The organism is Lysinibacillus sp. HST-98 (genome assembly GCF_016757845.1).
GTDB lineage: Bacteria > Bacillota > Bacilli > Bacillales_A > Planococcaceae > Lysinibacillus > Lysinibacillus capsici.
In genome coordinates this window covers 1-115,343 of record NZ_JAENHX010000008.1, presented here as the reverse complement: position 1 = coordinate 115,343, position 115,343 = coordinate 1, and the positions used below count along the sequence as shown (strand labels likewise).

The window sequence follows — 115,343 nt, the reverse complement described above, 5'->3', positions numbered from 1 at the left end:
CGATAATATTGAACAAATTGTTGTAGATACAGTGTTAAATGCGGCACATATTGAAGGATATGCAATCGAGGATCGTGATATTGTGACAGTAACTGAATCTGTCGTGGCACGTGCACAAGGAAACTATGCTACGATTGATGATATTGCCATAGATGTAGCGGCTAAGTTTGGTGATGATACGGTAGGGGTTATTTTCCCCATCTTAAGTCGTAACCGCTTCGCCAATTGTTTAAGAGGCATCGCTAAAGGTGTAAAAAAGGTAGTATTAATGCTAAGCTACCCATCTGATGAAGTGGGTAATCACCTTGTAGATATTGATGAGCTCGATGTAAAAGGCATTAACCCATGGACGGATACACTCAATGAGGTTGAATTCCGCGAGCATTTTGGCTATAAAAAACACACATTTACTGGTGTAGATTATATTGAATACTATAAAGAGTTAATTGAAGCAGAAGGGGCTACGTGTGAGGTCATCTTCTCAAATAATCCAAAAACAATTTTAAATTACACAAAGAGTATCTTAACGTGTGATATTCATTCACGCTTCCGCACAAAACGTATTCTAACAGCGAACGGTGCTGAAAAGGTTTACAGCCTTGATAATATTTTAGCTGAATCAATTAATGGCTCTGGTTTCAATGCTGAGTATGGTCTACTTGGCTCGAACAAAGCAACAGAGGATAGTGTTAAATTATTCCCACATACTTGCCAACCAATTGTTGATGGAATCCAAGCAAAAATTAAAGAAGCTACAGGAAAAACAGTAGAAGTTATGATTTATGGTGACGGCGCATTCAAAGATCCTGTGGGTAAAATTTGGGAGCTTGCAGATCCTGTTGTATCCCCTGCATTTACCGCTGGATTACATGGAACACCGAACGAGGTTAAATTGAAATATTTAGCGGACAATGATTTTGCAGACCTTCGAGGTGAAGAACTAAAGGCTGCTATTTCTGAATACATTCAAAATAAAGATGAAGATTTAACAGGTCAAATGGCTGCACAAGGAACAACGCCTCGTCGATTAACAGACCTTATCGGTTCCTTATCTGACCTTACATCTGGTTCGGGTGACAAAGGAACACCAATGATTTACATTCAAGGCTACTTCGATAATTACACTAAATAAACAAACAAAAATGAACTCTCGTCCTCTTGAAGAGAGTTCATTTTTTTATGGCGAGGATAACAGGAATCGAACCCGTAGTCCCATTGGAAAGGGATATGCACTCCATGCACCTACCTCGTAATAGATGATTGTTGAATGCTTGCTATAGTATTACATTGTGCTCAGTCCCTTCTCTTCTTAATTGGTTAGGATTTTAATTTATTTGGAATAATTTCTTCTCGTAGCCAATGCTCACTTGTTTGAACATGTTGCGGTCTCACAAATTTCCCTAAATTATAGCGGAAATCTTCGTAATGGAATGGGCTAGTATTTCTAATGACATACCCCTCTTGTTCCCCTTCAAAGAATGATTTTCCAGTGAATGTACGTTTTATCTGTTCTTCGTCAAAAATTCCTCGGTATAAAACAGGCACTGTTTCTATACCTAACTCTGCTGCAAAGGCAACGGTTTCATCCCAGCTCAAACAAATATTTTCTTCATTCCAAATGCTAAACAAGTAGAAATAGCTTGTTAATCCTTGGTAATAAATAGAATGCTTGGCATAAACATTTTCACCACATAAGCGCCAGTCCTTTGGAATCCGATACGCAAAATTCGCGTGAAATGTTTTTACCCAATGTCTTGTAGGATGGTTGGCTGAATGAATACTTCTAGCATGCAGATAGTCTCTGTAAAGTGTTGTCCCTTCTCCATCTAACTTTTCAGTGACAACAACCTCTTTTCCAATAAAATGATTCACATTTCTAGCAACTTTATCATCATCGGTGTAGCCTCTGCTCCACGGTAAATGAAAACTTCTTGGGTATTTCATGAATTTCGTCATATTTTCACCTCCCTTTCCTAATGTCTATTTGGCAAATTGATCTGCCTCACGGAAAAAATAAAGCCTTGTTAATAAATCACCGTCTAATAAATGATAAATTTGGCTTCCCCCTCTATCTCCCCCATACTGGATTAACATATGATATTGCACTAAATGAACAACCTTTAATACAAGTTCCTTTTCAAAGCCCAACTCTAACAGAAAATGACAAACCAGTTGAGCAGATACATTTTCATGTCCAAAATAACCATAACGCTGTTGCAAAGGTTTATATTTTTTACAAAATGGTTTACCGACATCATGAAACAATGCAGCTATTTGTAGAGCTAGTTTATCGCTCTCTAAGTAGTACTCATTGATATACGCGTACACAAAATACGTATGCTGACATAGCAAAAATTGATGGAATGGATTTTCTTGATCGAATTGATAAATTTCTTTGAAAAGTGGGACTGCTTGAAGTGTTTGAAAAAGCTCTTCATAGGTGGGGTGGCCTTGTATGAGTGAAATAAACTGTTGTCGAGAAAGATCATAGGGACTTGATTCATGAATAATATGCAATTCATTAAACCCTTCTCCTAGTGTTGGGAATTCTAAATGCTTTCTCATTTTTTCCATCACGATTAATGGTACATGCCTTTTCCTTTGCTGGTTTCTGGCTACACAGATTGAATAAGGTGTATCAAAGTAATAACATACCTTTTGCACTGTACTTGGTATTTTACGAAGTGCAAACATCCTGCGCTCTCGTTCAATATTGGTAGCATCCACAATGACAGAAAACCCTTTTGTCACTAAATCATTAAGACGTTCATATAACGTACGAAAGACTATACGTGATTTTTGCTTCGTTGAATCTCCAAATAACTCCTGACGTATAGCGTCGCTTGATAGGACAATTGCATTTTCATTTTTAGCTAACTGTTTCACAAATGTACTTTTTCCACTACCCGGCAACCCCACTGTAAAGATTACCTTCATTCTTTTCACCTCCCTTCAAGTTTCTATATCGTATGGCATGCCACATTCTTTAGTGTCTCGATAGCATTTCATCCACTTATTTTTAATAACAATTTATGATAATCAGTCATAATATGAAGCAATATTACATATAAAAAAGACGGCTCCACCTTTTTGTAGAGCAGTCTCTGTATATCAATATCTTATTACCTTACACATTTATTGTATCATAAATTTACAATAATTTCTAGACTATACTTCTTTCCGAAGTAGATGTATGATAAATTTCCTGCTTCAATCCCCCCATAACACCTGCATTTGGATACTTTCACTATATTCAAATTGGTGGTTGGACAAACAGTTAAAAAAGCATCACAATTACCTTCTTCTCACCATCTATTGAGGTGAGGGTTACTGTCAAAGGAAGCAAATAACTATGGAGAGGAATGTGAGTAAACGTTGGAAAATCAAAAAGAATGGCTGGAAGAAAAGCATCACCTTGAGGATTCTTTAAACATTATTGTTCATAAAATAAAAGAGTTAGAGCATAAAGAAAAAGGATTTAAAGAAAATGCTGTTGCCTTAAAGAAATCCTTTTGGAACGATGTGAGAGTCAATCTAGATACCGCTGAGGATGTAGACGAAACCTTTTTTGCAATTAAGCAGCAGGCAGAGCTTTTATCTGACTCAGAGCTTGCACAGGAACGTGCAATTCGTAATGTAAAGTTATATGAACGTTTACAACAGTCACCCTATTTTGCTCGTATTGACTTTGTACAAGATGGTCAACAAGACCCTTTAAAAATTTATATCGGTGTAGCCACATTATTGGATAAACAGGATGAAAATATCGTCATTTTTGATTGGCGAGCGCCTATATCGAGTATGTATTATGATTACACACCTGGTGATGCATCCTACGAAACATTAGGTGAAGAAATTCATGGAGAAATGCTGTTAAAACGGCAATTTATCATTAAAAATGGTCAACTACAATCCATGTTTAATACAGGCCTTACAATTGGTGATGACCTATTGCTCGATATCCTTGCCCAAAATGCAAATGAGCATATTCGTAGTATTGTTGCGACAATCCAAGCAGAGCAAAATAAAATTATTCGCCATGTAAATTCACGCTATCTTATTGTTGAAGGTGTTGCAGGTAGTGGCAAAACAGCTGTAGCCTTACAGCGGGTAGCTTATCTTCTTTACCGTTATCGTGATGAAATGACAGCCGATCAAATATTGCTAATTACACCTAATCAACTTTTTAATCAATATGTTCATTCTGTCTTACCTGATTTAGGTGAAGATAATATGCAGCAGTTAACGTTTATAGAATATGCTGAAAAACGATTAGGTAAACAGTTTCAATTGGAATATCCTTATGAGCAACTTGAAGATCTGTTAACAGAAAAAGATGATGCTCAGTATCAAACAAAATTAAGCATCATTTCATTTAAAGCCAGCCTCACTTATAAACATTTGCTGGATCAGTATGTTCGTTATTTAGCTGATAAAGGCTTGTTATTTAAAAATATCGTTTTTCGCGGTGATCGTATTATTACTGCGCAGGAAATTTCCGAATACTTCTATTCTTTCCCTTCTACTATGTCGATACCAGATCGTCTACAATTAGTAAAAGAATGGTTATTGCAACGGCTAACGAAATTGGAAAAGGCTGAGCGTACAAAGGAGTGGGTAGAAGAAGCTACTGAGCTATTAGATAAAGAAGACTACTCCAAATCATATAGTGAACTTTTATATGAGGGGCGTTATACTGAAAACTCATTTGATGATTTTGATCAAGAACGCTATAAATTAGCGAGACAAATTGTCAAAAAACACTTTAAACCATTACGTAACTCCGTTCACCAGTTAAAGTTTGTCCATATGTTGGGTACATATCGACAGCTCTTTGATTTGAATAGTTCTATTAACAAGGTTTTACATCACCTTATGCCAGACAATTGGGAAGACATTTGTCTACAAACACTCCCTAATTTAGCAAAGCGTTTGATTGCCTATGAGGATGCCGCACCATTTTTATATTTACAGGACAAAATTGAAGGACAACAGACCAATAGGATGATCCGTCATGTATTAATTGATGAAGCACAGGATTATTCACCATTCCAACTTACTGTATTACAGCAGTTATTCCCAAAAGCACGTATGACCATTTTAGGTGATGGCCATCAAACGATTCATCCACATACCTTTAATAATCCTTCTCTACTCGACACTCAATTATATGGTGAGCAGGCAGAAAAAATGATATTAACCAAAAGCTATCGTTCGACAAAGCAAATCATACAACTCACTTCCAAAATTTTAAATGACGGTAGTGAAGTAGAAGCTTTTAATCGAACTGGCCCCGAACCATCGATTACTATTGTGCCAAATGAAGTGGAATTAATGGATCAAATTATTCAAAACATCAACCATTTATCTGTTGAATTCGAAACAATTGCTGTCATCTGTAAAACCGCAGCCGAGTGCTCTGCTGTATACAAGCAATTAAACAATCGAGTAGATATTCAATTGATCAATCATCATACAAAGCAGTTTAAAAAGGGTATTTTATTACTTCCAGCTTATATGGCGAAAGGCATCGAATTTGATGCGGTCATCATCTATAATGCCTCTGCCGCTAATTACACAAGAGAAAGTGAACGGTACTATTTCTATACGGCGTGTACGAGAGCTATGCATGAACTGCACATTTATTCCATTAATAAATTAACGCATTTCCTTCAATAATAGGTAACAGGAGAATCTGTAAATAACAGATTTTCCTGTTCGATTGCTGTTTTATATATAGAACGTATAGTCTTCTGGAATGACACGTTTTAAAAATTTCTTCGTTCGCTCCTCTTTTGGGCTGACGAAAATATCATGAGGGCTACCTTCCTCTACAACCACTCCTCCATCCATGAAAATTACGCGATTGGCAACATCTTTGGCAAAGCCCATTTCGTGTGTTACTACAAGCATTGTTGTACCCTCCGCTGCAATATTTTTCATGACCTGTAGAACCTCACCTACCAATTCAGGGTCAAGTGCGGACGTTGGTTCATCAAATAAAATAATATCAGGATTCAAAGCAACAGCTCGTGCAATACCAACACGTTGCTGTTGACCTCCTGACAACTGACTCGGATAGGCATCATATTTGTCTGATAAACCTACTTTATCAAGTGCCTTTTTACCAATTTCCACAGCCTGTGCTTTAGGAATTTTACGTCCAATGATTAACCCTTCCGTTACATTCTCTAATGCCGTTTTATTAGTGAATAGATTATAGTTTTGAAAGACAAATGCGACACGTTGGCGAATTGCATGCACGTCTTTTTTCTTTACATGTTGAAAATCAACCTGAATATCTCCAAATGTCGCACGGCCTTGATCAGCCTTCTCTAAAAAATTGATACAACGCAATAATGTTGTTTTTCCTGAACCACTGGGACCTAAAATAACAACAACGTCCCCTTTATCAATAGCTAAATCAACACCCTTTAAAATTTCATTGCCACCAAATGATTTATGAATATTTTTAATTTCTAACATGCTAATTCACCCCTTAGACATTTGCCATTTTGTATTTGCTTAAATATTTCTCATAGCGCTTAAACAGGTATTCAACCGTACTACATAAAATTAAGTACACAATAAAGATATCCAAATAGGCCTCTACATAATTGTAGCCAACGTTTGCCGCTACTTTTGCCTTCAGTGTAATTTCCGGAAGCGACATTGCGTAGCCTAGCGATGTAGCTTTAATGAGATTAACAGTAGCTGTGCAAATATTCGGCAATGCCACTACTAATGCCTGTGGAATGATGATTCGAGTATATGCTTGGAATGTTGACAAACCTACTGAGTGTGCAGCCTCTAGTTGCCCCTTTTCAATGGTACTTAACGCCGATCGAAAGACCTCAATTAAAATGGCTGTTGAACTGAATGCAAATACAATAAACGCATACCAAATTGGATTGATTTTATAAATATCATACGCAATATGATATTTTTCAAAAATAATTTTTAACATTAACGGTATACTGCTATAGATAATGAAAATTTGTATTATAATCGGCGTTCCTCGAACAAAAGAAACATAAATCTTCGCTAGGTGATGGATAACTGGAATTTTATTGATCCTAGTTAGTGCTAACAAAAACCCCAGTGGCAAAGCTATCACCAAAGCAACAACTGTCACTAGGAGCGCGATAGGAACACCAGACAAAGCTACGAAAAATGTTTCTAGTAAAAATTGATAATTCACCTTCACGCCTCCTTAAGTTGTTTCTAGGGTCTTCTTACCCTTACCAAATACCTTTTCTAATATAGTAAATATTTTTTCTATAATAATTGATAACACCCAATAAATAATAGCCAATGCAATATAAATTTCTAAGGCATGAGCATTGATGTTACTTGCTATAATTAGATTTGCCTTACCTACAATATCAATTAGACCAATAGTATAAGCGAGTGCACCCTCTTGTAATAAAGCAATCATACCATTTCCAAAGTTTGGTAAAGCAACAACCAGTGCCTGTGGAAAAATAATTCGACGATAGGCTTGGAATGGTGTTAGCCCTACACTAACGGCTGCTTCAAACTGCCCTTTTGGAATGGCTAAGTAGGCAGACCGTATCACCTCTGACATGATTGCCGCGAATTGTAAGGTGAACGTTACGACAACAAATATGGCCGTTTCAATTGAATGGAGATTAAGACCAACATTTTCTGCTAATGCTGGGACGCCATAATAAACAAGAAATAACAAAACAATGGAGGGTGTACAACGCATAATCGTTGTATACAGATTGGCGAATTTAGTTAGCCACTTGACTGAAGATAGCTTAGCTGCCGCCAGCAATAAGCCGAATAGGGTACCTAAGATAATGGAGGACCCTGCAACTAAGAACGTAATTTTTAAAAATGGCAATAACACTGGGATTGCGTTCCAAATGTAGGTTGCGTCAAAATATTTATCCATTTCCTCACCAACTTTTGTTTTTATGAATAAAGACTGCTGAGCATTACTGACTCAACAGCCTTACTATTCGTTCCGATTTAAACTAACGATTTACGTTTTCCAGTACTTCAAATAAATCACGGCCATAGAATTTTGTACTTAATTCATTTGTTTTCTTTTGTTCTTTAACCTGAGCTATTGCTTTATCATAAGCGTCAGCAAATTCCTGCTCTTTTTTATTGAACAGTGGCCATGTTTTTATAACAGCAAATTCGTTATAGACAACGTCATCTTTTAGGTTATAATATGGGCCATCTTCTGCAAGTACTTGTTGTTTAAATGGTCCTTCAATCATGACACCACCATCAACACGACCTTCATTTACCCACTGCACTACATCAACAGTAAATGCGTCACCAGCCTCAAGTTTTACTTTATTATCTGGATTTGCCGTATTATATTCATCGATAATTGTATATTGAGCATTATTTGCAGCAATAGGTGCTAAAGAATAGCCCTTTTTCGCAAAATCTGCTAATGTTTTCACGCCTTCATCTTCTTTACGCAAAACTAAACCTGCGCTACTTAAACCTAAGAATTCCTTCGGGAAAATAAATTTCTCTGTACGTTCCTGAGTAAAGAATGCGTTTTTAACCCCTACTTGATATTTCCCTTGCTCCACACCAATTAATAAATCATCACTTGTTGTACCTACATACTCAAATTGATAATCAGGTAACAATTCATCTACTAATTTCATTACTTCTACATCATAACCAGTTGGATTTCCATTATCGTCAATGTAACTAATAGGCTTTGACGCTTGATCGTAGGCTACTTTTACTGTACGTACCTTTTCGCCATCACCCGCATCTTTATCTGCAGACTCTCCTGAATTACAACCTGCTAATAATGCGATAGAAGCTAAACCAATTGCTGCAAATTGAAAAATCTTATTCTTCTTCATATGTCATTTCTCCTTATTTTTCATGTGATTTAATGATAGATTTTCACATATTTTCTGCTGTTCAATAGCGGCAGTCGCTAATTTAATAATCGTCATATCATCCATCGGTGGATTATGAAGCCCTGCACGAACATTGCGGTAATAACGTTGTAATGGATTGGATAGTTGCAAGCTTTTCGCCCCCACTACACGCATCGCTTTATCGACTATATCTATTGCCATGTTTGTTACTGTATGTTTAGCAATGGCCATTTCATTTGTTATTAGTCCACGTCTAGCAGGATCATCGTAAGCCTCAGCCACTCCGTATAAGACAAAACGTGCTTGATGGAGCTTTAATTCAATATCTCCTAAAAGCTGTTGTACGTTTGGCAACGTACTAATTGGCGCATTCAGGCTATTCGGTTGATGGTGATTAGCAAAATGAATAGCATAATCACGGGCTGCTTGTGCAATGCCTAAGTAAGTTGCTGGGATATGGAGTATCCAGCCATTTATTTTGCCACCACTCGGATGACTTGGTAACTCTACTAAATGCTCTGTTGCAACAAGCACATCCTTTAACACAAGGTCGTGGCTGCTTGTGCCTCGCATTGCAGACATCTCCCAATTCTCCTCAATGGATAGACCTGCTGCATCCTTATGAATGAGGAAGAAGCCAACTTGCTGCTTTTCTTCAATCCAAGCGGAGGTAAGGAAATAATCGAGCACCGGAGATGCAGTCGTAAAAATCTTGCGCCCATTTATTAGCCAGCCACCTTTAGTAGAAATGGCATTTGTCCCTGGCCGCCCTCCTCGCGTTGGGCTACCTGTTGCCGCCTCACTAACAGCTCTATTAATCATGGCCCCTCTTTTTATTTCTTCAGCAAAAGTTATTAATAGATCATCAGTCCATAGTTTAGTTTCATAAATTTCACCGACAACACCTAATGTCCACCCAAGGGAAAGAGAGGCATTTTCGTCATAGCTTGCTAGCGTCTCTTGTATGAGGACCATATCATAGACAGATAACCCTTCTCCGCCATATTGTTTCGGTAAAGTAAGTTGAGCATAGCCAATTTGTAAAAGTAATCGATGTGCTTCGAACGGAAAACGAGATTGCTCATCTACCTCAACAGCCTCTGCCTTGATTGGCTCAGCTAAAGCAGCTAGCTGATCTAGCCAATATCGTTGTCGCTCTGTTTTTACAAATAAATTCTTCAAATGAATCTCCTTCTTCCCAATATATATAAATCGTATAAATTTACTAAGGATTAATAGTCAAAAAAAATCTCTTGCTACATGAATGTAGTGAGATACTATTTGGTACTGAATTTTCTGATTCGTTGACACTTATAATACTTTTCGCATTAGAAAATGTCAATGGGTGAAATTCAAGTTTTTTTGTAAGTTTAATATGTATTACAAAGTTTCAATTTTTACCTTTGATTTATGCACCAAGCTTTTCTTACAACATATGCTAAGACTAATGAAAGAGGTGCATATATGACCAATAATTTAAATTCACCACTAAACGGTGGTATCATAACCCATTCGGCTCCACAAGTTATTCAAACTAAGTTTGGAGATATTAACGGGGATGGTTTTTTTGAAACCATTTTTTTAATGGGCACTAAACAGCCTGATAGTCCTTTATGGAGAAATCTAACACTGTCTATTTTTTATGGTCAAACACGACAAATGGAGCAAATTCCATTGAAACAGAATATGGGCTATAATCCGACTATTTTTTTGGGCGATTTTACTGGTAATCATATTGAGGATATTCTTGTTGTGTCTGATACAGGAGGTAGCGGTGGAATTGTTAATGGTGAGATTTTTTCCTCCATCAACAATCAAGTTCGTTCCATCTTTAATGCAGAGTCTTTTAATAATAAACTTAAATATAAGGTCAATTATGTAGATCATTATAAGGCTGTTGTTCAGAGTTTTAATCCTGCTATTAAATACACAATTGATTTACAGTATAAAGGAGCTGACTACTTAGCTGAAATTTATAATCCAGATGGCACCTTGAAGCAACCGATTGAAGGCTGGGTAGATCCTTTTGGAGGACTATATCCTGTTGATTACGACCGAGATGGAACGTATGAAATTTTAGGATATCAAGAAATTGCAGGTAGATATCATGCTGATGGATTAGGCTATGTAGAAAATATTTTAAAATGGAGTGGTCATGAATTTACAATAGATCGACAAACGGTTGGTATTTTTGGTGAGGATTTATCATAGACGACAAATCTAGCTATTAAATAAGCTAAAACAGGAATCTGCTCATTTTTACTTAACTCTAACAAAAAACAAGCAGATTCCGTTATTTACTTTTTCTTTTCAACCAAGGCAAAGTAATTATTTTCAGGGTCAGCAAAGTTAAAAACCCTACCCATTGGCATGATGACTAGATCTCCTACTTTAACGCCCTTTGCCTGAAAATCTTGGTACATCTCTTCAATTTTATCAGCGTAAAACATAATAGAAGGTGTTCCTAAATTTAGATCAGGTTGCATTTTAGCAATAATTTCTTTGTTGTGAAGCACAAAGGATGTTTGAGCTTCCTTAGTTGGTGCAATTTCAATCCAGCGCATGCCTGCCTCTTCCTGTTCAGAAATGACGACAAACCCCACTTTTTCTGTCCAAAACTTTACAATTGCATCTTGATCATTAACATATAACATTACTTGTCCAATTTGATGAATCATGACTTCATTCCCTCCTCTTTTGAGCATTAGTATACATCAAAAAGCGGCTTTATATAGCTTCTAACGCCATCAATTTAGGGAAATTTCGAACAATTGATAATGATATATATTACTAGGAAATAATTAATTCAAAGTACTTAACTTTTCTTTTATTTCTGATAGAATGAGTATTATTTACCTTTAAGGGAAAAGTATAGAATAAAACATTATGTGAGGATAATACAATTGAAACAACTAAGTTTAAGAAAAAAGCTTATTTTTTCGTTTTTAGCCATGCTTCTCATCCCAACACTATTGATTGGAATAGTATCTTACCAAAGTGCTGAACAACAAATTTCAGAGGAACAACGCGCAAGTGCGACTGAAAGTGTACGCATTCTAAATTCCAATATTACAAACATGATTGAACCCAAATTGAAAGATGTACAATATTTTTCACAAAAATTTAGGGAAACCTACTTTCAAGATGATAGCATTTTAGAACTCAAGTCATTATTAAGTGAGTATGTCAACATGCACCCTGAAGTAGATTTGATATATATTGGGACTGCTGAAGGCAAACTATTTGATCAGCCTGTTCAAGAGTATCCTGATGGCTTCGATCCTCGGACAAGACCTTGGTATAAGCAGGCTTTAGCTAATAATGGAAAGACCTCAATTACTGCACCATATGTTACACAATCTACAGGTGACATTGTCATTACAATTACTCAGGCATTACCAGATGGTTCTGGCGTATTAGGATTAGATCTAAATATTTCTACATTAAGTGACATTACGAATAATATACGTATTGGAGAAACGGGCTTCGCTTCTCTTTTAGATAACAATAAAATTTACATTGCTCAGCCAGATAAAGAAAGTGGTACAGAGGCAACGGAAAGCTACATGACAAAAATTTATGAGCAGGAAAGCGGTACTATCATTGAAAAAGACCGTCACTTACAATTTGTTACGAATGAGTTAACAGGTTGGAAGGTAATTGGCACAATGTTTACTGCGGAAGCTGCAAAAGCTGCGGCATCCACATTGAATATAAATTTAATTATCATTATTGTTTCCATTCTCGTTGGCGTTATTTTCATGCTCTTCATGATAAAGTCTATTGTTAACCCAATTAATCAATTGAAGCAAAGCGCATTAAAAATTAGTGACGGTAATTTAACGGAGTTTATTGAAATCCATTCTAAAGATGAAATTGGTCAGCTTGGCGAAGCCTTTATCTCTATGAAGGTAAGCTTAAAAAAATTAATTCGTAATGTTGATCAAAGCTCACAACATGTCCAAACAGCCGCTCAAAATTTATCTGCTAATGCGGAACAAAACATCGCTGCCTCAGAGCAAGTGGCTGATGCCATGCACCAAATGGCAAGTAATACAGAAAAACAAACAACAGGTATTGATCAGAATGCCATTTCAGTTGAAGAAATTGCTAAAGGCGTTGTTGAAGTGGCAGACAGTTCCATGCAGGTTTCTGACCTCTCTAGCCATGCTATCCAATTGGCAGAAGAAGGTGGACAATCTGTCAAACAAACTGTACATCAAATGAATTCTATCCATAATTCTGTAACACAATCAGATACAATGATTAAAGCACTCTATGATCGCACGAAAGAGATCGGCTCCATTTTAGAAATGATTAGTGCTATTTCAGATCAAACAAATTTACTAGCACTAAATGCTGCTATAGAAGCAGCTAGAGCAGGAGAACATGGCAAAGGCTTCGCAGTAGTGGCGGATGAAGTACGCAAATTAGCAGAGCAATCACATCAGTCAGCAGAGCAAATTTCTGCGCTCATTACTACTATTCAGCAGGATACGGCAAAATCTGTAGAGACAATGGTCAAAGCGTCGACAGATGTTCAAGAAGGCTTACAATTGACAGAAGAAACAAGTAGAAAATTCGAGAGCATTATTGAAAGTCTTCGGAACATCGCGCCGAAAATGGAGGATATTTCAGCATCTGCTCAAGAAATGTCTGCTGTTGTAGAAGAAGTGTCAGCGACCGCTATTGAACTTTCCGATCACGCAAAATTAAATGCTGCTGCTACGGAAGAAGTTGCCGCTTCCACGGAACAAACTTTATCTTCTATGCAAGATATGGCTTCGTCTGCCAAAACCCTACTTGATATGGCGGATGAATTGCAGGGTTATGTCAATCGTTTTAAATATTAATTATTTAACTGCTAGATCTGAGTTCAAGAAAGTATTGAACTCAGATTTTTTCTATTCCAAAAAGATAGGAAATTACAAAATAAGATATTTTTCTACAAATAATAGCGTTACATAACTTTATTTTCCAGATTTTTCAGAAAATTGTGTTGATTATTATTCATTTTCCTCTTAGAATCAGATTAAACATTTGAACGACTTAGGAGACTACTAGTGTAATAAAACCAATCACGTAGTTAATTGTATTACACTTCAATAATGTCGTTTAAGGAGGAATACTATATGAAACGAATTAGTTTAAGAAAGAAACTCATCTTTGCATTTTTAGTCATACTTCTCATTCCCGCACTTTTAATCGGGTATACCTCCTTTAAAAGTACCAAAAATCAAATACTAAAAGAGCAGCAAGCAAGCGCCAAGGAAAGTGTGCGTATGCTTAATAGTAATATTACCAATACAATTGCTCCTAGAGTTCATGATATCGAATATTTTGCCAAGAAAATAAATCAGTCTTATTTACAAGATGATAAAAAAACTGAATTAAAAGGTCTTTTTCAGGAATATGTAAATACACACCCTGAAGTGGAACTAGTATATATAGGGACTGCTGATGGGCGAATCATTGATGAACCTGTCCATGACTATGCAAGTGATTATGATCCTCGGAAACGTCCTTGGTATATAGAAGCCATTGATAATAAAGGACATGTATCCATCACTTCTCCATACATCTCAAAATCAACAAATAACATCGTTGTGACAGTTATGCAAGCTCTTCCTGATGATTCTGGCGTAATTGCCTTAGATTTAAATATCTCTCTTCTAAGTGCACTGACAGATCAAACACGTATTGGAGAAACGGGCTTTGCCTCTCTGCTAGATAATAATAAGTTATATATTGCTCAAAAGGATAAGGAAAGTGGCACAGAGGCAACAGAAGAATATGTTTCAAAAGTTTACGAAAAACCGGAAGGTATGATTACTGAAGGTGATCGTCATTTACGCTTTGAAACAAATGAAATCACAGGTTGGAAGATAATCGGTACAATGTTCATTGCAGAGGCTACTAACGCTGCTACCTCAACCTTTACTATTACATTACTCATTATTGGTATTTCTATTATTGTTGGTATTATCTTTATGCTCTCAATGATTAAATCTATTGTTAATCCGATTAAACAACTACAGCAAAGTGCTCTGAAAATTAGTGAAGGTGATTTGACAGAGTATATTGACATTCATACGAAAGATGAAATAGGACAGCTTGCTGAGGCATTTGTATCAATGAAAGTTAGCTTAAAAAGACTGATCCGCAATGTTGATCAAAGCTCTCAACACGTTCAAACCTCGGCACAAGGTCTTTCAGCAAATGCTGAGCAAAATATCGCCGCATCTGAGCAAGTGACAGTGGCTATGCAACAGGTAGCGATTAGTACGGAAAAGCAAACAACAGGAATCGATCAAAATGCTGTTTCTATTGAGGAGATTGCAAAGGGTGTTGTAGAGGTAGCAGATAGTGCCCTACAAGTGTCAGACCTATCCAGCCAGGCCATCCAATTAGCGGAAGAAGGTAGTCAATCTGTTGAGCACACTGTTAATCAAATGGTATCCATTCATGATTCTGTGGCTCAATCCGATACGATGATTAAATCCCTATTTGATCGTACAAAAGAAATTGGCTCCATTATAGAAATTATTAGCGCTATTTCAGACCAAACAAACCTTCTTGCTCTTAATGCCGCTATTGAAGCCGCACGAGCAGGTGAACACGGTAAAGGCTTTGCAGTTGTAGCAGATGAAGTACGTAAATTAGCGGAGCAATCTCATCAATCAGCAGAGCAAATTTCTACCCTGATTACAGGCATACAACAAGATACAGCTAAATCTGTACAAACGATGACGAAAGCTTCTGCAGACGTTCAAGAAGGTTTACAGCTATCCGAGGATACGAAAAAGAAATTTACAAGTATCGTTGGAAGTCTTCGAGAAATTGCTCCTAAAATGGAGGATATATCAGCTTCAGCACAAGAAATGTCTGCCGTTGTAGAAGAGGTATCCGCAACAGCTATTGAACTGTCAGATCATGCAAAACTAAACGCAGCTGCATCTGAAGAGGTTGCCGCTTCAACGGAACAAACATTATCTTCCATGCAGGAAATCGCCTCTTCTGCTAAAACATTGCTTGATATGGCTGATGAATTACAAGGCTATGTAGATCGTTTTAATTACTAAATAAGAAAGCACGATGATATTTGGTTTAGCCCTATCATCGTGCTTTTATCTTGTTATTTAATTATTCTTTTACCTCATGGCTAAATTGCCATTCAACGCCAAATTTGTCTGTAAGTGAGCCGTAACATTTGCTCCAAAATGTTTCTTGAAGCTCCATTCTCACGTTACCACCTTCTTTAAGCTTATCAAATGCTTGACGCATTTGCTCTTCATCATCGGAGACAACAGCTAATGTGACATTATTCCCTGTGGAAAATGGCATGCCTGGAAATGTATCTGAGAACATAATTCTGCTACCGAATACAATAAGTCGTGTATGCATGACAAGATCTTTTGCTTCTTCTGGTAATGGATAGTCTGGATTTTGTGGTGTCTCTCCAAACGTCATAATTTCAGCCTTGTCCGTATTAAAAACGTCTTCGTAAAACGCAACTGCCTCTCGACAATTTCCATTAAAATTCAAATAAACCTCTACTGCCATTTTCAACACTCCTTTGTCATTTATTGAAACAATTCTATTGTACATGGATTACAAAACTTAACACAAATTATAACTAGAATATTTCATCTTCAAAGTAAGTTTGCTCCTTTCTTTTTAAATTTTTTATTTATTTTCACAAAAGCTTTGACATTTACTCAAAAATCATGTAAATTACCAAATGGCGAACAATTTAAATTAAATCTTAAAAAATATTCGTATTTTAGGAGTGTATATAATGGATAACGTATTTGACTATGAGGATATTCAACTAATTCCCGCAAAATGTATTGTAGAAAGTCGTTCAGAATGTGATACTTCTGTTACTTTAGGTGGTCACACTTTTAAGCTTCCAGTAGTACCTGCAAATATGCAAACAATTATCGATGAAAATCTTGCTAAGAAACTTGCTGAAAACGGTTACTTTTACATCATGCACCGTTTCCAACCAGAAACTCGTCGAAACTTTATTCTAGAAATGCAAGGAAATGGCTTAATTGCTTCTATTAGCGTTGGTGTAAAAGAAGAGGAATATACATTTATCGAAGAATTAGCAGCTGCTAATTTGGTACCTGATTTTATTACAATTGATATTGCACATGGTCATTCAAATGCTGTTATTCGTATGATTCAGCATATTAAAAAGCATTTACCAAAAAGCTTTGTCATTGCAGGTAATGTAGGGACACCTGAAGCGGTGCGTGAGCTTGAAAATGCTGGTGCAGATGCAACAAAAGTTGGGATTGGACCAGGTAAAGTATGTATTACTAAAATCAAAACAGGTTTTGGTACTGGCGGCTGGCAACTAGCTGCACTACGTTGGTGTGCAAAGGCTGCTACAAAACCAATTATTGCTGATGGTGGCATTCGCACACATGGAGATATCGCTAAATCTGTACGTTTTGGTGCTTCAATGGTAATGATCGGTTCATTATTCGCTGGTCATGAAGAGTCACCTGGTGAAACAATTGAAATCGAAGGTAGAACAGTGAAGGAATACTTCGGTTCTGCTTCTGAATTCCAAAAAGGCGAACGTAAAAACGTCGAAGGTAAGAAAATGTACGTTGAACATAAAGGTAGCATCAAAGATACATTAATCGAGATGCAACAAGATTTACAGTCATCTATTTCATATGCTGGTGGCACAAAGCTAGAGGCTATTCGCAATGTTGATTATGTAATCGTGAAGAACTCTATTTTTAATGGAGACAAAGTGTACTAATTGATGTAAACCCGCTATATTAAGCTTCAACATCCCCCCAATTAAGAGCTGTTTTTCTCTTGGTTGGGGGGATTTTTTTGGGGACATATTTCACTTAAAATACGGTATTTATTTTCAGAATTTTCTATTTTATTAAAAAATTATATATTATAATAGAACTATATTGAAGGAATGAAGGAACGGGGGTTGTATCTTATGAAATCAGTACGTAATAAACTTGTTAGCCTTGCTATTATAGTTATTCTACTATCAACAGGACTAGTTGGAACAGTCAATTATATGGTGGTGAAAGGAGAACTCGATCAGGTAGGTCGAGATAGTCTTAAAAATGGCACACTTGGCATACTTGAACTAATTGCCCAGTTAGATACTCAAGTTCAAAATGGGAAATTAACGTTAGAAGAAGCTCAGGAAAGTGCTAGAACACAGATCGTTGGTAATAAAATTGAAGATAACAAAAGATCTATTGATAATCCGGTTAAATATGGAGATAATTTTTATTTCTACGCTTTCCAAGATAGTGGTATCGTTGAAACTCATCCATCTCTAGAAGGACAAAATATTTCAGATTTACAAACAGAGGATGGGCGCTATTTTGTACGAGAAATGATTGAAGCAGCAAATGCTGGAGGAGGATATGTACGTTATGATTGGGCCCTTCCCTCAAATCCTGATATCGTTGCACCTAAGATTACTTATGTAGAAAAGGACAAGCATTGGGGCTGGATTATAGCAGCTGGTACATACGAAATGGACTTTAATGCAGGTACGAATAATGTTTTATACTACACACTAGGCATGACCATCCTTGCAACGATTATTGGTGTATCACTCTTCTGGTTCTTCTCTGGACGAATGACAACCTATATACGAAAAATTATGGTCATTACATCTGATATTGCTAAAGGCAAGCTAACTGGTGATGACATACCTGTTACTACAGAAGATGAACTAGGTATACTAGCTAGTAACGTGAATAATATGAAACATAGCTTACACGAAATGGTCAACAATACAAAGGATAGTGCGTCCCAAATGCGCGTTTCTTCAGAAATGCTGAGTGCAATTACTGAGGAGACGACTGCTTCTGCTGATGAAATTCATCAAGCCATCAATGATATATCTAAGGGAGCTGTAGTACAAGCTGAGGAAGCAGAAATGGCCATTAGTAAAGTAGAAACACTATCCTCACTTATCTCAAATGCTACAGATAAATATAGTGAGATTACAGAAAATATGAATATCATTAATCAATCTCAAGAAAACGGTAGACAAAAAGTCGATGTATTACTTCAAAATTCAAGTGAGTTTACGCAAGTGATTGAGGAATTAAGAACAACTTTCTCAAGTTTGACGAGCCAAATGAAAGAAATTCATCAAGTCGTACAAACAATTACATCCATTTCTGAACAAACAAATCTATTAGCACTAAATGCAAGTATTGAAGCAGCCCGTGCAGGTGAACATGGCAAAGGATTTGCTGTCGTAGCTGAGGAAGTCCGTCATTTATCCGAGGATACGAATGAAGCCACTAATCGGGTTAGAAACCTATTACAGCGTATTGAGGTCGATACCGCTAATTCAGATTCAAAAATGATACACACGCTCCAACTGTCACAAAATCAGGCATTGTCGATTACGGAAGTAATGGGAGCCTTTACTTTCCTAACAGACTCCATTCATGACATTACAAAGCACCTTGTTTCTTTAGACAAAGGAATGAATGACATGGCAGAAAATCGAATAGTCGTGATGAACGCCATCAATGAAATAGCAAGTGTAGCTACACAATCTGCCGCAGCTACCGAACAAATTAACGCTTCTATTGACGAACAAAAGTCAGCAGTGACATCTATCATGCACTCCTCTATGGAGCTTCATACAGAGGCAGAGCGTATGTACGACTTGGTAGAACGCTTTACATGATAAATACTATAAAAAAGAATGCTACGCATATCCGTAGCATTCCTCTTTACATTATAGTTTGTTAATTACTGCGTGGATTGTTTCCTTAAGCTCTGCATCGTGATCAGCAAGATCTACAAGGTTTCCTAGACGTTCACGTAATACAGGACGCTCAATTACTAGCTTTTCATCAAGTACTTGTACCAGTAGCTCGATAATAAGTCGATCACGAACATTTAACGCTTCTTCTAAACGTTCTGGTGTAATTTTCGCATCAGTTTTTGCAGCTTTTGCCATTTTAAAAACCCCTTTTATATTTTATATTCATGCACATCTATTTTAGCATACCACTAAATTATTTTGAAAACTTTCTTTCGTAAAAATATACCAAATCTTTACAAAAAACAAAGAAAAGATTTACGACAAATTGTTATATTTATATCATAATACACTACTACTCAACCATATGATGATGTATTTACAAAACGCGATTGGAGGAATTGGATGAATCAAAAAAATACAACTTATTTACAGCTCATTAAAGCTGTGCCAAAATCTCTACAGCTATTTCTCAATGTTTGCCTTGTACTATTAGCACTGATTCTCTGTTTTTTGTTATTTAAGGAGCTAATTGAGTTTCTTAAAATATTACTATTTGCTAAAGAAGATGGCGATTATAAACTATTCCTTGCCAATATACTTATTTTCTTTTTATATTTCGAATTCATCACAATGATAATTAAATATTTTAAGGAGGATTACCATTTTCCACTTCGATATTTTATCTATATAGGTATCACAGCGATGATTCGATTAATTATTGTGGAGCATGATCATCCTCTAAATACGTTAATTTATTCATTAATTATCCTCATACTAATCATAAGCTACTTTATTATTAATATAACGCCACTTGAAAGGCCAACACGTTCTTCCATTCTCATCAAAAAAGATTAAAAACACGCCCATTCTAAAATGCCGATATACATGTGGGCTTTTCATACACATAGAAGAATTGCTGTAAAGCCTGTAAATACTGATTATCGCTAATCTGTATTCGACTAAGCATAAATAGCTCTTGGACCGTTACTACGCCCATTACTAGTGATGAAAGCTCAGCTACATCTATCGTTACTTCAACATCATAGCTATCACTTTCTATCATTTTAATTGTACCGTTAACAGCCTCAACTATAAGTTGCTGATTGTTTTTTGCCAGTAACGAATCCATAACATTCATTTTAAATGTCAAAGTAACACCGTTAAAATTGCGTGTTATTAGCTCATCAAAAAAGCCCTTCACATTAATTATACGGTACATTAGACCAACTCCTGACACGGAACTTGCGTGGTAGACACTTGGAATTAAATGATTTGTGCCATTTCTTACATCCTCTAAAAAGAAATGAACATTTTCTTCTTGTGTATTCCATTCGATTCGGTTTACTTGATCTGCTTGACTGTTTAAAAATGTACTAAGCTCTAGCAAAGCTTCCGGAGTTTCATAGATCCACTCTTTAATCACCAAATTATTTAGCATAAAATTACTCTCGCTTTGCTTATTAAAAGAAAAGGCAATATAGCCCTGTACTGTACCTTCCTGTTCCATTGCAATCACATAGTTATCTTGATTATTAAAAATAAAGGATAGTTCCGATTGTGTTTTAAGCAACATCCCATGTTTTTTTGCTACTACCCTGTTGTAGCAATCTACTAGCTGTTGTTGATCTTCAACTGTCAAATATTTAAGGTGCTTTTTAGTTGGTCCTTTAGGGAAGCTAGAGGGCTCTACCATGTATTGATAGATTTTCGATCCATAGCCAAAACCCATTTTCTTATAAAAATCCGGTCTAAATGGATACAAAGCCACGAAATGAATATTTTTTTCTAAAAAGATAGTAAAGAAATGTTGGATTAATTCTTTTGCAGCCTTTTCTTTTTTATGTAATAAATCAACTGCAACAAGTCCTACCCCACCAATTGGTAGCATTTTAGAGAACAGATTCATTTGAAAGTCATGTAGTCGCATACCACCAATGAGTTTGTCATTTTCCCAAAGACCATAATAATGAAGAGATTCATCATTGCTCTGATTTTGCATAAAATGCTTTTTCAGCTCTTCTTTTGTTGTATGTGTTCCATTCAATCTCCCTGGATACGCCCCTACAACGATATTCACAAAGGCTACAAAATCTTGCTCTTTTAATAATTTCTCTACAACCCTCATCATGTCCCCTCCATTTTTAAATTGTTGCATGTTGTTCACAAATTTTTCATATTAATTTTTATACCCCATAATAACATATATTACCACGAACAAATAATGAGTACCGAAAATAATTAAAGGAGGAAAATGTATGACTTTAATTGATTCATATATTCACGAAGTGATAAAAAGGCTACATAAAAATAAACGTGAGAAAATCAAGGTTGAACTAAAGGCTACTATTGAGGATATGCTGCCAGAGCAATATTCTGAATCCGAAGTGAAGGGAGTACTCAGGAAGCTTGGAAGCCCAGTAGAAGTTGCAGCAAGCTATCGGGATACTCCCCACTTTTTAATTGGTCCAGAGAATTTTGAACAATATACAAGAACCATCAAGCTAATTATTCCTTGGGCAATTCTTATTACGATCATTGTACAAATAATAGAGAAAATTGTTCTCTATTCTGGAGAAGAAGCACTTCTCGTAACCATTATTACAGCATTTGGAGGGATTATTGCTGCAATTATTGCTGTGTTATTTCACGTTTTGTTTTGGGTTACGGTTATTTTTATCATTAAGGACCGTTCTGGGGCTGAAAAGTTTTCGATCCCTTTTCTGAGAGATACCAAGCCATGGTCACCTGATGATTTAATACAAATTAAAAAGATTCCCAAAGATAAAATCATTCCTATAAGTGATACGATTTTTAGCCTTTTAGGAATACTTATTTTTTCATTTGTTTACTGGAATGCCTATCGTCTTTTAGGTATTTATACAACGAATGACAACGGCAGCTTGAAATTTGTTATGCCTATCTTTAATCAAAATATTTTACAAGCGTTTGTTCCCATGGTCTTACTATGTATTATCCTAAGTCTAACTTTAACCTTATTAAAATGGCGTGCAGGACAGTGGACAATGCCTATCGCCATAACGAATGCACTACTTCAAAGTGTAGGAACGATTGTGTTTATTTTAATAGCGGTACACCAAGATTTTATTCACAGCGCCTCTATCCCTTATATTGCAGCTATTACAGAAACAACCTCAGCTAAAGTTGCCTTCACTATTGATAAAATCCTACTTGTCAGTATGAGTATTGCTGTTTTAGCAAATGCATTTGATATCTACCAAGGATTTAAAAAAGCTAAAATATAACGCCCTTCTACTTCATATACCTAGTAAACCTTACATTAAAATCGCCAAAATACCTTTATTCTCTGATGTTTTGTATAATGATAAAGTTGAAAGTATTTTATATATGTGAAAATAATCTGCACAATTCAATCAGAGTAAGGGGAAAGTACTATGACCATTCTTCTAGTAGATGACAATCAAGTCAATTTATTTGTCATTGAGAAAATACTAAAAAATGCAGGTTATGATAACTGTGTTTCTCTTTCATCTGCTTATGAGCTATTTGATTATTTACAATTAGATGCACCCAATCCGACAGGAAATTCAGTAGATTTAATTTTGTTAGATATTATGATGCCGGAAGTAGATGGTATTGAGGCCTGCAAACGCATTAAGCAAAATGAGAGATTGAAAGATATTCAAATCATTTTTGTTACAGCACTCGAGGATAAAAACAAACTGGCAGAAGCCCTAGACATTGGTGGTGTAGATTATATTACTAAACCAATTAATAAAACAGAGCTGCTTGCCAGAATGCGTGTTGCCTTACGTTTAAAGGCAGAATTAGACTGGCACACACAGCATGAAAAGAAAATACAATATGAGCTAGATTTAGCAACCCATGTACAACGGAGTCTTCTTAGTCCACCGTTAAATGAGAAGGACATCCGTATTGAAGTTTCTTATTTACCATCCTCTAATTTGGCAGGAGATATGTATTATTGGTACAAAATAGACGATCATCGTTATGCCATAATATTATTGGATATGATGGGTCATGGTATATCTGCAGCGTTGGTTTGTATGTTCATCTCCTCTGTTCTAAGAGAAGCGGTTAAACAATTGGTGGAGCCTGAACTTGTCATCCAAGAACTGAATCGTTATATGACGCTATTGCAAGATGGGAAAGAGAATAATCTTTATTATTTTACAGCGATTTATTTAATCATTGATACAGAGCAAAAAACAGTCGAGTACATAAATGCTGGCCATCCTCCTGGATATGCACTAATCGATGAAAAAACATGTATTCCATTAGATCAGGGTAGCTGTGCAGTCGGTTTCTTCGATGAAATAAAAGTGAAAAAGCAATCTATTCAATATGAGCATGATATTCAAATCGTGTTATTTACAGACGGTGTATTAGAGGCAATGGGTCCCTGTGAATTAGAATCAGAAAAGCATTTGCAAACGCTAACATCCTCCAAATGGGATTATTCGCAATGCCTAATCGATAACCTTTTGCCTAAGGATAAACAAGAGAATCAGCCTGATGACATGTGTGTTTTAATGATTCAAGCTAGCTCTAATACTCTATAAAAAAAAAGAGGCTATCGGTTAAAGATAGCCTCTTACTCACTAAAACATTTTTTGATAAATTCTTTCGCTTCCAGAAATCTCCTTATACTTTGAAATAACCTCTTCAAATCGCAATGTTTCTTTATCCCCTAAGCATAAAAAACCTTTGTCACTTAGACTTTCATAAAATAATTGATGTACCTGGCTCTGCAGCTTAGGTGAAAAATAAATAAGCACATTTCTACACAGAACAACATGAAATTCATTAAATGAATGATCTGTTACTAAATTATGTTGAGCAAAAATAATATTTTTCAATAATGTTGGGTGAAAGTATGCATATTGATAATCTGTTTGATAGTATTCTGAAAAAGCATGAGCACCTCCAGCAAGCATATAGTTTTTTGTATATGCCTGCATTTTATGAATTGGAAAGGCTCCCTTCTTTGCTTTTTCTAATACTTGCTCATTCATATCTGTTGCATAAATGATAGATCTCTCTATTAGCCCCTCTTCCTGTAGCAAGATAGCCATAGAATATACTTCTTCACCTGTTGCACACCCTGCATGCCAAATACGGATTTCTGGATATTCTCGTAAAACAGGGATGACCGTTTCACGAAAGGCCTTAAAAAAGCTAGGGTTGCGGAACATCTCCGTTACATTTATGGAAAAATCATTTAATATCTGCTCTAAAAATTCTTTATCATGAATGACCTTTTCTTGTACACGTGAAATCGTTGGGATGTTATTTATCCCCATCCTATTGTAGATTCTGCGTGAAATGGATGAACGATTATATTGCCGAAAATCAAAACCCGATAAACGATAAATAGCCTCTAGTAACAAATCAATTTCTAAATTTGTATGCTTATTTAATTGTATATTTTGCTCCAAAGGCTGAAATTGTTCCATGTTTATTACTCCCCTTAGAAACTAACCATACTCTTAAAACTGATATTAATTGATCTAAATTTAATGGCTTACTAATATAATCAGATGCACCTGCCTGCAATGATTTATCACGGTCATTTTTCATCGCTTTAGCAGTCAATGCAATGATTGGCAAATCGATACGTTTCATTTGCTGACGAATAATAGTCATTGCTTCATAGCCATCCATATTAGGCATCATTATATCCATCAGAACAAGATCGATATCTGGATTAGCCTGCAAGACCTCTAAACATTCTAGCCCGTCTTTGGCAACTAGAATGTGCATGCCTCTTTTTTCTAATGCCGTTTTCAACGCATAAATATTACGGTTATCATCATCAACTATTAAAATATTTTTCCCTTGAAACACCTCAACCTCATGTTGAAGGGCTTCTTCCGTTGCTACTGGCTGCTCTTTGATTTGTTCCTCTTCCACCGTCGTCACAGCCACTTCGTTCATGGCAAGCTTTTGGCAATGCTCCTCTTCAATTCCATTTGGTAGACTCGGAATCGTTAACGTAAAGCTACTCCCTTGTCCTTCAGTACTTTGTAATGTAATCCAGCCACCAAGTAATTTGGCAAACTCCTTACAAATAGAAAGACCCAGACCCGTTCCACCATATTTTCGGACCGTAGCTCCATCTGCTTGCTGGAATGATTCAAAAATCAGCTGATGTTTGTCTTTTGGAATACCTATTCCTGTATCTGAAACAGTAATTTCTAACCAATCCTTGCTTATATCCTGCATATTGTTGGTTAGTTGTTGTGGTGTAAGCTGGTTAATGTCTAATGTGACAGATCCCTGCTCAGTAAATTTAAAGGCATTCGATAATAAATTCTTTAAGATTTGCTGGAATCGCTTTTCATCCGTATAGAATACATCCACTACATGATCAGCCTTAGATATATGGAATGCTAAGTTTTTCTTCATTGCAACTGGTGCAAAGGTGTGTTCTATTTGCACAGGTACTTCGCTCATATTCACCTCATTAAAAATAATATCAAGCTTCCCTGCCTCAACTTTAGATAAATCTAATATGTCATTGATTAGAGCAAGCAAGTCCTCTCCTGAAGAATGAATAACTTTAGCAAACTCTGCTTCCTCGTCTGTTAGGTTGTGTTGGCTATTTTCTGCTAGCATTTCCGATAATATTAATATGCTGTTTAAAGGTGTTCTTAATTCATGTGACATATTGGCTAAAAATTCGGATTTGTAATTAGAGTTAAGGATAAGCTGCTCTGCACTTTCTTCTAATTCCTTCTTCGCCTTCTCTAGCTCTCTTGATTTAGACTCTGCCTCTTTCGTGCGTTCTTCAAGCTGTTCATTAATCATTGTCAGCTCTTCTGTCTGCATTTGCAATTCCTCTGATTGTGTTTGAAGCTCCTCTGATTGGACCTGTAATTCCTCTGTCATTGCTCTAGATTCATTCAATAGACGTACAATTTCCATACGCCCTAAAACACTATTAACTGTTAGTCCAAAGGTTTCAGTAACCTGTCTCACTAATTCTTGCTGTAACTTACTGAATTTAGCCATTGTTGCTATTTCAACAACCGCTATAACTTCATTTTCAAAAATGACAGGAATCAATAAAATATTTTGTGGTCTAATTTCACCTAATCCAGTTTTGATTAAACGATAGTCTCTCGGAATATTATCATAGAATAGTACTCTCTTTTCTAATGCACATTGACCGATTAACCCTTGTCCTATTTTGAAACTCTCCATACCAACACAATCATCCATGTCAGCAAAAGCAGCCTTTTTCACAAACTGTACTTGGTTCTCTGTTACTTCCCGAACATAAAATGCTCCAAGAGATGCTTTGGTTTTCTGTGCTACTTCTGATAGGAAGGTCTCCGCTAATTTTGTAATTGCTGAAATACCTTGATAATTTGTCACGATTTCAGCTACATTGCTTTGTAGCCATTCTCTCTTTTCGACTGACTCTAAAAGTGTATTCGTTGCATTAGCAAGTTCATTCACTTCATCATTTGTATTCACATGGATTCTTCTTGTGAAATCACCTTTTGTAGCTGCTATTTCTTGAATGGTTTGTGTTACTTCCGTAATCGTTTTTACAATTGAACGGGAGATGCCACTAGCGATGACAATAGCTATTGTAGAAACTAAAATTAAGATCCCAAATAAAGCACTAGTTAATTTACTATTTTGCTTGTCTAACTGACTTGCCTTTGCCTGTGTATAAGCATTTTCAGTGGCACGGAATGAATCGAATAATTTGCGCATTTTTTCCATATCCTGACGACCATTATCCACTTTAAAAAAATCATTTAATGCTTCTACATTATTATCCTTTTTATATTGAATAGTTGGTTCGCCTGACGTTGCAATCCAATGTTCAATTGTTTCCTCTATCTCTTTAAGTTTGTCCTGCTGAGTTGGTTTATCTTTCATTTGTTGATAGAGTTCATTAAAATCTATTTTCCAATTTTCAGCTGCATTATCATAGGGTTCCAGATAACTTTGCCTACCCGTAATGATGAAAGCACGCTGACTTGATTCCATATCCAATATATATTTTTCAATTTCATTCGTTAAAGTTAGAACATTGGAATCGTACTTAATAATAAAATTTCTTTCCTTCTGCAAAGATGTAATTTGATTATTTAATATGACAACCGTGGCAAGTAAGCAAAGAATGATTACGATATAACCTAATGTAATCTTTGAGCGTATACCCATTTTTAATCTATTTAACATTTGGTTTTCCTACCCTTACCTTTCTTTTACTTTATTATGATTATTAGTATACATGTAAAAATAACTCATTTTCTCCTATTTTAGATTCTTAATAAAGAAATTTTGCTGATTTTGTATTAATAAGTCTATGCATTTTTCATATACATTTTATATTGAACCATTTCTAATTAAGGAGAGAAAACATGTGGATATTATCGTAAGGCCAGGAGATTCACTTTGGCATTTCAGTGAGGTATTTAAAATTCCTCTTCAACTCATTTTAGATTCCAATAAAGACATAAATCCTCAATTTTTAAGAGTTGGACAACGGGTTCGTATTCCTGGTTTTGTGACCAACAACTATCAAATTAAACAAGGAGATTCTTTTTGGCAGATTGCCCAAAGCCGAAATCTTCCCCTAGTCGCCCTATTGCTTGTTAATCCTGATCTCAATCCAAATCGCTTACAAATCGGTCAAATGATTCGCATACCCCAACGTATCACATGGCGTTTAGTTGATGGTAAGCAAAATTACACGTATACCCATATGATGAACGATCTCAGAAAGCTCCTTGACGCATATCCTTTTCTTCATCGCTCAAACATTGGCAGCTCCGTTTTAGGGAAAGAGCTACCTGAGCTGACAATTGGCCATGGTGCAAAACGTGTACACTATAATGGCTCCTTCCATGCAAACGAATGGATTACTACACCTATTATTCTAACATTTTTGAATGACTATTTGCTCGCCCTCACTAATCATAGTAGTATTCGTGGAATTTCTCCATCTTCTCTTTATCAGCAAACATTCCTTTCTATCGTTCCTATGGTAAATCCTGATGGCGTAGATTTAGTAATACAGGGCCCTCCAAATGATGAAGCATTAAGAAATCAACTAATTGCATGGAATAATGATAACGCTGATTTTTCTGGCTGGAAAGCAAATATTCATGGAATTGATTTGAATGACCAATTCCCTGCCAAATGGGAGCTTGAAAGTGCCCGTAATCCAAAAACACCAGGGCCAAGAGATTATGGTGGTGAAAGACCACTATCTGAACCTGAAGCCATTGCAATGGCTGATTTGACCAAGCAAGGTGATTTTTCAAGAGTATTAGCCTTTCATACACAGGGACGTGTTATATATTGGGGCTTTGAAAATCTAGAGCCCCCCGAATCAGAGGTGCTTGTAAATGAATTTAGTAGAGTAAGTGGCTATGAGCCCGTTCAATCTGCTGGAAGCTATGCTGGTTATAAGGATTGGTTTATTCAAGATTGGCGTAGACCAGGCTTCACTGTTGAATTAGGAAGTGGTACAAATCCTTTACCAATCAGTCAGTTCGATGACATTTACGAGGAGTCTTTAGGGATTTTCCTTGCTGCATTGTATATGTAAAAAGAGTACTCGAACTCCATTCGCTATGAAATAGTCCTTTTGGGCTTTTCAGCGAATGGTTTTTTTATTGTAAATCTCATCATCATTGTAAAAAAAGGGGAATAAATTACTTTGACAGACAGAGTAATGTTTGCTACTATTACTCTGTCAGATAGAGCAATAAAAAAAGTAGGTGACTTATGGTTCGCAGTGATATTATCCGAGGACATTTGGATTCGATTATTTTACGGTTAATTTCAGAAAAAGACCGATATGGCTACGAAATTTCTCAGGAAATAAGTCTCCGTACAAACAATCGGTTTCAAATCAAGGAAGCAACTTTGTATGCAGTTTTTCAACGTCTCGAAAAAAAGGAAATTATTGAAGCCTATTATGGAGATGTCTCGCATGGAGGCAAACGAAAGTATTACCGTATTACATCATTAGGTAAGGCCTATTTAAATGAGCTAGTGAAAGAATGGTTGGAAGTAAAGGAAATAATCGATTTATTTATGGAGGGATTAGAATGAAAAGAATAAAAAACCATATTGATGAGCTTTTTAAAGACATTCCTCGAAATAACGAAACGGAAATGGTTAAACAAGAAATCATTGAAAATCTTGAAGAAAAAGTATTTTATTTGATGGACCAGGGTAAAGAACAAGAGGATGCCATTAATAAAGCCATTGTAGAATTTGGAGATATCGAAGACTTAAAGCAAGAGTTAGGTGTTAAAGAGCCAGCAAAGAAAAACATGGCTAAATTAAACTTAGAATTTTCAATTTGGGGTAGTGGCTTAATTATTGCATTTTTTATTTTTATTAATCTTTATTACACACCACATATTATTTGGGCAATCTATCCGATTTTCGCCATTCTTTGGTGGCCTTTATCGATGTACTTCGTGTGGTCTCGTAAGAAATGGGGTGAATAAACATGAGGAACTTTATAAATTTTTCTATAGTGGGAAGCTTGATGACAATGATTTTTTTAGGGATTGTTAATTATACGACATCTCCTCAAACAATGTGGTTTGTATATCCATGCTTATTGCTACTACTTTGGCCCATTACGTTATTCTTTATGGCTAAAAAATTGTATAAACAATACTCAATTGTTTGTAGTGCCTTCATTATTACATTTTTAATAGTTGAAAATTATATTTACGCACCAGATCATTTATGGTTTGTCTATGCGATTTATCCAATTATCTGGTGGCCAATCCTCATGTACTTAGATGAAAAGGCAAAAACGTTGAAAACAGCTCTAATTGGATGTGCTTCTACCATCATCTATTACACTATATTGAATATGATTGTATCTCCACACTACCCTTGGGCAATTTATCCTGCTTTTTTAGTGATTTGGTGGCCTCTAGCTTTATATCATGCGCAACGAAAAACCTTTGTAGCATTCTCCGTTACAGCTACGATACTAATAAGTATCTTTTTCATTACAGTAAATGTTGTTTCTTCACCAAGCGTTATATGGGCGATTTACCCTATTTTTGTTACCCTGTGGTGGCCTCTGAGTATGTATTTTTATGTATATAAAAGAAAAATGTTTCATGCTAGCTTTGTGAAACGCATGTAAAGAAGGTATTGTATGAAAAGGATTAAAAAGTTCATTAAATATCTTGTCTTGATTATGACCTCCTTACTATTATTAGGAATTGTATTTCCAACATGGACATCATCTATAAAAGACATGAACAGCATCAGTACGCTAAAACAGGTAGAAATTAACGGCAGTGACCATGAAATCATGATACGGGGCCATAACAAAAATAATCCTGTAATCCTCTTTGTCCATGGCGGACCAGGTTGCTCTGAAATACCCTACGCTAAAAAATATCAAGATTTATTGGAAACTGAATTTACAGTGGTAAATTATGATCAAAGGGCTAGTGGGAAGTCTTATCATTTTTTTGAGGACTACTCCAATCTTTCATCTGATTTGCTTGTGGAGGATTTACTAGCACTGACTGACTATATTGCTAATGATCTAGATAAAGAAAAAATTATCTTAATTGGTCATTCCTACGGTACCTATATTGCCACACAAGCAGCTGCTAAAGCTCCTGATAAATATGAGGCCTATGTAGGGATTGGTCAAATGAGTAATACCGTTGAAAGTGAGATGGACAGTTTATACTTTACGATCAAACAGGCTCAACTTAAGAGTAACACAGAGGATGTTGCACATTTACAAAGGTTAATGGAGGAAATTAGTAGTGGTAAAGCATTTACGCCTCGTCATTTAGTGAGCAAATACGGTGGCGCTACAAGACTCATTGCTAACCCTGATGGAAATATGTTAGGGATGCTTTTTAGTACCGAATATAATTTGTTAGATATTATTCGCTATAGCAAGGGGATATCCCTATCCCAAGAAGTTTTAGTAAACGAAGTCTTACAGTCCCCACTTCCTGCGAAAGTCAATTCATTGACTCTTCCCTTCTATTTTGTAATGGGAGATTATGATTATCAAACATCATCGAATAGCGCTAAAAAGTACTTCGACCAAATTATCGCGAAGAAAAAAGAATTCATAGCATATGAACAATCTGCTCACTACCCCCAGTTTGAAGAAAAAGAGAGATTTTTCGAATGGATGGGTACGACTTTTAAAAAATAAATATTTCTTAAAATAATTCTACACTTGGTACTATTTATTTAATTGCTATATAATTTAATTATTAAATATTTTAACGGACGTGATTATATGCCAGAAAATCTAAACAATGTAGAAATTATTATGAAAGAAATGCTGGAAATACAGCAGAAGTCGAAAATGTTTGTAGATCTTTTATCTGAAGGAGAAGCGTTATCACAAAACCAATTAATATTACTCCTACAGCTAAAAATAAATAATGGGATGAAGGCAACAGAAATTGCTGAATTCTTTAGTGTAACACCCGGAGCTGTAACTTCCATGTGCGATAAACTGGAAAAACTCGAACTCATACAAAGAATTAGAGAAAATAATGATCGACGTGTAGTCAAAATGGCTTTAACCAATATCGGTGACATGAAGGTTCAAGAAATCTTTTTAAAGTTTTCTCAGGATAAACTCATAGACATGGCCAACATCTTACGCGAAGTAAACCTATTAATGAATAAAATTTTTTAGGATTTCAACAAATTGAAATCCTTTTTTTATTGTTTAATTTAAGCAATGCTTTTGTTCTTGACAAATGGGAGTAGCATATAATTTAATTAATATATATTTTAATTATTAAAATATATATTAATTAAATTATAATGAGGTGACTTTATGTTTCAAAAACTCCGTACCCTTACACAAACGAACGGCACAATTAAACATTTGAATGCTGATTATGAACAATTAAACATTCGAGGAGCCGTATCTTTACATCAAGAAGTACACTTAATAAAAGTGTCCACTCATGGTCATAGCTCCTTCTATTATCCAGTTACAGCGCAGATATTTAATAGCTCTGGCTCGTGTAAGCTAAAGGATTATTGCCAAATCGGAGAACTTACAAATGCCGGGAATATTAAAATACGTAATGGTTTTATCAAAAAAATCAATAGTTCTGGAAAGCTAATGGTTGAAGAGAAATTACAGAGCGAGCAATTTGATGCCGTTGGAATAGTCAAGGCTGTGGAAATAATCGCAAATCACTTTCATTTAAAGTTATCGGGAGAAAGCGAAATTAACAGGTTAAGGGCTGAAAATGTGATAATAGAAAAGGATAGGATTACCCTTCTTCCGTTATTTAAGAAAATATTACGTTGTCACACAGTTAGTGGAAAACACCTACAATTATCTAATACAAATGCAGAGTTTGTGGAAGGGGAAGTCGTCCATGTTGGGGAAAATAGTGTGATCGGGACACTTTACTATACGGATGATTATTCGATAGCTTCGAGTTCAAAGGTGCACCACATTATACGGAGGAAAAAAGAATGATACTTCTAAAAATGCTAAAGACTTTTTTTTGCTCCTTAGCTTTAGTGGTATTATCTGTACTTTACGTTGGATTACTTTTAAGCGCTGGCTTATCCATACTCGCTGGTTTTTTACGAACATTCGGAGTCGATCAAATTAAAATGGGCCTTTGGTATGACTTAGAACTTCCTGTTATGTTCAGCATCCCCTTCGCCCTGTTAATAGCTCTTCTATTGTTCTTTTGTGCCACATATATTAAACGTTGTATTGTTTTTTGTTTGTCAAACCTTCGAATATAAAACAATAAAAAAGTAAGCATATTTTTTAGATCGAATATGCTTACTCTCAACGACTTTAAATAAGTTGATTCACAATTTTATCAGCAGTTTTAAGCATTGCTAAAGCTCTCCTTCAAGAAAACGGATAAGGTATATTTCAGGTCTACCAATAAATTCTTTAAAACTACATAAATTAGCATACTCCTCATGCTCCACATCATAGCACCCTATTTGGCCCTCTCCTTTTGGGTTCCAGACTATTTGCAAATCAGAGTAATTGTCGATATTTGCGGAAAGAAGGAGGAGCTTTCTATGACCTAGTTTCATCTCAATCGTATCAGTTAGTTTGAAAAAATCGATAAAGTGAATGTCATAATCATTTGGTGCAAGCTCAAGATGCAGTCGATCTCCTGTCAGGAAATTCATCAATTCATCTGGTAACTTGTATTTTTTCAATGTCTCTTTTTTGTTTTCAATAGTATGGAGTTCTATTGGTTCTAGAGCTTTTAAGTAATTTGCTAGTTCCATATTTTTCATACGTACAGCAATTGTATAAGCTCTCTCCCCATCTTTCTCCGCTAAAGTGACGTTTGCACCTCGTTCAATCAAGTATTTCACCATAGCTATATTACCCATACGTGTTGCTACTGTTAATGGAGTTGCTTCATAGGGATAGACCATATCAGGCTTTTGATAATTAATATCTACTCCTTGTTCAAGTAAATAAGTGACTGTTTTCTTATCAAAATTCGACACAGCCTGACGCAATACAGGACCCCCATGCTGCTTTATATCAAGTCCAAGTTCATGAATAAGTGGGATATTTCTTTTATTGCCGTAGTAGGCCTGAGAATAGGCTCCAGATCCAACTTGATTATAGCCATCTAATTTTGCTCCTTGTTCAACAAGGTAACGTACTATATTTTCTTTACAATATCGAACAGCTCTTAAAAAAGAAGGATTTTTTTCCACATTTAAATTAACCCCATATTCAACTAATAATTTTACTACATCCAATCTTTGTGCAATCAATGCTAAGTCCAATGGGCTTAATGATGTATGCTGACTTAAACATATCTCTTCTTCAATATTCCAGCCCTTATCCCTCGCAACTTGCAAAGCCGTAATATTGCCAGTATAGATATACATTGCAAGGTCCGGTGGTTCTGGAAATGTTCCAATATCTTGTAGCTTAATCATCTATAGATTGGCTCCCTTCTTAATGTATATACAAAGTATAGAAAACTACCATCTATATCACAATGGGACATAGAGCTATAGTGTCATAAAACACAGGGCAAGATTTATAGCAAATTTGATGGTTCCTTTATTAAAAAGATGGCAATTGGATTCGAAATTTCCCAGGAAAGAATTTATTTTAAATTAAAAATAGCTCTCAATCAGAATAGATTGAGAGCTATTTCTTAAACGCTTACCATGACTTACTTTTATTTTAAGCCAAGTGCTTTATCTGTTGTTGCATTTATTTCTTTTAGAAGCTCAGGGTTTTCTGCTAATGATAGACCATAAGATGGAATCATTTCTTTAATTTTTGGTTCCCACTCCTTGATATGTTGAGGGAAACATTTATTAAGAACCTCAAGCATAACATGTACAGCCGTAGATGCACCTGGTGAAGCTCCTAGTAAAGCTGCAATCGAGCCATCAGAAGCACTTACAACTTCTGTACCGAATTGAAGTGTTCCTTTACCGCCAGCTTCTGTATCTTTAATTACTTGTACACGTTGTCCAGCTACGATAATATCCCAATCATCACTTTTTGCATTTGGAATGAACTCACGTAACTCTTCCATACGTTGTTCTTTTGAAAGCATAAGCTGTTGGATTAAATACTTTGTTAAGCCCATCTCTTTCACGCCCGCAGCTAATAAAGTTGTGATATTATGCGGTTTTACAGAAGCAAATAAATCCATATTTGAACCTGTTTTTAAGAACTTAGGAGAGAAACCTGCGAATGGTCCAAATAGTAATGATTTCTTGTTATCAATATAACGTGTGTCAAGATGCGGAACCGACATTGGTGGAGCACCAACTTTTGCTTTTCCGTATACTTTTGCATGATGTTGTTCAGCTATTTCTGGATTATTACATGCTAAGAATAGACCGCTAATTGGGAATCCACCAATATGTTTCCCTTCAGGAATACCTGATTTTTGTAGTAATTCTAGGCTTCCTCCACCAGCTCCAAGGAAGACAAATTTTGCTGAATGATATTCCATTTTACAGCCGTCTAAATCGTGCACACGTACTTCCCATGTACCATCACTAGCTTGTTTCAAACTTTCAACACTATGATTATAGTTAACATCTACATCTTTTGCTCTTAAGTGATCAATTAACATACGTGTTAAAGCACCAAAGTTAACATCTGTACCAGTGTCAATTTTCGTTGCAGCAATGTCTTCACCAGCAGGACGATTTTCCATAATAAGTGGAATCCATTTTTTTAGTGTTTCAGGGTCATTAGAAAATTCCATTCCTTCAAATAAAGGATTTTTTGTCATCGTTTCATGACGTTTCTTTAGAAACTCAACATTTTCTTTCCCTTGTACTAAACTCATATGTGGTAAAGGCATAATGAAGTCTTGTGGATTATTGATCAGCTTATTGTTTACAAGATACGACCAAAACTGTCTTGAAACATGGAACTGTTCATTAACATTAATCGCTTTTTTGATATCGATTGATCCGTCTTTTTTCTCTGATGTGTAGTTCAGCTCACATAATGCAGCATGTCCAGTTCCCGCATTGTTTAATTCGTGAGAACTTTCCTCGCCTGCTTTTTCAAGCTTTTCAAACAATGTAATTTTCCAATCTGGTGCTAATTCTTTGAGTAATGTTCCCAAAGTTGCACTCATGATTCCGGCACCAATTAAGATAACATCTGATTTAATTTGTCTGTTACTCATTTTTACCTTCCTTATATGTTAAGATTTGCAGAAAGGATGTAAGCACTCCCACTTTAGAAGTACTGTAGCCATGGAGCAACCTCGGAGCACACCATTTCTGTATCAATTATTACCTTATTGCAGTTTATCACAATTAGTTCAAGAATAAAATATCAACTATTTATATGAGAGTTATCAGCTTTTTTCGAGACTTTCCGATCATAATTCAAGCAAAAAAATCACTTTTTGTTCTAGATAAAAATTGAATTATTTAAGCTTATTGGAATAATCGGCCTAAAAATGGTTGACATTTTCATAAAAAATAGGTTCTTTTTATTATTATATCTGTATAATAACATATAAATATGGAGTTCGTCTTGTATCTGAACTAACTTTCCTTTACCCAAAGATTAACTTTCGATTGGGCTTTTTATATGCCAGCCATCTATATGAAAACCGCCCATTTGTCTGAACACATACTCCACTACTGCTTCATATAACGCCATCATCTTTTCAACATTGTCCTCATGCATTGCTCTCATAAAAATTTCTCTAAAGTCCTCATCTGGAAATGCTGACTTACTATATTTTTGCAGGTAAATTGGATCTTCAAGATAGGCATAGATTTGATAAAAGGGTATCGTTTCTAGATTTAAATACTGACAGTACAACAAAAATAAATTGGCTAATGAGTTATGGTAGGTAAAGGAAAAGTTCATTTTATCTTGCTCATAACAATCCTTTAAATTATCTAGTGCATCCCATAGTTCATATTTTTTTATTTCTAAGACCGTTTTATTCATTGTTTTATATTTTTCTTTGAGCCATTCTTCTGCTTCAAATTTTAAATCATTTATTATTCCAGTATAATCAAATAAAATTCTCCCTGTTTTAAATTGGACCATCGACATGGTTCTTCTTTTTTTAAAATCATCTTGGAAATACCCACGAATTTGACTTGGTGGATTCGCAAAGTATTCAATTAAAAAACCATCAATAACACGATTCCCTCTTTCCCTCCACCCCACATAATCCGCCAAAATAATATGAACATCGATATCAGAGCGCTTAGAGGGATTTCCAGTAATATAGCTCCCACATACGAGCGCTCCTATAACTTCCTCTTTATCTTGCCATTCTTTCAGGAACGTTTCTAAGGCTATTTTCCATTTTGCCATTGATCATTCACTCCCTTTTTAATTGATTTATTTCTACAATACTATTGAAAAAACAGAAAACCTCTAATACGTTTTCTGTTTTTATCTGCTTCTTATTTAATTTCTTTAACAGTTAATTTCTTTTGGCTAACTTCATAAGTGACTACCACGTTTTTAATAATCGCCGTATCCTCATAGGAGAGACTAGCTTCAAATTCTATTGTAGCATCTCCCTTCCATCTAAGATGATCCACATAGCTATAGTTTTCATGATCTGTTCGTATCCACGTATCTAACCCTTGCTCAGCACCATATTTAACCCTTGAAGATTCTACTAACTCTGGGCTTACCATTCGCTCTTCCACATTGATGACTTCAACAAATTCACTTTTATTAGAGTTCGTGACAATAGCAATTAATTTCTGATCAGGTGAAGGGATTATTTCTTTAATATACATTGATGGACTGGAGAAGCTAGAATATGCCTCTAGCACATCATCTTTTATACGCCAAAGAACATTTTGGCTTCCGTAATCTGAATAATTATTGAATAAAGTAAAGAAGACGCTCCCATCTGCTAATTTATATACCTGCTGACTTTTAAAGCTTCCTGATAAAATATCGACAGCAAAAATAGCCGCATTCGCAATTTTTTTGTTATCACTTTGTATAAATGGCTGAATAGCCTTTAACGCCTTATTCCTCAACTTTTCATCATTATAGCTCTCTACTAGTCTATTTATTGCAATATAGATATACTCCTCTTTGTCACTATCTAGAGCTTTTAGAAATTTATCTGCATCATATTTTGTAGCTGGCATTAGTTCCATATCCTCTGCTGATAAATAACGAATATAAAGCTCATTATTTTGGTGTTTATAGTAAGCTGCTGCTATTGTGGCAGTAAAAACTGAGCTTACGATCATCATACTTATTACCACAGCGAGCCATTTTTTAGAAAAACTTTTCTTCTTTACTCCATAGTTGGCTGCTTCAATTAACTCTTCCTCTATAAATCCAATTTCACGATATAACTCCTCTTTTTTCATATAGATAACCCCTCGCCTTCCAAATAAAATCTTAGTTTATTACGTGTCCTAAATAAGTTGGACTTAACTTTACTACTACTCATTTGAAAGTGTAAGGAAATATCTTTTATAGAATAGGAATACCAATATCGCTGAATAAATATATTTCTAGATTGTTCATCTAAGGTATATAAAAATTGGCTAATGTATTGAGCAAGTTCACCCGCTTCATAGGATGTTTCTACCGTATGAGAAGAAGCTAGACATTCTTCCAGCTCTGTGAGAATGACCTCAAACTCATTATTTCTCTTTTTGGCTGTATTATAGCTATGCTTATCAAGTGCAATATTACGTATGATTCTTCCTAAAAAAATAGATAGTTTTCTTGGTATCTGTGGAGGAATTGTATTCCATGCAGCTAGGTAGGCATCATTCTCACATTCTTCAACATCCCTCAAATTTGCCAAGATTCTTCTTGCTATTACTCTACAGTATGCTCCATATTTTTTCCTTGTTTCCAAAATAGCCTGCTGTGAGCGTTGTATGTATAAAGCAACTATTTTTTCATCGTCCATTTGCATTTTCTCCTTTTATGTACTCTTACTTATAAAGTAGATAATCCAAACAATTGGTTGCATGTTGTGACAAAAATTCTGCTAATGAAAAAACCGCACTCTTTTAGGTACGGTTCTCCACATTTCAAAATAAATTAGTTAAAAATGTTTGTATTGATGTAGGTAATAGCTGAAAGAATAATCCCTCATATTTAATATCCAGTATACCAGCGACGACAATAACAACGAAAATTAACAATAGAAAGATTTTCTTATTTTTAGAAATCCAATTCAATAGATGCCACTCCTCTGACCTAATAGTAAGCATGTTTAGTATAAGTTGATTGCTATCAAATAGCATCCTATTCATTGTCTGTCACCTAATTTTATAATGCTACATAAATTAAAATGATACGCTAAAAACGAGAAATATGTAAGAAGGGAATGGGTATGGTCAATTTTAAATCTTTTCGAGGTGTTATCACTCAAATCAGTGATTTTCCTGTTGGGCAAAACGGAGATAAGAACGGTTGTTATAGAATAATGACCTTAGAAGATGGTGCTGGTGGGGTTGTCAATTTTATTATTTCTCCCTCCACCTATTTTGTTAATCGTGAAATTGTCACAACTGGTGAATGGGTAACAGGTTATTATGATGGGGATGCACCTGTACCGATGATTTACCCGCCTCAATATCGTGCTTTGATTATTGTTAAAGAAAGCAATTATCATAATGTAAAGGTAGATTTCTTTAATCAACAATTACTGAGTAGTGATGGACAATTACAATTAAACCTTTCTCCTACTACGATTATTTCACTTAAAAATGGGCAGCCTTTTACCAATAGTCCTGCCAATCGAAACCTCATTGTTGTTTATGGCCCTACCACTAGGAGTATTCCTGCTCAAACCACTCCCTATGAAATCATTGTTTGGTGTTAATTTAATCATATTTGAACAACGGCTTAAACCTCACTACGTGAATTTAAGCCGTTGTTGACTGTTATTATTTATTCAGTATCATTTTTCATTTCATGTAATTGTTGTTTAATCTGCTCTAGATATTCTTTATTTTGCTGAACAGTATCCAAATGCTCACCATATTGTTCTGCATTGAAACGTGCATTTTCAGCATGCTTAATCTGATTAAATGCATGTTCTATTGCTATTTCCTCTGGATGTGATTTTGCATGCTTTAATAGACGATCCGCCTTTTGCACGGAGTTACTAAACAATGTGCTAGGATGATCCTGCTTCCAACTTGTATCGGAGTGCTTAGCCAATGTTATATATCTTCCCTTCTCAATGTTTTTTTGCTCTAGATATAGTATTATAAAATGCTCTGATAATATGTATGGAAGAAAATAAACACAATATTTCCCAGGCTATAATCAAAGAACTAAGGCATATGCCTTAGTCCTTCTCTCAATGTCATGAATAGTTGTCAAATATAAATTAGTGCCATGCAGTCCTCTCACTGACTGGTTGCTTGATATCTGTTTTTCCTTGTGTTTCAGCAAAGTTATTGATTTGTGCTGAAGCTGAATCAAGCTCAAATTCAGCACCAAACTCCTCACGATGAAGTGTCTGACGCTGTTGATTTGTTTTTTTTGCACTTTTCGTACCATCTGGTTTGTTACGCTTTGTATTCATATTTGACATAACCATCCTTCATCGATTATTTGAAAAGCTTTAAAACCTTGTATATGTTTTATGAACTTTTCATTCTAAAGTTTGTCCAAGCAGTACAAAAGAATGTGCATTAATTATTTTATTTAGCTAAGTATAAAGTTGAGGCTTTTCATTTTTTGATTGCTAGTAAGTCGCTTGCAATCTTATTTTCTTTCTGACTATAATACTTGTATACAAGTATACTCAAAATAAAAAAGGTGATAGTATGAGCGAATATAATGATTATCTATATCCACAAAAGTGGCTTTCTAAGGCTTCTACAGGTGATCGCGTAGCATATGAACTTAGAATGCGTATTATTTCAGGTTTAATTGAAAGCGGTACCATTCTTTCAGAAAACAAACTGGCAGCTGATTTTGAAGTAAGCCGTTCACCCATTCGTGAAGCCTTAAGAATATTAGCTTCTGAAAATATCATTCGATTAGAGAAAATGGGTGCTGTTGTCATTGGGTTATCGGAAAAAGAGATTGAAGAAATTTATGATGTTCGATTGCTGATTGAAACATTTGTGTTTGAACGTCTCATAAAAATGGATACAAATAACTTAGCACTAGAACTTAGCAAAACATTAGAAATGATGAAGGTTGCCATTAAGTATAACGATGCAGACGAATTTTCTTATCAGGATGTTATGTTCCATGAGACAATTATTCGCTCCATCGGACATTCCTATATCACCATGATTTGGAATAATTTAAAGCCAGTAATGGAAGGCTTGATTTTGCTGTCTATGCGCATGCGCTTTAAAGAGAAATATGAAGATTTTACTCGTATTGTGAAAAATCATGAACTCTATATTGATGCTATTAGAGCCAAAGATCGAGAGCTTATGATTACATCCTTACATGAAAATTTTGATGATGTTCAAGGTAAAGTAGAAGATTTATGGCGGTCACAGCAGATGCTATCTAAAGGGGTTGAGCCACAAAATGACTAACTATATGTTAGGTGTTGATATAGGGACTACTAGCACTAAGGCCGTATTATTTAGTGAACATGGGAAGGTTATTCAACAGGAAAATATCGGGTATCCATTATATACACCGGATATTTCGACAGCAGAACAAAATCCAGAAGAAATCTTTCAAGCTGTACTACAAGCCATTACCAACATTATGAAAGTTCATTCTGATAAACCATTACTATTTGTTTCCTTTAGTAGTGCTATGCATAGTGTGATCGCTATGGACGAAAATGATCAACCGTTAACACCTGTCATCACTTGGGCAGATAATCGTAGTGAAGCATGGGCACATAAAATTAAAGCTGATTGGAATGGTCATGAAATTTATAAAAGAACAGGTACACCTATTCATCCAATGTCACCACTAAGCAAAATTACTTGGCTTGTGCATGAACATCCTGAAATCGCGCGCAAAACAAAGAAATATATCGGGATTAAAGAATACATTTTTAAAAAGTTTTTTGATCAATATGTCGTCGATTATTCATTAGCTTCGTGTATGGGTATGATGAATCTCCATACCTTAGATTGGGACGAAGAAGCTTTAGCTGTTGCAGGTATTGCGAAAGCACAATTATCAACACTCGTACCAACAACTCAACTATTTTTGAATTGCAATGACCTTTTAGCTAAACAAATTGGTATTGACCCACAAACACCTTTTGTTATTGGCGCAAGTGATGGCGTGCTCTCTAATCTAGGTGTGAACGCCATTCGAGAAGGCGAAATTGCTGTCACTATTGGGACAAGCGGTGCTATTCGTACCATAATTGATAAGCCCAAAACAGATGTAAAGGGTAGAATTTTTTGCTATGCCCTAACAGAAAACCATTGGGTCATTGGTGGACCCGTAAACAATGGTGGTATGGTATTGCGCTGGATTCGCGATGAGTTTGCCTCTTCTGAGATTGAAACAGCTAAAAGACTAGGTATTGATCCATATGAAGTGTTAACGAAAATTGCTGAACGTGTTAGACCTGGTGCTGATGGACTGCTATTCCATCCCTATCTATCAGGTGAACGTGCGCCATTATGGAATCCAGATGTGCGCGGTTCATTTTTTGGTTTAACCATGTCTCATAAAAAGGAACATATGATACGAGCTGCCCTAGAAGGGGTTATCTACAATTTATATACTGTCTATTTAGCATTATTAGAATGCATGGAAAGCCCCGTCACTCGTATTCAAGCAACAGGTGGTTTTTCACGCTCTGAGATTTGGAGACAAATGATGGCAGATATTTTTGAATCCGAAGTGGTAGTTCCTGAAAGCTATGAAAGCTCCTGTCTCGGCGCTTGTATTTTAGGGTTATATGCTATGGGACAAATCGATTCCTTTGACGTTGTTGCTGACATGGTTGGAGACACTTTTAAACATACGCCAATTGAAGAGGCGGCCAAAGAATATAGACAGCTACTCCCAATTTTCATTCGTTTATCTAGAGTATTAGCAGACGACTATGCGTCAATTGCTCAGTATCAAAGGAGCTTAATTAAGCCCAACTAAAGAGGAGGAGAATACATGCCATTAGTTATTGTAGGTATTGGTATTATCGCGCTGTTAATTTTAATAATGGTCTTTAAATTAAATACGTTTATTTCATTAATCATGGTTTCATTCGGTGTGGCATTAGCTCTTGGCATACCTTTAGATGGCATCGTAAAAACGATTGAAGCAGGGTTAGGTGGAACATTAGGCCACTTGGCATTAATATTTGGTCTTGGTGCGATGCTAGGAAAATTAATTGCCGATTCTGGGGGTGCACAGCGTATTGCCATGACCCTAGTGAATAAGTTTGGAGAAAAGAACATTCAATGGGCAGTTGTAGCAGCATCCTTTATTATCGGTATCGCACTGTTCTTTGAAGTAGGTCTTGTGCTATTAATCCCAATTGTCTTCGCTATTTCAAGACAATTAAAGGTTTCTATTTTATATTTGGGAATTCCAATGACCGCAGCCTTATCTGTCACACATGGATTTTTGCCACCACACCCAGGGCCAACCGTTATCGCTGGTGAATTTGGGGCAAATATTGGTGAGGTGTTGCTTTACGGCTTTATCATCGCCATTCCGACTGTTATTTTAGCAGGGCCTTTATTTACAAAATTAGCGAAAAGGTTAGTGCCTGAATCATTCAACAAAATTGGAAATATTACCTCTCTAGGTGACCAAAAAACATTTGAACTAGAGGACACTCCGAGTTTTGCAATAAGTGTTTTCACTGCACTATTACCCGTTATTTTAATGTCCATTGCTACTATTATTACACTGTTACAAAAAACAATTGGCTTTGAAGATAATGGCTTCTTAGCAGGTATCCGCTTCATCGGTGAAGCTGGTACATCCATGTTAATTTCCTTATTAGTTGCCGTCTATACGATGGGTATCGCAAGGAAAATTCCTATTAAGCAAGTAATGGAGTCATGTACAACTGCAATCTCCCATATCGGTATGATGCTCTTAATTATTGGGGGCGGTGGGGCCTTTAAACAAGTTTTAATCGATGGTGGTGTCGGTGATTATGTAGCTGAACTCTTCCATGGAACTACCTTATCGCCAATTTTACTAGCATGGATTATTGCGGCTATTTTACGCATTTCATTAGGGTCAGCTACGGTTGCTGCTTTAACAACAGCTGGGCTAGTCATCCCAATGTTAGGTCAGAGTGATGTGAATCTTGCTTTAGTCGTACTGGCAACAGGTGCAGGAAGCTTAATTGCTTCACATGTCAATGATGCTGGTTTCTGGATGTTTAAGGAGTATTTTGGATTAAGCATGAAGGAAACATTTGCTACATGGACCTTGCTAGAAACAATTGTATCTGTAGCTGGTTTAGGATTTATTTTATTACTAAGTTTATTTGTTTAAAAAAAGTTAAAAAGGAGCAAGCACAATGTTAAATACAATTGGCGTTATCGGTTTAGGCGTTATGGGCAGTAATATCGCTTTAAACATGGCTAATAAGGGCGAGCAAGTAGCCGTTTATAATTACACACGGGATTTAACCGACAAACTTCTACAAAAAGTCGAAGGACAAGCGCTTACTCCCTACTATGAAATAGAAGAGTTTGTACAAGCTTTAGAAAAACCAAGAAAGATCTTTTTGATGGTGACAGCTGGTAATGCCATAGATTCAGTTGTTCAGTCAGTAGTGCCTTTCCTTGAAAAGGGGGATGTCATTATGGATGGCGGCAACTCTCATTATAAAGATACAGAGCGAAGATACGATGAACTTAAAGCTTTAGGAATCGGGTATTTAGGGATTGGTATTTCTGGTGGTGAAGTTGGAGCATTGACAGGCCCATCTATCATGCCTGGTGGTGATCAAGAGGTCTATAACAAAGTAGCACCTATACTGACAAAGATTGCAGCGCAAGTAAATGATACACCATGCTGTACTTATATTGGTCCTAAGGGCGCAGGTCACTTCGTTAAAATGGTACACAATGGAATCGAGTATGCAGATATGCAACTCATTGCAGAAGCCTATACGTTTTTAAGAAAAAATATAGGATTATCCGTTGAGGAAATTGCTACTATTTTTGAAACATGGAATCAGGGCGAATTGAAAAGCTATTTAATTGAAATAACAGCTGAAATCTTAAGGAAAAAAGATGAGGTAACAGGATTACCACTAATTGATATGATTCTAGATAAAGCTGGTCAAAAAGGTACTGGGAAATGGACAAGCCTGCAATCTATAGATAATGGTATTCCTACATCAATTATTACGGAGGCCTTATTCGCTCGCTATATTTCATCATTAAAAGAGGAACGAATTCGAGCAGAGGCAATACTATCTGGGCCAAATTATAAACAACAAAATCTAGATAAAGATGTCTGGGTTGAATACGTCCGCCAAGCTCTATATATGGGGAAAATATGTGCTTATGCGCAAGGGTTTACACAATATAAAATGACATCTGGGCTTTATGAATGGAATTTACCATTAAAAGATATAGCATTAATTTTCCGTAGTGGTTGTATTATTCGAGCAGAATTTTTAAATGTTATTAGTGAAGCCTATCAAAAGCAACCTTCACTAAATAATTTATTAATTGATCCATACTTTGCAGAAAAGACGATGGACTATCAAAATGGATTAAGAAAAATAGTTTGTGAAGGCATCCAAGCAGGAAATGCGTTCCCATGCTTAAGTGCGTCTCTCACATATTACGATAGTTATCGAACAGGTTCATCTAATGCTAATATGTTACAGGCACAACGTGATTATTTCGGTGCGCATACGTATGAACGAATTGATGCACAAGGTGTTTTCCATACAAATTGGTAAGTAAAAAGCTAAAATATACATCATTGCCTCAATGATTGTATATTTTAGCTTTTTTATTCTAGAAAAACATGTACTCGATTACGTCCTGCTTGTTTTGCCGCATACAGTGCTTTGTCCGCATTGTTTAAAAGCTGATACAGTGTCTCTTGTCCCTTTGTACCTTCAGCTACACCACAGCTAATGGTAGCACGAATTGCTCCCTCAGCAGTCATAAGTGGCTGGGATTCTACGCTATTACAGAGCACGTTAGCTAATGCTTGCCCCTCTAATAATGTAGAGTCCTTGAGCGCAAGAACAAATTCTTCACCACCATACCGTGCAAACAGTTCTCCATTTTTCAACACACTCTGACAAACCTTTACGACATGAACTAGTAATTGATCACCGATAGCATGCCCATATGTATCATTGACGTTTTTAAAATGATCGATGTCCATTAAAATGACCGTAAAAGCTGATGATGATTCTCTTGCCTCGCTGTAAGCTTGATTACATTGTTGAAAAAAAGCTCGACGATTATAAATTTGTGTAAGTTCATCATAAAAAGCCAGTTGCTCTAACTGTCTTTGTAGCTCCTTTAACTCTGTTATATCAGTGAAAATAAGTAATAACCCCTTACCATGATTAACATGTTGCAGCTCTGTAACGCGCACTTGATAAGTATGATCAGAAAGCACCATCTCGATGTCTTGCGTATTCACTACTGCCTCCAATGTAAATGGCATCGGTTGTCCAGTTACTTCAAGCCATGTTTTCCTAATATCCCTACTGATCATGGATCTGGTTAGCTGAGGAAATACCTTGCTGCAGGCTTGGTTAAACTCTATTAATCGGGCAGATTCGTCTAACACAATAACCCCATCATTGATACTATGAAATATTGCATCCTTGGCAACAGGCAACACCCTAAATAACCGGGAGGAATTAATAGACCATAAATACAAAAATGACGAAGCCCATAATACCATCGGAACAGGATCAACTCCTTGAGGTGTTAAGCCCAATAAATAGATGAATGCTGTTATCATAGGAATTAGTTGACCACACATTAAGGCAATTAATTGTTGCCGATAGGACTTAGTAGTCTCTTTCCAATGGATTAATACTAATAAAAAAGATACGAACATACAGCCAAAAGTAAATATGCCATGAATGATATACCATATGCCAATTTCCTGATGAACATAAGGTGCACCTAATATAGGATCTATTTCAAATACTCTATAATGAAAATGGTGTATATCATTTGTAGCAACCATGATTAAGCTAATAAATGGAATGGCAAGAAGAGCCATTATCTTTTTCCTTGTCAGATGAAAGCCTAGGTATTGCATGATAAACAATAATCCGAGAGGCGTTGAAAAAGCCATACCTACATATTGGATGGCCGTCCAAACCTTTATGGCACTTAATGTTGTAGCGATTAAACCAAAAGCAGAGGCAAAACAATACACCGCGATTAGTGCTGTATAACTAATAAACAATTGAGCAATTTTTGTATAATTGTAGCGTTTTAGAAATACGTATAAACATAAATACAAATTTAGTACACCTGATGTGCAGCTAAGAGTAATGAAAGCAGTCAATTGCGAATTCATGTCTATGTACCTCTTTATATTTTTAATTTTAATGTAGCATACATATAAAATTTTGTGGATTTATTTATTGATTAAATTGCATCTAAAAATGAATTTTTAAGGAGTAACGAATATGATCAATAAGGATAACTCAGAAATCATTTTCTTTTCTGATCCAATTGAAAATCTAACCCACCCCTTTTATAACAAACAAATTGTATTCACAGGCGCCCTTTCTACCATGACACGATCCGAAGCCGCCAAACAAGTAAAAGCATATGGAGGGTATTTACAGGGAGCTGTTACACAACATACTGATTTCGTTGTTCTTGGTAATAAACGTAGGGGTATAAGCGCCAAGCAGCATAAAGCTGAGCAGCTAATCCGTCAGGGACAAGACATTCAAATGTTAATAGAAGATGATTTTTTATGGCTTATTTCGATCCCAAAGAAAGATGATAAGTAAAAAGAGTATGTAAGGTGGTTCTTCCTACATACTCTTTTAATTTTTTACTTTATTGGAACAGCAATAGGCTTTAATTTATATGGCTCTTTTATCGGTTCTAATGCTCCTGTACTATCCTTAATTTTGTATACACCTACTACAGGCGTGATCATAATCGAGGTAGCTTGTTCATCAAATTTGTTTACAACAATACGAGGGAAATTTTCACGCCCTTTGAAATCTGTACTATGACCAGTTCCTCTAAAATGCATGACATTATAATCATTCCCTAAATCATCTGTCACAATATAGTCAATGAGAACTCCTCGCCAAGCTTCATTTTCTTTCTCCACCAAGACTTCTTCGGAAAGATAAAATGTTGTAGCGATAGGTGTTTTCGTTATTTTAAAAGCTTCAATTTTTATACCTTTCCCTTCTGTTTTCATACTATCTTTTTCCACCTTTATTGTTTCACTTTCAAGCTTCTCTAAAGTAAATTCAAATGACCAGTCTCCTGCTACTGAATTATTTACATTATTTAAATCAACAATTTGATCTCCTTGAAAATTAATGTGAACTTCCTCGGGCTTAGAGCCTCTAATGAGTTCAAAAATATACAATACTGCATACTCATTGCTGTTTATCTTTTGAACCAAATAATTTGTTGAATAGCCGTCATATCGATACCTATTACCAAATTCCTCAGCAGTTAATTCACCATTTTCACCATATAAAACTGGCCTTTCTCCTAAATCCTTTTCACTTTTAATAGTGTAAGCAATAGTAATATTTTCGCCATCATATACAGCATCAGTAACAGTGACTTCAACTTCATTACTTTCTTGGCTCACTCCGACACTTGTAGAATAATGATCATAATTGTTAAATACATACCTTTCATCATCAATAAACAATTCGAATATACTTCCGATAAACGGTAAATTTGCAGCAAATGTAGGAAATGTATAACTAAGTGTCATACTGGATGCAATAAAAAAAGTAGCTGCAACAATAAAATTTTTAATGAAATGCCTTTTCTTTTTGACCATCATGACATTTCTTTTCACTCTCTCTTTTTCAAGCGTGCTCACTTCCATCGGCTCTATATTTATATCAAGATTTAAATCATTAAATTGTTTATATAGCTTTTTCATGTCATACTTCCCCCCAAACGAATTTGCTGTAATCTTTTTCTCCCACGATATAATCGATTATCAATAGCGGCTTTTGTTAAACCACAATGAATAGCAATTTCTTCGTTTTTCATATTTAAAAAATATTTCATCGTAAAAATATCACGGTCTAACTGCTCTAATTGCGTCATCATGATGAGCACTTCTTCTGTCGTTGTCTTGATGAAGTATGCCTCTTCAGCCGATATTGTGGCTTCACCTGGTTCATTTAGCTCATAAAAATATGGCGTTTTAGACAACCTTCTTTGTTTCGAAATGGCTTTAAATTTTGCTATCGTGCAAATCCATTTTCTAAAATCCTCTTTATCGCCTCTAAATTGTTTAGCATTTTCATAAGCCCCTAGAAATGTATCACTAATACATTCCTCTATTATTTGAGGATCATTATAGGATTTTAGAGCATTATAAATAATCGCTTTGACAATCCCCATATATTCATCAATGACATATTGAAGTGCTTCTTCCCGTTTTTTCTTAAGATGCTTTATAAAATTCTCATCTGTTACCCTCATGCAAACACCCTTTCTTCCACAAACATAAAGGATTCTTTATATAAAACATCGTTCAATCTTAAATTTCTTCTCATATTACTCAAAAATATTTATAATTTCAATTTTTTAACAAATATAAAAGGCCAAATCTCAATTGATTTAGCCTTTTTAATGTTTATATTTACTTTTAGATTTTAACTAATAGCATTGGGACGCAAGCTACTTGTTTACCTTAGGTGCTGGATAATCAAAGCCCTTTGTATCCACCTCTACCTTTTTCATCTGCTGATCTTCGAGTGGTTTATCTGTAGCATCTCGCTCTGCTCCAACAATGGCATCAACTGTTTCCATACCTGCAATTACCTTGCCAAAAGCAGCATATTTCCCATCTAGATGTGATGCTTCCTTTACCATAATGAAAAATTGTGAGCCTGCTGAGTTTGGGTCATCTGAACGAGCCATCGAAATAACACCACGTTCATGCTTCATATTATTTTCAAATCCATTTGAGGTAAACTCACCATCAATCGAATAATCAGGCCCTCCAGTACCATTCCCTTTCGGATCTCCACCCTGAATCATAAAATCAGGAATAACTCGATGGAAAATAAGACCATCGTAGAAACCATCTTTTACTAAAGCAATAAAGTTAGCTACTGTATTTGGTGCTACAGTAGGCTCCAATTCAATAACAATTTTTTCATCATTGCTCATCGTAATTGTCACAATTGGATTTTCCTTCACTTTTGACGCGTAATCCACTGCTTCTTGTGTTTCCTTAGTTGTACCACAGCCTGTCAAAACAACAATAATGGCTAGTAGAGATAGCATAAAATACAAACCTTTATTACGTACGAACATATCCTTTTCAACTCCTCTTGTTAAGCATCCTTTCATTATAAAACTATCTAAACTGTAGGACAAATCCAAGAGAGGCAATGACAGAGTATTTCTGTCATTGCCTCTCTTTTTATTTCTAGTATATTATTTTCGTAGGTTGCAACATTACATGACTATTAATTGACATTATTTCAATAAATCATAATCCCTTTGTCTAATACAGATTGATTTTGTACCTGATTCCCTAAAATATATAGTTTTTTTAGGTTAGGCAAATTCACTAAGGGTTCTACATTTGAAATGGCATTATTTTCTAAATGAAGCACCTCTATTTGTTGCCAATTTCCCAAGAAATTTAACGATTGTAGTGAACTATCTTGTAAAGTGAATGATCGTAAATTTGTAAAGCCAGCAAAATAAGGCATGATCTTATCTACTTCTTGCACCCATTCCCCATTACCAATTTGAATGGAGACATCATTTAAAGTTAAATGCTCCAGCACGTTGTTCGTAAGTGGCTTACTATTCACCTGAAAATTACATTCATGACAGTTTAACATTTTTACATGCTGTAAATTGAATAAGTCATTGGTTTCATAAAAGAGAGTCTCATTTAAATTGATTGTTTGCAAATGAGGTAGGTCATTTAATGAACGAATACCTTTAAGAGTTCCATACTCCATGACTGTAAGCTGTTCTAGCTGTGGGTATTTCAGTAGTTCTGCACCATTCAATTGCGAATCCGATCCACTTATAGAAACCGTCAAATCTCTTAAAGCGGGTGCCTCTAGCTTTGGTAAAAATGAACTCTTCAGCTCTGCTTTTTTCAAATGGGGCGCTACAATCGATGAAATATCACCATGATAGCCAGTTAACGATAACTCTGTCAATGACGTTAGACTGTTAACCATATCCAACAATTCCACTTGACCAGGAGAAGCTAAACGTAGCTTTGTTAAAGATGACATATTTCTAAGTCTATCTAAATTGATGATATTCATGTTTTCAAGATCTAAAGATTGTAGTTTAGGCATGTTTTGTATAAAATCAAGCGTTTTTAAATTTCTTACTGACGTAAGCTTCAATTCTTGTAATTGAGTCAATGAGTAAAGTGGGCTAAAATCTGTAGCTTCACTAATGTCTAATGCTAACGACTCTAGATTAGTTAGTGTAGACAGCCACTTTAAATCATTAATTGATTTTAAGGAAAGTGATTTCAGCGATAATTTATTTAGAATCTGAAAATCTGTCACCTCTTCAGCCACATAAGATAGTTCTAGAGATTGAAGATTGGGGAACTCTAATAATAAAGCAAGTTCATCATTACTTCTAATTTGGATAGAGAGCTCTTTAACATTTGACTTATCACTAAAATATCCTGCGATTTTACTAAATGATTCATTAAAACTACCTGTATAACTTTTTAAGTTTTCAAGATGTTGGAAGCTTACTTTTTCACTTTGTGATATTTCATAATCATTCATGAGCTTTAAAACCGTTAATCCAGTAAAAGCCTCAAAGTCCTTTTGTTCAATTTTTTGCGTATTTAATAATTTATCCATAATGATATAAGTAGAAATTTTAGCTTCCTTATTTGTAAAAGGATCTTCTAGACTATAATCAAAATGCCATTGATCGTCAGAATAGTAGGCAGCCAAATATCGAATACTTGCAATCTCTTCTTTTGCTGGCATCGTCCCACCTTTATCAAAAATATCTTTTAAAAAGAACAAAAGAACTTCACTTTCAGGCATTGTTCGAACGGATAGTTCTTCACGTTTTCCATCCTCTGTTTGATTACTACTTAAAAGAAAATACCCAAGGAATACACACATCATGACAATTGGTATCATAAAGAGTAGCTTTAAATTTGTTTTTGGACGGGATGTTGTCTGAGGAGAAGCTGTTCCATAATAATTATTAATCGTTTGATCAACATAATAAATTTTATTCTCTTTCAACATGATTTCCGTGTCACAAAAAGGACATTTGAATGTTTGCTCTTCTTTATATTCAATTTTTCCATTACAATTTGGACAATTTAATTTAATAAATTCCACTGGCAGCCCCCCAGCACTATTTTTCCATTAAGCTTAGTTGTCTAAAAAATAAATGTCAATATTTACGAAATATAGACAAGCAATCTAAAACTAAATTTGAAATGTCTAGCCGATAAATACTTAACTAGATTTACAATAATCCTATACTTGGGTTATGAACGTTTGCCCAGGCTATATCACTGTTAATGTACCTAACCATTCTATAGGCTACTGGCTTAAAACCGCACTTAGGCCAAAATGTTGATGCAGCAAGATTAGTTATTCTCCAATCTGTAATGATATTCCTCCAATCCCCTTAATAGTATTATGAGCAAATAAGTTTTTAAGCGTATTTGTTATATGTTCAGCATTAAGACAGCTGTTGTTTAGAAATGGATATACTTCACCTTCAAGGCTCTGTCTATTTATGAGTAATTCAGCCATTGTGGGTATATCATTCATACCAATTGTTTTATACTCATATTCTGCCATTTCAACACCCCCCTAAATTTCTACATTATATTACATATTATATCATTATGGATAATACAGGATTTTGATGGATATTTATGGTTACTTTCTAATCTAAAAGAACCTAAGTCTAATTACAAGCATGCATTTCTCTCCTTAAGCTAAGCCAATTAACTATGTAGAAATAAAGTAAATATGATATCTTTTTGCAAGGTAGTATTTTGGAAAGAGAGGATTTTTAGCAATGAATCAAAAAAATTTCTGGCTTGATTTACCACGGCCATTCTTCATTTTAGCTCCAATGGAGGATGTGACAGATGTTGTATTTCGTCATGTCATTCAGGAGGCTGGGAGACCCGATGTATATTTTACGGAATTCACCAATACGACGAGCTATTGTCATCCAGATGGGTTAGATAATGTACGAAACCGCTTAGCTTTCACAGAAGATGAACAACCTATTGTTGCACATATTTGGGGGGACAACCCTGAACATTTTCGTCAAATGAGTATTGGTATGAAGGAACTTGGCTTTAAGGGAATTGATATTAATATGGGTTGCCCAGTTGATAATGTAGCAGAAAGAGGTAAAGGAGCTGGATTAATTCTTCATCCTGAACTAGCCGCAGATATTATTCAAGCAGCCAAAGCAGGAGGCTTACCCGTTAGTGTCAAAACAAGACTTGGCTTTACGGATATAACAGAATGGCGTGAGTGGCTTACACATATTTTAAAACAGGATATCGCCAATCTTTCTATTCATCTCCGTACACGGGAAGAGATGAGCAAGGTCGCTGCACATTGGGAATTAATTGGAGATATCAAAAAACTACGTGATGAAGTGGCTCCCCACACATTACTGACGATCAACGGTGATATTCCTGATCGTTTAACAGGTCTAAAACTAGTTGAGCAATACGGTATCGATGGTGTAATGATTGGTCGCGGTGTGTTCTCAAACCCATTTGCCTTTGAAAAAGAACCTAAAGAGCATAGCGCCAAAGAATACCTTAATTTACTATACCTACATCTTAATCTTCATGACCATTATTCCAAGGAATTCGAAACACGTTCATTTAAAGCATTACAACGTTTCTTTAAAATATATGTACGTGGCTTCAAAGGGGCTAGTCAATTGAGAGTTCAATTACTGAGTGCACATTCTACGGTTGAAGTCCGTGAATTACTAGCTGCGTACATTGCCCACGAACTAAAGGAGTAACCTTTATTAAGTTGTGACAAAAAAGAGGAGACTGGCTATCGCCAATCTCCCTTTTATTTGTTTACTTGTAATCATTTATTGGGCCTTTATCCATTAGAACTTCTACCATATTAGAAGAGCCCATCTTCAGCTTAGGTCTACGTTCTGAATTCGGTTCACTATAAAGCTCTAATGGGTTGATAATCACACCATCTGGAGTATTATGAAGTATTCCAGGCACACAGGAATAAATTCTATCATTATTATTAGCATTTTTAGCAAAAATAGTAACGGAGGTTCCATTATGATTATCTATACTCATGGATACCTTATATCTGTAGAAGGAGCCTGTGCCATTTGATTGGGCGGAATAAACCACAGGAACAACAGCTAGAACATTATTATTTAATCTCAATTTGATTACTTCAGTTTTTGTTGAACCAGCATCTCTCCCAACATCCCCCATGTGTTCGACTACCCCGTTGTGAAAACTCCTAAGTGGAGGTGTTTTTTTCGCCCCAAACATAGCTACATCGATCTGCTGACCATCCTTTGTATAGACTAAAGCATATATATCGTAGTCAGTACCAGTTTTCCATGATACCGTAGCAGTAATTTCAGGCGTTTTATCAATGATAACTGGCTTTTGACCTTTGCTGAGACTGACATTCCCCTTTACCTTTTCAAGATTTACCGTTGACAACATGCTTTGTCTATTTGTATTTTCTAGAAAATTTTGTGATTGATCAGGTTCTATCAGCATTTGTTTTTTTATAGTTGTTGATTCAGAAAGATTATTTTGCTCTTCAGGTTCAACCTCAACACCGTAATTTTTACATAACCCCTCTAACCCAGAATCAAATCCGCGCCATATAGATCTCACTTTTGTCTGACTATTTCTTAGATATAATTCTAATACTACGATGCCATTTTCATTTGCAAAATTAGCTGGTGCTAAATTGATAACATTGTTATCAGTACGTATTTCTGCCTTTAAATTTTTCACATTTGAAAAACCTCTGCTATTATCTTCTGTAAGTGTTATCGCTATTTTAGTAATACCTTCAGGGATTTTACTCATGTCAAAATTCATTTTATGTATTTTTATATTCCCTACATTCTCAGATGGTATCAGGGTAGCTACACCAGATAAGCTAGTTGGTTGATTATAAAATATAATGCCGCTATCTCCTTGTACCTTATTTGCATCCGTTAAAAGGAATGCAGTTAACGAAATATCAATCGAATTAGACATTTCGTAGCTAATAGTCACACTACCTTTTTGGGAACTTATAACTGTATTTGCTCCCATCTGAAGGAATTGAATCATGTGAATCCCCCTTTTCCCCTTATTATTTATACATACAAAATAGATAAAATTTTAAAGTTACTCTTCTAATAAAAAATTCGAGTAATATTTACAAAATCCTTCTTTATAGGAAAATAGTCGGAAACAAACACTGGCATATCGTAAAACTAATCTAATTTCTCATAAAAACATTTTATGATATGATGTTTAAATTGTGTGTCATTAAATAACACAGTTACATTCATTAAAGAAAGAGGTATTTATGGATCATACACAGTTATCCAAGCGACATTGGTTACTTATCTTAACACTTACATTATTAACATTTGTTCTTGGGACAAGCGAATTTGTTATTGTCGGGATCTTAACTGATATTTCTTCAAGCCTTCATATGACAAATGCAAAAGCAGGCACACTCGTTTCTGCGTTCGCTATCACATTTGCCATCGCTACACCACTCGTCATGTCAGCAACAAGCCATTTTCCAAAGCGTAAATGGATGTTGTTTTTGATAGGTTCCTTCATTGCCTTAAATGCTCTATGTGTAATTTCAACGAGCTATATTATGCTCCTTATACTTCGGGTTATGACCGCGATTGTAACAGGTGTATTAATCTCTCTAGCCATGATTGTTGCAAGCGAAACCATGCCCATTAATAAACGCGGCCTTGCTATATCATTTGTTTTCGGTGGTTTTACACTGGCCAATGTAGTGGGAGTACCCATTGGAATTGTAATCGCTGAATGGTACGGCTGGAATGCCACTTTTATGTTAACCACTCTTCTCGGAGGGTTGGCGTTTGCGGCATCTTTTTTTGTCTTACCTACTCGACTCAGCCAAGTACGAAGCTCAATACGGGATCAATTTTCTTTAATGATTCAGCCTCGAATTTTAATTGCCTTTTTCATTCCTGCTCTCGGGTTTGGTGCAACCTATGCAGTCTTTACGTACCTTGTTCCTATTTTAAAGGGAATGGGCGCACCAAATAATTCTATAAGTTTAATCTTATTCGGCTACGGCTTTCTTTCGATTTTCAGCAACATTCTTGCCAGTAAAATTGCCACTCACAATGCCATCGGCCGACTTCGGTTTGTCTTTCTCGTACAAGCTATTGCATTGACAAGTTTATTTTGGACAACAAACCATTTTATTTTAGGATTAGCGAACATCGGACTAATGTCACTAATGGCCATCCTTTTAACAACATCTACTCAGCTTTATTTAATAGATTTGGCCGAAATTTACAAACCAGATGCTAAAGGACTCGCTGCTTCTCTTATGCCAGTGGCAAGTAACGTAGGCATCGCTTTTGGGTCTGCATTAGGCGGCATTGTATATCATCAAGGAAATTTGATGAATGTCACATGGGTCGGTGGTATAGTTGCCGTCGGTGCAAGTCTACTAACTTTCTTTAGTTATCATTTAGACCTTAAACAAAAGAAAACCGCATAAAAAATACAAGAGGTACCTTAGAAAGAATATAAATCAAACAGACCCATTCGAATAAAGCGAATGGGCCTGTTATTAAAAAGCTTACTTGTGATCTGTATTTTCATAATAAGGATGAATATTCCAAAGATTTATTCTGAAATAATATATTTTTCTTTCATTGGTCCAACTTTATTTAAAATAATTGCACCAACCATTTGTATAATTGTCTTCACAATAATTTGCCCAAAAATGGCGGCAGGTACCGCTTCCCACGGCAATATATTGGCACCAAGTGGACTTAAGCCGATTACTACGAAAATTGCAGAATCTAAAAATCCTCCAACAATACCACTGTAGAACACACGCCAAGCCATTGGTAATTTTAATCGAGTATAAATTTCAGTATCGGCCGTTTCAGCGACAACAAATGATAGTGCTGAGGCTACCACAATTAAAAGTGTATCACCTAGTAGGAATGACACCACGGCTGATAAAATTAACGCTGTAATAATAAATACATACGTCTTTTTTCTACCATATTTATTTTGTACTAGATCCCGAAAAATAAAGGTTGCCCCAATTAAAAGCGTTCCCATTGGAACAATAAACATACCAAAATGTAAAGGTGCAAATGCTGCCGTCACTACATTAGCAATAACAATAGATAATAAATAAAATAATATTCTCAAACTATTACTCCTTAAGTAAATTTAATTTTTGTAAGAGCACCCTACACACCTCTTTTATTTCCCCACACAAGGGCATGTAACTGTGGCAGTACTTTAACATCTCTTAAATCCTCATCCTTCATTACTCTATCAATCAGCGCACGATATTTATCCAATAAATGCATTATTAATTGTGAATTATCAGTTGTCGTGAGATTATCATTACCAACTTGAAGATAAAAAGGAATCATTGGATATCGATGGTGAATTTGTTTAGCATAATCGTAATCCTCTTGATTAAAAACAACTATTTTGAGGGATACATGGTGATTGCTGTTTCGATCTTTAAGTTTTTCGAAGATATAAGAGAGCACCGAGTAGTCTGTGGTCATTCCAGAACTAGGAGGCTTTGGTGAAATTGTCAGTTCATCAATCTCATACATCCACTTTTGCCACCTACTCCCCTGTGTTTCTACCCCTATTTTTATGTCATTTTCTTTTAAAATGGCAATAAGCTCTGCTAAATTCGGATTGAGTGCAGGATTGCCACCTGAAATGGTGACAAATGAAAAACCATTGCCCCCTAAACGTTTCAACTCAGACCAAATCTCTTCCGCTGTCATTTGGACAATAAAATGCTTTCCACTGCCATCCCACGTAAACGATGAATCACACCAAGAACAGGAATAATCGCAGCCCGCAGTTCTTACAAACATTGTCTTCTGGCCCACCACCATACCCTCTCCTTGAATCGTTGGCCCAAAAATTTCGATAACAGGTACTTTACTCAACTTCCATCCACTCCCGTCTAGCTTCTGCATAGCTTGTTGGAGTTTCATAAAGCCTAATAAACTCTACACGCACACCGTTATATCCTTCATCAAGCAAGGCCTCAGTCAACTTTTCGTATATCCAAACAACAATGTTCTCTGCCGTCGTATTCATGGGTGGAAGCGTTTCATTTAAATAGCGGTGATCCAAATGAATCTCTATTTTTTGTTTCCATATTTCTTTTATATCGCCAAAATCAATTAACAAACCACGTTCATCTGTGTAGCCACTCAGCCCTAATACTACCCGATAGGTATGACCGTGCAGATTTTTACATTTTCCTTCATAATGATGTAGATGATGAGCAGCATCGAAGGTAAATTCCTTGCTTATGAGAACACGCTTTGCATGGTAGTTCAATTGATTTCTTTGAATATTCACATCAATTTTCTGGAGTCTCTCAACGATTTTAAAATCTGACATGCCTTAAGACTCCTTCCTATAACTTAAATACTCATCAAGCCCTTTATTTCGTAATTTACATGCTGGGCATTCACCACAGCCATCTGCTATGACACCGTTATAGCAAGTCAACGTTCTTTCTCGTACAAACTCTAGTGCCCCAAGCTGATCAGCTAATTCCCATGTCTGTGCCTTATTCAGCCACATCAAGGGTGTATCAATCACAAAGGAATCATCCATCGATAAATTTAACGTTACATTTAAGGATTTAATAAAGACATCTCGGCAATCCGGATATCCACTAAAATCAGTTTCACAAACACCTGTTACAATATGCTTGGCCCCTACTTGGCTCGCTAAAACGCCCGCAAATGAAAGAAAAAGGAGATTGCGGCCAGGCACAAAAGTTGATGGGAGCTCACCATTTTCTCCGTCCTTCACCTTTATGTCTTGTCGCGTCAATGCATTCGGAGCAAGTTGATTCAGGAGAGACATATCAAGTATGTGATGCTTGATACCAAGCTCCTCTGTTATCACCTTCGCACAGTCAATTTCAAGACGGTGCCTTTGACCATAATCGAAAGTTACTGCCTCAATCTCTTCAAAGCGTTCTTTTGCCCAGAACAAACAAGTTGTGCTGTCCTGACCTCCACTAAATACTACAATTGCTTTTTTCTTTTTCATCTATAAAGACTCCCTTATATCGAAAAAACAGCACTCTAAGAAAAAGTGCTGCTTTCTTCTTAGTTTTTTTAAGAGGGTAGCTAAAAACCTCTTTCTTGCTTCATTTATCGATTATCAATTTTTTCTGGGTTAAGATCGTGGTTCATTAAACGATAATTGGCGATTTCTTCGTACTTCGTTCCTGGCTTCCCATAGTTACACCATGGATCAATCGAGATACCCCCACGTGGAGTAAATTTCCCCCAAACCTCTATATATCTTGGATCAAGTAGTGCAATTAAATCGTTCATAATGATATTCACGCAATCTTCATGAAAATCGCCGTGATTTCTAAAACTGAATAAATACAACTTTAGAGATTTACTTTCAACAATTTTTTTATCTGGGATATATGAAATGTACATCGTAGCAAAATCCGGCTGATTTGTAAGCGGACATAAACTAGTAAACTCTGGGCAATTAAACTTAACAAAATAATCTCGATTAGCATGAAGATTATCCACCACCTCTAATACCTCAGGTGCATAATCATAGGAATACTTTGTACCTTGATTACCCAATAGGGTTAAATCCTTTAATCCTTCTTCATGACTTCTGCCAGACATAAAAAAACCTCCTTGTAAAATGTTTCCCAACACTTTTCAAGAGAGGCATCACCAATCAGTCTATTAAAACATAAGTAAAAACATAAAAAAGCCACGTCCGATATGGACATGGCATATTGTCATGTTTCCATAGTTTTTTATAGAGGGTATCAGCTATGAACCTCTCCCGTTCTAGTCCGGGCATTCTTTTCTTCCATATCGTACAAAAAATAATACAGAACGTCAAATGGATTTTTTATAAAACTCTTAAATGATAAAAAGTATGAATTACTGTAAGTCAATACTCATTTGAAAGTTCTACTTTTTTATTAAATTACTAGGAAAATAGAATTAATTCATTTTTGACAAAGTAATACTAATTATCAATATTTTGATATTTTTCAATATTCCGATATTCGAATTATCTCACCTGTGATAAATTGGAAATATCACACTAAACTGAAAAGTGTGATAATTAAAAGTGGAGGGAGAAATGAGATTTGAAAAAGTTTAAGTTTACGAAGTTTTTAAGTAGTATGATAGCTTTCGTTATGGTGCTTTTTCTATTGGTTCCATTATCGAGTGCGAATGCTGAAGATTCGAAACCATTCAAGCAGGATAGCCAAAGTGAAAGTATACTTCAATTAAAGGCGGCTATCGCTGAACAGCTAAGCTTGTCTAAAGATGGTCCAACTCTTCACGAAAGCTTACAAAATGTATCAGGCAATCAAGAAGTTGCAGTCATCGTACATTTATCTGAAAAGCCTGTGGCACTAGAGCAAGGAATGAGCCAAGTGAAAGGCCAAAAGTTCTCTAATGCCCGAGCAAATGAAGTTCGGTCAAATGTAAAATCTCAACAAGCACAGGTTAAAAAAGAATTAGCTACTAAAAATGTTCAAATGACTCAAGGCTACACATTTGATACTGTTTTAAACGGTTTTGCAGCAACTGTGAAAGCAAATGATCTCCCAAAGCTGCTTTCAATAGAAGGAATTACATTAATCGAACCTGATGCAATTGTTTACGCCTCAGAAGATAGTACAATCAAATCCTCAGAACTGATTAAGGAAGATCAATTAGAGGCTCAAATGAATACAAGTATTTCTTTCCTCGGCATCGAACAGCTTTGGAATGAAGGAATTGAAGGACAAGGTATAAAAGTAGCAGTATTAGATACTGGTATTGATGCAGATCACCCCGAGTTCGCTGGAATTTATAAAGGTGGGAAAAACTTCATTCCAAATTCATCAACTTACACAAAGCCTCGGGCAGATGACGATGCATCGGAAACATTGCCTTCTGAGCGTCCTGCTGGAACACCTGAATTTAATGAAAAGGGAAGCTCGTTCTATACTTCTCACGGTACCCATGTTGCTGGAACCATTGCAGCAATTGGAGCTAACAATTTCGGCATTAAAGGAATTGCTCCAAAAGTAGACCTTTATGCTTATCGTGTTCTTGGTGCATATGGAAGTGGGGCTACATCTGGTATTGTTAAAGCAATTGAAACGGCTGTAACAGAAAAAATGGACATAATCAACCTTTCTCTTGGCGGGGGGGCTAACTCTGAAACGGACGCAGGTTCATTTGCTATTAATAATGCAATGATGGCTGGAACAATCGGAGTAATTGCAACAGGTAACTCCGGCCCAAATCGAGGAACAATGGGCACGCCTGCAACCGCTCGTTTAGGAATTGCTGTTGGTAACACAACAAATCCTGAAACAATGTATAACGGTGAAGTGAATGTTACAGTTGGTGACTACAACTTAACAAAGCAGCTCCCATTAATGGGCACAACTTTTGGAAGGGATTTAGCAACACAGCTTCAAGGAGAATTTGACCTAGTTGCTATTCCTGGAAACGGAGAAGTAAAAGACTATGAGGGAATCGATGTAGAAGGTAAAGTGGCATTAATCTCTCGTGGCAGCATCGCATTTGTTGATAAAATTGCGAATGCAAAGGCAAATGGAGCAGTCGCCACAATTATTCATAACTTTGCTGGTGGAACAAATGCACCTAATATTTCAGGTACATTCCTGGGTGATTCCTTTGCTTTTCTACCAACATTTGATATGTCCCAAACGGATGGTAATGCAATTCGTGCTGCATTAGCCGGTGGAACTGGAAAAGTTAGCTTTAGTCAATTTACTTCCACAAAAACACTGGGGGATGAAGTAAACGATTCAAGTTCCCGTGGACCATCTACGCCAAACTTTGATATTAAACCAGATGTAAGTGCACCTGGAACAAACATTATGTCAACGGTTCCAATGTATAAAAAGGATTTCCCTGATGCAGATTATGCAGAGGCATATGATCGTAAAACAGGAACCTCTATGGCAACACCGCATATTACAGGTATTGTTGCATTACTTAAACAAGCAAATCCTGATTGGAATGCGTTCGACATAAAAGTGGCGCTTTCTAATACAGCAAAGGTTTTAGATAAAACAAAATACGATGTGTTCTCTCAAGGTGCAGGTCGTGTAAATGCTTATGCTGCAGCACATCCAGAAATTCTTGCCTATGCATTGGATAGTGCAATTTTAGATGGAACTGGAGCTGTTTCAGAAAACTTAAAAGGGACAGTTACTTTTGGTCCACAATCACTTAAAGACCAGGATATTTCCGTAACGAAACAAGTTTTAGTAAAAGATGTAAAGGGGAACGGCGGTAATTATAATGTATCAATTGATGTGACAAAAACATTTGGTGATGCAACTGTTACAGTCGACCAGCCAACATTTAATCTAGTTGGTGAGCAAGTGTTAAATCTTACATTAACTGCTTCACAAGCTACAGCACCAAACGGCTCGGAAATACTGGGGTATATTCACATCAGCGGTGGTGCTACAGAAATTTCATTGCCATTCGCAGCTGACTTTGGAAGTGAGGCAGTAACTGAAATTAAAGATTTAAAGATTACAGAAACAGATCTATCCTTTAATGGAGATGGCGTAAAAGATTCTGCTGTACTTTCATTTACATTAACTGGCGATGTAACAACTAACTATATCGAGCTATGGGATATTATGAATCCTCAAGGTGGAGAATATGGTGATGGCTACATCGGTTATCTACATGCAGGTACTGCGCTAGGAAAAGGCTCTTATACGCTGAATATCGCTGGGCAATACAAACCATGGGGAACAGAACCTGCCACAACAATTCCAGATGGTCTCTATACAATTGACTTTACTGGTCTTGCGGCATCAGGGGTAGTTTCCGATTATGTTGGACCAATTATCGTGAAAACGACTAAACCAGAAATTACTGGTTCAGTAGCTGAAGGTGTCGCTACAGGAAAGGTAACAGATAAGTATATCGACTACAATGAAGAGTTATATTTATATGGTTTAAACTATAATTTAAATGATAAATTAAAAGCTTCCTATATTGCGACTGTGAATGGCGAAATACAAGCGCCTGTTCCTTTTGAATTAAATCAAGACGGTAGCTTCACATTCCCAGTAACAACAGAAACGAATGCTGTATCAGTAAAAATTGAAGACGCTGCTGGGAATGTTGGTGAAGCACTAATATTTGAAAAAGATGTAGTTGAACCAAAAGTAACACTTTCTGTCAATCCAACTGAGCTAGACCTAACAGCTGGGGAATCTGCACAACTTACGGTAACAGAGACGTCTACTCCTCCAGAAGGTGAAGCAACAGAGGAAGATGTAACTTCAAAAGCTACTTATGTTGTGGGAGATGAAAATATTGCAACAATAGCAAATGGATTAGTAACTGCTATAGGTGAGGGCACGACTACGATTACTATTTCATATGGTGATCATGAGGTTACGGTAAGTGTTACAGTTAAAGCACCTGTTGTAGAAACACCAATCGTAACACTAGAAATTGACCAAGCTCAGGTTGAAACTAGAATAGGTAAAGAGGTGATGGTTAAGATTACTGAGGTAACTACTTTTGAGGGTAGAACAACAGAAAAAGATGTTACTACGCTTGCAACCTACGAAGTAGCAAATGATAAAATAGCTACTGTAAAAGCAGGGGCTGTAAAAGGTAAAGGTCAAGGTACTACGACAATTACAGCAACGTATGGTGACCACACATTAACATTTGATGTATTGGTTGAAAAGCCGGGTAATGGCAATGGTAACGGCAACGGTAACGGCAATGGTAACGGCAACGGTAACGGCAATGGTAACGGTAATGGTAATGGTAATAATGAAGTTACCGAAGTTGAGTTATAATTAAATAAGTACAGTTCCAGCAAAAAGAGAAATTGCGCTTTGCAATTTCTCCTTTTGCTATTTAAATTTCACTTACTCATGATAAGGTTGGCTGTAACGAGTCTATGTGCAGTTTTTCTGTACAAGCTTTATCTAGTAATCGAATATTTAATGCAAAACCATACGAGATCCTAACATTACCGTTCAGAACCTTTTAGTTTTATTTAAGCATCGTTGCAGTTAAAAATTCTCGTGTTCTCTCCTCTTTTGGATGGTTGAAAAATTGTTCAGGTGTGCCGCGTTCAATAATTTTCCCATCATGCATATAGACAATCCAATCAGCTACTTCTCTTGCGAATCCCATTTCATGGGTAACAACAACCATTGTCATTCCTTCTTCAGCCAAATCTTTCATGGTTGTTAAAACCTCTCCCACAAGCTCAGGATCGAGTGCCGATGTTGGCTCATCAAAAAGCATAATGTCTGGTTCCATCGCAAGTGCTCTAGCAATCGCCACCCGTTGCTTTTGCCCCCCTGATAGTTTACTAGGATAGACATCCGACTTATCCTCCAAACCTACTTTTTTCAGTAAATGCTTTGCTTTGATGATAGCTTTTTCTTTGTCTACACCCTTTACCATAACAGGTGCTTCAATAATATTTTCTAAAACCGTTTTATGTGGGAATAAGTTGAAATTTTGAAACACCATCCCAACCTTTTCTCTAATCTTGTTAAGATCATCTGTCCGTGGATTGACTTCATTTCCCTCAATTATAATATTGCCATTATCTTTTCTTTCTAAAAAGTTCAAGCAGCGAAGGAGGGTGCTTTTCCCTGACCCACTCGATCCTATTAGACAAACAACATCGCTCTCGTAGACTGTCATGTCGATATTTTTTAATACATGTAAGTCTCCAAACGATTTATTCAATTGACTTATTTTAATCATTTCCTTAGTGTCCAATTTTTTCAGCTCCTATCTGTCGCTTACTGCTAATTTTAATTCAGTTCGGTTCACTACAAATGTCATCAACGCTACCAGCAATAAATAGTAGACTGCTACAATGAGTAAGTAGGTCATTTCATCGAAATTATTCGACCCAAGTGTTGTCGCCACATTAAACAGCTCATTCATGGAGATAAATGCGGCTAACGAAGAATCTTTTAAACTGATGATAAATTGATTGCCTAAAGGCGGCAATGCTCTACGGAATGCCTGTGGGAGAATAATCCTTCTTAATGTCAGTGTCTTTGTCATTCCCAAAGAGCGTCCTGCTTCAAATTGGCCATTATCGACTGACTGAATTGCTCCCCGAAGGATTTCAGAAATATAAGCTCCATTATGTAGCGCTAGAGCAAGTGAAGCAGCCCAAAAATCAGGGAGAAGGAAAATCCCACTAATTCCGAAGTAGAGGATAAATATTTGAACAATCAGTGGTGTTCCTCGAACCAAATAGACATATATATCTGAAATAAGTTCTAAAATTTTTATATTAGAAATTTTTAATAAGGCAAAGACTAGTCCGATGATGATTCCCAGTAAGATAGAAACCACCGTCAGCTCTAATGTTAAAAGCATAGCTTTAAAGAATACACCTTTTGTTTCCATTAGTATTTGAAAAAAATGCGAAAAACTTGGCAAAGTACTACTTCCTTTCTTTTATAGCATTGGTTTATTCTGATTTTTTGGTAATGTCCTCACCAAAATATTTGATACTGATTTGAGTCAATGTTCCATTTTCCCGAAGCTGTTCCAAAGATTCATTTACTCGCTTCAATAGCTTTGGATTATCCTGAGGCAACACAATCGCTTGTTCACTGCGATTAATTAATTGTTGTCCTTTAATCTTAAAACCTTCCTTTTCAGCAGTTTTTCCTGTAACAAAATCTGTGATTACTGCATCATGACGCCCACTGCTTAATGCCTTTAATGCTGTAATGTCGCTGTCATATGTTTTTATGTTGTCTGTATACTTGGAAGCTGTATCGGCATATGTTGATCCTTTTGCAACAGCTACTTCCTTTCCCTCTAAATCTTCAACAGTCCTAATTTTACTATCCGGTCTGGTGAAAATTTTCGGTCCCGAATAATAATAGGGGGTAGAGAAAGAAACATGTTTACTCCGCTGCGGGTTAATCGTGTGACTTGCAACGGCTGCATCCGCTCTTCCCGTTTTCACCCCTTCCACAATCCCTTTGAACTTGATTCGTTTCTGAACCGGCTCAAGGCCCATTTCCTTTGCAATCGCTTCACCAACCTCAATATCAAAGCCCGACATTGTAAGATCGTCATTTATATAACTAAATGGCTTAAATTCACCAGAAGTAGCAAAAACAAATTGATTTTTATTGATCAGTTCAGATCCATCTTCAAGCTTCTGCTTCTCTCCACAACCAGACAACATGCAGACTACGATTGTACTTAAGACCAATAAAAACTTTTTACTCAACAACATGTTGGCTATAACTCCTTTCTCTTTCGATTATTCCTACAATCCTTTCTTGCTATATAACTTGCTTATGATAGTTAATACCCAATCCACTCCCAATAAAACAAAAAAGTATCAGGCACTTTTAATAGTGCCTGATACTTTTTCTACAAATTTCGTATTATATAATTATCTTTCAAGTCTTCTCTTTCCTCTAAAAATGTAGCTTTTTAGATGTATAGAACTAAGAAAACCGCACTTACTTATGATACGGTTCACCCTTCATAATCCTAAAACTACGATAAATCTGCTCTACTAGTACAAGCTTCATGAGCTGGTGCGGTAGCGTCATTTTGCCAAAGGATTGCTGTTCGTCGGCTCGTTTTAGGACATCTTCGTGTAGGCCAAGGGAGCCGCCGATGACGAAGGCGATTTTGCTTTTGCCGTAGGTCATGAGGGATTCAATGTCGGCAGCCATTTGTTCGGAGGTTTTCATTTTGCCGTTGATGGCTAGGGCGATTACGTAGGCATCCGGACTGATTTTCGTTAGGATGCGTTCGCCCTCTTTTTTCTTGACGATATCCATTTCAGCTTCACTTAGTTGTTCAGGTGCCTTTTCGTCTGGCACTTCAACCAAATCCATTTTTGCATAGCCGCCAAGACGTTTTACGTACTCATCGATCCCCATTTTTAAGTACTTTTCTTTTAGTTTGCCGACTGATACAATCGTTATATTCACACGTTATCCACCTTTACAATTCATTTACAAACAAATTATCCACAAAAGTTATCAACATATCCACAAGCACTCTCTATATATTGTGTAAAGTTATTTACTTGATACAATATATTCTGCTGCCTGTTCACAGTAGCTACACTTTGTGGATAACTTTTTATCCTCTTCGATTTTATCCATAATTGGGAACACTTTTTGCTCTGCTACAAACATGTCTAAAGCGTGATCTATATGGCTTTCACAGCTGTACTTTTCCATTTTTTGATGTCTCCTTATTTTCCGAAATTTCCACAAACTTATTCACAAATCAGTCTATGTTATCCACAACCTATTGTAACAAAGTAATAGCATGTATGGAAGAAGTGCCTTTTATTCCCGATTTACTGTGTGGGAATAGTATTCACAATTTTCTAGTTATCCACAATATTTCATAAAAGTATTTTCTCCATCCTCATAAAAAAAGCGATGGAGATTGATTAGATCTCCATCGCTTTGCAGCTTCTTTACAATGTATTACCGTTTGTTAATGTTAGTGATAGCTCGACTAATTTACCTTGACGGTACACTTTTAATGTTAGCTTATCACCAATTTTTTTGTCATTATATAAATGCTTGCGTAAATCTATAGTTGTTTCAATTTTTTGACCATCCATCTCTACAATAACATCGTATTGTTGAACCCCTGCTTTTGAGGCTGGTGAGTTATTCATGACATCTGTTACAACAACGCCTGTTGTCACCTCTGCAGGTAATTTTAATGTTTGTTGCTGATAGAATGATGGCACATCTGTTAAATCTGCAAGTGAAACTCCCATTGTTGGACGTTTCATTTCTCCATTTTTCTCTAGTTCCTCGATAATTGGAATAGCTGAATTAATTGGAATGGAGAACCCTAAACCTTCAACTGAGGATTCAGCAATTTTCATGGAGTTAATTCCTACTAATTCTCCAGCTAAGTTCACAAGTGCTCCACCACTATTCCCTGGGTTAATCGCAGCATCTGTTTGCAATACTTCTTGTTGCCAATCTTCTGTGCCATCACCATTTAAGTCTACTGGTACAGAACGGTCTTTACCAGAAACAACACCAGTTGTCACAGAACCATAGAAGTCTAAACCAAGTGGGTTACCAATGGCAATCACTGTTTCACCTTGTTTTAATACATCTGAATTCCCGAATGTCGCAACGGTTTTAACATTTTTAGAGTTAATAGAAATAACTGCAAGGTCCGTCCAAACATCATGACCCACTAATTGAGCAGGTTCTTTTGTTCCGTCTGGCATTGTGACCTCTAACTGCTTTGCCCCTTCAATAACGTGGTTATTTGTGATGATAAAGGCTTTGTCACCTTCAATTTTATAAACAACACCTGAACCGCTTCCTGCCTCTTTTGTTGTCGTTGATGGTGGGCTCCAAAAACCTCCGCTTGTGACTTCTTGAATATTTGTGATACCAACAACTGCTTGTGAGGCTTTATCAACTGCAGTTGTCACATCTGTCGTTACTTCTGTAGCTACCTGATTAATTGTTGTGTTATTTTTTCCTGTATTACTTGTTGTTGTTCCAGGCATTTGACTGACAAGTCCTGGTAGCATAAGCCACACAAGTAAAGCACCTATAATGACACCGACCAGACCACTAAAGAAATAGCCGCCTTTACCTCCTCCACCTTTCTTTTTCATGCGCTTAGTCTGCATTTCTTGCTCCTCGCGCTCTAGTCTTTCTTGAAGAGGTGATTTCGGTACCTCATCCTTTTTAAGGAAATCACTGTTTTTATCATCATCTTGGAAATAGCTCATGTTCGTCATCCTTTCCTTTGAATGCTATCTAATTAGTTGTTACCCTAATCTTACGATTCAAACATTAAAATCAGATGAAAAACAAATAAAATAGGCATAAAAATAGCTGTTCAATGCATTTTTTTAATGCGTTGAACAGCTTCAAGTTTTGCCTAAATAGCCTCTGATTAAACCGTCACCAATTTTGTTGGTTCTTCTGCATCCGTATCAAATAGATGAACATGCTCACCAACAAGGATGCCACAAGATTGTAAGGTTTGTGCGACACTCATACGTGCTAGCTCTTTCATATTATTATCTTTACTTAAATGTGAAAGATAAATATTGGTCGTCTTATCAAATACAACCTCACTCATTGCAATTGCTGCATCCTCATTAGACACATGTCCTACATCACTTAAAATACGACGTTTAATAGACCAAGGATAGCGTCCCATTTGCAGCATATTGACATCATGATTACTTTCAAAGACAAAAGAATCAGCGCCTCGAATAATTCCTTTCATACGATCACTGACATAGCCTGTATCTGTAATAATAACAAGCTTGCGATCATTTTCATGAAAGGTATAGAACATTGGATCTGCTGCATCGTGTGAAACAGCAAAAGATTCAACAGCTAAAGAACCAAAATGCTTCACTGTATCCATTTCAAATTCAAAACGTTGCTCTACAGGAATGTCCCCAATAAGCCCATCCATTGCCTGCCACGTTTTGGCGTTTGCGTAAATTGGTACACTATATTTCCGTGCTAGCACACCAATTCCTTTAATATGATCACTATGCTCATGTGTAACAAAGATACCACTGAGCTGCTTCATATTACGGTCGATTTTTGTAAATAACTGCTCCATCTTTTTTCCACTAAGACCCGCATCAACGATAAAAGCATGATCGTCATTCTCTACATAAATCGAATTCCCTGTACTGCCACTTGCTAAAACACTAAATCGCATTATTCAACTCCCCAGTCTTCTTCTTCGCTCTCTTGCTTGTCCTCCTGGATTTCGATGACTTTACCTTCTACTGCATTCACAAAGTACTCCTCTTTTGTCCCATCAGATAATTTCACTTGAACTTCCCATGTTGGCACCAATACCTGAGTACCTTTCAATTTAACAAGCGTTGAGTAACCTAGTTTCATTTGTGTAATGCGAGAATCTGGCTTGAGCGGTCCCTTTGCATACAAAGTTTGAATAATTTGAAGTGGTGGAATAACGGTTTCCTGCTGTTCCATTTCTTCAATGTTATCAATCATTGTTTGCTCATACATTGTTACTTCGTTATTAGCATTCCATTTTATTTTTAATGAACCACTATAATAGAACATTCGATTGTTTGTCTTTTGGAAAAAAATTGCGACTCGTTCTTCGCGGTCTACTTTCCATAAAGCATAAGATGCACCTTCAATGATGTTTGCCAGGGCAAAATCTGTAAAGCTTGCGTCATCACTTACATTGCGTAATTTAACAGGCCTCATAAAAATAACCCGAGCCTTTGTATTATTATCATCCTTAAATTTAACTTGCTGGTTACTATTACTAAATTCGTCTGGTGTGAATTTATGCACTTGAGCTGTCATATACGAAGCAGATTCAATATTATTTGGTAATGTGCCATACGTAATATTATCATCCTTTAAACGGGCTTCTATTGTTCTTTCACCCGGTACCTCAATATCTTTTGCTTCATTATAGCGATTGACATAAAGTGAATACAAGAAGATGTTCAGTATTAAAAAAACGAATATAAAAATAGATTTTGTTCTATTCCAATCCATTTTTAACACCTCCTAATACTTCAGGAGTCAGTTTAGTCCATGTACCATTCCGAATAACAAACCAACAAGGTTCAAATATAAATATATTCTGTTCTTGATTTTGTGTTAAATAATAGCCCAAGACGATTTCATCAATATCAGACAAAGGAATACTGTTAGCGCTTTTTAATCTCTCTGCGATCTCCGCACCTGATGCTAATTCTTTGATTTCTTTCTCTAATGATATATCCATATCCAATGAAAAGTATGGACGCTTATAATGGAAAACTCGACTATCTCCCCAAATGGTTGTCATTCGTGTAATGACATGATTGCTATAGACAGGGAAACCTTGCAAATACATTTGATAATCTATTTGATTTTTATTGGTATTGGATGAAGCATAGCGGAAATCTGCCGTAAATCCTCCATGCTCATTAATAAATTCAAAGCTATCCTTTAAAAGCTTGGATGGCTCGACTCTAATACTACTTTCTGCAGCAGGATAAACATAGTTTAATGATTTAAGATTTGTTTCTAAGGTCATTAACGACATACCATCTGTATATTTTTCAGAGGATGCACTTTCCACATTCCGCTGCACAATATTTGGATCTGGGAATAGCACATTTTTAAATAGTTCTGGCGTAATATCCTCAATAAAATACGTATATTTTACAGATTCAATATTACTGTTCGCCAAATAAAGAGATGTATAGCCTTCTCTTTCTACTTCTTTAAAAACCTCATATTTTTTGGCAGGCTCTATGACTTCCTGTATAAATTGATTCATGTTTGGCACACTGACATGTGAGCGGAATAATGATTGGTTATTACCACTAATGTAATACAACATCAATTCTTTGCTATTGTAATTACTCCAATCTATAATCATACGATTGAACGTTGTTTCTGGTAATTCCTTATCAGTGAACTGAAAGATTGTGTTAAAAGCTGAAAATGGAATCTCTCCTGTAAAAAATATTGTCATTCGATGATCTGCGCCAATAATTTGATTCACATAGTTTGCAGAAAGATTATTGTTTACAGGCACCAAATCTAAAACATTCCAGCCATTAAATACTTTCATCATATCTTTCATAGCTGCATTAGAAACTGTGCCAGTAAACTCTTCTTCAGAACGGAAAATAGCCTTGTATGGTCGAATAATATCCTCCATATCCTTTTGCGGCTTAATTAAAATTTCCTCTCCCTCTGTTTTTTCAATATATTTATAATCAGGTGTATAGGTCCAAATTAAAAAAGTTAAAATCACGCTCAGCATAACAAGTAGAAATAATACAACAGATTTAACTGGCTCTATATATTTCATTCCCACTCACCTGCCTCACCAAATTCATCTGCATCATATGGTAATGTGAAGAAAATGGTTGTACCCTGTCCTTCTTCACTTTCAGCCCAAATCTTACCGCCATGTGCTTCAATCATTTCCCGCGCAATAGCTAGTCCCAAGCCTGTTCCTCCCATAGAACGAGCGCGTGCACGATCCACACGATAGAAGCGATCAAAAATACGGCCAACATTTTCTTTAGGAATACCCATGCCATCATCTGAAATCATGACTTTCAACATGTCATCCTGTCCCGTAAAGCCAAAGCGAATATTGCCACCATCTGGAGAATATTTAATAGCATTGGAAATGATATTATCAATAACTTGTGTGATTTTATCCGTATCAATTTCTACATAAAAGGATGTTTCAGGGAATAATCGTTCAAATTGTACCTTGTCAGACTTAGACATTTCAAATCGGTCAATAATGCGGTTAAAGAATGAATTAAATAAGACAATATCTTTATTTAACTCATAATCTGAACTATCCATTCTTGATAACTGCAGTAAATCATTTACTAAACGAATCATACGCTCTGTTTCGGTTTGTGTCACATTTAAAAACGTAGGAGCAATATTTTCATCTTTCCATGCACCATCTGCAAGTGCCTCTAAATAACTGCGCATTGTTGTTAATGGCGTTCTTAACTCATGTGATACATTTGATACGAATTCCCGACGATCCATTTCAATCTTTTCTTGCTCTGTTATATCGTGCAAAACAGTAATCAGACCATTAATAAATCCTGTTTCTTTTTGAATAACAGAGAAATTAGCACGAAGTATATAGGGGGCATCTGCTGTACTAAAGTTTAAATTCACGGCATCATTCATATGAATTAAGTCTTCAAAACTATATTCCTGATCAATCCCCAATACCGAGGCGATAGGACGCCCTAATGTAATATCTCTTGAAATATGCAGTAATTCCAATGCAGGGTCATTGATGAGAATAATACGTCCCTTACGATCTGTTGCAATTACACCATCTGTCATATTACTCAGAACTGAATCTAGCTTTCGACGTTCAGCTTCTGTGGTCGATTGGGCTTCCTGCAAACGGTTGGTTAGATGATTAAAGGTGATGGCTAGCTGGCCGATTTCATCTGTACCATATACACGTACCTTTCGAGAATAGTTCCCCTTCGCCATTGCCTGAGCCTGCTTTCGCATATCAGCAATAGGCTGTGTAATTGTCCTTGCCACAAGAATACCTAAGAAGATGGTAATGACCAAGGACATTGCGGTACCACCAAGGAAAATCTGATTAATATCATTCATTTGTTCAAAAACTGATTCAATATTGGCTTCAATATAGAGTACACCAATGATTTCATCGTCTGGTCCTGCACCCGCACGAATGGGATTCGCTAAAACCCACACACGATTTCTCGTCTTATTGTCCAGCTTAATAATATCAAACAGTGTTTCGGCAGATATCGCTCGACGTACAAGGTCAGTATTAGAGCGCTGACCTATTAAATTCTGGTTTTCAAGCTCAGATGTTGCAAGTATTCTTTGTCTATTGTCAATGACACGAATTTCTAAAATATCACCATTTGAAACATCCCTTAAACCAGTAGAAAACTCCATAACAATTGACTTTAGGCTCTCCTCTAGTTTAGGCATGCTTTCATCGCGTTCCTTTAAAATTTCCTCACGAAGACTATATTGCATCAGGTCAACTCGCTGAAAAATGGAATCTTGGAAGTTGCTCTTCAAATTTCTTTCTAATTCACGAGCGAAATAGATACCGATAATTTGTAAAGCAAGCAATATTAATAAAATATAAATCAGCACTAGTTTGACATGAATGGATTTAAAGAAGCTCACTTTCTGCATTCCTATTACTCCTGTTCAGGATTTCGTAAATAATAACCTACACCACGTCGCGTGACAATCCAAGCGGGATGACTAGGATTATCCTCAATTTTTTCACGTAAACGGCGAATTGTTACATCAACAGTTCGTACATCGCCAAAGTAATCATAGCCCCATACTGTTTGAAGAAGGTGCTCCCGTGTCATTACTTGTCCAATATGTTTCCCTAAATAATGAAGTAACTCAAATTCCCGATGTGTCAGTTCAATTGCTTCATCACGCTTCATTACTAAATAAGCATCTGGTTGAATAACAAGCGAACCTACGACAATCTCATTCGACTCTTCCTCAGCCTCTTCTGCTGCTGGAGTGACTACTTGTAAACGGCGCATATTGGCCTTTACACGTGCAATCAGCTCTCTTGTACTAAATGGCTTTGTAACATAATCATCTGCACCCATCTCTAATCCTAATACTTTATCAATCTCAGAGCCTTTAGCTGTAAGCATAATAATCGGAAAATCGTATTTTTTACGTACTTCTCTACAAACTTCCATTCCATCACGCTTTGGCAGCATAATATCTAAAAGCATTAAATCTGGTTGCTCTTCCTCTACTTTCTTTAATGCCTCATCACCATCATAAGCACAAATAACTTTATAGCCTTCTTTTATTAAATTAAATTGCAAAATATCTGCGATTGGTTTCTCATCATCAACAACTAAAATTGTTTTATTCATACATACTCTCCCTTTCGCTTCTTATCTATTCTTAAACAATGTGTATTTGTAAATTCACTACTCTTAACTCTATCATGCTTTCGGATTCTATGCATTAATCGATATTCAATCCCTCTAATACTGTGACAAAAAGCGATGTAATTCAACAATTATTTCTCGGGAAATAATAGAAAAAGACAGTCCATTATTCGGACTGTCTCCTATTCAACATGTTTTATCGGCCTACATAAGATAACGGATTTTCTAATGAACCGTTCTTTTCAACTTCAAAGTGCAAATGTGTACCTGTCGAATTTCCAGTGGAACCCATAATACCAATCACAGAACCTTTTTCCACTACTTGTCCGACTTCAACATTAATTGAAGATAAATGTCCATAAAGTGTTGTAAAACCATTATTATGATTAATAACAATACGATTACCATAGGTGCCAGAAGTGCCAGCAGCAACCACTACACCATTATCAGCAGCCAAAATATTATAGTTACTTGGTCGAGCGATATCAATACCACGATGGAAGGCTCCCCAGCGTTCACCCATACCACTTGAAATATAGCCCCCGACTGCTGGCCATGCAAATTCTCCAGTTCCACGTGATGAAATAACCTTTGTACCAACTACTTCAATTTCATCTACTGGTTGTTGAAGTATTTTTTCCTCTAAGGCAACTTTTGATGTCTGTGTACCATTTTCAGATGTTAATGCATAAGTTGTTTCTTTTTTTCCATTAACACCTTCTTGCTTGATGACCTTTTCACCTTTATACATTGTAGGATCTTCTTCAATTACTTTTTTAAACGGAATGACTTCCGCAACTTTCTTTTCCTTTTTTACTTCAAGTGTCACAAATGGCTTTGCCACAGTTACATTTAATTCTTGTCCAATTTGTAAAACTGTATCTACTGTGATATCCGGATTGAGAGCTAGTAGTTCACTTGTTGTTAAATTATGTTTTTTAGCAACTGACCCTAACACATCTCCTGATTCAATTTTGTATGTTTCTTGCTCAAGATAACCTGTCATTAAAAACTTCACGGCTTGCTCAGGTGATAATATATCAGTGGGTGTCACTTTTTGTGATAACCCTGAAACGCCTTGTTTAAAAGAAACATTTAGAAGTCTAGACTCACCATCATTTAATTCTGGTAGATTATTGCTAGCTTGGCGTTTTGATAAGTTATCTAATTCTTGCTGGGAAACATATTGTAGCTTTAACATTTGAACAGTTTTCTCATAAGCTTCTGTATTCTTTAGTGATACTACTGGTTTGTGATTTACTAATAATGTAAAGGCATCTGATTTGGCCACTAAAGATTGCTTAAGTTTTGATAATGTTTCTGCATCTTTTGTTTCGTTTGTAAATACTTGTTCTGGGATTATTTTAACAGCTGAGCTAGCATCAATGGATAAACCTTTGAATTGCTGACTTGCCACTTTTTCTTTTGATGCAATTATTTCTTGAATTGCTTTCTCATCAGATACTGCACCAATATATTCATTCCCCACATAGACGTGGTAAATTTTATTTAAGTTTTCTTTGTTATATTCCTTAGCAAATCCCATGTTAATCGTTAGGCTTGTCATTAAAACTACAACGATTGAAGCCTTTTTAAAAGAAGAAAAATTGTAGGTGAATCTATTGTTTTCTTCTTTTCTTTTCCAAAACGAATTCATCAATAAAGCCCCTTCCAACTTTACCCTACTGTAGGATGATTTACCCACAAGGATTTTTTGCACCCCTATAATGTACCATAAAGAAAATGACGTTTGAACGATTTCACTCTTTTGTAATGTAAATGTATTATTTATCTACTTATTGTTACATAGAATATATTTTATATAGTTTATACATACTGTAATTTTATTCATATATTGGTTCTCAGAATTGATTTAACTATCATCGTTATACTATTCTCAAATTTTTTTCAAGTGAATTTTGACTTAATACTTTTTACTTTTTTAATATTCCGATAAAATATATATAGAAGGTACACTATTTGATTGGAGCGATTAAATTGAGTGATTCACAAACCTCTGAGATCACAACAAAAGTGTTGAGACCTCAGAAAAATAGCATGCGTAAAGTTTTTGCAAGAATTATTATGGTTTCGGTAGGCGCGATTATAATGGCATTGGGCTTGGAACTGTTTTTAGTACCCAACCACATTATGGATGGTGGCATCGTGGGTGTTTCCATTATCACATCTCATTTATTAAAATTACCCCTTGGTATTTTCATCTTCATTTTAAACTTACCTTTTATTTTTTTAGGCTATAAACAAATTGGTAAAACCTTTGCATTGTCCACAGGTCTAGGTATTACCGTACTCTCATTTTCAACACTTGCCTTACATAATATCCATCCATTTACAGAAGACACATTATTGGCAACAGTCTTTGGAGGAATGATTTTAGGAGTTGGTGTCGGTATTGTCATTCGTTATGGAGGTTCATTGGATGGAACTGAAATATTAGCTATTTTAGCTAATAGCAAGACACCTTTTTCAGTTGGTGAAATCATCATGTTCTTCAATATCATTATTTTTACGGTGGCGGGATTTATTTTTAATTGGGAGCAAGCCATGTACTCCATCATTGCATACTATATTGCCTATAAAATGATTGATATTGTTATTCAAGGATTGGAAGAATCTAAATCTGTTTATATCATAAGTGATGACATTGATGAAATTGGACAAACGATTATGGATCGACTTGGTCGTGGCGTTACTTTCCTTCACGGAGAGGGAGCTTATACGGGGAATGACAAGAAAGTCATATTTACCGTTATTACACGTTTAGAAGAATCTAAATTGAAAACAATCGTCGCTGAAATAGATGACAATGCTTTTCTAGCCATCGGTAATATCGCCGAGGTAAAAGGTGGCCGCTTTAAGAAGAAAGATATACACTAAAAAAGGGCATGCCGTATTTGGCACGCCCTTTTCATTTTATTTCGTTATGCTTCCCAAACGTCCACTAACACGTTTGTTTGCTCACGTGCAGGTCCGACAGAGAAAGTAGCAATTTGAATGCCCGTTAGTTCGCTGATACGCTCCACATAGCGGCGTGCATTTTCAGGTAGCTCTTCTAAAGTTCTGCAACTTGTTACATCCTCAGACCAGCCTGGAAGCTCCTCATAAATCGGCTCACATTGTTCAATAATATGAAGATTTGCTGGATACTCTGTGATTGTCTCACCTTTATAGTTATAGGCTGTACAAATTTTTACTGTTTCTAAGCCCGATAAAACATCGATAGAGTTAAGAGCGAGATGAGTAATGCCACTTACACGGCGTGAGTGACGAACAACGACTGTGTCGAACCAGCCTACACGACGTGGACGACCTGTTGTTGTACCGTATTCGCGACCCACCTCACGAATTTGTTGACCTACTTCATCAAACAATTCTGTTGGGAATGGTCCATCTCCTACTCGAGATGTATAGGCCTTAGATACACCAATAACACTTGTTACGCGTGATGGCCCAACACCTGCACCAATCGCTACTCCTCCAGCTACAGGATTTGAAGATGTTACATATGGATACGTACCTTGATCGACATCAAGTAAAATTCCTTGTGCACCTTCGAATAGCACTTTACCGCCCTCATCAAGGACATCATTCAAAATTTTAGATGTGTCCGTAACATACTTGGCAATTTCTTGTCCGTAACCATAGTATTCCTCGAAAATTTCTTCGAATGTTACGCCTTCAACTTCATAGAATTTCTCAAATAACTTATTTTTAATGGCTAAATTATGACGTAGTTTTTCCTCAAAGATTTCCTTATCAAGTAAGTCAGCCATACGGATCCCAATACGTGCTACTTTATCTTGATAACAAGGTCCAATTCCTTTACAAGTTGTGCCTATTTTATTGTCTCCACGACTTTCTTCATCCGCAATATCTTGTTTAATATGATAAGGCAAAATCACATGCGCACGATTAGAAATACGTAGATTATCTGTATTAATACCACGCTCTTGTAAACCTTTAAGCTCTGTTACTAATGATTTTGGATTCACAACTAATCCATTACCAATTACTGAAGTTTTATCTTTATAGAAGATCCCAGATGGAATTAAATGTAATTTATAAGTTTCACCATCAATTTTAATGGTATGTCCTGCATTATCTCCACCGGCAAAACGAGCGATGGCATCGGCTTTGTGCGAAAGGAAATCTGTAATTTTACCTTTTCCTTCGTCTCCCCACTGTGTTCCTACAACTACTACTGATGTCATAATCAGCACCTCCGTTAGATACCTTTGTATCTCAATTTTCAAGCCTCAATTATTGTAACAATGATAGAAACAACTCGTCAATAAAAAATAGCGAAAAACACGAACATAAAATCAAAAAATCTGATTCAACGTTCGTGTTTAATAACAGAATGGTATGAATATTATCGAACATTCAGATTAATTTGTTCTAAGGGTAATATTTCATTACTAATAGGTAACTTATCTGAATGACGAGTAACTTGACTAATCACGTGGCGGTGGCGGTGGCATTTGTGACCAATCCACATTAATGAATTTATTGAATTCTTTTTTAAAGGCCAATGTAACGGTACCTGTTGGACCATTACGTTGTTTCGCAATGATAATTTCGATCATATTTTTATTCTCAGATTCTTTATCGTAATAATCATCACGGTATAAAAACGCAACAATATCAGCATCTTGCTCAATACTTCCCGATTCACGTAAGTCACTCATCATTGGCCGTTTATCTTGTCGTTGCTCAACACCACGAGATAACTGTGATAACGCAATAACAGGTACCTTTAATTCACGAGCTAATCCCTTTAAGGAACGGGAAATCTCTGATACCTCTTGCTGACGGTTTTCTCCTGGCTTGCCGCTCCCCTGAATTAACTGTAAATAATCAATTAAGATCATTCCTAGTCCATTCTCCTGAGCTAAGCGACGACATTTCGCACGGATTTCATTGATACGTACACCTGGAGTATCATCAATAAAAATCCCTGAATTCGATAAACTACCCATTGCCATAGTTAGTTTACCCCAATCTTCCGTAGTTAAAGCACCTGTACGTAAAACTTGTGCATCTATATTTCCTTCAGCACAAAGCATACGCATGACCAGTTGCTCTGCACCCATCTCTAAAGAAAAGATTGCAACATTTTCACGAGCTTGTACAGCAACACTTTGCGCAACATTCAATGCAAAGGCGGTTTTCCCTACAGATGGACGAGCAGCAACAATGATTAAATCGTTGCGTTGAAAGCCAGCAGTAATGTTATCTAAATCACGGAAGCCAGTCGGGATACCCGTTACTTCTCCCTTTTGTGATTGCAGTTGCTCAATATTATCGAAAGTTTCCACTAGCACATCTTTAACATGCTTAAAGTCACCTGCATTCTTTCGATTGGCAACCTCCATCATTTTCTTCTCTGCCTCGCCTAATAATGCCTCTACTTCGTCTTCACGTGTATAGCCGTCCTCGACAATTTTCGTAGCCACTCGAATCAATCGACGTAAGAGGGCCTTTTCCTCAACGATTTTGGCATAATGAGCGACATTGGCAGCTGTAGGGACAGCATTGGCGAGCTCTAGTAAATAAGAAAGCCCGCCAACGTCCTCAATCTCTTTTTTAGCTGATAGTTCTTCTGTAACTGTTACAACATCTATCGCTTTTCCTTGATCACTTAAGCGCAACATCGTTTCGAAAATTTTCTTATGGGCATTTAAATAAAAATCATCTGCCAATAAAATTTCTGATGCTGTTATTAATGCCTGTGGCTCAAGGAAGATAGCACCGATAACCGATTGCTCCGCCTCCCGGTTATGCGGTGGAACGCGGTCCATCATCGGTTCACTCATGGATTGTCGCTCCTTATTCTTCCGTTACATGTACTTTTAACGTTGCTGATACTTCATGATGTAGTTTTACAGGAACATTTGTAAAACCAAGTGAACGAATCCCATCAGGTAAAGTCATTTTACGTTTGTCAATTTTAATGCCGTGCACTTTTTGTAATGCATCAGCAATTTGCTTTGTAGATACTGAGCCAAATAAGCGGCCACCATCACCTGATTTTGCTTTTAGCTCAACTGTTAGTGCTTCTACTTTTTCCTTTAGTGCTTGTGCTTCAGCTAATTCAGCAGCAGCATTTTTTGCCTCTAATTTCTTTTGCCCCTCTATTTGGCTTAAAGCTTGCGCATTTGCTTCCGCTGCATAGCCATTCTTGATTAAGAAATTTTGTGCATAGCCATCAGCTACGTTTTTAATTTCACCTTTTTTTCCTTTTCCTTTAACGTCTTTTAAAAATACTACTTTCATTAGTCAGAACTCCCTTCAAAGACCTCATTTATGGCCTCTTCTAAATGTTTTTTCACGCCATCGATGGATTTAGCATCTATTTGGCAGGCAGCATTCGTTAAATGTCCACCGCCGCCAAGCCTCTCCATAATTAGCTGTACATTGACCTCGCCAAGTGATCGTGCGCTTATACCAATTTTTCCATCTGCCCGATGTGCAATGACAAAGGATGCACTAACATCCTTCATCGTTAGTAAAATATCGGCAGTTTGCGCAATTAAGACAGAGTCATACACTTTTGATTCCTCACCTACAGCAACAGCTACTCCTGGTTTTACGAACTTAACTGTTTGCACAATTTTGGAGCGCTCTATATATGTGTCCACGTCCTCCTTCAAGAGACGTTGGACTAATACTGTATCGGCACCATTTGTTCGTAAATAAGAAGCTGCTTCAAATGTACGTGCTCCTGTTCGAAGTGTAAAGCTTTTGGTATCAACGATAATACCCGCTAGTAATGCAGTAGCTTCTAGCATATTTATTTTTGCACGCTTCGGCTGATATTCTAGTAACTCTGTCACTAGCTCAGCTGTGGACGATGCATATGGCTCCATATAAACGAGTGTAGGATTTTCGATAAAGTCCTCACTTCGCCGATGATGGTCGATTACAACCACCTTTTCAGCTAATTTCAATAGGTGTGCATCAATTACTAAATTCGGCTTGTGTGTATCAACAATAACGAGCAACGATTTCTCAGTCATTTTACCAGCGGCTTCCTCTGGTGTAAGGAAATTTTCATAGAAATCTGATTTACTCTCTATTTCATTCATTAACCGTGTAACGCTACCATTTAATTCATCAAAATTGATAATGACATAACCCTTTACATCATTCATTTGTGCCATTTTCCGTACACCTACAGAAGCACCTATAGAGTCCATGTCAGGATTTTTATGTCCCATAACAAACACTTGGTCACTGTCTTGAATTAAGTCGCGTAAGGCATGTGAAATAACGCGCGCTCTAACACGTGTACGTTTTTCAACTGGATTTGTTTTTCCACCATAGAATTTAAGTTTTCCAGTAGGTTGCTTTATCGCCACTTGGTCTCCACCCCGTCCTAAAACAAGATCAAGACTCGATTGTGCCAGCTCACCCAGCTCCACTAATGAGGAGGATCCAGCTCCTACCCCAATACTTAATGTTAATGATAAATTCTTTTGAGCTGTTTTTTCACGAATGGTATCTAATATAGCAAATTTTTTCTTTTCTAGCTCCGTTAATATGGATTCATTTAAAACTGCTAAGAAACGATCTGATGATATTCGTTTGACAAATACGCCATGCTCTGCAGCCCATTCATTGACAATTGAAGTAACCATTGTGTTTGTTAAACTACGTGGTTGATCGTCCATGGCTTGCGTGATTTCATCGTAATTATCGACAAACAATATAGCGATTACTGTACGGTCTGCATAGTATTGCTTTTCAATGGCAATCTGTTCAGTTATATCAAAGAAATACAGTAGTCGTTCCTCTTTTTTATAATAAACACGATATTTCCGATCACGTAGTGTAATCGTCGCCTCATTAGTCTCCTCGGTCTTCATTAATACATAGATGTCATCAGATATATTTACAATACCTTCTCCAACTAATGATTCCATATTTAAAATGCCTTGCATATATGGATTAGACCATTCGATTTCGTACTGCTCATTAACCAGCAGTATCCCAATTGGCATTTCAAGTAGTGCCTCTTCCCCTACTTTTTTCATACGGAAGGAGATAGATTCAATGTGCTTTTCTGTTTCCTCAAAAGCTATCTTCTCTACCTTCCATGTGTAGGCCATCAGTAAAACAAAACCTACACCATAACCGATACCTATCCCGATATTCCAAATACATAGAAGCACGAACGTCACAGTTCCAAATATGGAAAGAACAAAAAGCGGATAGCGAATTGGTCGTTTTCTAAAAGTCCCCATTACAATCAGCCCCTTATTCTTTAGTATTCCCCTTTACAAGTGAACGTACGTCAAAACCTAAATCAACAATACCGAGTAAGATCATAAAGGATGATAGCGGAATTGCTAACAAAGTAGCTACCCATTTAACTCCGTTTGGCATCCCTTTTCTAGAGATAAAATAATGGATAAAAGATATTCCCTGTAGAATGAGTAACAACCATAAAATATAAGAAACATTTAATACAATGATATCTAACGTAGAACCAGCCTCAGGACGCATGAATAAATTAATGCATAACACAATCATGTAATACCATAAAATAGAGCGTGGTAATCTCATATTTTGGAACGGAGCAAATTTTGGAACATCTACCCCTAGTCTTCTTAGAGCTGGTAAATTGACTGTAATGATAACAAATGCAGCAAAAAATGCTGAAATTGTTATTGTTGCAGGCATAGTCAGTTCAATTGTTTTAAACATTGCCTCAAGCTGTTCTGGATTTATGGCTACTTGACCTGTTACATTCTTCGCAAATTCATTAGATTGCTCATAATTTTTACGTGCCATCTCTAAACTCATGCTTATGAAGTCAATTCCTGAAAGCTTTACATAGGCAATATAAACGATTGCCATCGAGAGGAGATTAGCAATCCCCGTGGACATAAATAAATAAAGCTTACTCTTCTTCAAATAAATGGCGTTACCCATAACGACACCTACTAACCCTAAAATAAAGGCAAATGGCAGCATGGATATTCCGCTCGTTATAGTGGTTAGGATACAGCCTACTATTGCTACGAGTATTGATGTGGAACGCTTGTAATTTGCGCTATACCAAGCAATCGGTAGTGGAGCGAATAATAAAGCTACTATAAAGATGAATGGTACATATGCAGAAATTAGCATTAAAATTGTAAAAAGTGCAACCATCATTGAGCCTTGTACAAGCGCTTTTGTTTGATTATTCGGCATTGAAAACCTTCCTTTTTTTCAGTCAAACTTACTACCCTTTATTGTACCATTTTTTCATAGTATTGAACAAAAATGACTTAGATCACTACTGTACATTGTCATTATTTTTTCAATTTTAATTCAGGCTTTATCTAAGTGGCTGGTAATTCTCTTTTAACCATAACAAAAAACCAGCATACTCGATACGAATATCGTAATATGCTGGTATTTAAAATTGATGTAAGGTCAGTTACCTTAACGTCATCAATCTTATTTATCTTCTGCTACGAATGGAAGTAATCTAATACCGAGATACTTTGATAGCTGAAGTTAATTTACGTTGGTACTTTGCACTTGTCCCAGTTACGCGACGTGGTAAAATTTTACCGCGCTCAGAGATGAATTTTTTTAATAAATCTACATCTTTGTAGTCGATGTGCGTAATATTGTTTGAAGTGAAGTAGCAAACTTTACGGCGTTTGCGGCCTCCGCGACGTGGTGCCATAGTGTGTCTCCTCCTTATCTTTTTTTATCATTTAGAAGTATTAGAATGGAAGATATGACAAGTTACATTGTCAAATCCCTTTGTTGTTCTTCTCTGAATATATTTTTAATAAAATGTTTAAAATTTTGATTATAACGGATAACTTGTATATTTTTGGTAAATTCAAAAGTAGAAAGGTTATTTGGCATGCCCAATTTAGTATAGAATGAACTTTTTGTTATTCATTATTATTGACAAACTATTGTATGGTTTAGTTGGAGAAAGGTTTCTACATATTTTATAAAATATAAATATACTTACTAATTTAACTTTCTAAATTCAACATAAATTTCGTACCTTAAGAATACTACCAAGAGTAATAAGTATCCTCGTCAATTTTTGGTTTCTAATCTATCCTATAGATTTTTCTACTAGTTCTTCTTTTCTCCAGTTAACCTAGTTCTTTGTACAGTAGTAGAATCTCGATTATTTTAATTAAGCTTTAATGAAATAGAATTTGATTTTATAGAATTTGATTCTTGAGTTACAACAATATCTTGTTGTTCAGAGCTTCCATCTGTATATTTTAAAATTACTTTGATTATTATGTCGTCATCTATTACCAAATTTCCATTATGAGGAATTGCAAGTGAATATTTATATTTATCCTGTTCATTATACTTAACTGTATAGGTATTTCCGATTTCCTTTGTACCATTGTATATATCTGAACCAGGCGAACTTCCAATCATAAATATCTTTTCTGATAATAACCAGTCTTTGTCTGCATATTCTTTAGCTGTAAGTCTAACATCCTCTATAAACTTGCCTTTGCTAATGGTATAAGTGATTGAGTCGATATGTTCTCCACTTATATTTAGCATAAGCTTTGTAAAAATTAAATTATCTACATCACCAGTAATATCAGTTGTACTACCTCTAGCTTCAGTTGATAATTCAAAAGTGGCTTTATCTGATGAAAGCTTGGTATTAAGCTGATTCCCATCATCACTCAATGCATAAGCTGTGATTGCAAAATTTGCGACTTGAAAGTTTCCATTCTTATTGAAAAGTGGAATGCCTATCATAATTGACAATAGGATTGCAAATGCACAAGCTGCAGAAATCCGTCCTTTAAAATTTTTCTTTTCTGTAATATTGCAATTTTTTTTCACACGATTTTTCATAGTTTTTGACATTTCAATAGAATTAACAGCTTCTTTAATCTTATCAAAGTTCATATTTCATTCTCCTTTCGATATCTTTCTCGAATAAGCTCTCTTCCACGTTGTAATCGCTTTTTAACTGCTGAAGTAGTAATGGCAAGTATTTTTGCTATTTCATCTACTTTATAGCCCTCTACATAATAAAGTAACAATACAATCTTATGTTTATTTGGCAATCTCATAAGATGTTCGATTAAACCATAGTTTTCATCATCCTTACAATATAGTTGCAAATCATTAATATCCATATGTTTACGAATAATATTGTACCTTCTCATATTCTTGCAGCGATTTGTAGCAATAGTAATCAACCATGCCTTCTCATGTTCTGAATCGTTAAATGGTGGAGATTTAGTTAGATAGGTAATAAAAGTGTCTTGTACGACATCCTCTGCATCATTCTCATTGCATAGAATAACAAGACACATTCTAAAAAGCATATTTCCATATTTATCAACAATTCGTTCTATATCTAGTTCGTTCGACCAAACTAATTGTTGCAACATCCATCAACTCCTTTCACTTATAACACACATGAAGTTACCATTTGGTGACATTCTATATAAAATAATTTTACCTAAAAACTGATCAATGCATAAAAATTGGAAAAATATTTTTCAATAGTCTTATATCCGAATCTAATCTTATTATATTATGTAATTAGAATGTCATTTTAGGTACCTATCGTTGATACTTTGCTATATCTATCGTTCTCTTAAATAAAACAAGCCCACCAAATAGGTGAGCTTGAAATAATTTTACATTTGATAATTTATTCAACCCAAGCAGAAACTGTTCCCCTGTAATATCCTCTCCAAGTGCCATTTGTAAGTTTTTCCGTTTTGTAAAGATTTATCCAACCCTTATACCAATATGATCCACTGAATGCTTCATAATAATAGGTTGCTGGTACATTGCTGTGAGTTGAATAAGTTTGAGGAGAAGGGATATCCACGTCCTTATAAAGATAGAAACCGAAAGGAGAGATTGAGTCATCTGGATAATCATCTCCTGCTAAAGATAGATTTACTTCCACAACATCGCTTTGAACAACTTCTGCGGCATTAGTTGAACTAGTAGATGCAAAAAACATAAGTACAACAAGCATCATTGCTGCCAATTTACTTAATTTAAACATAATTTCCACTTCCCCCTTAATTTGTAATTTATACAACTATAATATATATGATGACGGTTTTTCGTCCACCATAATTCAGAATTTTCTGATTTAAATAGAAATAAAAGATGCCTGTTTAAGGGAAAAAGGAAACTATCTTGAAAACTATAAATTACACATCTATGCATGAGTTGACATTTATTCTAGGGGTGAATATATAGTTAAAAATCATTGAGTTGTGTATGCAGCTCTTTTTTTCTTATTGAACTAACCTGGTGCTTTAGTTCAATAACGATCTTCAACGGGCGAGATTGTTGAATAATCCCAACTTTCCTTTATAGCAACAATCGTTGAGAAAACAGTATAAATAAAAAAAGCACAACAAAGGTTATGAAAACCTTGTTGTGCTTTTATTAATAAATAAATTTTATTTATCTTCTGCTACGAATGGAAGTAATCCCATAATACGAGATACTTTGATAGCTGAAGTTAATTTACGTTGGTACTTTGCACTTGTGCCAGTTACGCGACGTGGTAAAATTTTACCGCGCTCAGAGATGAATTTTTTTAATAAATCTACATCTTTGTAGTCGATGTGCGTAATATTGTTTGAAGTGAAGTAGCAAACTTTACGGCGTTTGCGGCCTCCGCGACGTGGTGCCATAGTGTGTCTCCTCCTTATCTTTTTTTATCATTTAGAAATATTAGAATGGAAGATCATCCTCAGATACTTCTATTGGCCCTTTGCTATTCGCAAATGGATCCTCATCTACACGTGTATAATTCGGCTGATTCATAGGTGGTTGATTTTGCTGATAAGAATCGCCGCCATAGGAACCCTGCCCTGGCATAGCGCCACCAAACTGTTGTTGTGGTTGACCACCGCCATATGACGGTTGGTTATTACCGTAAGTTTGTCCACCACCATATTGAGGAGCAGGAGCACCGCTACCATTACGGGGTTCTAAAAACTGTACGCTATCCGCCACGACATCTGTTGTGTATACTCGCTTACCATCTTGTCCTTCATAACTGCCTGTCTGGATACGACCTTCTACCCCAATTAAACTTCCTTTTCGCATGAAGTTCGCTAGGTTTTCAGCCTGTTTTCGCCAAGCAACACAGCTAATGAAATCAGCTTCGCGTTCACCTTGTTGATTTGAGAATGCACGGTTTACAGCTACTGTAAATCTTGTAGACGCAACTCCATTCGGTGTATAACGTAGCTCAGGATCTTTTGTTAGTCTTCCAACTAATACGACACGGTTAATCATCAGAATACAACCTCCTTTTCAGCGTTTTGTAAAAAATTAATTATTAAGCTTCTTCGCGAACTGCAATGTGGCGAATGATGTCTTCGCTGATGTTAGCAAGACGTGTATATTCGTTGATTGCATCTGAAGTAGCGTTTACTTTTACGATTTGGTAGTAACCTTCGCGGAAGTCTTTAATTTCATAAGCTAAGCGGCGTTTGCCCCATTCTTTTGATTCGATGACTTCTGCACCGTTAGAAGTTAACATTTCGTTGAAACGTTCAACTAAAGCTTTCTTCGCTTCGTCTTCAATGTTCGGACGTACGATGTACATTAATTCGTATTTTCTCATCTGTTTACACCTCCTTATGGACTTAGGCTCTCCTAATTAAGGGAGCAAGGAGCAAGTAATTAATTATTACTCACATCAATGAATTGTAACATATAGGTACATGTCTTTCAAGTCACAAACTAATAATTCGTTATATAATGGCAGTATATTTCATTATCTATGAAAGGAGTGCCTTCATGTTAACCAACAATAAGGAGCCTATCGTTATCGAATTAGATTTAAAAAAGTTAATGATCGACAATTTTGTGATTACAAGTGGTCTTGTCATATTATTTATTGCCATCCAATATATTTGCTTTAAAGATTTCCATTTTTCTTTTTGGAAGATGATTGGTGGCACAGCACTATTTGTTGTGCTGTATATAATTTTTATTATCCTACACGAGGCTTTTCATTTAATTGGCTTTATGATTTTTGGCAGAGTTCCCTTTAAAGCTCTGAAATATGGTGTAAATTTAGAACAAGGTATTGCCTATGCAACTACTGAGCGTCCTCTCCCCAACCATGCTATGAAAAAAGCTCTATTACTGCCATTCTGGACGACTGGAGTACTCCCAACCATTGTTGGGTTTTATCTTAACAGTACCGTTTTAATATTAATAGGGGCGGTGTTAATAGCTGGAGCTGTAGGCGATTTTGCCATGTATAAAGAGCTACGGAAATATCCACGTAATGCTATCGTTCAGGATGACCCTAAATTACCAAAGCTGTATGTTTATCTATTACAGGAAAAGGAGGATCATTAAAGTAAGACTACATAATTAAATAGAATCTGTAGATTAGAAATAAACAACTACAGATTCTATTTATACTTTACGGAGTTAAAAATCCATGCTGGGCTGCTGTATATAAATTTCTCCAAATACGGTTAATCGTAGAGGTTTCTGTAATAGCATCCATACCGAGACTGCGTATTAAATTATTCGCTATCTCTAAGCAAGCAGCAGCTATATCCTTAGCCATTTTTGTAAATTGTGATAATTCCTCTTCCGTTAATTGTTCACCTTTTTGATGCTGTTGCCAATAGACAGATAATGTTGCATAAAACTGTTCCTCGCATTGCTTGAAGCGTTTGTGCTGCTGCATCCATAAAAATTGAAAGGCTCCAATTCGTTCAGTTCTACTTCCATCATGATTTCGTTGCTTCATTAAAGCAAAAGCTTCTTCTAAAAAATTCTCTGTCATCCCAAGACAAACGCCTAAAAAGGAAGCCTCTGCAAAAGTGGTAAATGGAAAGCTATGTACTGAATTGCCATAATCGTTGCTGATGATCCCTAATTGAAAAGTAGCTTCCTGTGGCACCCAAACATTGTTTACACGGATTGTATGACTAGCTGTTGCCTTTAAACCCATTGCAGACCAATCATTCAAAATCTCTACATCATGTGCATTTACTGAGCAGCTAATAATTTTTTCGGTTTTGATACCATCTTCTTCAATTAAACAATTCATCGTAAATGTTGAAGCATAATTAGAACCACTACAATACTTCCATTGCCCTGTTACATAATAGCCACCAATTGTTTTTATAGCTATCCCTGTTGGATTTCCACTACCTGCTATAACTGCTTCTTTAGGAGAATAGATTTTTTCACAAATTTCCTTACTGAATGTTGGAATAAATGCGTTTCCACCTGTACCAATAGTAATGAGCCATCCAAAATTGCCATCAAGTGCAGACATCTGTTGAAATACCTTTACACCTTCTACTAAATTTAAATCTTTACCACCTAATTCTCTTGGAGTGAACAATTTGAATAATCGTTGTTCATAAATATAATCTAAGACATCTTGTGGTAGCATCCCCAGTTGCTCAAACTCTAAACCACGTTCCTTAATTTGCACAGGATTCATTCATAAGTCGCCTCCATACATTAAAAATTCTGATAACTACACAATCGAAAAAGGGCAACCATTTTAGATTGCCCTTGTAAGTTTTTTATACATTAAAGCGGAATAACATAATATCGCCATCTTGTACTTCATATTCTTTACCTTCAAGACGTACTTTACCAGCTTCCTTAGCCGCTGCTTGCGAACCTGCCTCAAGAAGATCATCATATGCCACTGTTTCTGCACGAATAAAGCCGCGCTCAAAGTCAGTATGAATAATACCTGCACATTGCGGTGCCTTCATTCCTTTACGGAACGTCCAGGCACGTACCTCTTGTACACCTGCAGTGAAGTAAGTAGCTAGTCCTAATAAGTCATAAGAAGTACGAATTAGTTGATCTAAACCAGATTCTTTAATTCCTAATTCTTCTAAGAACATAGCTTTTTCTTCATCATCTAACTCAGAAATTTCTTCTTCGATTTTTGCACAAATAGTAATGACCTGAGCACCTTCAGCGGATGCATACTCACGTACTTTTTTCACATACTCGTTGTTGTCTGCATCTGCTACTTCATCTTCTGAAACGTTTGCTACATAAAGCATTGGTTTAATTGTTAGCAGATGAAGACCTTTAATTACCTTCAATTCATCATCTGATAGCTCAGCTGCTCTAGCTGGTTTACCGTTTTCTAGTTGCTCTTTAATTTTTAAAAGCACTGGCTCTTCTATCATAGCCTCTTTATCTTTTTGTTTCGCCATTTTGCTAACTCGTTGTAAACGTTTATCCACAGATTCTAAGTCAGCTAGTGCAAGCTCTAGGTTAATAACTTCAATATCGTCAATTGGATCTACTGCACCAGAAACGTGAGTTATGTTTTCGTCTACAAAACAACGTACTACTTGACAAATTGCGTCTACTTCACGAATATGAGCTAGGAACTTATTTCCTAATCCTTCACCCTTGGAAGCACCTTTAACAATTCCAGCGATATCTGTAAATTCAAATGCAGTTGGCACAGTTTTTTTCGGTACCACTAATTCTGTTAATTTATCTAAACGTGCATCAGGTACTTCAACTATACCAACGTTTGGATCGATCGTTGCGAATGGATAGTTTGCAGCCAATGCGCCCGCTTTTGTTATTGCGTTAAATAATGTTGATTTTCCAACGTTAGGTAAACCAACGATTCCAGCTGTTAATGCCATTGATGGACACAACCTTTCTATACTCAGTTCAAATTTTCTCTCATATAACCTTATCTATTATATTGATTCACTAAGAAAAAGTCTAATATGCCTGATGTTACGACTCATCCGCAGAAAATAAAACCTTTTTCATTTTTTTCTCAAATTCACGACGTGGAATCATGACACTATGCTGACATCCTTCGCATTTGATACGTACATCCGCCCCCATACGAATAATTTTCCATTTGTTGGTACCACATGGATGTTGTTTTTTCATTTCAACAATATCATTTAAACCAAATTTTTTTGCCTCCATCTTACACACTTCTCCCCTCATCTTTGCCATAGAACATCATTTTTGGATAGACCATTGGTATATTATTTTCTTCAAAGAGCTTCGTAATATCGCGGCGTATGGTACGTGCTACTCCATATTGTTGCTGCGGTAATGTTTCAGCGGCTATACGTATGGTTACTTCTGTCCCTTTAACATTTTGCACACCTAGAAATACTGGAGCTGCAATTAATTCTTTATGCATCTTAGGCAATGTCTCTAAATACTTATTAATAACCCCTTCTGCTTTCTCAAAATCAGCATCCGTGGCCATTTGTAAATCTATAAAAATTTTCGAGTTGTTTACAGAATAATTGATGACTTCGCCTATGGCACCATTAGGAATGATGAACTGTTCACCAGTAGCACCATTAATTTTTGTTGTACGTAAGCCAATTTCTACAACCGTACCTTCTGCTGCATTTATTTTTATATAATCGCCTACACCAAACTGGTCTTCAAAAATAATAAAGAATCCAGTAATAACATCCTTTACTAAGCTTTGAGCACCAAAACCTATTGCTAAACCAACAATTCCTGCACCCGCTAATAAACCTGCTACCTTTATATTTAAGGAAGAAAGTATACCAATGATTGCAGAGAAATAAACGACATAGGAAATCACACTTTGTAATAATCTTGAAATTGTTCGTTGGCGTCGTTCTGAGTGGCTCAATGGTGAACGCATACGGATTAAAAACACTTTTTTAATAAATTTTTTACCTAATCTTACAGCTATCCACGATACGAATAGAATGAGCAAAATTTCTATAGATGCATCAATCACTTGTTCCCAAAGATCCTGAGATGTGAGCTTGTCCCAGTATTTCTCCATTAACTTTTTATTCTTTTCCATCATTACCACCTCTTGAATAACTTGCTAAAAATTTGCGTATACTGCATAAAAATTGAGCACTTCTAAAAATAAAAAGAAAGTGAGTTTTTTTATGAATACTATACCAAATTTGTTACTACCTTATTCCCTTCATCATGAGAGTAAAAATGCTGTTTGGCAATTAAGTACATTATTTTTAGAACATATACCGTTTCATCATGAAAGACTAATTTTTTGTTGTATTGGCAGTGATCGATGTACGGGTGATACACTTGGACCATTAACTGGTAGCTTTTTAAAAAAATCTGTTAGCTTTCCTTATGAAATTGTAGGTTCCTTAGAAGATCCTTTACATGCTCTAAACCTAAATTCTACAATGCAACAGCTACACAATCATACTACAAAACCATTCATTATTGCGATTGATGCCTGTCTCGGCAGTGAGCAAAATGTTGGTCATATTTCAGTTCAAAGTGGACCCATCTTCCCTGGAAAAGCTGTAAAAAAAGAATTACCCCCAATTGGAGACATTTCCGTGAAAGGAATCGTCAATATTGGAGGCTTTATGGAAATGCTTGTTTTACAAAATACAAGACTTCATATCTCTTATGCAATGGCTGAAAAGCTTTCTAGAGCATTATTACTGGCTGCTCATCGTTATTCACTAAAAAATGTAGAAGAAAGCCACCATAATACCAACAATGACGATACCTGGCAGCAAGTTAGCAGCTTTGATCTTAGCTAAGCCTGCAATGTTTAACCCTATTGCCATAATCATAACCCCGCCAACAGCCGTCATTTCTGTAATGAACATTTGCAGTGCAGCATCAGGGATAAAGGAACTTATAACACCTGCAAAAAGAGCTATTAATCCTTGATAAACAAAGACAGGTACAGCGGATAGCAGTACACCTATACCTAATGTCGATGCTAGAATAATGGATGTAAATCCATCTATTAATCCTTTTGTAATGAGTACATTATGATCATTACGAAGACCACTATCAAGAGCACCAATAACAGCCATTGATCCTACAACAAAAATTAGTGAGGCAGTTACAAAGCCCTCTGCTATGCTAATTTGATTTTGGTCATCCCGTTTTGTACGAAATAAATTCTCTACCCATTTACCAAGACGATTCATTTGTTTATCTAAATCTAACCACTCACCTATTACTGTACCTACCACTAAACTTACTACCAGTATAATAAAATTATCACTTTCAAAGCCCATTTTTATCCCTAATAATGTGACGGCTAAACCAATAATAGAAAGGACCGTAGATTTCATAGATTCAGGGATATTTTTAAAAATCCGCCCTACTAATGCTCCTGCTATAATTAACACAGCATTTATCAATGCCCCTAGTAATACCACACTTAAGCCTTCTTTCTCTCTAAAAAATAGAGAGCGCCTATTGCTTGGCGCTCTGATTAAGTTATAGAAATATTATTTTATTCTTCTTGTATGTTTAATATTTCCAATATACGTTCTAAATCATCTTCAGAATAAAATTCAATTTCTATTTTCCCTTTATTATTTGTTTTCTTTATTTGAACATTTGTTCCAAAGTAATCTCGTAATTGTGACTCCTTTGCAGTTACAAAGATATCTTTTTTCTTAGGTGGGATTGTTTCACGTGAAACTTCTTCATTTAAGTTTTGCACTAATAATTCAACTTGACGTACATTCAATCCCAGAGTTATTACCTTATTAGCCACTTCTGATATTCTTCTTTTATTTTTTAAGCCTAGTAATGCCCGTCCCTGCCCCATCGATAAAGTTCCATCATTCATCAATTTACGTACATCTTCTGGTAATGCCAGTAGCCGAACATGATTGGCAATATGTGGTCTACTTTTTCCTAATCGCTTCGATAACTCTTCCTGTGTTAAATGTAAGTTTTCCATTAAACTCTGGTAGGCTTCTGCTTCTTCAATTACAGTTAAATCTTCACGTTGGAGGTTTTCTAAAATAGCTAGCTCCATCATTTGTGCATCAGATAGCTCTTTTATAATGACAGGAATCACCTCGAGGCCAGCTAATAGGCAAGCTCTGTAACGACGCTCCCCCGCAACAATTTCAAACTTGCGTGCTTTTTTACGCACGGCAATTGGCTGCAAAATTCCATGTTCTTTAATAGAATCAGCTAATTCTTGTAAACTTTCTTCATCGAAAATTTTACGAGGCTGAAATGGGTTCGCAACAATTAAATCTAATTGGATTTCTTCCACTTGACCACTGTGTTCTAGAGACTCTCCTGGAAATAATGCCCCAATACCCTTTCCTAGACCTTTAGCCATTTTTAATCACTTCCCTCGCCATCTCTAAATAAACTTCTGCACCTCTAGATTTTGCATCATAAGTGATGATTGGTTGACCATGACTTGGTGCCTCACTTAATCGCACATTACGAGGAATTATTGTTTTATATACTTTATCTTGGAAATACTTTTTCACTTCATCAATAACTTGCAAGCCTAAGTTTGTGCGTGCATCTAGCATTGTTAATAAAACGCCATCGATGTAAAGCTGTTGATTTAAATGCTTTTGAACGAGGCGAACTGTTGATAGTAATTGACTTAACCCTTCCAATGCATAATATTCACATTGTACAGGAATAATGAGCGCATCTGAAGCTGTTAACGCATTGATTGTTAAAAGCCCTAAAGATGGTGGACAGTCAATAATTATATAATCGAAATCCTCTTTCACATTTTGTAAGGCATGTTTTAAACGTACTTCTCTTGAAATAGTTGAAACCAATTCAATTTCTGCACCTGCAAGTGAGATTGTTGCTGGCACGATAGATAAATTTTCTACATTTGTTTTTTGAATGACATTTTGAACATCTTCATCATCAATTAGCACATCATAAATGCAACCCTGGATTTCTCCTTTATTAATACCAAGTCCACTTGTTGTATTACCCTGCGGATCAGTATCAATTAAAAGCACTTTCTTACCTAAGTATGCTAGGCAAGCGCTCAAATTGACCGAAGTTGTTGTTTTACCGACGCCACCCTTTTGATTGGCGATTGCTATAATTCTACCCATTTAAAAGCACCTGCTTTCATCTATCAAAGTTTACTTTGACAAATCATTTGTAAAATCACTATTTAATCCGCTATCTAACTTTCATTCTATCAAAAAATTTGAAGAGAGTTGTATAAAATATTAAGAATATATACAAAAAAGGAGATATCTCTATTAACCTTCTGAGATATCTCCCTTGTACAGTGATAAATTTGATCACAGATTATTTTTCTAAAATAATTTATTACACTTTTTTCTTTTTAGGAATCTTCACTGTAATTTGATAGTATTCTTCTGTATCTTCTTCTTCAGTTTTCACTGTAATCCCACTTTTTGTTACCATCGTTAATGACTGTTTGATGGTATTCAAAGCAATACGTACATCTTTACTTATAGCTTTACGTTTTGGCTTAGCTTTCTTTGGAATTGATTCTTCCTGCTCATCAGCTACAGGATGTAATATAGCCTGGATTTGCTCCTCTAACTGTCGCACATTCCAATCATTTTCAATTGCTAGCTGTAAAATTTCTAGTTGCAATGGTTGATCTTTAATAGCAATTAATGCACGTGCATGACGTTCAGATATTTTTCGCTTTAAAATAGCTTGCTGTACTTCATCTGGCAGCCTTAATAAACGTAATTTGTTGGCTACAGTGGATTGTCCTTTTCCAAGTCTTTGGGCAAGAGCTTCCTGTGTTAGCTCATGAAGCTCTAATAATTTTTGATAGGCTACCGCTTCTTCAATTGCAGTTAACTCCTCACGCTGCAAGTTCTCTATTAACGCAATAGATGCTGTTTCCTTATCAGTTAAATTACGTACAATAGCAGGGACCTCTGTCCATTGTAGCTTTTTCATCGCTCGATAACGACGCTCACCAGCGATAATTTCATATTGATTGTCTGATGTTTTACGTACAACAATTGGCTGAATCACACCATGTGTATGAATGGTTCTTGATAATTCTTCAATTTTTTCATCATCAAAAATAGTACGTGGCTGAAAACGGTTAGGTACAATTTGATCAATAGGCAACTTTATGACTTCTTCCGCTGCATGAACCGCCTCTGCTTGTTCTACTTCATTTTTCACAATAGGCTCTGTTTTACTTCCGCCTCCAAAAAAACGTGAAAAAGGACTTTTCATCCAAGTGGCACCACCTTTAAGTAACTATCTTGCTCTGTGTCATTCTATTATTATTTATTATATTTCTTTAAATGTATATAGTTCATAGATGTCTTTTGCGTGAACCATCCATAACTAGTATGTATGCTCAAAATAGAAAAAATATTTTCCACTTTGAGAAGTTTCACATGAAACACTAATTATTGAATCGGTGTTTTATTTGGTACACCTGGCTTACGCGGATATTTTTTCGGTGTTCCTTTTATTTTATCAAATATATATAAAATGCGTTCACTTTCTTCAACAGGTAGCTTGAAAGAAAATTCCTCTCTCAGTTTAACACCTAATGTTGTTAAAGCTTTTTTAGCATCCTTTAATTCTTCTGCCCCAGCTGCGGCTTTTAAAGCAACAAAGTATCCCTCTTGTTTCGCTAAAGGTACACATAACTCTGCTAGAACGGATAAACGAGCTACAGCACGTGCTGTTACCACATCAAATTGTTCGCGGTATTTTAAATTTTGACCAAACTCTTCCGCTCGAGCATGTACAAAATGCATATTCTCTAATTGTAACTCATCACTTAAATGATTTAAAAAGGTAATTCTTTTATTTAAGGAGTCGACAATTGTAACTTGTAAATGTGGGAAACAGATTTTTATTGGGATACTTGGGAAACCAGCTCCTGCCCCAACATCACAAACAGTTATGACTTTTGAAAAATCAAAGTAAAATGAAGGACTAATCGAATCGAAGAAATGCTTTAAATACACGCCTTCTAAATCTGTAATGGCAGTTAAATTCATCTTTTCATTCCACTCAACAAGTAATTCAAAATACTTTTTAAATTGAGCAATCTGTATATCAGAAAGTTCGATCCCTTTCTCTTTCAGAGCCTCAATAAATTGTTGTTCGTTCATGTAAAGTCTCCTTTGTTGATTTAGCTATACAACTCCAACTAATAGTATAGCCTTAAAAATAGGAAGCGGGCACAATGGTATGCCCGCCTCTTATTTACTTTACTGTTGTTGATGATCAGCTGCTTACTTTCGCAATTTTACCTTGTTCAATATAAACAAGCAGAATTGAAATATCAGCTGGATTAACACCAGAAATACGAGAGGCTTGCGCAATAGACAGTGGTGTAACTTGTTTTAATTTTTGACGCGCTTCTGTTGCTAAACCTGAAATAGCATCGTAATCAATATTCTCAGGAATTTTTTTGTTTTCCATTTTGTGTAGTTTCTCCACCTGTTGCAATGCTTTTTCGATATAGCCTTCATATTTAAGCTGAATTTCAATTTGTTCTTTCACTTCATCCGCCAATTCAATTTCTGCCGGAATTAAAGAAGAAATTAACTCATAATGCATTTCAGGGCGTTTTAATAAATCTGCACCACGTATACCGTCTTTTAATTCACTACCACCAACAGAACGAATAACAGATTGTGTGGCTTCATTTGGCTTAATAATGACTTCACGAAGACGTGCAATTTCATTTTCAATCAGCTCTTTTTTCTCATTGAAACTAGCATATCTTTCTTGTGGAATCATCCCCATGTTATAAGCTAACTCTACTAATCGTAGATCTGCATTATCGTGACGTAATAGTAAACGATACTCTGCACGAGATGTTAATAAACGATATGGCTCATTTGTTCCTTTAGTCACTAGGTCATCGATCAAAACGCCAATATAAGCATCAGAACGGCTTAAAATTAATTCGTCTTTACCTAGTACATTAGCAGCTGCATTCATGCCCGCCATTAAGCCTTGCGCGGCAGCTTCTTCATAGCCAGATGTACCGTTAATTTGACCTGCTGTATATAATCCTTTAATACGTTTGGTTTCTAAAGTTGGCCATAATTGTGTTGGCACAATTGAATCGTATTCAATAGCATAACCAGCACGCATCATTTCCGCATTCTCTAAGCCAGGTATAGATTTTAGTAAACGTGTTTGAACATGCTCTGGTAGGCTTGTTGACAAACCTTGAACATAAACCTCACGTGTATTGCGGCCTTCTGGCTCTAAGAAGATTTGATGTCTTGGCTTATCATTAAAACGTACAACTTTATCTTCAATAGATGGGCAATAACGTGGACCTGTCCCTTTAATCATCCCTGAGTACATAGGTGAAAGATGTAAATTTGCTTCAATAATTTCATGTGTTTCAGGACTTGTGTATGTTAACCAGCAAGGTAGCTGATCCATGATGAATTCAGTTGTTTCAAAACTAAATGCACGTGGGACATCATCTCCTGGTTGAATCTCTGTTTTGTCATAGTTTATTGTACGATTATTCACACGTGGTGGTGTACCTGTTTTAAATCGAACTAGGTCAAAACCTAGCTCTTTTAAATTATCAGCTAAGCGAATTGACGGTTGCTGGTTATTAGGACCACTTGAATATTTAATATCACCGATAATGATTTCACCACGTAGGAAAGTACCTGTTGTCACGACGACTGTTTTAGCACGATAAACGGCACCAATTTGTGTAATGACCCCTTTTACTTCTCCATCCTCAATAATTAACTCTTCAACCATCCCTTGATGGATTGTTAAATTTGGTGTTTCCTCTAATACTCGTTTCATTTCTTGCTGATACAAAACTTTGTCCGCTTGTGCGCGCAATGCACGTACAGCTGGGCCTTTCCCTGTATTCAACATTCGCATTTGAATATGCGTTTTATCTATCACTTTCCCCATGACGCCTCCTAAAGCGTCAATCTCACGTACGACAATTCCCTTGGCAGGACCACCAATAGATGGATTACATGGCATAAATGCAATCATATCTAAATTGATTGTTAGCATTAATGTGCTAGCGCCCATTTTAGCGGCAGCATGTGCAGCTTCTGAACCTGCATGACCAGCACCAATCACAATCACATCAAACGTGCCTGCCTCATATTTTGTTGGCATGCTCGTACCTTCCTTTCTTTCTAAAAATTATTTTCCTAAACAGAACTGAGAAAATAGTTGATTGATGAGGCTTTCTTGAACAGTATCACCAATGATTTCGCCAAGTATTTCCCATGTTCTTGTTACATCAATTTGTACCATATCAACTGGTACACCATCCTGTGCAGCTGCTATTGCATCTTCTACCGTTGCTTGCGCTTGGTGCAGAAGGGCAATATGTCTTGCATTTGAAACATATGTTAAATCGCCCGCTTCGATTTGTCCCTCAAAGAATAATGCAGCAATGGCTTCTTCTAGCTCTGTAATACCTTCCTCTTGTAGCAGAGAAGTTGTTACAATGCGATGCTCACCAGCTAATTCTTTGACACGAGCCAAATCAATTTTTTGCGGTAAATCTGTTTTATTGACAATGACGATGTAATCCATCGCTTCAATTGTTTCGAATAGACGCTCATCCTCAGCAGTTAATTCATCTGCATAGTTTAATACAAACAGAATTAAATCAGCTCCACGAAGAGCTTCCCGTGAGCGTTCTACTCCAATTCGTTCAACAATATCTTCTGTTTCCCGAATACCCGCTGTATCCACTAAACGAAGTGGAACACCTCGGACATTGACGTACTCCTCTATAATATCACGAGTAGTCCCTGCAATATCTGTCACTATGGCCTTATTTTCTTGTACTAAGCTATTTAATAGTGAAGATTTCCCTACATTCGGACGACCTAAAATAACTGTTGATAATCCCTCACGTAAAATTTTTCCTTGAGAAGATGTTTGCAAAAGTTTTATAATTTCATTTTTTACCCATGTACATTTCTCTATTAATACAGGTACAGTCATTTCTTCTACATCATCATACTCTGGATAATCTATATTAACCTCTACTTGGGCTAATGTCTCTAGTAAAGCTTGGCGCAAATCACCAATAAGTCTCGATAATTTTCCATCCATTTGACCCAGAGCCACATTCATCGCACGATCTGTTTTAGCTCTTATCAAATCCATTACTGCTTCAGCCTGTGATAAATCAATACGTCCATTTAAAAAGGCACGTTTTGTGAATTCACCTGGCTCAGCTAACCTTGCTCCACTTGTTAAAGCAAGTTGCAACACGCGTTTGACTGAAACTAATCCACCATGACAGTTTATTTCAACTACATCCTCACGTGTGAATGTTTTTGGCCCACGCATCAGCGATAGCATTACTTCCTCTACTACCTCATTAGTTTTAGGATCGACTAAATGTCCATAATGAATAGTGTGCGAATCTTTGGTTGTTAAACTTTTTCCCCCGGGTGATTTGAATATTTTATCTGCAATCGTCACAGCCTCGTCTCCACTTAAACGAACGATGGCTATTGCACCTTCACCCATCGGTGTGGATATCGCAGCAATTGTATCGAACTCCATTTAATGACCTCCTCAACGTTATCCACATGTGGATAATCAAAACCGACCAATACTTACTAACACCTTAGACTAACATATTTTCAACAAAATCTAAAGTAAGGATCATTTCCAAATGTGGATAAAATCAATTTTTCGCTAATCATATTTTCGACAAAATTTGCTATGTTTCATTAAAAAAGGTCATTTTATCTAAAAGATAAAATGACCTTTCAAAATATATTGTCTGTATGATTATGTGAAACAGTTTAATTATTTTTTTACTGGTTCGATTACTAAATAACGATTAGGCTCGGTACCTTCTGAATACGTTTCAAGATCTAGACGATTTGCTAATTGATTATGAATTATCTTTCGTTCGTAAGACGGCATTGGTTCAAATGCCACACGTTGATTTAAGCGTAATGCTTTATCCGCCATTCGATCCGCAAGTAATTCTAAAGCTACTTGTCGACGCTCGCGATAATTTTCTACATCCAGTTTCACCATTAAGAACTGCTTTGCGCTTTTATTTAATACGAGTTGTGTTAATTGCTGTAAGGAATTTAATGTTTGGCCTCGTTTCCCTATAAGCAGGGCAGCTTTCTCACTTTTGAGTTGAAAAAATACATATTTCCCTTCGCGTGTCGTAGCAATTTCAAGATCATGAATAGCCAATTGTTCAGCGATACTACTTATATAAGCCTTTGCCTCTTCAATTGGATTTGCTGAGTCTCCATCCTCATCTTGTTCTTTAACGACTTGTTGAACTTCTTCCATTTCACTTGGTTGTTCAGAAACTTGTGAACTTAGCGTTTCAACATCATCTACTACTATTGGTTCATATAATTGAGTTACTACCTGCAAGTGAGCATTGTCGCTTTCAATTGTTGGAACCTGAACTTCTTTTACTGTTACACGTACCTCTGCAGAACGTGCACCAAAACCTAAAAATCCTTTTTTACCTTCTTGTAAAACTTCAACATCTACTTGTTCACGGGTTTTGCCAAGTTTCTGTAACGCCAATGAGATCGCTTCTTGTGTTGTTGCGCCTATTTGCGTAAGTTGTTTCACTTTTTAGCCCCTCCATTTTGAGCAGGTTGTGTTTTATCTTTATTCCAAGGTTTATAAATGTACAAGTTTTGGAAAATCGAAATAATGTTTCCGATTACCCAGTATAATGATAATGCAGCTGGTAAGGCCATACCAAAACCAATAATCATGAATGGCATAATATACATCATAATTTTCATTTGAGGATTATCCATTGCTGGTCCTGTACGTAACACGATAAATTGCATTAAGCCAGCTGTAATAGCTAATGCAGGTGCAGGATCTGCTAGCGGGAAGATAAAGAAATTCCCTAAATCAAATGTTGATGTTGCATTCATACGGCTAATTGCATGATAGAAACCAATTAAGATTGGCATTTGAATGATTACTGGTAAGCATCCTGCAAGTGGATTTACTCCAGATTCACTCATTAACTTCATCATTTCTTGCTGATATTGTTGTTGTGTCTGAGCATCCTTAGAAGCATACTTCTTTTGCAGTTCCTTCAATTTTGGTTGAATTTCTTGCATCTTTTTAGAACTCTTTGTTTGTTTGATCATCAATGGCAAAATTGCTAAACGAATAATAATCGTTACGGCAATGATCCCCCATGCATACGTACCTAGCAGATCAGCAAAGTATTTTATTGCTGATACCAACGGCCAAACAATGAATTCATTCCAGAAGCCTGTGCTTTCTTTGGAAATTGGTTCATTGAATTCTGTACAACCAGAAAGTAGTAAGGCTACTGATACTAGTGACAAAATTACCCAATGTTGTTTTTTCAACCTTCTTCCCCCTACAATTCCTATTCACTTTTTCTTACTTCTATATGCTTCTTTTTGTACCGACAGTTTCCTATCACATAATCGGTTAAATGACAGTAGCCTTATCTTTATTTCAGTCCACTTTTGAGAGTCCTGGATGAAGATAAAGTTATCAGTTATTTTATCATGCCTATAACATTCACTCTACTAAATATTCTAACTACACACGCTTATTCCTAAGATAAGTTGTGAATTTTACATATTATTAAGCGAAAACTCTCGCCACGAATACCCCCGTGCGTATAATTCTCTTACATATAATTTTATGCAAAATCACATCTTATCTATTCTATTGCTAACAGTACAGGCGTAATTTCACCACTTGGTTGCATACATTACACTTTTTTCATTACCTTTGCGATTCGTAGTACATGCTGCAAACTTTGTTTCACTTCATGAAAATCCATAGTGGCCGCCGGATGTCTGGCGATAATAACATAATCCATATTCGGCTTTAGATCATCTTTTAATTCATGAATACTTTGTCGAATATAGCGTTTTACTTGGTTGCGTGTTACCGCATTCCCAAGCTTCTTACTAACTGATAAACCTACACGAAATTCCGTTTGTCCCTCTTTTACTAAAAAATAAACGACAAACTGACGATTAGCGAAAGATTTACCTTTTTTAAACACCTTTTGAAAATCATCATTCTTCTTCACTCGTTGGCGTTTTTTCATTTCTTTCACCTGCTATTAGATAATATCTTTTGATCCTCATTTCTAGGTTTACCAAAAATAAAGAAAAAAAAGACCACTGATGTGGCTCAGTGGACTTATTTTATGCTGATAAAACTTTTCTTCCTTTACGACGACGAGCAGCAAGAACTTTGCGACCGTTTTTCGTGCTCATACGTGCGCGGAAACCGTGTACTTTGCTGTGCTTACGTTTTTTTGGTTGGTAAGTACGTTTCATTTATATAGACACCTCCTGATATGAGTTGAATTTTTCAACATACAGACTCGAATATTATATAAAGTATCTAGTTATTTTGTCAATGAATTTCACAAATTTCTTTTAATCGGTCGAACTATCTATTTATTCTATTCTTAATTTTCTAGTGTTCGGCTCTCTACTAGAAATATTTTTTCTTCATAAACATAAAAATATTTATCCACAGAGTACTTGTTTTTTTTACACAGAGTTGTGTATAGTATTTTTTGCATTATTTTTTATCCACAACAATTATCTACAGGTTTCTCACATAAGCAGTGCTTGTGGACAACTATAAAGTGCATAACTGCAAACTATGTGGATAAGTTTCACAAACTATTGAAATAGCTTTGTTTTTCTGATACGATTACTGTGCTTCACTTTGTTGAAAACTAAAACGAACATTTTAATTATCCACAACTGTTAATATGCTGTGGATAATTTTCATCACAGCCTTTGGTTAACTTTTATCCACAACTTGTGATTATGTGGACGAGTTATAAAATGAACGTATTTACAATTCTATAAATGCGATTTTTTTTTGTATTGAACACTGTAAAGGAGATTAGCAGCTTGGAACATTTAGAAGAACTATGGAACAATGTCCTGGCTCAAGTTGAACAAAAAATTTCTAAACCAAGCTTCGAAACGTGGCTAAAGTCTACGAAGTTACTATCTTACAATGGTAGTGGGTCCACTGTGACAATTGCTGCGCCAAATTCGTTTGCTCGAGACTGGCTTGAAAATCATTATATTCATTTGATTACAGGTATATTAACGGAGCTAACAGGCGAAGACTTGCTTATTAAATTTGTTGTTCAAAAAAACCAGGATTCGGACGATTTTGATTTGCCAGCGCCGATTATCCAAGCAAAAAATAATGAACATCATGATATTTCACCAGGTATGTTAAACCCGAAATATACTTTTGATACGTTTGTTATTGGCTCTGGTAACCGCTTTGCACATGCAGCTTCGCTAGCTGTAGCTGAAGCACCTGCTAAGGCATACAATCCATTCTTTATTTATGGGGGAGTAGGGCTAGGTAAAACGCACTTAATGCACGCTATTGGTCATTATGTACTAGAGCATAATCCAAATGCAAAAGTAGTGTATTTATCATCCGAGAAATTTACAAATGAATTTATTAACTCAATTCGTGATAACAAAGCACTTGATTTTCGCAATAAGTACCGCAACGTGGATGTACTGCTAATTGATGATATTCAATTCCTTGCTGGAAAAGAATCAACTCAAGAAGAATTTTTCCACACTTTTAATACTTTACATGAAGAATCCAAACAAATTGTTATTTCAAGTGACCGGCCTCCTAAGGAGATTCCAACTTTAGAAGATCGGCTCCGTTCACGTTTCGAATGGGGGTTAATAACTGATATTGCGCCACCCGATTTGGAAACTCGTATCGCTATTTTGCGTAAAAAAGCAAAAGCAGACGGTTTAGAGGTACCAAATGAAGTAATGCTTTATATTGCGAACCAGATTGACTCCAATATTAGGGAGCTTGAAGGTGCGCTTATTCGCGTCGTTGCCTACTCATCACTTGTAAACAAAGATATTACTGCGACATTAGCTGCCGAGGCCTTGAAGGATATCATTCCTAATTCAAAACCGCGAACAGTGACAATATTAGACATTCAAAATGCAGTAGGGGAACATTTTAGTATACGCTTGGAAGATTTCGCTGCCAAAAAACGTACTAAATTAATTGCTTTTCCACGTCAAATCGCTATGTACTTATCACGCGAGTTGACAGATTTTTCGCTGCCCAAAATTGGCGAAGAATTTGGCGGCCGCGACCATACGACTGTCATCCATGCGCACGAAAAAATATCTTCTTTGTTGAAAAATGACGTGCAACTTCAACAAGATGTTAAACAAATTCGTAGTATGCTAGGCAAGTAATTGCTGTGGACAAACTAACTATTTAAACACAAACTTATACACAGTCTATCTACATGTGGATAGACTGATTTTATTCATAAAAATACACTTATCCACAAATCCACAGGGCCTATTACTATATCTTTTTATTTTATATAAATAAATAATATAAATATGTGAGGGAAAACGAATGAAATTTGATATTTTACGTGACCGTTTATTAGAAGGTTTAAATGATGTCATGAAAGCAGTAAGTTCAAAAACAACTATTCCAATTTTAACTGGGATTAAAATTGACGTAACAGAGGAAGGTATCCGCTTAACTGGTAGTGATGCTGATATAACTATTCAAACATTTATTCCAGTAGAAGAAGATGGACAACAAATTATTCACATTACAGAAACAGGTTCAATTGTTGTACAAGCACGTATGTTTAATGAAATCGTACGTAAATTACCAACAAACGATGTTGAAATACAAGTAACACCTGGTTTCCAAACGCATATTCGTTCAGGGAAATCTGAATTCCATTTAATTGGCTCAGATGCAGCAGAGTATCCTTTATTACCAGAGCTTACAGAAGATCAAAAATTTACTATTCCTGCTGATCTCTTAAAAACAATTATCCGTGAAACAGTATTCGCTGTTGCCACTTCAGAAAGTAGACCCGTGTTGACAGGTGTAAACTGGCAGATCAAAAATGAAACATTAATCTGTGTTGCAACAGATAGCCATCGTTTAGCAAGACGTAAAGTGCAACTCGAAAATTTACCAGAAGTTGAACATAGTGTAGTAATTCCAGGGAAAAGTTTGAATGAATTAAATAAAGTTCTTGAAGATTCTACAAATCTTGTCCAAATCGTTATTACAAGTCAGCAAGTATTATTTAAAACTGGTGATGTATTATTCTTCTCTCGCTTACTGGAAGGAAATTATCCTGACACAACTCGTTTAATTCCCGAAGAGTATCAAACAAATGTAACAATTAATGGTAAATCTTTATTACAAGCTATTGACCGTGCATCACTTGTTGCACGAGGAGATCGTAATAATGTTGTCCGTTTTGAAATTTTAGATAACCAAGCAGTTGAAGTTTCTTCTAACTCTCCTGAAATCGGTAAAGTACAAGAAGAAATTCCTGTGGAAGCATTAGAAGGGGAAGGTTTGAAAATCTCATTCAGTGCAAAATATATGATGGAAGCATTAAAAGCAATAGATGGACAAGACGTAGTTATTCAATTTACTGGGGCAATGAGACCGTTTATTTTACGTTCTGTTCATGATGATGCTATTTTACAATTAATTTTACCTGTACGAACTTACTAAAGAATATAGGATCTGTTAAGATAGTCGCTCATAGTGACTATCTTTTTTTACTTATGGCGTAATTTTAGGTATGATAGAGAGATAGACAGTCTGTATTCGGAGGGGAACACACTATGCAGGACATTAAAATTGATGAGGAGTTCATCACGTTAGGGCAACTTTTAAAAATTACTGATGCCATTAGTTCAGGTGGAATGGCCAAGTGGTTTTTACAAGAACATGCTGTATATGTAAATGGAGAAGTAGACGATCGTCGAGGTCGAAAATTACGTAACGGAGATATTGTAAATATTCCTGGATGTGGTCGTTTTCAAATTATAGGACCAACTGGACAATAAATTATGTATATTGAGCAAATAAAACTTACAAATTACCGTAACTATGATGCCTTAGCTTTAAACTTCTCTCCAAAAATTAATGTTTTCATTGGTGAAAATGCACAAGGAAAAACAAATGTTATGGAGTCCATCTATGTTTTAGCAATGGCTAAGTCCCATCGAACAACGAACGATAAAGAATTGATACGTTGGGATTCAGACTATGGTAAAATAGAAGGGGCCGTTAAAAAAAGGCATGGTATTTTACCGATCGAACTTACGATTACAAAGAAAGGTAAAAAGGGCAAGATAAATCATATAGAGCAAAGTCGCCTTAGTCATTATATTGGTCAAATGAATGTCGTTATGTTTGCGCCAGAGGATTTGAACGTTGTAAAGGGAAGTCCGCAAATACGTCGGCGTTTTATTGATATGGAGATTGGGCAAATTTCGCCTGTCTATTTACATGATTTATTAACCTTTCAAAAAGTTTTAAAACAACGTAACCATTTTTTTAAAATGAACCAAGGCAAGTCCATGTCCAATGATGTGATGTATGAGGTCTACAATGAACAATATATTCACGCTGCTACCCAAATTATTCGTAAAAGATTTCAATTTATGGATTTATTGCAGGAGTGGGCGGAACCCATACACGCAGGTATATCACAAGGTAAGGAAACACTTGTTATAAAATATCGTACGGTAGCTGGTATTGAAAAAGAGCACTCTACTAGTGAAATTGAAAATACTTTACATCAAAAATTAATTGAAGCGAGAGAACGTGAATTTGATAGAGGCGTGACACTAGTTGGTCCACACCGAGATGATTTACAGTTTTTAGTCAATGGCTATGATGTCCAAACTTATGGTTCACAAGGGCAACAGCGAACTACAGCATTATCTTTAAAGCTTGCTGAAATTGAATTAATTAAACAAGAAACAAAAGAAACACCCATACTACTTTTAGATGATGTGTTATCGGAACTCGATGATTATCGCCAATCGCATTTATTAAATACCATTCAGGGTGAAGTCCAAACCTTTGTTACAACCACAAGTGTGGAAGGAATTCATCATGAAACGATGGAACAGGCTCAACTGTTCCACGTGAAACAAGGTGCGATTGAAAGAAGTTAGCCAGGGTAGTTTTTTAGATTACAAAAAGAATGGTAATAGTCAGCTCGGTTGACTGTTCATTCATTTACACACAATGATGTTATGAAGGAGTAGATGAAAGCCGTGGCTATAGAGAACGAAGGTTTACAAAACCAAGCTTATGAGGCCGATCAGATACAGGTATTAGAAGGTTTAGAAGCAGTACGTAAAAGACCAGGGATGTATATCGGTTCAACTAGCTCTAAAGGGCTTCACCATTTAGTATGGGAAATTGTTGATAATAGTATCGATGAAGCACTTGCAGGATTTTGTACAGATATCAAAGTAACAATTGAAAAAGAAAACTGGATTCGTGTAGAAGATAACGGTCGTGGTATTCCAGTTAGTATTCAAGAAAAAATGGGTAAGCCTGCTGTTGAAGTTATTATGACTGTTTTACATGCTGGTGGTAAATTTGGCGGTGGAGGCTATAAAGTTTCTGGTGGTCTTCATGGAGTTGGAGCATCAGTAGTAAATGCACTTTCTGTTGAAACAATTGTTCAAGTACATCGTGAAGGTCATATCCATGAAATAAAATTTGAACGTGGAAAAACAGTTCAAGAGTTAATGGTTATCGGTGACACAGATCATAATGGTACAACAACGCGTTTTAAAGCTGACCCAGAAATATTTAAAGAAACTACTGTTTATGAATATGATATTTTAGCTCATCGTATTAGAGAATTGGCTTATTTAAATCGTGGTATTAAGATTACGATTGCTGATGAACGTGAAGAAGAGATTCGCTCAACAACATATCACTATGAAGGTGGTATTCGTTCTTATGTTGAGCATTTAAACCAATCTAAAGACCCAATCCATGATCCAATTGATGTTCTTGGAGAGAAGGATGGCATCACAGTAGAAATTGCTATGCAATATAATGCTGGATTCTCTTCTAATATTTTTTCATTTGCTAATAACATTAATACGTATGAGGGCGGTACACATGAATCAGGGTTTAAAACAGCCCTTACACGCGTTATTAATGACTATGCACGAAAAAGTGGATTACTAAAAGAATCTGACGCTAATCTTACAGGTGAGGATGTACGAGAAGGGTTAACAGCTATAGTTTCTGTTAAACATCCAGATCCTCAGTTTGAAGGACAAACAAAAACAAAGTTAGGGAATTCAGAAGTAAGTCAAATTACCAATTCTTTGTTCTCAGATGGCTTTGAGCGTTTTATGTTAGAAAATCCAACGGTTGCACGGAAAATTGTGGAAAAAGGATTAATGGCAGCACGTGCTCGTGTAGCTGCGAAAAAAGCACGTGAGTTTACTCGTCGTAAAAATGCTCTCGAAGTATCTAGCTTACCGGGTAAATTAGCTGATTGTTCTTCTACTAACCCAGCTGATTGTGAAATTTATATTGTTGAGGGTGATTCTGCTGGTGGTTCGGCTAAATCTGGACGTGATCGACACTTTCAAGCAATTTTACCTTTACGAGGTAAAATCCTTAACGTTGAGAAAGCTCGACTAGATAAAATTTTATCGAATGCGGAAATCCGTGCAATGATAACAGCATTCGGCACTGGTATTGGTGAGGAGTTTAATTTAGAGAAAGCTCGTTATCATAAAATCATTATCATGACTGATGCCGATGTCGATGGGGCACATATTCGTACATTACTTTTAACATTCTTCTTCCGTTTCCTTCGACCACTAATAGAAGCAGGCTATATTTATATTGCACAGCCACCACTTTATCAAGTGAAACAAGGTAAACATATTGAGTACTGCTATGATGAAGAGACATTAAAAGAAATTTTAGAACGGCTACCAAAAATGCCAAAACCAAATGTGCAGCGTTATAAAGGTCTTGGTGAAATGAACGCTGAGCAGCTTTGGGAAACAACAATGGATCCTGAGTACCGCACATTATTACAAGTAGAATTAGATGATGCAATTAAAGCAAACCAAGCATTTGAACGTTTAATGGGCGATGAAGTTGAACCTCGTCGTCAATTTATCGAGGAAAATGCCGTATACGCTAATTTAGATATCTAATTTTTCTTGAGAGGAGGTCTACACTTTGTCAGAACAAGAACGCTCCGGTGTTAAAGGAATTAATATAACAGAAGAAATTGAAACATCCTTTCTTGATTATGCAATGAGTGTAATTGTATCACGTGCATTACCTGATGTACGTGACGGATTAAAACCAGTTCATCGTCGTATTTTATATGGGATGCAGGAATTAGGTAATACAGCAGATAAAGCCTACAAAAAATCAGCACGTATCGTTGGGGATGTAATGGGTAAGTACCATCCACATGGTGACTCTTCCATCTATGATGCAATGGTACGTATGGCACAAGATTTTAGCTATCGCTACATGCTTGTTGATGGTCACGGAAACTTTGGCTCTGTTGATGGTGATGGCGCAGCAGCCATGCGATATACAGAATCACGTATGTCTAAAATAGCAATGGAAATGCTCCGTGATATTAATAAAGATACAATTGACTATACAGATAACTATGATGGATCAGAAAAAGAACCAATAGTTTTACCAAGTCGCTATCCAAATCTTTTAGTCAACGGTGCTGCAGGGATTGCTGTAGGTATGGCAACAAATATTCCACCACATCAATTGGGTGAAACAATTGATGCTGTTATAGCACTTTCTGAAAATCCAGCCATTACGACTGAAGAGCTAATGGAAATCATTCCTGGCCCTGATTTTCCTACTGGTGGATTAATTTTAGGACGTAGTGGTATTCGTAGAGCCTATGAAACTGGTCGAGGTTCCATTATCATCCGTGCGAAAGTGGAAATTGAGCAAAAGGCAAATGGTAAGGAAACTATTCTTATTCATGAATTGCCTTACCAAGTGAATAAGGCTAAGCTCATTGAAAAAATTGCAGAGCTTGTACGTGATAAAAAAATAGATGGAATCACAAATTTACGTGATGAATCAGACCGTCGTGGTATGCGTGTAGTGATTGAAGTTCGTAAAGATGCAAATGCTAATGTTGTACTAAATAATTTATATAAACAAACAGCTATGCAATCTAGCTTCGGTATCAATATGCTATCTTTAGTAAATGGTCAGCCTAAAGTATTAGGCTTAAAAGAAATGCTATACCATTATTTAGAACACCAAAAAGTAATTATTCGTCGTCGTACAGAGTTTGATCTTCGAAAAGCTGAAGACCGCGCTCACATTTTAGAGGGCTTACGAATCGCACTCGATCATATTGATGAAATAATCGCTATTATACGTGGTTCACGTAGTGGTGAAGAAGCAAAACCTCAATTAATGGAACGTTTTAGCTTATCTGAGCGTCAGGCTCAAGCTATTTTAGATATGCGCCTTGTTCGGTTAAGCGGCTTAGAACGTGAAAAAATTGAGGCAGAATATCAAGAGCTTCAAGTTCTTATAGATGAATTAAAGGCAATCTTAGCAGATGAAGAGAAAATTGTAGATATTATTCGTACTGAAATCTTAGAGTTGAAAGAACGTTTTAATGATACACGCCGTACTGAGATTACATCAGGTGGAATTGAAATGATTGAGGATGAGGATTTAATTCCTGTTGAAAACTCAGTTGTTACTTTAACACATAATGGCTATATCAAGCGTTTAGCTGCGAATACATATCGTAGTCAAAAGCGTGGTGGTCGTGGTGTACAAGGAATGGGTACAAATGAAGACGACTTTGTAGAGCATCTAATGAATACTTCTACCCACGATACAATTTTATTCTTCACGTCTAAAGGTAAAGTATTTAGAGCAAAAGGATATGAAATTCCTGAGTTCGGTCGTACTGCTAAAGGGTTACCTATCGTAAACTTGCTCAATATAGAAAAAGGCGAAAAAGTAACAGCTATGATTCGTGTTGCTTCGTTTGATGACGATGCTTACTTTATCTTTACCACAAAAACAGGTATTACAAAACGTACTCCTGTATCGCAATTTGCTAACATCCGAACAAATGGTTTAATCGCAATCAGCTTGAGAGAAGACGACGATCTTATTTCTGTACGTCTTACAGATGGAGAGAAACAAGTCATTATTGGTACACGCGATGGCATGCTCGTTCGTTTCCAAGAAGACGACATTCGATCTATGGGCCGTACAGCTGGTGGTGTACGAGGAATTAAGCTACGTGATGGTGACGAAGTAGTGGGTATGGAGATTGTTGAGCCAGGGCAAGAAATTTTAGTAGTAACTGAAAAAGGTTACGGTAAACGTACTTCTGAAGAGGACTATCGTTTACAAAGTCGTGGTGGAGTAGGACTGAAAACTATCCAGATTACAGATAAGAATGGTCCAATGGTCGCTGTAAAAACCGTCGATGGTTCTGAGGATTTAATGCTTATAACTATTAATGGTATGCTTATCCGTATGGATGTGAACGATATTTCATTAATTGGGCGCAGTACGCAAGGTGTACGTTTAATTCGACTAGGAGATGACGAATTGGTTGCAACTGTCGCTAAAGTGGAAAAAGCAGAAGAGTCTTTAGAAGACGAAGAGGAAGTCGAAGAATAATATAATCCGATGATGACATTATTGAATGTCGTCATCGGTTTTTTTTACGTAAATAATGAAATATAAGTAATTATTTTGAATTCCATGATAAAATGAAAATACCTTATTTTGAAGCAAGAAATAGTGGAGAGGTGTTCATTCCGTGGAAACTATACATGTTCCAATTTCAGAGCTAGGTGTTGGCAAGGTAATTTCTGAAGATATATTTGCTAATACACAGTATCCGATTATTTTCAAAGATACAATGATTTCTTATGTACACTTACAAATTTTTCATGCATTTAATATTTTCACCGTCCCCGTTTACAAAAGTGAAAATGATATTCGTGTAGAAAAGAATGAGAGTGATGTCGAAGTTACAATAGAAGAAATTCCGACTTTTAGGAAAATCTATAATCATTCTGTTGAACAGTTTAAAAAAGAGTTTAAAAACTGGGAAGCGGGAGCTAAGGTTGATATTGCAAAGGCCAGAACAATTATTTTACCTCTGGTAGAGATGGTACTAGAAGATCGTACTATTATTTTTGATTTAAATGAGTATTCAAATCCAAAAGACTACCTGTATCATCATTGTGTAGCAACTGGTTTAATTGCCTCAGTTATTGCTCAAAAACTTGGTTATGATAGAGGGACAACTATTCAAGTAGCCATCGGTGGTTTATTAGCTGATTGTGGTATGGCTAAAGTACATCCTCGTATCAGGGATAAGAAGACACCATTAACAGAGCAAGAATATGATGAGATTTATAAACATCCCATTTATAGCCATAATATGGTGAAAGATTTGACGATTTTAAAAGAAACGATGAAAGAAGCAATCTTCCAACATCATGAACGTTTAAATGGTAGTGGATATCCGAAGAACGAAAAGATCGCCAATATTTCTATATTTGCACAAATCATTGCTGTTGCAGACGTTTTTCATGCTATGACATGTGAACGAGTGTATAGAACAAAACAATCTTCATTTAAAGTGATAGAAATGATCAATGAATCTGAGTTTGGTAAATTTGATATTAAAGTAGTACGTGCATTAATTGATATTGTTGCAGATCTTCCAATAGGTACAATTGTAGAACTTTCTAATTTAGAACGTGGGGAAGTAATGTTTGTAAATAAATTTGCCCCAACAAGACCACTTATTAAATTAATTCATTCAGGGGAAATTTTTGATTTAGGGAAAAATCGTAGCTTTTATATTTCACGTATCATAACTAATTTATAGATAAAGGGGCAAACTATATTATGCGGTTTGCCTTTTTTTATCAGGTAAGAGACTTACTCTACGCAAGTGCTAGTATAAATAGGTGAGATATTAGTATTTTCCTTAAGAATCATTTCGCAATATTAATCAATTAAATAGTGAGGATTTTAACCATAATTGTGTTTTGAAACATTTATATATATTTTATTAAAATATTTTTGGAGAAAGTGTTGACTTTATTTTAGAATCTTGATATTATAAATGAGTCGCCAAGAGGTGACGACGAAATAAAGAACATGAACCTTGAAAACTGAACAAGCAAAACGTAATCAATAAAGTTTTAAGTAGCTAGCTTTGCTAGTGAACGAAACATAATTTTGGACATCAAACATGATGCCAGCAAAACAATTTGAGCTAATCAAATTTCTTTTATGGAGAGTTTGATCCTGGCTCAGGACGAACGCTGGCGGCGTGCCTAATACATGCAAGTCGAGCGAACGTCAAAGGAGCTTGCTCCTTTGACGTTAGCGGCGGACGGGTGAGTAACACGTGGGCAACCTACCCTATAGTTTGGGATAACTCCGGGAAACCGGGGCTAATACCGAATAATCTCTTTTACTTCATGGCAAGAGACTGAAAGACGGCATCTCGCTGTCGCTATAGGATGGGCCCGCGGCGCATTAGCTAGTTGGTGAGGTAACGGCTCACCAAGGCGACGATGCGTAGCCGACCTGAGAGGGTGATCGGCCACACTGGGACTGAGACACGGCCCAGACT

107 protein-coding genes, 1 rRNA gene, 1 pseudogene and 1 riboswitch (1 of these 110 running past the window's edge) are annotated in these 115,343 nt (G+C 36.2%); of the genes and pseudogenes, 37 read left to right on the top strand and 72 right to left on the bottom strand.

Annotated features, from left to right (window positions below; translation table 11 throughout):
- On the top strand, positions 1–1,132 hold the 3' portion of the coding sequence (locus JIN86_RS17310; RefSeq protein ID WP_004233524.1) for a coenzyme F420-0:L-glutamate ligase. 59 nt of this gene lie to the left of the window's left edge; the window shows 1,132 of its 1,191 coding nt (coding positions 60–1,191); its start codon lies off the left edge, out of view; it ends in the stop codon at positions 1,130–1,132.
- Between the two features lie 185 nt (positions 1,133–1,317).
- Here the strand turns inward: JIN86_RS17310 and JIN86_RS17305 are convergent, their stop codons facing one another.
- Both JIN86_RS17305 and JIN86_RS17300 read right to left on the bottom strand, forming a co-directional pair.
- Positions 1,318–1,956, bottom strand: a complete 639-nt coding sequence (locus JIN86_RS17305) for an RNA ligase family protein (protein WP_202342468.1) — start codon at positions 1,954–1,956, stop codon at positions 1,318–1,320.
- A gap of 24 nt (positions 1,957–1,980) precedes the next feature.
- Entirely contained in the window at positions 1,981–2,937 is a 957-nt protein-coding gene (locus tag JIN86_RS17300; protein ID WP_004233521.1) for an AAA family ATPase, read from the bottom strand.
- 438 nt (positions 2,938–3,375) lie between these two features.
- Here JIN86_RS17300 and helD point away from each other — a divergent pair, with 438 nt between their 5' ends.
- Positions 3,376–5,679, top strand: coding sequence for an RNA polymerase recycling motor HelD (helD, locus tag JIN86_RS17295; RefSeq protein WP_202342467.1), 2,304 nt, complete (start codon positions 3,376–3,378; stop codon positions 5,677–5,679).
- Positions 5,680–5,730: 51 nt separating this feature from the next.
- Here helD and JIN86_RS17290 read toward each other — a convergent pair whose 3' ends face one another.
- From JIN86_RS17290 to JIN86_RS17270, 5 genes are all read right to left on the bottom strand, one after another.
- Positions 5,731–6,486, bottom strand: coding sequence for an amino acid ABC transporter ATP-binding protein (locus JIN86_RS17290; RefSeq protein ID WP_009373959.1), 756 nt, complete (start codon positions 6,484–6,486; stop codon positions 5,731–5,733).
- 13 nt (positions 6,487–6,499) lie between these two features.
- A complete protein-coding gene (locus tag JIN86_RS17285; protein WP_004233514.1) occupies positions 6,500–7,201 on the bottom strand; it encodes an amino acid ABC transporter permease in 702 nt (233 codons plus the stop codon).
- Between the two features lie 12 nt (positions 7,202–7,213).
- On the bottom strand, positions 7,214–7,921 hold the full coding sequence (locus JIN86_RS17280; protein WP_004233513.1) for an amino acid ABC transporter permease: 708 nt from the start codon (positions 7,919–7,921) through the stop codon (positions 7,214–7,216).
- A gap of 82 nt (positions 7,922–8,003) precedes the next feature.
- Positions 8,004–8,867, bottom strand: a complete 864-nt coding sequence (locus JIN86_RS17275) for a transporter substrate-binding domain-containing protein (RefSeq protein ID WP_004233511.1) — start codon at positions 8,865–8,867, stop codon at positions 8,004–8,006.
- A 3-nt stretch (positions 8,868–8,870) separates the two neighbouring features.
- Positions 8,871–10,070, bottom strand: a complete 1,200-nt coding sequence (locus tag JIN86_RS17270; protein ID WP_202342466.1) for an acyl-CoA dehydrogenase family protein — start codon at positions 10,068–10,070, stop codon at positions 8,871–8,873.
- Positions 10,071–10,352: 282 nt separating this feature from the next.
- Here JIN86_RS17270 and JIN86_RS17265 point away from each other — a divergent pair, with 282 nt between their 5' ends.
- Positions 10,353–11,099: a hypothetical protein gene (locus tag JIN86_RS17265; protein WP_202342465.1), complete on the top strand. Its 747-nt coding sequence runs from the start codon at positions 10,353–10,355 to the stop codon at positions 11,097–11,099.
- Between the two features lie 86 nt (positions 11,100–11,185).
- Here JIN86_RS17265 and JIN86_RS17260 read toward each other — a convergent pair whose 3' ends face one another.
- Positions 11,186–11,566: a VOC family protein gene (locus tag JIN86_RS17260; protein WP_004233502.1), complete on the bottom strand. Its 381-nt coding sequence runs from the start codon at positions 11,564–11,566 to the stop codon at positions 11,186–11,188.
- Between the two features lie 225 nt (positions 11,567–11,791).
- Between JIN86_RS17260 and JIN86_RS17255 the strand changes: the two genes are divergently transcribed.
- Both JIN86_RS17255 and JIN86_RS17250 read left to right on the top strand, forming a co-directional pair.
- Complete coding sequence (locus JIN86_RS17255; protein WP_202342464.1) at positions 11,792–13,741, top strand: methyl-accepting chemotaxis protein; 1,950 nt, start codon at positions 11,792–11,794, stop codon at positions 13,739–13,741.
- A gap of 279 nt (positions 13,742–14,020) precedes the next feature.
- A complete protein-coding gene (locus JIN86_RS17250) occupies positions 14,021–15,970 on the top strand; it encodes a methyl-accepting chemotaxis protein (RefSeq protein WP_004233496.1) in 1,950 nt (649 codons plus the stop codon).
- Between the two features lie 61 nt (positions 15,971–16,031).
- Here JIN86_RS17250 and JIN86_RS17245 read toward each other — a convergent pair whose 3' ends face one another.
- Positions 16,032–16,451: a VOC family protein gene (locus JIN86_RS17245; RefSeq protein ID WP_004233493.1), complete on the bottom strand. Its 420-nt coding sequence runs from the start codon at positions 16,449–16,451 to the stop codon at positions 16,032–16,034.
- A 235-nt stretch (positions 16,452–16,686) separates the two neighbouring features.
- Here JIN86_RS17245 and guaC point away from each other — a divergent pair, with 235 nt between their 5' ends.
- Together guaC and JIN86_RS17235 are read left to right on the top strand one after the other, a co-directional pair.
- The gene (gene guaC, locus JIN86_RS17240) at positions 16,687–17,670 is read left to right on the top strand and encodes a GMP reductase (RefSeq protein WP_004233490.1); all 984 of its coding nucleotides are present in this window, start codon (positions 16,687–16,689) and stop codon (positions 17,668–17,670) included.
- Positions 17,671–17,865: 195 nt separating this feature from the next.
- Entirely contained in the window at positions 17,866–19,596 is a 1,731-nt protein-coding gene (locus tag JIN86_RS17235; RefSeq protein ID WP_202342463.1) for a methyl-accepting chemotaxis protein, read from the top strand.
- A 51-nt stretch (positions 19,597–19,647) separates the two neighbouring features.
- Here JIN86_RS17235 and JIN86_RS17230 read toward each other — a convergent pair whose 3' ends face one another.
- Entirely contained in the window at positions 19,648–19,872 is a 225-nt protein-coding gene (locus JIN86_RS17230) for a hypothetical protein (RefSeq protein ID WP_004233486.1), read from the bottom strand.
- Positions 19,873–20,079: 207 nt separating this feature from the next.
- Here JIN86_RS17230 and psiE point away from each other — a divergent pair, with 207 nt between their 5' ends.
- Positions 20,080–20,532: a phosphate-starvation-inducible protein PsiE gene (gene psiE, locus JIN86_RS17225; RefSeq protein ID WP_004233484.1), complete on the top strand. Its 453-nt coding sequence runs from the start codon at positions 20,080–20,082 to the stop codon at positions 20,530–20,532.
- A gap of 13 nt (positions 20,533–20,545) precedes the next feature.
- Here psiE and JIN86_RS17220 read toward each other — a convergent pair whose 3' ends face one another.
- Entirely contained in the window at positions 20,546–21,802 is a 1,257-nt protein-coding gene (locus JIN86_RS17220; RefSeq protein ID WP_004233482.1) for a GNAT family N-acetyltransferase, read from the bottom strand.
- 130 nt (positions 21,803–21,932) lie between these two features.
- Between JIN86_RS17220 and JIN86_RS17215 the strand changes: the two genes are divergently transcribed.
- Positions 21,933–22,940: a hypothetical protein gene (locus JIN86_RS17215; protein ID WP_004233480.1), complete on the top strand. Its 1,008-nt coding sequence runs from the start codon at positions 21,933–21,935 to the stop codon at positions 22,938–22,940.
- A gap of 150 nt (positions 22,941–23,090) precedes the next feature.
- Complete coding sequence (locus JIN86_RS17210; protein WP_004233477.1) at positions 23,091–24,239, top strand: SpoIIE family protein phosphatase; 1,149 nt, start codon at positions 23,091–23,093, stop codon at positions 24,237–24,239.
- Positions 24,240–24,278: 39 nt separating this feature from the next.
- Here the strand turns inward: JIN86_RS17210 and JIN86_RS17205 are convergent, their stop codons facing one another.
- Both JIN86_RS17205 and JIN86_RS17200 read right to left on the bottom strand, forming a co-directional pair.
- Entirely contained in the window at positions 24,279–25,133 is an 855-nt protein-coding gene (locus tag JIN86_RS17205; protein WP_004233474.1) for a CheR family methyltransferase, read from the bottom strand.
- Positions 25,090–27,879 (bottom strand): ATP-binding protein, encoded by a 2,790-nt coding sequence (locus JIN86_RS17200; RefSeq protein WP_202342462.1) that lies wholly within the window; start codon positions 27,877–27,879, stop codon positions 25,090–25,092. Before JIN86_RS17200 ends, JIN86_RS17205 begins: the two co-directional genes overlap by 44 nt.
- Before the next feature lie 184 nt (positions 27,880–28,063).
- On the opposite strand from JIN86_RS17200, the gene JIN86_RS17195 reads away from it, so the two are divergent.
- The 7 genes from JIN86_RS17195 to JIN86_RS17165 all read left to right on the top strand — a co-directional run bounded on the left by JIN86_RS17195 (position 28,064) and on the right by JIN86_RS17165 (position 33,169).
- Positions 28,064–29,254 (top strand): M14 family metallopeptidase, encoded by a 1,191-nt coding sequence (locus tag JIN86_RS17195; protein ID WP_004233470.1) that lies wholly within the window; start codon positions 28,064–28,066, stop codon positions 29,252–29,254.
- Positions 29,255–29,433: 179 nt separating this feature from the next.
- Positions 29,434–29,763, top strand: coding sequence for a PadR family transcriptional regulator (locus JIN86_RS17190; RefSeq protein ID WP_202342461.1), 330 nt, complete (start codon positions 29,434–29,436; stop codon positions 29,761–29,763).
- On the top strand, positions 29,760–30,167 hold the full coding sequence (locus JIN86_RS17185) for a permease prefix domain 1-containing protein (RefSeq protein WP_202342460.1): 408 nt from the start codon (positions 29,760–29,762) through the stop codon (positions 30,165–30,167). Before JIN86_RS17190 ends, JIN86_RS17185 begins: the two co-directional genes overlap by 4 nt.
- A 41-nt stretch (positions 30,168–30,208) precedes the next feature.
- Positions 30,209–30,826 (top strand): hypothetical protein, encoded by a 618-nt coding sequence (locus tag JIN86_RS17180; RefSeq protein WP_237497330.1) that lies wholly within the window; start codon positions 30,209–30,211, stop codon positions 30,824–30,826.
- Between the two features lie 12 nt (positions 30,827–30,838).
- On the top strand, positions 30,839–31,870 hold the full coding sequence (locus JIN86_RS17175; protein ID WP_202342458.1) for an alpha/beta fold hydrolase: 1,032 nt from the start codon (positions 30,839–30,841) through the stop codon (positions 31,868–31,870).
- 87 nt (positions 31,871–31,957) lie between these two features.
- Positions 31,958–32,365 carry a MarR family transcriptional regulator gene (locus tag JIN86_RS17170; RefSeq protein WP_004233459.1) on the top strand — a complete coding sequence of 136 codons (408 nt, stop codon included), beginning with the start codon at positions 31,958–31,960 and terminating at the stop codon, positions 32,363–32,365.
- A 144-nt stretch (positions 32,366–32,509) separates the two neighbouring features.
- A complete protein-coding gene (locus JIN86_RS17165) occupies positions 32,510–33,169 on the top strand; it encodes a hypothetical protein (protein ID WP_202342457.1) in 660 nt (219 codons plus the stop codon).
- Positions 33,170–33,546: 377 nt separating this feature from the next.
- Here JIN86_RS17165 and JIN86_RS17160 read toward each other — a convergent pair whose 3' ends face one another.
- The 6 genes from JIN86_RS17160 to JIN86_RS17135 form a co-directional block, all read right to left on the bottom strand.
- Positions 33,547–34,626 carry an ankyrin repeat domain-containing protein gene (locus JIN86_RS17160; RefSeq protein WP_202342456.1) on the bottom strand — a complete coding sequence of 360 codons (1,080 nt, stop codon included), beginning with the start codon at positions 34,624–34,626 and terminating at the stop codon, positions 33,547–33,549.
- Between the two features lie 248 nt (positions 34,627–34,874).
- The gene (locus tag JIN86_RS17155; protein WP_202342455.1) at positions 34,875–36,356 is read right to left on the bottom strand and encodes a malate:quinone oxidoreductase; all 1,482 of its coding nucleotides are present in this window, start codon (positions 36,354–36,356) and stop codon (positions 34,875–34,877) included.
- 389 nt (positions 36,357–36,745) lie between these two features.
- Entirely contained in the window at positions 36,746–37,513 is a 768-nt protein-coding gene (locus JIN86_RS17150; protein WP_202342454.1) for a nucleotidyltransferase domain-containing protein, read from the bottom strand.
- 92 nt (positions 37,514–37,605) lie between these two features.
- Positions 37,606–38,541: a hypothetical protein gene (locus JIN86_RS17145; RefSeq protein WP_202342453.1), complete on the bottom strand. Its 936-nt coding sequence runs from the start codon at positions 38,539–38,541 to the stop codon at positions 37,606–37,608.
- Positions 38,538–39,095, bottom strand: a complete 558-nt coding sequence (locus JIN86_RS17140) for an RNA polymerase sigma factor (RefSeq protein WP_004233446.1) — start codon at positions 39,093–39,095, stop codon at positions 38,538–38,540. Before JIN86_RS17140 ends, JIN86_RS17145 begins: the two co-directional genes overlap by 4 nt.
- Positions 39,096–39,219: 124 nt before the next feature.
- The gene (locus JIN86_RS17135) at positions 39,220–39,369 is read right to left on the bottom strand and encodes a hypothetical protein (protein WP_225340543.1); all 150 of its coding nucleotides are present in this window, start codon (positions 39,367–39,369) and stop codon (positions 39,220–39,222) included.
- A gap of 155 nt (positions 39,370–39,524) precedes the next feature.
- On the opposite strand from JIN86_RS17135, the gene JIN86_RS17130 reads away from it, so the two are divergent.
- Complete coding sequence (locus JIN86_RS17130; RefSeq protein WP_202342452.1) at positions 39,525–40,016, top strand: hypothetical protein; 492 nt, start codon at positions 39,525–39,527, stop codon at positions 40,014–40,016.
- A 68-nt stretch (positions 40,017–40,084) separates the two neighbouring features.
- Here JIN86_RS17130 and JIN86_RS17125 read toward each other — a convergent pair whose 3' ends face one another.
- Both JIN86_RS17125 and JIN86_RS17120 read right to left on the bottom strand, forming a co-directional pair.
- On the bottom strand, positions 40,085–40,357 hold the full coding sequence (locus JIN86_RS17125; RefSeq protein WP_004233441.1) for a hypothetical protein: 273 nt from the start codon (positions 40,355–40,357) through the stop codon (positions 40,085–40,087).
- A 172-nt stretch (positions 40,358–40,529) separates the two neighbouring features.
- Positions 40,530–40,736, bottom strand: a complete 207-nt coding sequence (locus JIN86_RS17120) for a hypothetical protein (protein ID WP_202342451.1) — start codon at positions 40,734–40,736, stop codon at positions 40,530–40,532.
- A gap of 235 nt (positions 40,737–40,971) precedes the next feature.
- Here JIN86_RS17120 and JIN86_RS17115 point away from each other — a divergent pair, with 235 nt between their 5' ends.
- From JIN86_RS17115 to gnd, 4 genes are read left to right on the top strand one after another with little or no spacing between them, the layout of a single operon-like run.
- Positions 40,972–41,703 (top strand): GntR family transcriptional regulator, encoded by a 732-nt coding sequence (locus JIN86_RS17115; protein ID WP_202342450.1) that lies wholly within the window; start codon positions 40,972–40,974, stop codon positions 41,701–41,703.
- Entirely contained in the window at positions 41,696–43,237 is a 1,542-nt protein-coding gene (gene gntK, locus JIN86_RS17110; protein WP_202342449.1) for a gluconokinase, read from the top strand. The genes JIN86_RS17115 and gntK overlap by 8 nt, the downstream gene beginning before the upstream one ends.
- Positions 43,238–43,252: 15 nt before the next feature.
- Positions 43,253–44,599, top strand: coding sequence for a GntP family permease (locus tag JIN86_RS17105; protein WP_202342448.1), 1,347 nt, complete (start codon positions 43,253–43,255; stop codon positions 44,597–44,599).
- A 25-nt stretch (positions 44,600–44,624) separates the two neighbouring features.
- A complete protein-coding gene (gene gnd, locus JIN86_RS17100) occupies positions 44,625–46,025 on the top strand; it encodes a decarboxylating NADP(+)-dependent phosphogluconate dehydrogenase (RefSeq protein WP_202342447.1) in 1,401 nt (466 codons plus the stop codon).
- Positions 46,026–46,078: 53 nt separating this feature from the next.
- On the opposite strand, the gene JIN86_RS17095 is transcribed toward gnd, so the two are convergent.
- Positions 46,079–47,623, bottom strand: coding sequence for a histidine kinase N-terminal 7TM domain-containing diguanylate cyclase (locus JIN86_RS17095; RefSeq protein WP_004233430.1), 1,545 nt, complete (start codon positions 47,621–47,623; stop codon positions 46,079–46,081).
- Positions 47,624–47,735: 112 nt separating this feature from the next.
- Here JIN86_RS17095 and JIN86_RS17090 point away from each other — a divergent pair, with 112 nt between their 5' ends.
- Complete coding sequence (locus JIN86_RS17090) at positions 47,736–48,068, top strand: BRCT domain-containing protein (RefSeq protein ID WP_004233428.1); 333 nt, start codon at positions 47,736–47,738, stop codon at positions 48,066–48,068.
- Between the two features lie 44 nt (positions 48,069–48,112).
- On the opposite strand, the gene JIN86_RS17085 is transcribed toward JIN86_RS17090, so the two are convergent.
- The 5 genes from JIN86_RS17085 to JIN86_RS17065 form a co-directional block, all read right to left on the bottom strand.
- A complete protein-coding gene (locus JIN86_RS17085; RefSeq protein WP_202342446.1) occupies positions 48,113–49,201 on the bottom strand; it encodes a DUF4179 domain-containing protein in 1,089 nt (362 codons plus the stop codon).
- Positions 49,198–49,752 carry a sigma-70 family RNA polymerase sigma factor gene (locus tag JIN86_RS17080; protein WP_004233423.1) on the bottom strand — a complete coding sequence of 185 codons (555 nt, stop codon included), beginning with the start codon at positions 49,750–49,752 and terminating at the stop codon, positions 49,198–49,200. Before JIN86_RS17080 ends, JIN86_RS17085 begins: the two co-directional genes overlap by 4 nt.
- Positions 49,753–49,950: 198 nt before the next feature.
- Positions 49,951–50,592 carry a peptidylprolyl isomerase gene (locus JIN86_RS17075; protein WP_202342445.1) on the bottom strand — a complete coding sequence of 214 codons (642 nt, stop codon included), beginning with the start codon at positions 50,590–50,592 and terminating at the stop codon, positions 49,951–49,953.
- Positions 50,593–50,762: 170 nt separating this feature from the next.
- Positions 50,763–52,631, bottom strand: a complete 1,869-nt coding sequence (locus JIN86_RS17070; RefSeq protein ID WP_202342444.1) for a leucine-rich repeat domain-containing protein — start codon at positions 52,629–52,631, stop codon at positions 50,763–50,765.
- A 258-nt stretch (positions 52,632–52,889) separates the two neighbouring features.
- A complete protein-coding gene (locus tag JIN86_RS17065) occupies positions 52,890–53,102 on the bottom strand; it encodes a hypothetical protein (RefSeq protein WP_004233418.1) in 213 nt (70 codons plus the stop codon).
- 223 nt (positions 53,103–53,325) lie between these two features.
- On the opposite strand from JIN86_RS17065, the gene JIN86_RS17060 reads away from it, so the two are divergent.
- The gene (locus tag JIN86_RS17060) at positions 53,326–54,303 is read left to right on the top strand and encodes a tRNA dihydrouridine synthase (RefSeq protein ID WP_202342443.1); all 978 of its coding nucleotides are present in this window, start codon (positions 53,326–53,328) and stop codon (positions 54,301–54,303) included.
- A gap of 61 nt (positions 54,304–54,364) precedes the next feature.
- Here JIN86_RS17060 and JIN86_RS17055 read toward each other — a convergent pair whose 3' ends face one another.
- The gene (locus tag JIN86_RS17055) at positions 54,365–55,612 is read right to left on the bottom strand and encodes a TerD family protein (RefSeq protein ID WP_202342442.1); all 1,248 of its coding nucleotides are present in this window, start codon (positions 55,610–55,612) and stop codon (positions 54,365–54,367) included.
- A gap of 241 nt (positions 55,613–55,853) precedes the next feature.
- Between JIN86_RS17055 and JIN86_RS17050 the strand changes: the two genes are divergently transcribed.
- Positions 55,854–57,044, top strand: coding sequence for an MFS transporter (locus tag JIN86_RS17050; protein WP_202342441.1), 1,191 nt, complete (start codon positions 55,854–55,856; stop codon positions 57,042–57,044).
- Positions 57,045–57,172: 128 nt separating this feature from the next.
- Here JIN86_RS17050 and JIN86_RS17045 read toward each other — a convergent pair whose 3' ends face one another.
- The 5 genes from JIN86_RS17045 to queF all read right to left on the bottom strand — a co-directional run bounded on the left by JIN86_RS17045 (position 57,173) and on the right by queF (position 60,213).
- Positions 57,173–57,712 carry a VUT family protein gene (locus JIN86_RS17045; RefSeq protein ID WP_202342440.1) on the bottom strand — a complete coding sequence of 180 codons (540 nt, stop codon included), beginning with the start codon at positions 57,710–57,712 and terminating at the stop codon, positions 57,173–57,175.
- Between the two features lie 41 nt (positions 57,713–57,753).
- Positions 57,754–58,482 (bottom strand): 7-carboxy-7-deazaguanine synthase QueE, encoded by a 729-nt coding sequence (gene queE / locus JIN86_RS17040; RefSeq protein ID WP_202342439.1) that lies wholly within the window; start codon positions 58,480–58,482, stop codon positions 57,754–57,756.
- Positions 58,475–58,945 carry a 6-carboxytetrahydropterin synthase QueD gene (gene queD, locus JIN86_RS17035; protein ID WP_202342438.1) on the bottom strand — a complete coding sequence of 157 codons (471 nt, stop codon included), beginning with the start codon at positions 58,943–58,945 and terminating at the stop codon, positions 58,475–58,477. The genes queE and queD overlap by 8 nt, the downstream gene beginning before the upstream one ends.
- 3 nt (positions 58,946–58,948) lie before the next feature.
- Positions 58,949–59,608 carry a 7-cyano-7-deazaguanine synthase QueC gene (gene queC, locus JIN86_RS17030; RefSeq protein WP_202342437.1) on the bottom strand — a complete coding sequence of 220 codons (660 nt, stop codon included), beginning with the start codon at positions 59,606–59,608 and terminating at the stop codon, positions 58,949–58,951.
- Positions 59,609–59,712: 104 nt separating this feature from the next.
- Positions 59,713–60,213 (bottom strand): preQ(1) synthase, encoded by a 501-nt coding sequence (gene queF, locus JIN86_RS17025; RefSeq protein ID WP_202342436.1) that lies wholly within the window; start codon positions 60,211–60,213, stop codon positions 59,713–59,715.
- A 123-nt stretch (positions 60,214–60,336) separates the two neighbouring features.
- Positions 60,337–60,383: riboswitch (PreQ1 riboswitch) on the bottom strand.
- Between the two features lie 309 nt (positions 60,384–60,692).
- Between queF and JIN86_RS17020 the strand changes: the two genes are divergently transcribed.
- Entirely contained in the window at positions 60,693–64,412 is a 3,720-nt protein-coding gene (locus JIN86_RS17020) for a S8 family serine peptidase (RefSeq protein ID WP_202342435.1), read from the top strand.
- A 199-nt stretch (positions 64,413–64,611) separates the two neighbouring features.
- Here JIN86_RS17020 and JIN86_RS17015 read toward each other — a convergent pair whose 3' ends face one another.
- The 12 genes from JIN86_RS17015 to JIN86_RS16960 form a co-directional block, all read right to left on the bottom strand.
- A complete protein-coding gene (locus JIN86_RS17015) occupies positions 64,612–65,340 on the bottom strand; it encodes an amino acid ABC transporter ATP-binding protein (protein WP_202342488.1) in 729 nt (242 codons plus the stop codon).
- A gap of 27 nt (positions 65,341–65,367) precedes the next feature.
- Positions 65,368–66,033: an amino acid ABC transporter permease gene (locus tag JIN86_RS17010; RefSeq protein ID WP_004233396.1), complete on the bottom strand. Its 666-nt coding sequence runs from the start codon at positions 66,031–66,033 to the stop codon at positions 65,368–65,370.
- Between the two features lie 31 nt (positions 66,034–66,064).
- Positions 66,065–66,847 (bottom strand): transporter substrate-binding domain-containing protein, encoded by a 783-nt coding sequence (locus JIN86_RS17005; RefSeq protein WP_202342434.1) that lies wholly within the window; start codon positions 66,845–66,847, stop codon positions 66,065–66,067.
- A gap of 232 nt (positions 66,848–67,079) precedes the next feature.
- Positions 67,080–67,559 carry a 23S rRNA (pseudouridine(1915)-N(3))-methyltransferase RlmH gene (gene rlmH, locus JIN86_RS17000; RefSeq protein ID WP_004233392.1) on the bottom strand — a complete coding sequence of 160 codons (480 nt, stop codon included), beginning with the start codon at positions 67,557–67,559 and terminating at the stop codon, positions 67,080–67,082.
- Positions 67,560–67,649: 90 nt separating this feature from the next.
- Positions 67,650–67,814 carry a CxxH/CxxC protein gene (locus tag JIN86_RS16995; protein ID WP_004233391.1) on the bottom strand — a complete coding sequence of 55 codons (165 nt, stop codon included), beginning with the start codon at positions 67,812–67,814 and terminating at the stop codon, positions 67,650–67,652.
- 245 nt (positions 67,815–68,059) lie between these two features.
- Entirely contained in the window at positions 68,060–69,355 is a 1,296-nt protein-coding gene (locus tag JIN86_RS16990) for a S1C family serine protease (RefSeq protein WP_004233390.1), read from the bottom strand.
- 167 nt (positions 69,356–69,522) lie between these two features.
- Positions 69,523–70,311 (bottom strand): MBL fold metallo-hydrolase, encoded by a 789-nt coding sequence (locus JIN86_RS16985; RefSeq protein ID WP_004233388.1) that lies wholly within the window; start codon positions 70,309–70,311, stop codon positions 69,523–69,525.
- Positions 70,311–71,135 (bottom strand): two-component system regulatory protein YycI, encoded by an 825-nt coding sequence (locus JIN86_RS16980; protein ID WP_202342433.1) that lies wholly within the window; start codon positions 71,133–71,135, stop codon positions 70,311–70,313. The genes JIN86_RS16985 and JIN86_RS16980 overlap by 1 nt, the downstream gene beginning before the upstream one ends.
- Positions 71,122–72,447 (bottom strand): YycH family regulatory protein, encoded by a 1,326-nt coding sequence (locus tag JIN86_RS16975; protein WP_202342431.1) that lies wholly within the window; start codon positions 72,445–72,447, stop codon positions 71,122–71,124. Before JIN86_RS16975 ends, JIN86_RS16980 begins: the two co-directional genes overlap by 14 nt.
- The gene (walK, locus tag JIN86_RS16970) at positions 72,444–74,309 is read right to left on the bottom strand and encodes a cell wall metabolism sensor histidine kinase WalK (protein ID WP_004233382.1); all 1,866 of its coding nucleotides are present in this window, start codon (positions 74,307–74,309) and stop codon (positions 72,444–72,446) included. Before walK ends, JIN86_RS16975 begins: the two co-directional genes overlap by 4 nt.
- Before the next feature lie 5 nt (positions 74,310–74,314).
- Positions 74,315–75,028: a response regulator YycF gene (yycF, locus tag JIN86_RS16965; protein WP_004233380.1), complete on the bottom strand. Its 714-nt coding sequence runs from the start codon at positions 75,026–75,028 to the stop codon at positions 74,315–74,317.
- A gap of 214 nt (positions 75,029–75,242) precedes the next feature.
- Positions 75,243–76,703 (bottom strand): peptidoglycan DD-metalloendopeptidase family protein, encoded by a 1,461-nt coding sequence (locus JIN86_RS16960; protein ID WP_004233379.1) that lies wholly within the window; start codon positions 76,701–76,703, stop codon positions 75,243–75,245.
- Between the two features lie 401 nt (positions 76,704–77,104).
- Here JIN86_RS16960 and JIN86_RS16955 point away from each other — a divergent pair, with 401 nt between their 5' ends.
- Positions 77,105–77,944 (top strand): YitT family protein, encoded by an 840-nt coding sequence (locus JIN86_RS16955; RefSeq protein ID WP_225341063.1) that lies wholly within the window; start codon positions 77,105–77,107, stop codon positions 77,942–77,944.
- Between the two features lie 44 nt (positions 77,945–77,988).
- Here the strand turns inward: JIN86_RS16955 and JIN86_RS16950 are convergent, their stop codons facing one another.
- From JIN86_RS16950 to rpsF, 12 genes and pseudogenes are all read right to left on the bottom strand, one after another.
- On the bottom strand, positions 77,989–79,278 hold the full coding sequence (locus tag JIN86_RS16950; RefSeq protein ID WP_004233375.1) for an adenylosuccinate synthase: 1,290 nt from the start codon (positions 79,276–79,278) through the stop codon (positions 77,989–77,991).
- A 243-nt stretch (positions 79,279–79,521) separates the two neighbouring features.
- The gene (gene dnaB / locus JIN86_RS16945; protein WP_004233370.1) at positions 79,522–80,883 is read right to left on the bottom strand and encodes a replicative DNA helicase; all 1,362 of its coding nucleotides are present in this window, start codon (positions 80,881–80,883) and stop codon (positions 79,522–79,524) included.
- 13 nt (positions 80,884–80,896) lie between these two features.
- Entirely contained in the window at positions 80,897–81,343 is a 447-nt protein-coding gene (rplI, locus tag JIN86_RS16940) for a 50S ribosomal protein L9 (RefSeq protein ID WP_004233368.1), read from the bottom strand.
- Positions 81,343–83,313 (bottom strand): DHH family phosphoesterase, encoded by a 1,971-nt coding sequence (locus JIN86_RS16935; RefSeq protein ID WP_004233367.1) that lies wholly within the window; start codon positions 83,311–83,313, stop codon positions 81,343–81,345. Before JIN86_RS16935 ends, rplI begins: the two co-directional genes overlap by 1 nt.
- 13 nt (positions 83,314–83,326) lie before the next feature.
- On the bottom strand, positions 83,327–84,268 hold the full coding sequence (locus JIN86_RS16930; protein ID WP_004233365.1) for a YybS family protein: 942 nt from the start codon (positions 84,266–84,268) through the stop codon (positions 83,327–83,329).
- 249 nt (positions 84,269–84,517) lie between these two features.
- Positions 84,518–84,752, bottom strand: a pseudogene (rpsR, locus tag JIN86_RS16925) (30S ribosomal protein S18).
- A gap of 470 nt (positions 84,753–85,222) precedes the next feature.
- Entirely contained in the window at positions 85,223–85,972 is a 750-nt protein-coding gene (locus tag JIN86_RS16920) for a hypothetical protein (RefSeq protein ID WP_202342430.1), read from the bottom strand.
- Positions 85,969–86,463: an RNA polymerase sigma factor gene (locus JIN86_RS16915; protein ID WP_202342429.1), complete on the bottom strand. Its 495-nt coding sequence runs from the start codon at positions 86,461–86,463 to the stop codon at positions 85,969–85,971. The genes JIN86_RS16920 and JIN86_RS16915 overlap by 4 nt, the downstream gene beginning before the upstream one ends.
- A 266-nt stretch (positions 86,464–86,729) precedes the next feature.
- Entirely contained in the window at positions 86,730–87,095 is a 366-nt protein-coding gene (locus JIN86_RS16910; protein WP_202342428.1) for a hypothetical protein, read from the bottom strand.
- Positions 87,096–87,501: 406 nt separating this feature from the next.
- A complete protein-coding gene (gene rpsR, locus JIN86_RS16905; RefSeq protein ID WP_004233359.1) occupies positions 87,502–87,738 on the bottom strand; it encodes a 30S ribosomal protein S18 in 237 nt (78 codons plus the stop codon).
- Between the two features lie 40 nt (positions 87,739–87,778).
- Complete coding sequence (gene ssb / locus JIN86_RS16900; RefSeq protein ID WP_004233352.1) at positions 87,779–88,348, bottom strand: single-stranded DNA-binding protein; 570 nt, start codon at positions 88,346–88,348, stop codon at positions 87,779–87,781.
- Between the two features lie 43 nt (positions 88,349–88,391).
- Positions 88,392–88,679 carry a 30S ribosomal protein S6 gene (gene rpsF, locus JIN86_RS16895; RefSeq protein WP_004233351.1) on the bottom strand — a complete coding sequence of 96 codons (288 nt, stop codon included), beginning with the start codon at positions 88,677–88,679 and terminating at the stop codon, positions 88,392–88,394.
- A 176-nt stretch (positions 88,680–88,855) separates the two neighbouring features.
- On the opposite strand from rpsF, the gene JIN86_RS16890 reads away from it, so the two are divergent.
- Complete coding sequence (locus JIN86_RS16890) at positions 88,856–89,425, top strand: DUF3267 domain-containing protein (RefSeq protein WP_202342427.1); 570 nt, start codon at positions 88,856–88,858, stop codon at positions 89,423–89,425.
- Between the two features lie 67 nt (positions 89,426–89,492).
- Here the strand turns inward: JIN86_RS16890 and JIN86_RS16885 are convergent, their stop codons facing one another.
- The 4 genes from JIN86_RS16885 to JIN86_RS16870 form a co-directional block, all read right to left on the bottom strand.
- Positions 89,493–90,533, bottom strand: a complete 1,041-nt coding sequence (locus JIN86_RS16885) for an acyl-CoA dehydrogenase family protein (protein WP_202342426.1) — start codon at positions 90,531–90,533, stop codon at positions 89,493–89,495.
- Between the two features lie 85 nt (positions 90,534–90,618).
- Positions 90,619–91,719: a redox-regulated ATPase YchF gene (gene ychF, locus JIN86_RS16880; RefSeq protein WP_016994923.1), complete on the bottom strand. Its 1,101-nt coding sequence runs from the start codon at positions 91,717–91,719 to the stop codon at positions 90,619–90,621.
- 97 nt (positions 91,720–91,816) lie between these two features.
- The gene (locus JIN86_RS16875) at positions 91,817–92,017 is read right to left on the bottom strand and encodes a DUF951 domain-containing protein (protein ID WP_004233342.1); all 201 of its coding nucleotides are present in this window, start codon (positions 92,015–92,017) and stop codon (positions 91,817–91,819) included.
- Between the two features lies 1 nt (position 92,018).
- A complete protein-coding gene (locus JIN86_RS16870) occupies positions 92,019–92,891 on the bottom strand; it encodes a mechanosensitive ion channel family protein (protein ID WP_004233334.1) in 873 nt (290 codons plus the stop codon).
- Between the two features lie 91 nt (positions 92,892–92,982).
- Here JIN86_RS16870 and yyaC point away from each other — a divergent pair, with 91 nt between their 5' ends.
- Positions 92,983–93,615: a spore protease YyaC gene (yyaC, locus tag JIN86_RS16865; RefSeq protein WP_004233333.1), complete on the top strand. Its 633-nt coding sequence runs from the start codon at positions 92,983–92,985 to the stop codon at positions 93,613–93,615.
- On the opposite strand, the gene JIN86_RS16860 is transcribed toward yyaC, so the two are convergent.
- The 11 genes from JIN86_RS16860 to rpmH all read right to left on the bottom strand — a co-directional run bounded on the left by JIN86_RS16860 (position 93,535) and on the right by rpmH (position 104,139).
- Positions 93,535–94,248, bottom strand: coding sequence for a DUF554 domain-containing protein (locus JIN86_RS16860; RefSeq protein ID WP_202342425.1), 714 nt, complete (start codon positions 94,246–94,248; stop codon positions 93,535–93,537). The two genes, yyaC and JIN86_RS16860, sit on opposite strands and share 81 nt — an antisense overlap.
- Before the next feature lie 77 nt (positions 94,249–94,325).
- Positions 94,326–95,174, bottom strand: a complete 849-nt coding sequence (locus JIN86_RS16855) for a ParB/RepB/Spo0J family partition protein (RefSeq protein WP_004233327.1) — start codon at positions 95,172–95,174, stop codon at positions 94,326–94,328.
- Entirely contained in the window at positions 95,167–95,928 is a 762-nt protein-coding gene (locus JIN86_RS16850) for a ParA family protein (RefSeq protein ID WP_004233325.1), read from the bottom strand. Before JIN86_RS16850 ends, JIN86_RS16855 begins: the two co-directional genes overlap by 8 nt.
- A 223-nt stretch (positions 95,929–96,151) precedes the next feature.
- The gene (gene noc, locus JIN86_RS16845) at positions 96,152–97,051 is read right to left on the bottom strand and encodes a nucleoid occlusion protein (protein ID WP_004233323.1); all 900 of its coding nucleotides are present in this window, start codon (positions 97,049–97,051) and stop codon (positions 96,152–96,154) included.
- Between the two features lie 179 nt (positions 97,052–97,230).
- Positions 97,231–97,947, bottom strand: coding sequence for a 16S rRNA (guanine(527)-N(7))-methyltransferase RsmG (gene rsmG / locus JIN86_RS16840; RefSeq protein ID WP_004233322.1), 717 nt, complete (start codon positions 97,945–97,947; stop codon positions 97,231–97,233).
- A 115-nt stretch (positions 97,948–98,062) separates the two neighbouring features.
- Complete coding sequence (gene mnmG, locus JIN86_RS16835) at positions 98,063–99,955, bottom strand: tRNA uridine-5-carboxymethylaminomethyl(34) synthesis enzyme MnmG (RefSeq protein ID WP_004233321.1); 1,893 nt, start codon at positions 99,953–99,955, stop codon at positions 98,063–98,065.
- 27 nt (positions 99,956–99,982) lie between these two features.
- Positions 99,983–101,368: a tRNA uridine-5-carboxymethylaminomethyl(34) synthesis GTPase MnmE gene (gene mnmE, locus JIN86_RS16830; protein WP_004233320.1), complete on the bottom strand. Its 1,386-nt coding sequence runs from the start codon at positions 101,366–101,368 to the stop codon at positions 99,983–99,985.
- A 249-nt stretch (positions 101,369–101,617) separates the two neighbouring features.
- Positions 101,618–102,418 carry an RNA-binding cell elongation regulator Jag/EloR gene (jag, locus tag JIN86_RS16825; protein ID WP_004233319.1) on the bottom strand — a complete coding sequence of 267 codons (801 nt, stop codon included), beginning with the start codon at positions 102,416–102,418 and terminating at the stop codon, positions 101,618–101,620.
- Entirely contained in the window at positions 102,415–103,185 is a 771-nt protein-coding gene (gene yidC / locus JIN86_RS16820; protein WP_004233318.1) for a membrane protein insertase YidC, read from the bottom strand. The genes jag and yidC overlap by 4 nt, the downstream gene beginning before the upstream one ends.
- 374 nt (positions 103,186–103,559) lie before the next feature.
- A complete protein-coding gene (rnpA, locus tag JIN86_RS16815; protein ID WP_004233316.1) occupies positions 103,560–103,904 on the bottom strand; it encodes a ribonuclease P protein component in 345 nt (114 codons plus the stop codon).
- A 100-nt stretch (positions 103,905–104,004) separates the two neighbouring features.
- Positions 104,005–104,139, bottom strand: coding sequence for a 50S ribosomal protein L34 (gene rpmH / locus JIN86_RS16810; RefSeq protein ID WP_004233310.1), 135 nt, complete (start codon positions 104,137–104,139; stop codon positions 104,005–104,007).
- A gap of 546 nt (positions 104,140–104,685) precedes the next feature.
- Here rpmH and dnaA point away from each other — a divergent pair.
- The 8 genes from dnaA to JIN86_RS16770 form a co-directional block, all read left to right on the top strand.
- A complete protein-coding gene (gene dnaA, locus JIN86_RS16805) occupies positions 104,686–106,080 on the top strand; it encodes a chromosomal replication initiator protein DnaA (protein WP_370568715.1) in 1,395 nt (464 codons plus the stop codon).
- Positions 106,081–106,249: 169 nt separating this feature from the next.
- Complete coding sequence (gene dnaN, locus JIN86_RS16800; protein ID WP_004233305.1) at positions 106,250–107,386, top strand: DNA polymerase III subunit beta; 1,137 nt, start codon at positions 106,250–106,252, stop codon at positions 107,384–107,386.
- Positions 107,387–107,499: 113 nt separating this feature from the next.
- On the top strand, positions 107,500–107,724 hold the full coding sequence (gene yaaA, locus JIN86_RS16795; RefSeq protein ID WP_004233303.1) for a S4 domain-containing protein YaaA: 225 nt from the start codon (positions 107,500–107,502) through the stop codon (positions 107,722–107,724).
- A gap of 3 nt (positions 107,725–107,727) precedes the next feature.
- Positions 107,728–108,843, top strand: a complete 1,116-nt coding sequence (gene recF, locus JIN86_RS16790; protein WP_202342423.1) for a DNA replication/repair protein RecF — start codon at positions 107,728–107,730, stop codon at positions 108,841–108,843.
- 93 nt (positions 108,844–108,936) lie between these two features.
- Entirely contained in the window at positions 108,937–110,871 is a 1,935-nt protein-coding gene (gene gyrB / locus JIN86_RS16785; protein ID WP_004233299.1) for a DNA topoisomerase (ATP-hydrolyzing) subunit B, read from the top strand.
- A gap of 25 nt (positions 110,872–110,896) precedes the next feature.
- Positions 110,897–113,362, top strand: a complete 2,466-nt coding sequence (gyrA, locus tag JIN86_RS16780; protein ID WP_004233298.1) for a DNA gyrase subunit A — start codon at positions 110,897–110,899, stop codon at positions 113,360–113,362.
- Between the two features lie 142 nt (positions 113,363–113,504).
- Complete coding sequence (locus JIN86_RS16775; protein ID WP_004233296.1) at positions 113,505–114,587, top strand: HD-GYP domain-containing protein; 1,083 nt, start codon at positions 113,505–113,507, stop codon at positions 114,585–114,587.
- Between the two features lie 407 nt (positions 114,588–114,994).
- Positions 114,995–115,343 (top strand): 16S ribosomal RNA (locus JIN86_RS16770); the annotation flags it as partial.

Excerpts from the sequence above, each read along its gene's own strand:
- rsmG (WP_004233322.1), bottom strand. The coding sequence starts at position 97,947 with ATGAACGAACAACAATTTATTGAGGCTCTGAAAGAGAAAGGGATCGAA.
- gyrB (WP_004233299.1), top strand. The coding sequence starts at position 108,937 with ATGAAAGCCGTGGCTATAGAGAACGAAGGTTTACAAAACCAAGCTTAT.
- JIN86_RS17260 (WP_004233502.1), bottom strand. The coding sequence starts at position 11,566 with ATGATTCATCAAATTGGACAAGTAATGTTATATGTTAATGATCAAGAT.
- JIN86_RS17050 (WP_202342441.1), top strand. The coding sequence starts at position 55,854 with ATGGATCATACACAGTTATCCAAGCGACATTGGTTACTTATCTTAACA.
- JIN86_RS16955 (WP_225341063.1), top strand. The coding sequence starts at position 77,105 with ATGCGTAAAGTTTTTGCAAGAATTATTATGGTTTCGGTAGGCGCGATT.
- gnd (WP_202342447.1), top strand. The coding sequence starts at position 44,625 with ATGTTAAATACAATTGGCGTTATCGGTTTAGGCGTTATGGGCAGTAAT.
- JIN86_RS17085 (WP_202342446.1), bottom strand. The coding sequence starts at position 49,201 with ATGAAAAAGCTATATAAACAATTTAATGATTTAAATCTTGATATAAAT.
- JIN86_RS16980 (WP_202342433.1), bottom strand. The coding sequence starts at position 71,135 with ATGGATTGGAATAGAACAAAATCTATTTTTATATTCGTTTTTTTAATA.
- queD (WP_202342438.1), bottom strand. The coding sequence starts at position 58,945 with ATGTCAGATTTTAAAATCGTTGAGAGACTCCAGAAAATTGATGTGAAT.
- JIN86_RS17120 (WP_202342451.1), bottom strand. The coding sequence starts at position 40,736 with ATGTCAAATATGAATACAAAGCGTAACAAACCAGATGGTACGAAAAGT.
- rnpA (WP_004233316.1), bottom strand. The coding sequence starts at position 103,904 with ATGAAAAAACGCCAACGAGTGAAGAAGAATGATGATTTTCAAAAGGTG.
- JIN86_RS17065 (WP_004233418.1), bottom strand. The coding sequence starts at position 53,102 with ATGGCAGAATATGAGTATAAAACAATTGGTATGAATGATATACCCACA.
- JIN86_RS16985 (WP_004233388.1), bottom strand. The coding sequence starts at position 70,311 with ATGCGATTTAGTGTTTTAGCAAGTGGCAGTACAGGGAATTCGATTTAT.
- JIN86_RS16875 (WP_004233342.1), bottom strand. The coding sequence starts at position 92,017 with ATGGAGGCAAAAAAATTTGGTTTAAATGATATTGTTGAAATGAAAAAA.
- JIN86_RS17060 (WP_202342443.1), top strand. The coding sequence starts at position 53,326 with ATGAATCAAAAAAATTTCTGGCTTGATTTACCACGGCCATTCTTCATT.
- JIN86_RS17105 (WP_202342448.1), top strand. The coding sequence starts at position 43,253 with ATGCCATTAGTTATTGTAGGTATTGGTATTATCGCGCTGTTAATTTTA.
- JIN86_RS17205 (WP_004233474.1), bottom strand. The coding sequence starts at position 25,133 with ATGGAACAATTTCAGCCTTTGGAGCAAAATATACAATTAAATAAGCAT.
- JIN86_RS17165 (WP_202342457.1), top strand. The coding sequence starts at position 32,510 with ATGTTTCAAAAACTCCGTACCCTTACACAAACGAACGGCACAATTAAA.
- JIN86_RS17115 (WP_202342450.1), top strand. The coding sequence starts at position 40,972 with ATGAGCGAATATAATGATTATCTATATCCACAAAAGTGGCTTTCTAAG.
- JIN86_RS17080 (WP_004233423.1), bottom strand. The coding sequence starts at position 49,752 with ATGAGGGTAACAGATGAGAATTTTATAAAGCATCTTAAGAAAAAACGG.
- rplI (WP_004233368.1), bottom strand. The coding sequence starts at position 81,343 with ATGAAAGTAGTATTTTTAAAAGACGTTAAAGGAAAAGGAAAAAAAGGT.
- JIN86_RS16870 (WP_004233334.1), bottom strand. The coding sequence starts at position 92,891 with ATGGAAAAGAATAAAAAGTTAATGGAGAAATACTGGGACAAGCTCACA.
- ychF (WP_016994923.1), bottom strand. The coding sequence starts at position 91,719 with ATGGCATTAACAGCTGGAATCGTTGGTTTACCTAACGTTGGAAAATCA.
- JIN86_RS16890 (WP_202342427.1), top strand. The coding sequence starts at position 88,856 with ATGTTAACCAACAATAAGGAGCCTATCGTTATCGAATTAGATTTAAAA.
- yyaC (WP_004233333.1), top strand. The coding sequence starts at position 92,983 with ATGAATACTATACCAAATTTGTTACTACCTTATTCCCTTCATCATGAG.
- JIN86_RS17290 (WP_009373959.1), bottom strand. The coding sequence starts at position 6,486 with ATGTTAGAAATTAAAAATATTCATAAATCATTTGGTGGCAATGAAATT.
- JIN86_RS17185 (WP_202342460.1), top strand. The coding sequence starts at position 29,760 with ATGAAAAGAATAAAAAACCATATTGATGAGCTTTTTAAAGACATTCCT.
- walK (WP_004233382.1), bottom strand. The coding sequence starts at position 74,309 with ATGCAGAAAGTGAGCTTCTTTAAATCCATTCATGTCAAACTAGTGCTG.
- JIN86_RS17235 (WP_202342463.1), top strand. The coding sequence starts at position 17,866 with ATGAAATCAGTACGTAATAAACTTGTTAGCCTTGCTATTATAGTTATT.
- JIN86_RS16995 (WP_004233391.1), bottom strand. The coding sequence starts at position 67,814 with ATGGAAAAGTACAGCTGTGAAAGCCATATAGATCACGCTTTAGACATG.
- JIN86_RS17130 (WP_202342452.1), top strand. The coding sequence starts at position 39,525 with ATGGTCAATTTTAAATCTTTTCGAGGTGTTATCACTCAAATCAGTGAT.
- JIN86_RS17090 (WP_004233428.1), top strand. The coding sequence starts at position 47,736 with ATGATCAATAAGGATAACTCAGAAATCATTTTCTTTTCTGATCCAATT.
- JIN86_RS16850 (WP_004233325.1), bottom strand. The coding sequence starts at position 95,928 with ATGGGTAGAATTATAGCAATCGCCAATCAAAAGGGTGGCGTCGGTAAA.
- JIN86_RS17250 (WP_004233496.1), top strand. The coding sequence starts at position 14,021 with ATGAAACGAATTAGTTTAAGAAAGAAACTCATCTTTGCATTTTTAGTC.
- JIN86_RS17190 (WP_202342461.1), top strand. The coding sequence starts at position 29,434 with ATGGTTCGCAGTGATATTATCCGAGGACATTTGGATTCGATTATTTTA.
- yycF (WP_004233380.1), bottom strand. The coding sequence starts at position 75,028 with ATGAATAAAACAATTTTAGTTGTTGATGATGAGAAACCAATCGCAGAT.
- JIN86_RS17005 (WP_202342434.1), bottom strand. The coding sequence starts at position 66,847 with ATGTTGTTGAGTAAAAAGTTTTTATTGGTCTTAAGTACAATCGTAGTC.
- JIN86_RS16910 (WP_202342428.1), bottom strand. The coding sequence starts at position 87,095 with ATGTTTAAATTAAGTAAATTGGCAGCAATGATGCTTGTTGTACTTATG.
- JIN86_RS17230 (WP_004233486.1), bottom strand. The coding sequence starts at position 19,872 with ATGGCAAAAGCTGCAAAAACTGATGCGAAAATTACACCAGAACGTTTA.
- JIN86_RS17245 (WP_004233493.1), bottom strand. The coding sequence starts at position 16,451 with ATGGCAGTAGAGGTTTATTTGAATTTTAATGGAAATTGTCGAGAGGCA.
- JIN86_RS17155 (WP_202342455.1), bottom strand. The coding sequence starts at position 36,356 with ATGAGTAACAGACAAATTAAATCAGATGTTATCTTAATTGGTGCCGGA.
- psiE (WP_004233484.1), top strand. The coding sequence starts at position 20,080 with ATGAATCAAAAAAATACAACTTATTTACAGCTCATTAAAGCTGTGCCA.
- JIN86_RS17160 (WP_202342456.1), bottom strand. The coding sequence starts at position 34,626 with ATGATTAAGCTACAAGATATTGGAACATTTCCAGAACCACCGGACCTT.
- JIN86_RS17170 (WP_004233459.1), top strand. The coding sequence starts at position 31,958 with ATGCCAGAAAATCTAAACAATGTAGAAATTATTATGAAAGAAATGCTG.
- queF (WP_202342436.1), bottom strand. The coding sequence starts at position 60,213 with ATGTCTGGCAGAAGTCATGAAGAAGGATTAAAGGATTTAACCCTATTG.
- JIN86_RS16950 (WP_004233375.1), bottom strand. The coding sequence starts at position 79,278 with ATGACATCAGTAGTAGTTGTAGGAACACAGTGGGGAGACGAAGGAAAA.
- JIN86_RS17280 (WP_004233513.1), bottom strand. The coding sequence starts at position 7,921 with ATGGATAAATATTTTGACGCAACCTACATTTGGAACGCAATCCCAGTG.
- JIN86_RS16915 (WP_202342429.1), bottom strand. The coding sequence starts at position 86,463 with ATGTTGCAACAATTAGTTTGGTCGAACGAACTAGATATAGAACGAATT.
- guaC (WP_004233490.1), top strand. The coding sequence starts at position 16,687 with ATGGATAACGTATTTGACTATGAGGATATTCAACTAATTCCCGCAAAA.
- mnmE (WP_004233320.1), bottom strand. The coding sequence starts at position 101,368 with ATGGAGTTCGATACAATTGCTGCGATATCCACACCGATGGGTGAAGGT.
- ssb (WP_004233352.1), bottom strand. The coding sequence starts at position 88,348 with ATGATTAACCGTGTCGTATTAGTTGGAAGACTAACAAAAGATCCTGAG.
- JIN86_RS17075 (WP_202342445.1), bottom strand. The coding sequence starts at position 50,592 with ATGTTCGTACGTAATAAAGGTTTGTATTTTATGCTATCTCTACTAGCC.
- JIN86_RS16960 (WP_004233379.1), bottom strand. The coding sequence starts at position 76,703 with ATGAATTCGTTTTGGAAAAGAAAAGAAGAAAACAATAGATTCACCTAC.
- JIN86_RS17150 (WP_202342454.1), bottom strand. The coding sequence starts at position 37,513 with ATGGCAAAATGGAAAATAGCCTTAGAAACGTTCCTGAAAGAATGGCAA.
- JIN86_RS16935 (WP_004233367.1), bottom strand. The coding sequence starts at position 83,313 with ATGGGGACTTTTAGAAAACGACCAATTCGCTATCCGCTTTTTGTTCTT.
- JIN86_RS16920 (WP_202342430.1), bottom strand. The coding sequence starts at position 85,972 with ATGAACTTTGATAAGATTAAAGAAGCTGTTAATTCTATTGAAATGTCA.
- JIN86_RS17015 (WP_202342488.1), bottom strand. The coding sequence starts at position 65,340 with ATGATTAAAATAAGTCAATTGAATAAATCGTTTGGAGACTTACATGTA.
- JIN86_RS17275 (WP_004233511.1), bottom strand. The coding sequence starts at position 8,867 with ATGAAGAAGAATAAGATTTTTCAATTTGCAGCAATTGGTTTAGCTTCT.
- JIN86_RS17140 (WP_004233446.1), bottom strand. The coding sequence starts at position 39,095 with ATGGACGATGAAAAAATAGTTGCTTTATACATACAACGCTCACAGCAG.
- JIN86_RS17215 (WP_004233480.1), top strand. The coding sequence starts at position 21,933 with ATGACTTTAATTGATTCATATATTCACGAAGTGATAAAAAGGCTACAT.
- noc (WP_004233323.1), bottom strand. The coding sequence starts at position 97,051 with ATGAAAAGTCCTTTTTCACGTTTTTTTGGAGGCGGAAGTAAAACAGAG.
- yaaA (WP_004233303.1), top strand. The coding sequence starts at position 107,500 with ATGCAGGACATTAAAATTGATGAGGAGTTCATCACGTTAGGGCAACTT.
- JIN86_RS16930 (WP_004233365.1), bottom strand. The coding sequence starts at position 84,268 with ATGCCGAATAATCAAACAAAAGCGCTTGTACAAGGCTCAATGATGGTT.
- JIN86_RS17300 (WP_004233521.1), bottom strand. The coding sequence starts at position 2,937 with ATGAAGGTAATCTTTACAGTGGGGTTGCCGGGTAGTGGAAAAAGTACA.
- JIN86_RS16855 (WP_004233327.1), bottom strand. The coding sequence starts at position 95,174 with ATGGCTAAAGGTCTAGGAAAGGGTATTGGGGCATTATTTCCAGGAGAG.
- JIN86_RS17200 (WP_202342462.1), bottom strand. The coding sequence starts at position 27,879 with ATGTTAAATAGATTAAAAATGGGTATACGCTCAAAGATTACATTAGGT.
- JIN86_RS17055 (WP_202342442.1), bottom strand. The coding sequence starts at position 55,612 with ATGATTCAATTCCTTCAGATGGGAGCAAATACAGTTATAAGTTCCCAA.
- queC (WP_202342437.1), bottom strand. The coding sequence starts at position 59,608 with ATGAAAAAGAAAAAAGCAATTGTAGTATTTAGTGGAGGTCAGGACAGC.
- JIN86_RS17180 (WP_237497330.1), top strand. The coding sequence starts at position 30,209 with ATGACAATGATTTTTTTAGGGATTGTTAATTATACGACATCTCCTCAA.
- JIN86_RS17220 (WP_004233482.1), bottom strand. The coding sequence starts at position 21,802 with ATGAGGGTTGTAGAGAAATTATTAAAAGAGCAAGATTTTGTAGCCTTT.
- gntK (WP_202342449.1), top strand. The coding sequence starts at position 41,696 with ATGACTAACTATATGTTAGGTGTTGATATAGGGACTACTAGCACTAAG.
- JIN86_RS17305 (WP_202342468.1), bottom strand. The coding sequence starts at position 1,956 with ATGACGAAATTCATGAAATACCCAAGAAGTTTTCATTTACCGTGGAGC.
- mnmG (WP_004233321.1), bottom strand. The coding sequence starts at position 99,955 with ATGCCAACAAAATATGAGGCAGGCACGTTTGATGTGATTGTGATTGGT.
- JIN86_RS16975 (WP_202342431.1), bottom strand. The coding sequence starts at position 72,447 with ATGAAATATATAGAGCCAGTTAAATCTGTTGTATTATTTCTACTTGTT.
- JIN86_RS16990 (WP_004233390.1), bottom strand. The coding sequence starts at position 69,355 with ATGAGCTATTTCCAAGATGATGATAAAAACAGTGATTTCCTTAAAAAG.
- JIN86_RS17095 (WP_004233430.1), bottom strand. The coding sequence starts at position 47,623 with ATGAATTCGCAATTGACTGCTTTCATTACTCTTAGCTGCACATCAGGT.
- JIN86_RS17210 (WP_004233477.1), top strand. The coding sequence starts at position 23,091 with ATGACCATTCTTCTAGTAGATGACAATCAAGTCAATTTATTTGTCATT.
- JIN86_RS16885 (WP_202342426.1), bottom strand. The coding sequence starts at position 90,533 with ATGAATCCTGTGCAAATTAAGGAACGTGGTTTAGAGTTTGAGCAACTG.
- rpsR (WP_004233359.1), bottom strand. The coding sequence starts at position 87,738 with ATGGCACCACGTCGCGGAGGCCGCAAACGCCGTAAAGTTTGCTACTTC.
- JIN86_RS17265 (WP_202342465.1), top strand. The coding sequence starts at position 10,353 with ATGACCAATAATTTAAATTCACCACTAAACGGTGGTATCATAACCCAT.
- rpmH (WP_004233310.1), bottom strand. The coding sequence starts at position 104,139 with ATGAAACGTACTTACCAACCAAAAAAACGTAAGCACAGCAAAGTACAC.
- rpsF (WP_004233351.1), bottom strand. The coding sequence starts at position 88,679 with ATGAGAAAATACGAATTAATGTACATCGTACGTCCGAACATTGAAGAC.
- JIN86_RS17145 (WP_202342453.1), bottom strand. The coding sequence starts at position 38,541 with ATGAAAAAAGAGGAGTTATATCGTGAAATTGGATTTATAGAGGAAGAG.
- dnaA (WP_370568715.1), top strand. The coding sequence starts at position 104,686 with ATGCGATTTTTTTTTGTATTGAACACTGTAAAGGAGATTAGCAGCTTG.
- dnaB (WP_004233370.1), bottom strand. The coding sequence starts at position 80,883 with ATGAGTGAACCGATGATGGACCGCGTTCCACCGCATAACCGGGAGGCG.
- recF (WP_202342423.1), top strand. The coding sequence starts at position 107,728 with ATGTATATTGAGCAAATAAAACTTACAAATTACCGTAACTATGATGCC.
- JIN86_RS17175 (WP_202342458.1), top strand. The coding sequence starts at position 30,839 with ATGAAAAGGATTAAAAAGTTCATTAAATATCTTGTCTTGATTATGACC.
- dnaN (WP_004233305.1), top strand. The coding sequence starts at position 106,250 with ATGAAATTTGATATTTTACGTGACCGTTTATTAGAAGGTTTAAATGAT.